Source organism: Phaeobacter italicus (genome assembly GCF_001258055.1).
Classification (GTDB): Bacteria; Pseudomonadota; Alphaproteobacteria; order Rhodobacterales; family Rhodobacteraceae; genus Phaeobacter; species Phaeobacter italicus.
This window is the reverse complement of record NZ_CVRM01000022.1, coordinates 1-115343: the sequence shown is the minus strand read 5'-3', so window position 1 is coordinate 115343 and position 115343 is coordinate 1. Positions and strand designations below refer to the sequence as shown.

Annotated in this window: 94 protein-coding genes; 58 read left to right on the top strand and 36 right to left on the bottom strand. The window is 60.3% G+C overall.

Annotated elements, in window-relative coordinates; all coding sequences use genetic code 11:
* The first annotated feature begins 258 nt into the window (after positions 1–258).
* A complete protein-coding gene (locus NIT7645_RS09175; protein ID WP_242656124.1) occupies positions 259–3681 on the top strand; it encodes a trifunctional glycoside hydrolase family 18/polysaccharide deacetylase/glycosyltransferase family 2 protein in 3423 nt (1140 codons plus the stop codon).
* 110 nt (positions 3682–3791) lie between these two features.
* On the opposite strand, the gene NIT7645_RS09170 is transcribed toward NIT7645_RS09175, so the two are convergent.
* The 7 genes from NIT7645_RS09170 to NIT7645_RS09140 form a co-directional block, all read right to left on the bottom strand.
* The gene (locus tag NIT7645_RS09170; RefSeq protein WP_050686776.1) at positions 3792–5105 is read right to left on the bottom strand and encodes an ABC transporter permease; all 1314 of its coding nucleotides are present in this window, start codon (positions 5103–5105) and stop codon (positions 3792–3794) included.
* Entirely contained in the window at positions 5102–6022 is a 921-nt protein-coding gene (locus tag NIT7645_RS09165) for an ABC transporter permease (protein WP_008561069.1), read from the bottom strand. The genes NIT7645_RS09170 and NIT7645_RS09165 overlap by 4 nt, the downstream gene beginning before the upstream one ends.
* Before the next feature lie 13 nt (positions 6023–6035).
* On the bottom strand, positions 6036–7148 hold the full coding sequence (locus NIT7645_RS09160) for an ABC transporter ATP-binding protein (protein WP_008561939.1): 1113 nt from the start codon (positions 7146–7148) through the stop codon (positions 6036–6038).
* A gap of 147 nt (positions 7149–7295) precedes the next feature.
* Positions 7296–8420 (bottom strand): extracellular solute-binding protein, encoded by a 1125-nt coding sequence (locus NIT7645_RS09155; protein ID WP_008561105.1) that lies wholly within the window; start codon positions 8418–8420, stop codon positions 7296–7298.
* A 303-nt stretch (positions 8421–8723) separates the two neighbouring features.
* Positions 8724–9563 carry a DMT family transporter gene (locus NIT7645_RS09150; RefSeq protein ID WP_050686774.1) on the bottom strand — a complete coding sequence of 280 codons (840 nt, stop codon included), beginning with the start codon at positions 9561–9563 and terminating at the stop codon, positions 8724–8726.
* Positions 9564–9596: 33 nt separating this feature from the next.
* Positions 9597–11273 carry a Na/Pi cotransporter family protein gene (locus NIT7645_RS09145; protein WP_008562837.1) on the bottom strand — a complete coding sequence of 559 codons (1677 nt, stop codon included), beginning with the start codon at positions 11271–11273 and terminating at the stop codon, positions 9597–9599.
* Positions 11274–11344: 71 nt separating this feature from the next.
* The gene (locus tag NIT7645_RS09140) at positions 11345–12124 is read right to left on the bottom strand and encodes a DeoR/GlpR family DNA-binding transcription regulator (RefSeq protein WP_008562051.1); all 780 of its coding nucleotides are present in this window, start codon (positions 12122–12124) and stop codon (positions 11345–11347) included.
* A gap of 174 nt (positions 12125–12298) precedes the next feature.
* Between NIT7645_RS09140 and NIT7645_RS09135 the strand changes: the two genes are divergently transcribed.
* A complete protein-coding gene (locus tag NIT7645_RS09135; protein WP_050686772.1) occupies positions 12299–13858 on the top strand; it encodes an alkaline phosphatase family protein in 1560 nt (519 codons plus the stop codon).
* Positions 13859–13894: 36 nt separating this feature from the next.
* The gene (locus NIT7645_RS09130; RefSeq protein WP_050686771.1) at positions 13895–15160 is read left to right on the top strand and encodes a glycerate kinase type-2 family protein; all 1266 of its coding nucleotides are present in this window, start codon (positions 13895–13897) and stop codon (positions 15158–15160) included.
* Between the two features lie 36 nt (positions 15161–15196).
* Here the strand turns inward: NIT7645_RS09130 and hpaR are convergent, their stop codons facing one another.
* On the bottom strand, positions 15197–15631 hold the full coding sequence (gene hpaR, locus NIT7645_RS09125; RefSeq protein ID WP_037302637.1) for a homoprotocatechuate degradation operon regulator HpaR: 435 nt from the start codon (positions 15629–15631) through the stop codon (positions 15197–15199).
* Between the two features lie 175 nt (positions 15632–15806).
* On the opposite strand from hpaR, the gene NIT7645_RS09120 reads away from it, so the two are divergent.
* From NIT7645_RS09120 to NIT7645_RS09065, 12 genes are all read left to right on the top strand, one after another.
* The gene (locus NIT7645_RS09120) at positions 15807–16199 is read left to right on the top strand and encodes a 5-carboxymethyl-2-hydroxymuconate Delta-isomerase (RefSeq protein ID WP_050686769.1); all 393 of its coding nucleotides are present in this window, start codon (positions 15807–15809) and stop codon (positions 16197–16199) included.
* On the top strand, positions 16199–17710 hold the full coding sequence (hpaE, locus tag NIT7645_RS09115) for a 5-carboxymethyl-2-hydroxymuconate semialdehyde dehydrogenase (RefSeq protein WP_050686767.1): 1512 nt from the start codon (positions 16199–16201) through the stop codon (positions 17708–17710). The genes NIT7645_RS09120 and hpaE overlap by 1 nt, the downstream gene beginning before the upstream one ends.
* A gap of 90 nt (positions 17711–17800) precedes the next feature.
* The gene (gene hpaD, locus NIT7645_RS09110) at positions 17801–18781 is read left to right on the top strand and encodes a 3,4-dihydroxyphenylacetate 2,3-dioxygenase (RefSeq protein WP_050686765.1); all 981 of its coding nucleotides are present in this window, start codon (positions 17801–17803) and stop codon (positions 18779–18781) included.
* 39 nt (positions 18782–18820) lie between these two features.
* Positions 18821–20233, top strand: a complete 1413-nt coding sequence (locus tag NIT7645_RS09105) for a pyridoxal phosphate-dependent decarboxylase family protein (RefSeq protein WP_050686763.1) — start codon at positions 18821–18823, stop codon at positions 20231–20233.
* Positions 20233–21084 carry a fumarylacetoacetate hydrolase family protein gene (locus NIT7645_RS09100; RefSeq protein WP_050686762.1) on the top strand — a complete coding sequence of 284 codons (852 nt, stop codon included), beginning with the start codon at positions 20233–20235 and terminating at the stop codon, positions 21082–21084. Before NIT7645_RS09105 ends, NIT7645_RS09100 begins: the two co-directional genes overlap by 1 nt.
* The gene (hpaH, locus tag NIT7645_RS09095; RefSeq protein ID WP_050686759.1) at positions 21081–21881 is read left to right on the top strand and encodes a 2-oxo-hept-4-ene-1,7-dioate hydratase; all 801 of its coding nucleotides are present in this window, start codon (positions 21081–21083) and stop codon (positions 21879–21881) included. The genes NIT7645_RS09100 and hpaH overlap by 4 nt, the downstream gene beginning before the upstream one ends.
* 15 nt (positions 21882–21896) lie before the next feature.
* Complete coding sequence (locus NIT7645_RS09090; protein WP_050686757.1) at positions 21897–22667, top strand: HpcH/HpaI aldolase family protein; 771 nt, start codon at positions 21897–21899, stop codon at positions 22665–22667.
* Between the two features lie 154 nt (positions 22668–22821).
* Positions 22822–24009: a substrate-binding domain-containing protein gene (locus NIT7645_RS09085; protein ID WP_050686755.1), complete on the top strand. Its 1188-nt coding sequence runs from the start codon at positions 22822–22824 to the stop codon at positions 24007–24009.
* Positions 24010–24100: 91 nt separating this feature from the next.
* Complete coding sequence (locus NIT7645_RS09080) at positions 24101–24877, top strand: ABC transporter ATP-binding protein (RefSeq protein WP_050686753.1); 777 nt, start codon at positions 24101–24103, stop codon at positions 24875–24877.
* Positions 24870–25598, top strand: coding sequence for an ABC transporter ATP-binding protein (locus NIT7645_RS09075; RefSeq protein WP_008561932.1), 729 nt, complete (start codon positions 24870–24872; stop codon positions 25596–25598). Before NIT7645_RS09080 ends, NIT7645_RS09075 begins: the two co-directional genes overlap by 8 nt.
* A gap of 37 nt (positions 25599–25635) precedes the next feature.
* Complete coding sequence (locus NIT7645_RS09070; protein ID WP_008560486.1) at positions 25636–26667, top strand: branched-chain amino acid ABC transporter permease; 1032 nt, start codon at positions 25636–25638, stop codon at positions 26665–26667.
* On the top strand, positions 26664–27734 hold the full coding sequence (locus NIT7645_RS09065; protein WP_050674018.1) for a branched-chain amino acid ABC transporter permease: 1071 nt from the start codon (positions 26664–26666) through the stop codon (positions 27732–27734). Before NIT7645_RS09070 ends, NIT7645_RS09065 begins: the two co-directional genes overlap by 4 nt.
* A 15-nt stretch (positions 27735–27749) precedes the next feature.
* On the opposite strand, the gene NIT7645_RS09060 is transcribed toward NIT7645_RS09065, so the two are convergent.
* The 3 genes from NIT7645_RS09060 to NIT7645_RS09050 all read right to left on the bottom strand — a co-directional run bounded on the left by NIT7645_RS09060 (position 27750) and on the right by NIT7645_RS09050 (position 30484).
* Positions 27750–28070, bottom strand: coding sequence for a hypothetical protein (locus NIT7645_RS09060; RefSeq protein WP_037302636.1), 321 nt, complete (start codon positions 28068–28070; stop codon positions 27750–27752).
* 131 nt (positions 28071–28201) lie between these two features.
* Positions 28202–29224 carry an aspartate-semialdehyde dehydrogenase gene (locus tag NIT7645_RS09055; RefSeq protein WP_008559088.1) on the bottom strand — a complete coding sequence of 341 codons (1023 nt, stop codon included), beginning with the start codon at positions 29222–29224 and terminating at the stop codon, positions 28202–28204.
* A gap of 78 nt (positions 29225–29302) precedes the next feature.
* A complete protein-coding gene (locus tag NIT7645_RS09050) occupies positions 29303–30484 on the bottom strand; it encodes an MFS transporter (RefSeq protein ID WP_050686751.1) in 1182 nt (393 codons plus the stop codon).
* A 139-nt stretch (positions 30485–30623) separates the two neighbouring features.
* Here NIT7645_RS09050 and NIT7645_RS09045 point away from each other — a divergent pair, with 139 nt between their 5' ends.
* Positions 30624–31781 (top strand): DUF3095 domain-containing protein, encoded by a 1158-nt coding sequence (locus tag NIT7645_RS09045; protein WP_050686749.1) that lies wholly within the window; start codon positions 30624–30626, stop codon positions 31779–31781.
* 80 nt (positions 31782–31861) lie between these two features.
* Here the strand turns inward: NIT7645_RS09045 and NIT7645_RS09040 are convergent, their stop codons facing one another.
* Positions 31862–32512 (bottom strand): carbonic anhydrase, encoded by a 651-nt coding sequence (locus tag NIT7645_RS09040; protein WP_046211633.1) that lies wholly within the window; start codon positions 32510–32512, stop codon positions 31862–31864.
* A gap of 138 nt (positions 32513–32650) precedes the next feature.
* Between NIT7645_RS09040 and NIT7645_RS09035 the strand changes: the two genes are divergently transcribed.
* From NIT7645_RS09035 to NIT7645_RS09025, 3 genes are all read left to right on the top strand, one after another.
* Positions 32651–33046 carry a hypothetical protein gene (locus NIT7645_RS09035; protein WP_173644451.1) on the top strand — a complete coding sequence of 132 codons (396 nt, stop codon included), beginning with the start codon at positions 32651–32653 and terminating at the stop codon, positions 33044–33046.
* A 284-nt stretch (positions 33047–33330) separates the two neighbouring features.
* On the top strand, positions 33331–34740 hold the full coding sequence (locus tag NIT7645_RS09030) for a leucyl aminopeptidase family protein (protein ID WP_050686746.1): 1410 nt from the start codon (positions 33331–33333) through the stop codon (positions 34738–34740).
* Entirely contained in the window at positions 34737–35594 is an 858-nt protein-coding gene (locus tag NIT7645_RS09025) for a C40 family peptidase (protein ID WP_050686744.1), read from the top strand. The genes NIT7645_RS09030 and NIT7645_RS09025 overlap by 4 nt, the downstream gene beginning before the upstream one ends.
* A 9-nt stretch (positions 35595–35603) precedes the next feature.
* On the opposite strand, the gene NIT7645_RS09020 is transcribed toward NIT7645_RS09025, so the two are convergent.
* From NIT7645_RS09020 to NIT7645_RS09010, 3 genes are all read right to left on the bottom strand, one after another.
* On the bottom strand, positions 35604–35948 hold the full coding sequence (locus NIT7645_RS09020) for a DUF2794 domain-containing protein (RefSeq protein ID WP_046211682.1): 345 nt from the start codon (positions 35946–35948) through the stop codon (positions 35604–35606).
* 67 nt (positions 35949–36015) lie between these two features.
* Positions 36016–36717, bottom strand: coding sequence for an ArsR/SmtB family transcription factor (locus NIT7645_RS09015; protein WP_050686742.1), 702 nt, complete (start codon positions 36715–36717; stop codon positions 36016–36018).
* 94 nt (positions 36718–36811) lie between these two features.
* A complete protein-coding gene (locus tag NIT7645_RS09010; RefSeq protein WP_008560372.1) occupies positions 36812–37429 on the bottom strand; it encodes a TetR/AcrR family transcriptional regulator in 618 nt (205 codons plus the stop codon).
* 203 nt (positions 37430–37632) lie between these two features.
* On the opposite strand from NIT7645_RS09010, the gene mbfA reads away from it, so the two are divergent.
* The 8 genes from mbfA (at position 37633) to NIT7645_RS08970 (ending at position 45163) form a co-directional block, all read left to right on the top strand.
* The gene (gene mbfA, locus NIT7645_RS09005) at positions 37633–38607 is read left to right on the top strand and encodes an iron exporter MbfA (RefSeq protein ID WP_050686740.1); all 975 of its coding nucleotides are present in this window, start codon (positions 37633–37635) and stop codon (positions 38605–38607) included.
* 55 nt (positions 38608–38662) lie between these two features.
* Entirely contained in the window at positions 38663–39601 is a 939-nt protein-coding gene (locus NIT7645_RS09000) for an AEC family transporter (RefSeq protein ID WP_050686738.1), read from the top strand.
* A 136-nt stretch (positions 39602–39737) separates the two neighbouring features.
* Positions 39738–40571 (top strand): S-formylglutathione hydrolase, encoded by an 834-nt coding sequence (gene fghA / locus NIT7645_RS08995; protein ID WP_008563114.1) that lies wholly within the window; start codon positions 39738–39740, stop codon positions 40569–40571.
* A 3-nt stretch (positions 40572–40574) separates the two neighbouring features.
* Positions 40575–42068, top strand: a complete 1494-nt coding sequence (gene sthA / locus NIT7645_RS08990; RefSeq protein WP_050686736.1) for a Si-specific NAD(P)(+) transhydrogenase — start codon at positions 40575–40577, stop codon at positions 42066–42068.
* Positions 42065–42523 carry a YaiI/YqxD family protein gene (locus NIT7645_RS08985; RefSeq protein ID WP_008561650.1) on the top strand — a complete coding sequence of 153 codons (459 nt, stop codon included), beginning with the start codon at positions 42065–42067 and terminating at the stop codon, positions 42521–42523. The genes sthA and NIT7645_RS08985 overlap by 4 nt, the downstream gene beginning before the upstream one ends.
* 130 nt (positions 42524–42653) lie before the next feature.
* Positions 42654–43616, top strand: a complete 963-nt coding sequence (locus NIT7645_RS08980) for a DMT family transporter (protein ID WP_050686733.1) — start codon at positions 42654–42656, stop codon at positions 43614–43616.
* Between the two features lie 9 nt (positions 43617–43625).
* A complete protein-coding gene (locus NIT7645_RS08975; protein WP_050686731.1) occupies positions 43626–44246 on the top strand; it encodes an HAD family hydrolase in 621 nt (206 codons plus the stop codon).
* Positions 44243–45163 (top strand): ornithine cyclodeaminase family protein, encoded by a 921-nt coding sequence (locus NIT7645_RS08970; RefSeq protein WP_050686729.1) that lies wholly within the window; start codon positions 44243–44245, stop codon positions 45161–45163. The genes NIT7645_RS08975 and NIT7645_RS08970 overlap by 4 nt, the downstream gene beginning before the upstream one ends.
* 32 nt (positions 45164–45195) lie before the next feature.
* Here the strand turns inward: NIT7645_RS08970 and NIT7645_RS08965 are convergent, their stop codons facing one another.
* Positions 45196–46434: an MFS transporter gene (locus NIT7645_RS08965; RefSeq protein ID WP_050674006.1), complete on the bottom strand. Its 1239-nt coding sequence runs from the start codon at positions 46432–46434 to the stop codon at positions 45196–45198.
* 222 nt (positions 46435–46656) lie between these two features.
* Between NIT7645_RS08965 and zapE the strand changes: the two genes are divergently transcribed.
* On the top strand, positions 46657–47727 hold the full coding sequence (zapE, locus tag NIT7645_RS08960) for a cell division protein ZapE (RefSeq protein ID WP_050687087.1): 1071 nt from the start codon (positions 46657–46659) through the stop codon (positions 47725–47727).
* Positions 47728–47921: 194 nt separating this feature from the next.
* On the opposite strand, the gene NIT7645_RS08955 is transcribed toward zapE, so the two are convergent.
* The 4 genes from NIT7645_RS08955 to NIT7645_RS08940 all read right to left on the bottom strand — a co-directional run bounded on the left by NIT7645_RS08955 (position 47922) and on the right by NIT7645_RS08940 (position 54323).
* Positions 47922–49190, bottom strand: a complete 1269-nt coding sequence (locus tag NIT7645_RS08955) for a bifunctional folylpolyglutamate synthase/dihydrofolate synthase (protein WP_050686727.1) — start codon at positions 49188–49190, stop codon at positions 47922–47924.
* A 105-nt stretch (positions 49191–49295) separates the two neighbouring features.
* Positions 49296–50240: an acetyl-CoA carboxylase, carboxyltransferase subunit beta gene (gene accD / locus NIT7645_RS08950; protein WP_008560718.1), complete on the bottom strand. Its 945-nt coding sequence runs from the start codon at positions 50238–50240 to the stop codon at positions 49296–49298.
* Between the two features lie 62 nt (positions 50241–50302).
* Entirely contained in the window at positions 50303–51214 is a 912-nt protein-coding gene (locus NIT7645_RS08945) for a CPBP family intramembrane glutamic endopeptidase (RefSeq protein WP_050686725.1), read from the bottom strand.
* Positions 51204–54323: an ABC transporter transmembrane domain-containing protein gene (locus NIT7645_RS08940; RefSeq protein ID WP_050687085.1), complete on the bottom strand. Its 3120-nt coding sequence runs from the start codon at positions 54321–54323 to the stop codon at positions 51204–51206. Before NIT7645_RS08940 ends, NIT7645_RS08945 begins: the two co-directional genes overlap by 11 nt.
* 427 nt (positions 54324–54750) lie before the next feature.
* Here NIT7645_RS08940 and NIT7645_RS08935 point away from each other — a divergent pair, with 427 nt between their 5' ends.
* The 3 genes from NIT7645_RS08935 (at position 54751) to NIT7645_RS08925 (ending at position 56559) form a co-directional block, all read left to right on the top strand.
* A complete protein-coding gene (locus tag NIT7645_RS08935; RefSeq protein WP_224834462.1) occupies positions 54751–55248 on the top strand; it encodes a hypothetical protein in 498 nt (165 codons plus the stop codon).
* A 131-nt stretch (positions 55249–55379) separates the two neighbouring features.
* Entirely contained in the window at positions 55380–56153 is a 774-nt protein-coding gene (locus tag NIT7645_RS08930; protein WP_046211646.1) for a DUF6478 family protein, read from the top strand.
* Positions 56154–56181: 28 nt separating this feature from the next.
* On the top strand, positions 56182–56559 hold the full coding sequence (locus tag NIT7645_RS08925) for a hypothetical protein (RefSeq protein WP_050686723.1): 378 nt from the start codon (positions 56182–56184) through the stop codon (positions 56557–56559).
* Between the two features lie 38 nt (positions 56560–56597).
* Here the strand turns inward: NIT7645_RS08925 and NIT7645_RS08920 are convergent, their stop codons facing one another.
* On the bottom strand, positions 56598–57530 hold the full coding sequence (locus NIT7645_RS08920; RefSeq protein WP_008562459.1) for an ABC transporter ATP-binding protein: 933 nt from the start codon (positions 57528–57530) through the stop codon (positions 56598–56600).
* Positions 57531–57601: 71 nt separating this feature from the next.
* On the opposite strand from NIT7645_RS08920, the gene NIT7645_RS08915 reads away from it, so the two are divergent.
* From NIT7645_RS08915 to polA, 3 genes are all read left to right on the top strand, one after another.
* Positions 57602–57784, top strand: coding sequence for a zinc-finger domain-containing protein (locus NIT7645_RS08915; protein WP_008560719.1), 183 nt, complete (start codon positions 57602–57604; stop codon positions 57782–57784).
* A 216-nt stretch (positions 57785–58000) separates the two neighbouring features.
* Complete coding sequence (locus NIT7645_RS08910) at positions 58001–60052, top strand: bifunctional diguanylate cyclase/phosphodiesterase (RefSeq protein WP_050686721.1); 2052 nt, start codon at positions 58001–58003, stop codon at positions 60050–60052.
* A gap of 91 nt (positions 60053–60143) precedes the next feature.
* Complete coding sequence (polA, locus tag NIT7645_RS08905) at positions 60144–62993, top strand: DNA polymerase I (protein WP_050686719.1); 2850 nt, start codon at positions 60144–60146, stop codon at positions 62991–62993.
* A gap of 78 nt (positions 62994–63071) precedes the next feature.
* Here polA and NIT7645_RS08900 read toward each other — a convergent pair whose 3' ends face one another.
* From NIT7645_RS08900 to NIT7645_RS08890, 3 genes are all read right to left on the bottom strand, one after another.
* Positions 63072–63305, bottom strand: a complete 234-nt coding sequence (locus NIT7645_RS08900) for a DUF2798 domain-containing protein (protein ID WP_008561402.1) — start codon at positions 63303–63305, stop codon at positions 63072–63074.
* Positions 63306–63397: 92 nt separating this feature from the next.
* Positions 63398–64150 (bottom strand): hydroxypyruvate isomerase family protein, encoded by a 753-nt coding sequence (locus NIT7645_RS08895; protein ID WP_008560089.1) that lies wholly within the window; start codon positions 64148–64150, stop codon positions 63398–63400.
* A 297-nt stretch (positions 64151–64447) separates the two neighbouring features.
* Positions 64448–65086, bottom strand: a complete 639-nt coding sequence (locus NIT7645_RS08890; RefSeq protein WP_242656123.1) for a DUF1285 domain-containing protein — start codon at positions 65084–65086, stop codon at positions 64448–64450.
* A 64-nt stretch (positions 65087–65150) separates the two neighbouring features.
* Between NIT7645_RS08890 and NIT7645_RS08885 the strand changes: the two genes are divergently transcribed.
* From NIT7645_RS08885 to NIT7645_RS08870, 4 genes are read left to right on the top strand one after another with little or no spacing between them, the layout of a single operon-like run.
* Positions 65151–66158: an AAA family ATPase gene (locus tag NIT7645_RS08885; protein WP_050686716.1), complete on the top strand. Its 1008-nt coding sequence runs from the start codon at positions 65151–65153 to the stop codon at positions 66156–66158.
* Positions 66155–67078: a DUF58 domain-containing protein gene (locus tag NIT7645_RS08880; protein ID WP_050686713.1), complete on the top strand. Its 924-nt coding sequence runs from the start codon at positions 66155–66157 to the stop codon at positions 67076–67078. The genes NIT7645_RS08885 and NIT7645_RS08880 overlap by 4 nt, the downstream gene beginning before the upstream one ends.
* Positions 67075–69906, top strand: coding sequence for a DUF4159 domain-containing protein (locus NIT7645_RS08875; RefSeq protein WP_050686709.1), 2832 nt, complete (start codon positions 67075–67077; stop codon positions 69904–69906). The genes NIT7645_RS08880 and NIT7645_RS08875 overlap by 4 nt, the downstream gene beginning before the upstream one ends.
* Positions 69907–69915: 9 nt before the next feature.
* Positions 69916–71976 carry a hypothetical protein gene (locus tag NIT7645_RS08870; protein WP_050686705.1) on the top strand — a complete coding sequence of 687 codons (2061 nt, stop codon included), beginning with the start codon at positions 69916–69918 and terminating at the stop codon, positions 71974–71976.
* A 22-nt stretch (positions 71977–71998) separates the two neighbouring features.
* Here the strand turns inward: NIT7645_RS08870 and pbpC are convergent, their stop codons facing one another.
* Both pbpC and NIT7645_RS08860 read right to left on the bottom strand, forming a co-directional pair.
* Positions 71999–74038 carry a penicillin-binding protein 1C gene (pbpC, locus tag NIT7645_RS08865; protein WP_050686700.1) on the bottom strand — a complete coding sequence of 680 codons (2040 nt, stop codon included), beginning with the start codon at positions 74036–74038 and terminating at the stop codon, positions 71999–72001.
* A gap of 35 nt (positions 74039–74073) precedes the next feature.
* Complete coding sequence (locus NIT7645_RS08860) at positions 74074–79533, bottom strand: alpha-2-macroglobulin family protein (RefSeq protein ID WP_173644450.1); 5460 nt, start codon at positions 79531–79533, stop codon at positions 74074–74076.
* A 157-nt stretch (positions 79534–79690) separates the two neighbouring features.
* Here NIT7645_RS08860 and NIT7645_RS08855 point away from each other — a divergent pair, with 157 nt between their 5' ends.
* Positions 79691–82027, top strand: coding sequence for a response regulator (locus NIT7645_RS08855; RefSeq protein ID WP_050687081.1), 2337 nt, complete (start codon positions 79691–79693; stop codon positions 82025–82027).
* Between the two features lie 101 nt (positions 82028–82128).
* Here NIT7645_RS08855 and yaaA read toward each other — a convergent pair whose 3' ends face one another.
* From yaaA to NIT7645_RS08840, 3 genes are all read right to left on the bottom strand, one after another.
* A complete protein-coding gene (gene yaaA, locus NIT7645_RS08850) occupies positions 82129–82893 on the bottom strand; it encodes a peroxide stress protein YaaA (protein WP_050686697.1) in 765 nt (254 codons plus the stop codon).
* 30 nt (positions 82894–82923) lie between these two features.
* Complete coding sequence (gene recQ, locus NIT7645_RS08845; protein ID WP_050687079.1) at positions 82924–85008, bottom strand: DNA helicase RecQ; 2085 nt, start codon at positions 85006–85008, stop codon at positions 82924–82926.
* Positions 85009–85178: 170 nt separating this feature from the next.
* A complete protein-coding gene (locus NIT7645_RS08840) occupies positions 85179–85466 on the bottom strand; it encodes a YggT family protein (protein WP_037303032.1) in 288 nt (95 codons plus the stop codon).
* 137 nt (positions 85467–85603) lie between these two features.
* Between NIT7645_RS08840 and NIT7645_RS08835 the strand changes: the two genes are divergently transcribed.
* The 11 genes from NIT7645_RS08835 to NIT7645_RS08780 all read left to right on the top strand — a co-directional run bounded on the left by NIT7645_RS08835 (position 85604) and on the right by NIT7645_RS08780 (position 95861).
* A complete protein-coding gene (locus NIT7645_RS08835) occupies positions 85604–86158 on the top strand; it encodes an acyl-CoA thioesterase (protein WP_050686695.1) in 555 nt (184 codons plus the stop codon).
* 160 nt (positions 86159–86318) lie between these two features.
* The gene (locus NIT7645_RS08830) at positions 86319–87683 is read left to right on the top strand and encodes an MFS transporter (protein WP_050686693.1); all 1365 of its coding nucleotides are present in this window, start codon (positions 86319–86321) and stop codon (positions 87681–87683) included.
* Positions 87680–88603 (top strand): penicillin-insensitive murein endopeptidase, encoded by a 924-nt coding sequence (gene mepA / locus NIT7645_RS08825; RefSeq protein ID WP_046211656.1) that lies wholly within the window; start codon positions 87680–87682, stop codon positions 88601–88603. Before NIT7645_RS08830 ends, mepA begins: the two co-directional genes overlap by 4 nt.
* Complete coding sequence (locus NIT7645_RS08820; protein ID WP_008559974.1) at positions 88576–89505, top strand: esterase-like activity of phytase family protein; 930 nt, start codon at positions 88576–88578, stop codon at positions 89503–89505. The genes mepA and NIT7645_RS08820 overlap by 28 nt, the downstream gene beginning before the upstream one ends.
* A gap of 150 nt (positions 89506–89655) precedes the next feature.
* Positions 89656–90288 carry a queuosine precursor transporter gene (locus NIT7645_RS08815; protein WP_008559467.1) on the top strand — a complete coding sequence of 211 codons (633 nt, stop codon included), beginning with the start codon at positions 89656–89658 and terminating at the stop codon, positions 90286–90288.
* Between the two features lie 341 nt (positions 90289–90629).
* Complete coding sequence (gene arfB, locus NIT7645_RS08810) at positions 90630–91049, top strand: alternative ribosome rescue aminoacyl-tRNA hydrolase ArfB (protein ID WP_008562128.1); 420 nt, start codon at positions 90630–90632, stop codon at positions 91047–91049.
* A 68-nt stretch (positions 91050–91117) separates the two neighbouring features.
* Positions 91118–91879, top strand: coding sequence for an SDR family oxidoreductase (locus NIT7645_RS08805; protein WP_050686692.1), 762 nt, complete (start codon positions 91118–91120; stop codon positions 91877–91879).
* A 93-nt stretch (positions 91880–91972) separates the two neighbouring features.
* Positions 91973–93013, top strand: coding sequence for a P1 family peptidase (locus NIT7645_RS08800; RefSeq protein ID WP_050686689.1), 1041 nt, complete (start codon positions 91973–91975; stop codon positions 93011–93013).
* Between the two features lie 189 nt (positions 93014–93202).
* Positions 93203–93652, top strand: coding sequence for a c-type cytochrome (locus NIT7645_RS08795; RefSeq protein ID WP_037302634.1), 450 nt, complete (start codon positions 93203–93205; stop codon positions 93650–93652).
* 257 nt (positions 93653–93909) lie between these two features.
* Positions 93910–94458, top strand: coding sequence for an isopentenyl-diphosphate Delta-isomerase (gene idi / locus NIT7645_RS08785; protein ID WP_008560181.1), 549 nt, complete (start codon positions 93910–93912; stop codon positions 94456–94458).
* Positions 94459–94604: 146 nt separating this feature from the next.
* The gene (locus tag NIT7645_RS08780; protein ID WP_050687077.1) at positions 94605–95861 is read left to right on the top strand and encodes a flavin-dependent oxidoreductase; all 1257 of its coding nucleotides are present in this window, start codon (positions 94605–94607) and stop codon (positions 95859–95861) included.
* A 116-nt stretch (positions 95862–95977) separates the two neighbouring features.
* Here the strand turns inward: NIT7645_RS08780 and glpK are convergent, their stop codons facing one another.
* The 3 genes from glpK to panB all read right to left on the bottom strand — a co-directional run bounded on the left by glpK (position 95978) and on the right by panB (position 99280).
* Positions 95978–97462: a glycerol kinase GlpK gene (glpK, locus tag NIT7645_RS08775; protein WP_050673986.1), complete on the bottom strand. Its 1485-nt coding sequence runs from the start codon at positions 97460–97462 to the stop codon at positions 95978–95980.
* 95 nt (positions 97463–97557) lie between these two features.
* A complete protein-coding gene (gene panC / locus NIT7645_RS08770; RefSeq protein ID WP_050686684.1) occupies positions 97558–98409 on the bottom strand; it encodes a pantoate--beta-alanine ligase in 852 nt (283 codons plus the stop codon).
* A gap of 7 nt (positions 98410–98416) precedes the next feature.
* Complete coding sequence (panB, locus tag NIT7645_RS08765; protein ID WP_050687074.1) at positions 98417–99280, bottom strand: 3-methyl-2-oxobutanoate hydroxymethyltransferase; 864 nt, start codon at positions 99278–99280, stop codon at positions 98417–98419.
* Between the two features lie 160 nt (positions 99281–99440).
* On the opposite strand from panB, the gene NIT7645_RS08760 reads away from it, so the two are divergent.
* Positions 99441–100919 (top strand): ABC transporter substrate-binding protein, encoded by a 1479-nt coding sequence (locus NIT7645_RS08760; protein WP_050686681.1) that lies wholly within the window; start codon positions 99441–99443, stop codon positions 100917–100919.
* A 70-nt stretch (positions 100920–100989) separates the two neighbouring features.
* Here NIT7645_RS08760 and NIT7645_RS08755 read toward each other — a convergent pair whose 3' ends face one another.
* Positions 100990–102159 (bottom strand): acetoin utilization protein AcuC, encoded by a 1170-nt coding sequence (locus NIT7645_RS08755; RefSeq protein WP_050687069.1) that lies wholly within the window; start codon positions 102157–102159, stop codon positions 100990–100992.
* A gap of 263 nt (positions 102160–102422) precedes the next feature.
* Here NIT7645_RS08755 and NIT7645_RS08750 point away from each other — a divergent pair, with 263 nt between their 5' ends.
* The 5 genes from NIT7645_RS08750 (at position 102423) to NIT7645_RS08730 (ending at position 107837) form a co-directional block, all read left to right on the top strand.
* Positions 102423–103370 (top strand): ABC transporter permease, encoded by a 948-nt coding sequence (locus NIT7645_RS08750; RefSeq protein WP_008559376.1) that lies wholly within the window; start codon positions 102423–102425, stop codon positions 103368–103370.
* A gap of 127 nt (positions 103371–103497) precedes the next feature.
* Positions 103498–104313 (top strand): ABC transporter permease, encoded by an 816-nt coding sequence (locus NIT7645_RS08745; RefSeq protein ID WP_050686679.1) that lies wholly within the window; start codon positions 103498–103500, stop codon positions 104311–104313.
* Entirely contained in the window at positions 104310–105917 is a 1608-nt protein-coding gene (locus NIT7645_RS08740; RefSeq protein WP_050686677.1) for an ABC transporter ATP-binding protein, read from the top strand. The genes NIT7645_RS08745 and NIT7645_RS08740 overlap by 4 nt, the downstream gene beginning before the upstream one ends.
* Positions 105914–106387: a hypothetical protein gene (locus tag NIT7645_RS08735; protein ID WP_008559191.1), complete on the top strand. Its 474-nt coding sequence runs from the start codon at positions 105914–105916 to the stop codon at positions 106385–106387. Before NIT7645_RS08740 ends, NIT7645_RS08735 begins: the two co-directional genes overlap by 4 nt.
* Complete coding sequence (locus tag NIT7645_RS08730) at positions 106380–107837, top strand: aldehyde dehydrogenase family protein (RefSeq protein ID WP_050686665.1); 1458 nt, start codon at positions 106380–106382, stop codon at positions 107835–107837. The genes NIT7645_RS08735 and NIT7645_RS08730 overlap by 8 nt, the downstream gene beginning before the upstream one ends.
* A 125-nt stretch (positions 107838–107962) precedes the next feature.
* On the opposite strand, the gene pncB is transcribed toward NIT7645_RS08730, so the two are convergent.
* The 3 genes from pncB to pncA form a co-directional block, all read right to left on the bottom strand.
* Positions 107963–109252: a nicotinate phosphoribosyltransferase gene (pncB, locus tag NIT7645_RS08725; protein ID WP_008562105.1), complete on the bottom strand. Its 1290-nt coding sequence runs from the start codon at positions 109250–109252 to the stop codon at positions 107963–107965.
* Between the two features lie 65 nt (positions 109253–109317).
* Entirely contained in the window at positions 109318–111579 is a 2262-nt protein-coding gene (locus NIT7645_RS08720; protein ID WP_050687067.1) for a PAS domain-containing hybrid sensor histidine kinase/response regulator, read from the bottom strand.
* Between the two features lie 73 nt (positions 111580–111652).
* Positions 111653–112246: a bifunctional nicotinamidase/pyrazinamidase gene (gene pncA, locus NIT7645_RS08715; RefSeq protein WP_050686663.1), complete on the bottom strand. Its 594-nt coding sequence runs from the start codon at positions 112244–112246 to the stop codon at positions 111653–111655.
* Positions 112247–112368: 122 nt separating this feature from the next.
* Between pncA and trhO the strand changes: the two genes are divergently transcribed.
* Together trhO and NIT7645_RS08705 are read left to right on the top strand one after the other, a co-directional pair.
* Positions 112369–113286 (top strand): oxygen-dependent tRNA uridine(34) hydroxylase TrhO, encoded by a 918-nt coding sequence (gene trhO, locus NIT7645_RS08710; RefSeq protein ID WP_046211671.1) that lies wholly within the window; start codon positions 112369–112371, stop codon positions 113284–113286.
* Positions 113287–113513: 227 nt separating this feature from the next.
* Entirely contained in the window at positions 113514–115166 is a 1653-nt protein-coding gene (locus NIT7645_RS08705) for an acyl-CoA dehydrogenase family protein (protein ID WP_050687064.1), read from the top strand.
* Positions 115167–115343 lie beyond the last annotated feature (177 nt).

The window sequence follows — 115343 nt, the reverse complement described above, 5'->3', positions numbered from 1 at the left end:
TGAAATACCCTTAAGGTTTTGTTAAAAACTTAACGAGTGATGGCGGAATCGAAAAGTTCTGACCTCACTTGATGGCGAAAATCGCCTGCCCCCCAACTGTGAACGACTGATTACCACGTTTTTTCAACGGGTTGGCAAGTGATGACTACGACGATCAAAAACCGGCCGGCGCCAGGGCCCACCAAACGCAGTGCAAAGCGCGCAGCGCCCAAACCGCGTCGTTTCAAGACATTCCCGACTGAGATTCTCCCAGCCGAGATGTCAAACTCCACGGATCCGCAGCGGCAAATCTTTAAAGCAGATGGTCCTGCCCGTCCTCTGCTGGCTGTGTTGATCTTTGTTCTGCTGGTTGCTCTCGCGCTCGCGATGATCTTCGCCGTCACCAAGAATGTGATTACCGAGTTCAACTTTGCACGCACGCTGTTTCAGGAAAGCCCTGCAAAAACAGTCGCCTCACAGGACTTGCGCCGTTTCCTGCCGCAAAACGACAGCCTGCATGGCGACAGTGGCCACGACCATCTGGGTCACAATCAGCTTCACCAACACGCCACCACACCGACCGAAATGGCGGCGGCATGCACTGGTGATGGAATGGCTGCACGCACCGCCAGCGGCAACCCCTCGCAGGTCTACGCCTTTGTCGCGGCCAACCTTGAGGATGTGTCCAACGCGATCAGCCGTACCTGCGACACCATCAATACCTATGTTCCCGAATGGCTGATGCTGAGCGAAAACGGCATCGATTGGCTGCAGTCGGGCCACACTGGTGAGAGCGTTCCGTACATTGTGCGCAACAACCCCTTTGGTGGCCATCCGATCCAGCCGTTGATCCACGTACAGGCGGACGTTCTGGAAGGGCAGAACCCGGATCTATGGGCCAAGACGGCAGATCTGGCTGTGACCGAAGGTTGGTCCGGCCTTTGCTTTGATGTGCGTCGGCTCGAAGTCGAGAACCTGCGCAAGGCGCTGGGAGAGATCGAAAGCGTGCAGACCAGTTTTACCCAAAAGGGATTGGAAAACTGCGTCGTCGTCGCCCCGGACCAGATCGAAGCCCTGGCATATAGCGCGGAACTGCCAGACCGCGTGATCCTTCCCATTGTTCAAAACAGCTTCCGTCTCAGCATTTATGAGGAATCCCCTGCGCCACTGGACTGGTTCGAAGAAACGCTGGTGCGTGCACAGGATATCATCCCCTCCGAAAAGCTGGTTGTTGGCCTTGCATCCGGTGGCGTTCACTGGAGCACGGCAGAACCGGTGCCGGAGTTCATCAGCTACGCAGACGCCATGTCTCAGGCCGATCAATACCGCGCCTTCGCCGGCTACTCGCCAGAAAAAGGGCACGGGCTGATCTCCTATATGGACAGCGCGGGTGAGCGGAACATGATCTGGTACCTTGATGCGGTCAGCCACTACAGCCAACTGTTGTCTGTGTCCGAAGCCAACATCGATGGTGTCGCGATCTGGGGCCTTGGGCAGGAAGACCCGTCCATCTGGCCGCTGCTCTCGAATGCAGACATCCTGTCTGAGGACGCCTTTGCATCGCTGAAGGAAATCGACCTCGGCAGCTTTGTCTCCTACCGCGGTGAAGGCGCGTTTATCCGGTTCGACCAGACAGAGGTTCCGGGGCGTCGCACTGTCAGCCGCGACCCTGAAACCCTGCGCGTGACAGAGGCGATTACCGATCCGTTGCCGACCCCGGTGATTGGCCAGCGCTACGGCGCCCTTCCGGACAAAAGCATTCTGCTGACCTTTGACGATGGCCCCACCAAAGAGCACACCCAGGACGTTCTGGATATCCTGGCGGATGCAGAGGTTCCTGCGACCTTCTTCATGATCGGCAACCAGATGTTTGAGCATAAGTCGGTCGTGAATGCGATGGCACAGAACGACTATGACTTTGGCCTGCACACCTTTTCCCACCCGCAGCTGGATCGGTCATCACCGAACCGGGTTCAGGTGGAGCTGGCCTTGCAGTCGCGGATGTTTTCCTGGCTCACCGGGAAGACTCCTGTTGTGTTCCGTGCGCCATACATGCGTGGTCCCGGCCCGCTTGAGGGAGAGATGGCCCGCCGCCTGAAGACCGTTATCGATCAGCGTTACCATCTGCTGGGCGCCGACATCGTGCCGCCGGATTGGCGTGACCTCAGCCCTCGGGAGCTGGTCGATTACACAATCGAACAGCTGGACGGTTCCGGTCAGGTCTTGCTTTTGCATGATGGCGGCGGTGAACGCAGCAACACTGTCGCTGCTCTGGCACTGCTCATTCCGGAGTTGAAGGCGCGCGGCTACGAGTTCATTTCTCTGAAAGAGGCAATGGTAAGCTTTGGCACACCCTACGAAACCCGCCAGGTCAGCCAACTGGAATCTTTTGAATCCCTTGCCTTCAGCGGGGTTGGCAGTGGCGCAACCTGGGTTTCCTACATCGTCCCGCTTGCCGTGCTTCTAGGGGTATTGCGGGCACTGACGCTGTTCGTGCTGGCGATCCGCTCAAAACGCCTGTCCCGCTCGGATCTCCGCCATCGCACCGGTGATTTCACCGCACCGGTGACAGTGGTCATTCCCGCCTATAACGAAGAGAAAAGCATCCTCAAGACCATCTACAGCGTCCTTGATTCCGATTATCCGAACCTGTCGGTTCTGGTTGTCGATGACGGTTCGACCGATGCAACCTATGACCTGGTTTCAAAGACTTATCTGAACAATCCAAAGGTTCAGATCCTGCGCCAGCCAAACGGCGGCAAGTGGAAGGCCGCAAACCTGGCCTTTGCCCATGTCACCACCGACTATGTTGTGGCCATTGATGCGGATACAATCGTCGCGCCTGACGCAATCCGCCGCCTGATGCAACCGCTTCGCAACCCAAAGGTCGGGGCCGTGGCCGGAAAAATCATGGTTGGCAACTCCAACAACCTGCTGACCAAACTGGAAAAGCTGGAATACACCGTCGCCCAGAATATCGATCGTCGCGCCTATGAGACGATCAACGCGATCATGGTGGTCCCCGGTGCTTTTGGGGCATGGCGGACCGCTGCCGTTCGTGAATGCGGCTATTATTCCAGCCAGACCTTGGCGGAGGACACGGATCTTACCATCTCGCTGCTGGAGGCCGGCTATGTCGTCCGGGCCGCTGAAAAAGCCTATGCCTACACAGAGGCACCCGCATCTGTTGGCACGCTGATGAAACAGCGCATGCGCTGGTCCATTGGCATCCTGCAATCAGCCTGGAAACACCGTGCGACGATCCGCAAGGGCCATGCCATCGGGCTTGTCGGGCTGACGGACCTGGTGCTGTTTGGTGTGATCATGCCGCTGCTTGGCCCGATCATCGATCTGTTGCTTGTTCTGATGCTGGCGCGCTTCATCACCAGCTTTGACGGCACCAGCTTTGATGCCTTTACCGCACGGGACTATATCGTTCTGTCAATTTTCCTCGCTTTGCCACTGCTGGAAATGATCATGGCCGATTATGCGGTTCGCTCCGAACCCTCCACGCCTCGCCGAATGGTGTTCCTGCTGCTGCTCAACCGGCTGATCTATCGGCAGTTGCTGATCATCAATGTCTACCGTTCGCTGTGGCGGATTTTGACAGGTCGGTTGACCGGCTGGCATAAACTGCGGCGGTTTGGGACAGTGCAGGCCCCCGTTCGCCAGACCGTGGCAGCAAGGGTCAGCATGGGCTGACAGCCAGCCCCCCCGCTCAGGAAACGAAAAACCCCCTGCCCGGATTTCTCTGGGCAGGGGGTTCGTGATTTGAAAGGCAGGACAGTTTTGACTGCCCTACCTTTGTCGCTTTAGTTGCCGTCCGAGCCGCCCCCGGACAGGGCATTGGGGTCAAATGCACCACCAAAAGCAGAGCTGCCGCCACCGGAACTGGGTGCGCTGCTCTGGTCATCGGTCTCTTCTGCATCTGATGACCCACCACCAAGGGCATTGGGATCAAACACATTGCCGAAGCCAGAGTTGTTGCCACCAGTGGCAGGCGCGGTTGATGTCCCGCCCGTGGCATCATCGCCTTTTTCCGCCTCTTCAGCAGCCCGACGCGCTGCTTCTTCTGCGCGGCGTTGGCGCAGTTCCTGGATGCGCGCCTCAGTCTCAAGCCGCTTTTGCTCGCGAATATCCGCAATACACTGTTGCGGGCTGTAGACTGTTGCGGTTCCGACCGTTGCAATGGTCAGACAGGCGACAACAACCAGGGCAACCGCAGCCCAGTTCGAGCTGAAGAAATTCGGCAACCGCAGACGGCCACTTTCCAATTCTTCGACAGTGGCATCCTTGCGCGCAGCTGCGACCAGCTCCTTGCGACGAATGTTCGCCTCGTTTGCGAGCGCGACAAACACCGTCAACACCACGATGATAAAGGCCAGAGCCGAAATCGCAGGCGTGATGCCATAGCGAACCTTCTGGGCCAGTTCGATTGTCAGCGTCGGGTATTCCCCGAAGGTAAAGGTGGTGGTGTTGTAGTTCTCAAAGCTCGCCAGGAAGGCCAGCACCGCCGCAGAGGCAATTGCCGGTTTCATGAACGGCAGCAGAACCTTGCGGAATGCCTGCGCATGGGTTGCGCCCAGATCCAGTGCCGCCTCTGTCAGCGCGATGTCATAGCGCTGCAAACGCGCGACCAGAACAAGCATGCAGTAGCTGGCAATAAAGGTGGACTGACCAATGATGGTCAGGAACAAGCCATTGGACAGGAAGCTATCCGCCCCCAGCCCCAACATCCGGTTGATCCGGTCCCAGAACACAAGGGTCGAGATACCAAGCACGACGCCAGGAATGAGAATCGGCGCAATGATGATCGTGTAATAGGTTGCGCGCAGTTTCGGCCAGATCTGAGTGAGCATCAGCGCTCCGGCCAGCCCCATCGCAACAGACAGAACCACCGTGCCTGCACCGACCAGAATGGAGTTCCAGATCCCGTTCAGAATGCGTTCATCCTGAAACAGGGCAGAGAACCATTCAAAGGTCAGACATTCCCAAGGCGACGCCCGCGGAAACTCTGGCGAGTTGAAAGCGGTGACCGACATGATCACCAGCGGCCCCAACAGATAGGCGAAGAAAATCGCCAGGTAGAACCATACGCTCAAGCGAAGGAAGGAGAAGCTCTTCATTTGCCGATGTCTCCCATATTCACCTTAAACAGGCGCATGATTGCCAGAACGAGCAGGATACAGGTGACCAGCAGAACCACTGCATAGGCGGCACCCTGCGGCCAATCGGAGTTGTCATTGAACTGCTGATAAATCAGCTGTGTGAACCACAGGGACGACGGCCCGCCCAGGATCTGTGGCGCGGCCAATGCGCCGGCCGACAGCATGAACACCATGGTGCACCCCGACGAAATACCCGGCTTGGCATAGGGGATCACCACGCGGCGGTGGATCATCGGCCAGCTGGCCCCCATATCGCGCGCCGCTTCGATCTGGTTGCGGTCGAGGCTCTCGATCACATTGTAGATCGGGAAGATCATAAGAAGGATGTAGGCGTACCCCAGACCCGCATAAAGCGCGATGTCATTGCGGATAAAGTCAAACGGCGTGTCAAACAGCCCCATCCCGACCAGCAGATTGTTCAAAACCCCCGTTTCGCCAAAGATGATGCGCAAAGCAAAGGCGCGCAGGATCTCGTTGATCCAATAGGGAATGATCAGCATCAGCGCAAAGATACGGATGTGATTGCCCTTGGTCTGGGCCAGATAATAGGCGATCGGGTAGCACAGGATCAGGTTGAAAACTGTCACACAGACCGCAGCCACCAGCGTTCGAAAGAAAACCCGAAGATCGACAGCGTTATAATCCTGACTGCCGCCTTCCGGACCGTAGATCAGGTATTTGTAGTTCTCCAGCGTGTAGACATCCTTAGGCCCGCCAATTTCCGGCGGCGGCAGGTTGGGCCGGAACGAAAAGTCCAGCATCGACAGCTGTGGCAGAATGATCAGGCCAATCGTCCAGAACAGGACAAGACCCAGCATCACACTGCCCATGCCGACGCCGTTCCGTTTGAAGAATTCCTTCAGGAAACTAGGCATGGTTCGGCCCCTCTCATTCCGCAGCCAGTTCACCAGCAGGCACGACAACGGCATTTTGCGTCTCGTATTCCAGCGTGATGTTCTGGCCTGTGTGATCCTCGAACGACTGACCGAGGTTGGGGATGGAGACCTTGAGCTCCTTACCGCCTTCACCTTCCATGAAGATGTTGAAGACATTGCCCTCGAATTCTTCGTGGTTGACCTTGGCGGTGACGAAATGATCACCCGTGGCGCCTTGCGGCGCGAGAGAGAAGGCCTCGGGGCGGATGAACATCATCGCATCATCGCCCACTTTCAGCTTTCCGCGGTTGGCCGAGGAGATCCGCGCCACCAGATCACCGGATCGATTGGTCCTGATCATGGCCTCGTCGCCCATGACCTGCTGCACCTTGCCCCGGAAAACATTGTTTTCCCCGACAAAAGACGCTGCAAAGGCGGTTGCAGGGTCGTTGTAGATGGTTTTGCCATCTGCAATCTGGTCAATCACACCTGCCTTCATCACCGCGATGTTGTCGGACATGGTCAGCGCCTCGCCCTGATCGTGGGTGATGTAGATGAAGGTAATGCCGACCCGCTGCTGGATCTCGCGCAGTTCGGTCCGCATGTGCTGACGCAACTTGAGATCCAGCGCCGACAGCGGCTCATCCAGCAACAAGACGTCCGGCTCCGCACAGAGCGCGCGGGCGATGGCCACCCGCTGACGCTGGCCGCCTGACAGTTCGGAGGGCAGCTTGTCGCCCTGCCCCGGCAGCGCGATCATGTCCAGAAGTTCGTCTGCACGCTTGCGACGTTCCTTGGCAGAGGCCCCCTTGATCTCCATGGAGAAGGTGATGTTCTCCCAGATTTTCATCAGCGGGAACAAGGCGAGGTTCTGAAAGATCAGCGCTGTCGGGCGCTTGTTCGGCCCAATCCCGCGCATGTTGTTTCCGCCGATCAGGACATTGCCCTCGCTCGGCTCCAGAAACCCCGAAACGGCCCGCAGAATTGTCGTCTTGCCGCAGCCGGACGGGCCCAGAAACGAAAAGAAATCGCCCCCGTTGATTTTGACATTCGCGTCGCGCACCGCGACGAAATCTCCAAAGCGGATCCAGAGGTTCTCAAGATCTACGCCAACCCCAGCACTCATTTGGCTTCTCCTTCGGTGCACAGACACATCCGGTGGAAACCCACCGGTCGACGCCACCTGCATCCGATTGATAATATGTTGAAATTACGCCTGCGGCGTGTGGCTGGCCCCCACCACAGCAGGGGCCAGTTCTGCACGCTGATCAGATCAGGCGCTCTTGAACTTGTTGACGAACTCGGTCCGCACGTCCGCATACCACGGGGCTTCCGCCGGCCAGGGGTTCAGGTTGGCAAGGCTGTCACCAGGATAGGCTTCGGCAAAGTTCTTTTTGTAGACATCACCAGAGAAGCTGTCTGCCTCCAGAACCGGAGAGTTGTAGCCGTGGCTGTCGATGGCTTTGCCTGCCGGCTCTTTTTCGTAGGCATAGTCGATGAAGGCGTAGACCTGCTCTTCGTTCTGGGCACCAACCGGCATCGACATACCGTCAACCCACGCCATCGCGCCCTCAACCGGGGCCTGATAGTGCACAGGCTCGCCTGCGGATTTCAGCGCCAGCGGCGGACCATCCCAGGTCTGACCCACAACAACACCCTCGTTCAGCAGTCCGTTTTTCTGGGTGTCTGCATCGTTCCAGATCAGCTTGATGCGATTCTTACGCTCAATGCACCAGTCGGCGATCTGACCCCAGACCTTCCGCATGGTGTCTTCGTCGTTGTAGGCCGCCCAAACCGAACCCGGCTCCATTTCGCCAGAGGCTTCCATGTAGAGGCCTGCACCCAACATCATCGAATGGGCCCGGCCCATGGTCTTGCCTGCGTTTTCCTCGGACCAGACATCGCCATAAGACGGCGCGTCACCCGCGGGCAGCCATTTATCGGTCCGATAGGCAATGCCTTCGGTGCCCCAGATGTGCGGCAGCCAGTGCACACCCGCACCGTCAAAGTTCCACGCGTCGGTGCCGATCTTTGCCATTGCGGGGTTCACCGCATCGACATTGACCTTATTCATGTCAAACGGCTTCAAAAGCTCTAGCGGCCCCCACTGCAGCGAGCGGTTGTTGGTCGGGGACACGATGTCAAACCCCTGACCTTTCGTGGCCTTCATTTTGTTGATGATTTCTTCGTTCGAACCGATACCGGTGTAATTCACCTTGATGCCGGTCTTGGCCTCGAACCCGGAAATGAATTCCGGCGGCAGATAGTCCGACCACATCAGGATGTTGATCTCGCCAGAGGAGGCCAGTGCGCTCTTGGAGTAGAGCGGCGCCGCCAGAGCTGCCGCGCCTGCCCCTTTCAGGATGGAGCGGCGAGTTACTGTGGACTTTGCAGTCATCTTGTCTTTCTCCCTATGGATCTGTTGGTCTTGGTTTTGTTTTTGTTTTTGGTGGGGAAACTGTGCGAAACACACACCCATCCCTACAGAGACAGATTCAGATTTTGATAAGGCCAGAACGCACTACGGATGCGACTCGATGTGGCCAGTTTGGGACGTTTTGCGCGCAAAACGCGCAAATTCCCTTGTTTTGAGGGCGGTGGTTCGCCTGTGAGATCGTCTCTCACTCACAGTCTGCGCCCGCAAAGGCCTCGGCGTCAACGCCACACAAACAAGTGAGTGCCCAGGTTTTGATCAGGCTGCTTAAACAGCAGTCCCGATTAGGGCGACACCTCCTGCCATCAGGACAGCCGCCCCAAGCCTGCGCTTCCAGTTCCCTTCCTTCAGGAAAACGAATCCGATCAGGGCTGCAAAGATGACAGAGGTCTCGCGCAACGCAGAAACCGCCCCAAGCGGGGCAAAGTTCTTGGCAAACAACACCAGCCCGTATGCACACATGGAAACCAGACCACCTGCGACGCCCAAAACCCAAACCCGCATCGGAACCGTGGGCAGCGCGTCGCGCTTGCGCCAGAACACAAAAATGGTCACGAACAGATGCAGAAACGCACCCCACGCCCAATAACTCAGCGTGTTGCCCGACAGCCGGACGCCAACCCCGTCAACCAGCGAATAGATCGAGATGCAGACACCGGTGCCAAGCGCGTACCACAGCGCTGTCCGCCCAACACCTGAACGCAGCGCCTTCCAGCTGCTGAGCTGGATGCCAAGGCCGATAAGGCCAATGCCCAGCCAGGCCTGCAGCGGCAGCACCTCTCCCACAAAAATCATCGCCCAAAGGCCGACCAATGCTGGAACAATGCCGCGGGCAATCGGATAAACAACGCTCAGATCACCATGCTGATAGGCCCGTCCAAGCATGTAGAAATAGCCAAAATGCACCACGGTAGAGAGTGCGACATACCAAAGGCTTTGCAGCTCTGGCAGCGGCAAGACTGCCACCATCACGGCCCCTGGGATCACATGGCCCAGCGCCACCAGGCCCAGAGTCGTCGTTCGATCAACAGCTGTTTTGACAATCGCATTCCAGACCGCATGCAGCATGGCTGCGGACAGGATGATGGCGATCACGAATGGCGTCATAGTGAACCTATCTCGCAGCAGGCCGAAACCTGATCAGTTGATCTCTTTTTCATGCATACCCTGGATCAACCGCGTCTCAAGCAGTTGGCCGTTGCGATACAGGATCGGATAAGCAATCGCCGCAATGTGGCTGTTGAATTCCCGCAATGCCCGGAGCGTCTCAAGGTGGATATCCGAGGTCTCGAAACTCTCGCTCGCCCCATGCTGAAGCCGCCGCAGGTGCCGCTTGCGGCTGTCGCGCTCCATGCGCTTTACCTCGGTTTTTTCCAGTGACAGCAAGCGGGCGCTTTCCAAATCATCGGAAATCAGGACATTGGATGCCAGCTGCATGTTTGCGACGATCACCTCATGCATGCGGGTGATCTCTGTCCAACCCTCTTTAGAAAACTGAACGCCTTTTTTGTGCATCGACGCGGCCAGCGCTGCGAGCCGCTCATCAACCACATCCCCCGCGGTTTCCAGGCGGATGGCATATTCAACAAGATCGCGGGCTGTCTTTGCATTTTCCTCGCTCATCCCCTCAGTCGGCATTCCGGCGACATAAGAACGGATCCCGGACAGGCAGGCGTTCACCTCCGTATCAAGGGCCTTGACCGCCTTGATCTTGGCGCTGTCGCCACTTTGGTACAGCTCAGGCACAGGGCGGAACATGGAGCCTACCAGATCGGACATGCGCAACAGCTCTCGCTTGAGGCTGGTGATCGCCTGCTGTGGCTGTCTGTAGTCATCAGTGTTCAGAACACTGACCGGAAGGCCGGGCTGTTTGCCGCCAGAAACAACAGGATCCGGCAGCATGCGCATCATCACCCCGCGCAAAGCCCCGCAAAACGGCAGAGCCAGGATCAACAAGGATGCGTTGAACAATAGATGCGCACTGACCAATGCCTGACCGGTCTCCGGCATCTCAATGATGCCGGTACGTTGCGCCATGTTGATACCAATCAGGCAGATCACAGACCATGTGCCCCGCAACGCCAGATTGGCCAGTGGTATTCGGCGACCCGAGGGCGCCATCGTCCGACTAAGCCAGACCGGGATAAATGCAGAGCCGCAGTTCGCCCCCAGCATCAGCGACAGACCCGCCGCAAATGGGATCGCTTCAATCTGAACCAGGGTCACGCACATCAAGATGGCCGCAACAGACGAATGCATGACAAAGGCCAGTGCCGTACCAACCAAAAAGGCGGTGATGTAATCCCGGGCAAGGTATTCGGCAATCGCGGGGAGAAAGGCACTTTCCCGGATCGGATCCATCGCCTCGCGCAGAAAACGCAGGGAAATCAGAATGAACGCGATCCCCATAAGGATCCGCCCCATTTGTCGGGCCTTCTTGGCCTCGGTCTTGACGAACAGATAGCCACCGACGGCGAGCAGAACAGGCACCAACCAATCCAGACGGAACGACAGGAGCTGAATAATCAGCGCTGACCCCAAATCCCCGCCCAGGACGATGGCCAGTCCTGAGGTAAACGACAACAGACCACTGGCGGCAAATCCAGAGGTGAGCAAGGCAACCGCAGCTGAACTCTGCAGGATGATCGCCATCCCGATCCCGACCGTACTGGCCTGCACCAGGCTCCGCTGTCCCGTCAGAAGACGTTGAAATGTCGCGCCATAGCTCCGCTCGATTCCCGTGCGCACCATACGCACAGCAAACAAAAGCAGCATGACTGCGCCCGCGAGACTGGTCAGAAAGCTAAGAATTGCCATGTTCTGTTATCGTTTCCTCATCTATTGTAGTTGCTCCGGGTAAGCCACCCCAGGGGTAGTGAGCATCGCGATCACCCCGGCGCAACCACCAGTTTGATCGACCAATCTTCCAGCGCCTTTCGGTGTTTGCGCGGTGGCACATCATCGGTGACGACAAGATCCAGCTGTTCAGGGAGTGGCCCGCGATGGGCGGCGGTTTCGTCAAACTTCTGATGCGCCAAAGCAATCATCACCTGATCCGCAACACCCGATACCACAGCGGCCAGCTGCGCCTCTGTGGCACTATTATAAAGTGCACCGTGCTTTGCCGAGAAACCATCAACAGACAGAACCGCCATATCCAACGCAAAGGCGCGCACCTGCTGTTCTGCGACATGACCAAATGTGCCGCGTTCATTGCTTTGGATTTCACCACCAAGGAAATGGACGTGGTTGCCGTTGTGGTTGGCCAACGTCTGGGCCACGCCGATCGAATTGGTGACAACCGTAAGCCCGGCACGATCCCGCAACTCCTTTGCGACATAGGCTGTGGTGGACCCCACATCCAGGAACACGGTCATTCCGTCCCCAATATGCGCCAGCGCCGCGGTGGCGATCTGCTTTTTCTCTTCCGGGTGCTCGGAGATACGGCGGAAAAAACTGTCAGCGGTGTCCGGTCCTGCAAGATAGGCCCCGCCATGGACCCGCTGCACGAGGGTCTGCTTGGACAGCGATTTGATGGTCCGGCGAACTGTTTCCTCGGAAACCTCCAGAACTTTCGCAAGCTCCGCGCTACGCGCAGACCCTCCCAGGCGGCGCAAGGCCTCCAGCAGTTCCAGCTCTCGATGCGATAGTTTTTCGGCTTTGCTCACACGGGTTCCTCGGGTTTCAGGCTGCCATAAATGCACGAATCTCTCGGAAAATTCAAACAGCAAATCCCCAAAAATCCACAAACACACTCAAAATTCGGTCAAACGCTTGTGCTTTTCCTTTGCCAAGTTTCGTTCTTCCCGCTTATCTGAGCCAAAGATCAGAAAGGCGAATAGATGAGCACGACAACTGAAAAACAACGAAATGTTCTCTTCATTCTGATTGACCAGATGCGGGCCGACTGCCTGTTTGGTGCCCTGGCCGACCATGTCCAACTGCCAAACCTGCAGGCACTCATGGCGGATGCCGTGACGTTTACGCGCAACTACACCGTTGTGAACCCCTGTGGCCCATCCCGCGCCTCTATTCTGACCGGGCAATATGCGATGAACCATCGGTCTGTTCGCAATGGAACCCCCCTGCGCCACGATACGCCGACCCTTCCGGCCGAGATGCGCAAGGCGGGGTATCTCCCGATGTTGTTTGGTTATACGGACACTTCCCATGATCCGCGCGTTCATCACCCAAACGACCCGACCGTGCGCACCTACGAATACCCTATGGCCGGTTTTCAAGAGATGCTGGAAATGCGGCTGGAGATGTCGCACCCTTGGCGCGCCCATCTGCTGGGCAAGGGGTATACCTTTGACAGCTACTGGGACCTCTACAAACCCACCGCTCCGGATGGTGGCGCAGCCAAGCTGAACGATCCGGCAGTCTATTCAGCCGATGACAGCGATACTGCATTTCTGACTGATCGGTTCCTCGCAACCATGCCGGGCTACAGCGATCAAAGCTGGTTTGCCCACCTCACATACATACGTCCGCACCCCCCGCTTGTCGCCCCTGCACCCTACAATGCAATGTATGATCCATCGGACCTGCCCGCCGCCGATCGGCTTCGCACGGTCGGGGAGGAAAATGCCATCCACCCGTTCTTTGTGCCCGCAACACAGGCCCAGACGCCTGCGTCTTTCGTGGAGGGTTTCCCGGACCTTCAAGATTCCGAAGAAGTCGTGCAGACGCTGAGGTCCGTATACCTCGGCCTGGCGAGCGAGGTGGACGCCCATATCGGCCGGGTCATGAAGTACCTGCGCGATAGCGGTCAACTGGACAACACTCTCGTGGTTCTGAGCGCCGACCACGGTGAAATGTTGGGGGATCGCCACAGCTGGGGCAAATTCTCTGTCTACAATGCTGCCTACCATACGCCTCTGATCATTCGCCAGCCCGGCAACACGACCCGCGCCGGGGCGGTTGTAGACGCCTTTACCGAATCCGTGGATCTGACTCCCACGATCCTCGACTGGGTTGGACAGGAAATCCCGAACTCGATGGACGGACGCTCGCTGTTACCGCTGTTGGCTGGCGAGGTTCCGGAAAACTGGCGGGATTTCAGTATCTCCGAGCTGGATTTTGCCGATCCAGAGGTGCCCAACATTTGGCAACAGCACCTTGGCACAACCGCCAGCGACTCCTGCCTGACAATCCTGCGGGACGCCCGCTTTACGCTTGTAGAGTTCGCAGCTAACCTCCCGCCACTTCTGTTCGACAAAGACAATGGCGGTGAGCACGTGAATGTTGCCGATGATCCGGCCTACCAAGCGGATCTGATGCGGCTGACCCGGCAAATGCTGCGGCACAGGATGCGCAATATGGACCACACCCTGTCTCTGGACAGCATCACCTCAGATGGACCACGCCGACAGCAACGCCAGCCTCTGTCGCCAAGATAGCGCTACAACACGGTTTTGCCCGCGCAAGGAAATGCAATGAAGGACCTTCACGAAACCGCGAAAGCTCTCTTCAAGGCGGCCGTTGACCGGGCCGACCCGGCTACCGCTTTGGCAACTGCGTTTCAAAAGACCCCACCCGAGCCACCTTTGGGGTCTGGCCGCTTGATTATCTTGGCTTTGGGAAAGGCTGCGGTACCGATGGTCCGCAAGGCCATGGAACTGTTGCCCGCTGCCGATCGGGTCGTTGCAGTGACAAACCCGGAAAACCTGATCCCGATTGCGGGTGCAACGGTGATGGCCGGGGCACATCCCGTGCCGGACGCGGACAGCGTCGCAGCGGGCGAATGTCTGCGCGACGCGGTTGCAGATTTGACAGCCAAAGACAGGGTCGTTGCGCTCATTTCCGGAGGTGGATCTGCCCTTGCAGTCCTGCCCGCAGGTGCGCTGACCTTGGCTGACAAATCTGCGGTGGCCAAACAGCTGCTCGCCTCTGGAATGGACATCAACAAGATGAACCTTATACGCCAGCAGCTCTCTGATCTGAAAGGCGGTGGTCTGTTGCAGTTGGCGGCTCCTGCACAGGTCACAAGCTACATCCTGTCCGACGTGATCGGGGATGACCTGCGCGCCATCGCGTCCGGTCCGACTGTCGCGCCGCTTGGTACGCAGGAAGACGCCATCGCGCTTTTGCAGGAGGCAGGCCTTTGGGACGATCTGCCCGCTTCCGTTGTGGCCCATCTGCAAGCCAGCCCCAAGAGATCCGACGTGCCGCCCAGCGCCGCGCACCTGATCGGCTCCAACCGGCACAGCCTTGGGGCCATGCTGGACACAGCGCAGGCTCAGGGATGGAACGCACGCATTGTCAATGATGCATTGGAAGGCGATGTCGCAGACGCCGCGGCAGAGATCATCGCAGCGGCCAAATCGATTGAAAACACAACCATCCCCGCAGCGTTGATTTTCGGTGGCGAGACAACCGTTCAGCTGCGTGGCGATGGCCTTGGCGGGCGCAATCAGGAACTCGCGCTGCGCGTAGCCCGCGATGGCGCATCCGAGCTGACAGGAAAATGGCTATTCCTGTCAGGTGGTACCGATGGCCGCGATGGCCCGACCGAAGCGGCTGGCGGTATCGTGGATGGCACCAGTTGGGACAAGATTCGCACAGCCGGGGCAGACCCGCAGGCGCTGCTCGCCAACAATGACAGCAACAAGGCGCTGGCGTTGTGTGATGCTCTACTGATGACCGGTGGCACCGGCACCAATGTTGCCGACGTCCAGGTTCTGCTGCGCCTCCCCGCCTAGGCGGCCAAACCCATCCCCCCTTAGGAAAAGCTGGACTCAGTCGCCCTTTCGGTTGAGCTCATTCAGCAAATCCAAAAGGGCCTCATACCGCTCAGGCCCCATCTTGGTCCGTGTGTTTTCTATCACGGCCAGGCTGGCTTCGAGGTTGTCATCAATGATCTGCTCCCCGGCAGGGGTGATCCTGACGATCTGGCGCCGACGATCCATCTGGTCCTTTTCCCGTTGGATCAGGCCCTTGTCCTCCAGCTTTTGCAGAATACGGGTCAGGCTGGGCAGCAAAAGACAGGCCTGCTCGGAAATCTGCGTGGGATCGATGTCGCCACTTTCCTGCACCACCCGCAGTACCCGCCACTGTTGCTCTGTCAGGTCGGCATCGCTCAACAACGCGCGGATTGGCCCCATTACACGCTCACGCGCGCGCAGCAGGGCGATAGGCAGGGAACGGTCCGTACTGGGAAGCTGTTTTGTCATACCCAATTATCGCCTTGCCACGACACAAAGGCAAACCAAGACCGTGCTTTTTGCGATTTGCCGCCACGATTGAGCAGCCCATCAGCGGATCTATGCCCGCCCGATCTGGTCCTCGTTGACTCGCTCTCTTATTTTTGTAAACATGTTAAGCATAGTGCAAGAGGGGAGGCTTGCCATGCCACATCTCACAATTGACTATTCGCCCAATCTCGAAGCCGACATCGACATGGCTGCCTTCTGCAACCATCTTCGCATCGCGGCCATCGGTACAGGCGTATTCCCTGTGGCGGGCCTCCGTGTTCGCGCCTTTGCTGCGTCCCATGTTTCGATCGCAGACGGTGATCCGCAGCACGGATATATCGATATTTCCATTCGGTTGCGCGCAGGTCGCCCACAAGAGCGGAAAGACAGCGCAACACGGGCGATATTCGCCGCTGCCAAAACCTTTCTCGAACCCATCATGCAACGTCGCTCTCTCGCACTGTCGATGGAAATGCGAGACATCGACCCGGCGCTTTCCCCAAAATGCGGCACCATCCGCGACCACATGCAAAAGGCGGACCAGTGATGAGCGATCTGACCACCAACATCGAAACGCTGAACGGCCATTTGGCGCGCTTTCGCACGGGCGGCATCCTGAACCTGATCAACGGAGAAAGCCGCCCTGCCGCCTCAGGTGCGACGTTTGAAACATCCTCACCCGTGGATGAAAGCGTGATCTGCTCCGTCGCAAAGGGCAGTGCCGACGACATCGGCGCTGCCGCTCAGGCCGCCAAAGCCGCCTTTCCTGCCTGGCGCGACACCCCTGCGCTGGAGCGCAAGAAGATCCTGCATCGTATCGCCGACCTGATCGTCGAACGCGCCGAAGAAATCGCGCTCTGCGAATGCTGGGACACCGGGCAGGCCCTGCGCTTCATGTCCAAGGCAGCGTTGCGCGGCGCCGAAAACTTCCGCTTCTTCGCGGACAAGGCCACCTCCGCCCGCGACGGCCAGCAGCTGCAATCGCCAACGCTGATGAACGTGACCACCCGCGTGCCGATCGGCCCCGTTGGCGTCATCACCCCGTGGAACACGCCTTTCATGCTGTCCACATGGAAAATCGCACCCGCACTGGCGGCCGGCTGCACCGTGGTCCACAAACCGGCCGAGTTCTCCCCCCTCACCGCCCGCATCCTGGCCGAGATCGCCCATGAGGCAGGCCTGCCGCCGGGCGTCTGGAACCTGGTCAACGGCTTTGGCGAAGAGGCTGGCAAGGCGCTGACCGAACACCCCGACATCAAAGCCATCGCCTTTGTCGGCGAGAGCAAAACCGGTTCGATGATCATGAAGCAGGGCGCCGATACTCTGAAACGGGTGCACTTCGAACTGGGCGGAAAGAACCCGGTGGTGGTCTTCGACGACGCTGATCTAGACCGTGCGCTCGATGCCGCAATCTTCATGATCTATTCGCTGAACGGCGAGCGCTGCACCTCCTCTTCCCGCCTTTTGGTGCAAGAGAGCATCGCCAAGGAATTCGAGGCCAAGCTGATCGAGCGCGTCAACAACATCAAGGTCGGCCACCCGCTGGACCCGACAACAGAGGTCGGCCCGCTGATCCACAAGGTGCATTTCGACAAGGTCACATCCTATTTCGAGACCGCCAAAAAGGACGGTGCCAGCATTGCTGCCGGCGGCAACCGCGTTGGAGACCAAGGCTGGTTCGTGCGCCCGACGCTGTTCACCAATGCCACCAACGATATGACCATCGCGCAGGAGGAAATCTTCGGCCCGGTCCTCACCGCCATCCGCTTCAAGGACGAAGATGATGCTCTGTCATTGGCAAATGACACCCAGTACGGCCTCACTGGATACGTCTGGACGAATGACCTCACCCGCGCCCTGCGCTTCACCCACCAGCTTGAAGCCGGAATGATCTGGGTGAATTCCGAAAACGTCCGCCACCTGCCCACTCCCTTTGGCGGGGTAAAATCCAGCGGCATCGGCCGCGACGGCGGCGACTGGAGCTTCGAGTTCTACATGGAACAGAAACACATCGGCTTTGCCCTAGGCCACCACAAGATTCCGCGCCTCGGCGCCTGATCCGTTTTTCTTCTGGCTCAAAATATCCTGGGGTGCGCGAGGGGCCAGCCCCTCGCTCCCGTCCCCGGCCCCAAGTGAAAGGTTCAAACCATGCCCGTCCCCGCCCCGAACCTCTATCCGCCTTTCAACATCGTGCGGCTGTCCCATGTGGAATACGCCGTGACCGACCTCGCCGCCTCCCGTGCGTTTTACGTCGACATCCTCGGCCTACAGGTGACGCATGAGGACAACAGCCGCATTTACCTGCGCGCCATGGAGGAACGCGGCCATCACTGTATCGTGCTGGTTCAGGCGGATGAGGCCTCGGTCGGGGTCTTGGGTTTCAAGCTTTATGACGAGCCCGACCTGGACAAAGCCGCAGAATTCTTCGCCTCCAAGGACCTGCCCGTCGAATGGGTCGAACGCCCCCATATGGGCCGCACCTTGCGCACCCGCGACCCCTGGGGCATCCCGCTGGAGTTCTACGTCAAGATGGAGCGTCTGGAGCCGATCCACCAGAAATACAGGCTCTATAACGGGGTAAAACCCCTGCGCATCGACCATTTCAACATGTTCAGCGCGGATGTGGATGCCTCCGTCGCCTTCTACGGCGAGATGGGCTTTCGCGTGACGGAATTCACCGAGGATGACGAAAGCGGCAAGGTCTGGGCCGCCTGGATGCACCGCAAGGGCGGCGTGCATGACGTGGCCTTCACCAATGGTCTCGGCCCGCGCCTGCACCACACCGCCTTCTGGGTGCCGAACCCCTTGAACATCATCGACCTCCTCGATCTGATGTCAACCACTGGCTATGTCGATAACATCGAGCGCGGCCCCGGTCGCCACGGCATCTCCAACGCCTTCTTCCTTTATGTGCGCGACCCCGACGGCCACCGGATCGAGATCTATTGCTCCGACTACCAGACCGTCGATCCGGATCTGGAGCCGATCAAATGGTCGCTCACCGATCCGCAGCGCCAGACCCTCTGGGGCGCGCCTGCACCGCGCAGCTGGTTCGAGGAGGGCTCCGTTTTCGAAGGCACCACTCCGAAACCCAGCGCCTTGAACGCGCAGCCGATTATTGCACCCTGACACTGTTCGTGCCGATGGCACGGACAAAAGGAATACGAGATGAAATGGAATGAATTCTCCGAATGGGGCCGCAAGGTCGCGGATTGGACGCAGGACTACCACCTGACCGTCGGCGACCGCCCGGTGCGCGCCATGACCGAACCGGGCCAAGTGCTGAACGCCCTGCCGCAAACCCCGCCTGAGGACGGTGAAGGGATGGAGGCGATCTTCCGCGATTTCGAGGACATCGTGATGCCCGGCATCACCCATTGGCAGCACCCGCGCTTCTTTGCCTATTTCACCTCCAACGCCGCCGCGCCTTCGGTGCTGGCGGAGTTCCTGGCCTCGGCCATCGCGCCGCAATGCATGCTGTGGCAGACCTCGCCCGCCGCAACCGAGATGGAAACAAGGATGATGGACTGGCTGCGCCAGGCCCTGGACCTGCCGGAGCAGTTCCAGGGCGTCATCCAGGACTCCGCCTCCTCCGCCACCCTCGCCGCAGTGCTGACCATGCGTGAAAAGGCGCTGAACTGGCAGGGCAACAGCCAAGGCCTGTTCGGGCAAAAGGCGCTGCGCATCTACTGTTCTTCCGAGGTCCACACCTCCATCGACCGCGCTATTTGGGTTGCAGGCATCGGCCAGCAGAACCTGATCCGTGTGCCGATCAAAGGCGATTGGCGCGGCATGGACCCCGACGCGCTAGAGGCCGCCATCCAATCTGACCTCGCCGCAGGCCACCAGCCCGCGGGCGTCATCCTCTGCGTTGGCGGCACCGGTGTCGGTGCCACCGACCCGGTGGATCAGGTGCTGGACGTCGCCGAAAAATATGGCCTCTACACCCACGTGGACGCCGCCTGGGCCGGCTCCGCAATGATCTGCCCGGAATACCGCCACTACTGGCCCGGCGTCGAACGCGCCGACAGCATCGTCTTCAACCCGCACAAATGGCTGGGCGTGCAGTTCGACTGCTCCGCACATTTCCTGAAGAACCCGGACGACCTGGTGCAGACCCTCGCCATCAGCCCGGAATACCTCAAAACCCACGGCCATGATGGCATCATCAACTATTCCGAATGGTCGGTGCCGCTGGGCCGCCGCTTTCGCGCGCTGAAAATCTGGTTCCTGATCCGCACCTACGGGCTGGAGGGCCTGCGCCAGCGGCTGCGCAACCACATCAACTGGTCCAACCAACTGCACGAAAAGCTCAAGTTAGAGCCTGATTTTGAGATCACCAGCGCGCCCATGTGGTCGCTCTGGTCCTTCCGCTACACTCCTGATGGCGCTGCGGACCTCGACGACCTCAACCTGCGGCTGGTCAACGCCATCAACGACGACGGTCGCATCTACCTGACCCAAACCCGCCTCGACGGCGATCTGGTAATCCGCTTCCAGGCCGGCCAGTTTGAGACGACTGAGGCAGACGTGATGATGGCCTTCGACGTCATCACCGAAATCGCAAGGAGCCTGAGCTGATGCGCTTTGCCACCTACACTGCCGACGGCGAGATCTTCTATGGTGCGGTGACAGATGCTGGCATGATCGCCCTGTCGCCGCAGTTCCCGGACTGGCCCACACTGCGCGACGTGATCGCGGCGGACGGCCTGCCTGCATTGGCCGTGGCCGCCGAGGGCAAACCAGTCACCCACACGGAGTTCACCTATGAAATCCCGGTCCCCAACCCGGAGAAGATCATCTGCGTCGGCGTCAACTTCCCCGACCGCAACGCGGAGTACAAAGACGGCTCCGCCCAGCCAAAACACATGTCCCTGTTCCCCCGCTTCCCGCGCTCCTTCACCGGAGCCGAACGCCCGCTGATCCGCCCGCCGGAAAACCACACGCTGGATTACGAAGGTGAGGTTGCCGTGGTGATCGGCAAAACAGGCCGCCGCATCAAGCCGGAAGACGCCTACGATCACATCGCGGCGCTGACGCTGGCGAATGAGGGCACCATCCGCGACTGGGTGCGCCACGCCAAATTCAACGTCACGCAAGGCAAGAACTGGGACAACTCCGGCGCCATCGGCCCCTGGCTGGTGCCCTTCACCGATGCCGCGCAGCTGGATGAGGCGCGCATCGTCACCCGCGTGAACGGAGAGATCCGTCAGGATGACACCCTCGCCCGGATGATGTTCCCAATCCGAGAGGAGATTGCCTATATCTCCACCTTCACAACCCTGCAGCCTGGCGACGTGATCATCACCGGCACCCCGACCGGCGCAGGCGCGCGGTTTGATCCGCCGAAATACCTAGTTCCCGGCGATGTGATTGAGGTGGAGGTCGAAGGCATCGGCATCCTGCGCAACACGGTTGAGGATGAGGCATGACCCCGGAGCAGCACCAGGAAGCCGCCGACAGATTGTTCAAGGCCGAGCAAACCGGCCAGCTGTGCGGCCTGCTCTCGCTGGCCTATCCCGGCATGACGCTGGACGATGCCTATGCGGTGCAACAGGCTCTAATCAGGCAAAAACTGGCCTCCGGGCGCAGGAAGATCGGCTGGAAAATCGGCCTCACCAGCCGCGCCATGCAGCAGGCGCTGAACATCACCACCCCGGACAGCGGCGTGCTGCTGGACGACATGCTGTTTGAAAACGGCAGCACCGTCCCCGCAGGCCGCTTCATTCAGCCGCGGGTGGAGGCGGAGATCGCTTTTGTCATGAAATCCCCCCTCGCAGGCGCCGAGTGCACCCGCGCAGATGTGCTGGGCGCAACAGATTATGTGGCGCCGTCGCTGGAGATCCTCGACACTCGTATCCTGCGCACCGACCCGGCAACCGGCCAGGCCCGCATTATCACCGACACCATCAGCGACAACGCCGCCAACGCGGGTGTTGTGCTGGGCGCGGAGCGCCACGCGGTGGACGCGCATGACCTGCGCTGGGTGGGTGCAATCGTGGCCCGGAACGGGACGGTGGAGGAAACCGGCCTCGGGGCGGGTGTTCTGAATGACCCCGTCACCTCTGTCCTGTGGCTGGCGCGCCGGATGGCGGAATATGGACAACAGATCGAGGCCGGGGATATCGTGCTCTCGGGCTCGTTCATCCGCCCTATCGAATGCCCGCCGGGCACGGAGATTGCCGCTGATTTCGGCTCCTTCGGTTCCGTATCCATAAATTTCGCCTGACAGGAGGCCCCGCCCATGCCCGCGCCCAAGAACCCCTTCAAAGAGGCCCTTGCCAAGGGTGAGCGCCAGATCGGCTGCTGGATGAGCTTTGCCGACGGCCAGATCGCCGAGATCATGGGCACCTGCGGTTTCGACTGGCTGGTAATCGACGGCGAGCACGCGCCCAATGACATCCGCTCTATCCGCGACCAGCTGATCGCGCTGACGGCTTCGCCCAGCCACCCGGTGGTGCGGGTGCCAGTGGGGGAAACCTGGATGATCAAACAGGTGCTGGATGCTGGCGCGCAGACGGTGCTGGTGCCGATTGTCGAAAGCGCCGATCAGGCCCGCGACCTGGTTCGCGCCTGCCACTATCCGCCCAAGGGCGTGCGCGGCGTCGGCGCTACGGCGGCCCGCGCCACCATGTTCGGTTCGGTCTCTGAATACATCCAGACCGCCGATCAGGAAGTCTGCCTGCTGGTGCAGGTGGAAAACCGCGCCGGGATAGACGCACTTGATGAGATCCTGCAGGTCGAGGGCATCGACGGTGTTTTCATCGGACCAGCGGATCTATCCACCGACATGGGCCACCAGGGCAACTCCGCCCATCCGGAGGTGCGCGCGGCAATCGCCGATGCCATCACCCGCATCAAGGCAGCGGGCATTGCCCCTGGCATTCTAGGTGTGAGCGAAGAAGCAACACAGGCCTATCTGGATATGGGAGCACAGTTTCTGGCGGTTGGCATTGATGTGCTGGTCCTTGCCCAGAATGCACGCGCACTGTCGCAAAGCTGGAAATCAAAGTAAGCCGTTCACCTGCTGAACGCTTCCTCGACGCCCGCCATGCGGGAAATTAAGTATTTCCACGCAATTGACCGGTTTGACACCCTACCGATAGCCTGACACCACAGGAGAGAGCGCGCACCGGATCCTCTGGTGCGCCAGGAGGGAGAGAAACAGGATGAAGCGCACATTGATTGCGGGGGTGGTCTCTGCACTGGCTCTCAGCGCAGGGCTGGCAACGTCGGCCCTCGCCGATATCAAGATTGCCCACATCTATGGCAAGACGGGGCCATTTGAGGCCTACGCCAAACAGTCTCATGATGGGCTGATGCTTGGGCTGGAATACGCGACCGGTGGGACCATGGAAATCAACGGCGAGAAGATCGTCGTGATTGAAAAGGACACCCAGCTCAAACCGGAAAACGGCAAGGCCCTGCTGGAAGAGGCCTATGGCGACGACGAAGTTGATCTGGCCATCGGCCCGGTCAGCTCGGGTGTGGCACTGGCCATGCTGCCGGTTGCTGAGGAATACGAAAAACTGCTGATTGTCGAACCTGCGGTTGCAGACTCGATCACCGGCGCGAATTGGAACCGCTACATCTTCCGCACCTCGCGCAACTCGTCGCAGGATGCGGTCGCCAGTGCAATCGCACTCGCCGGTGAGAATGTGCATATCGCAACCCTCGCCCAGGACTATGCGTTTGGCCGGGACGGTATCGCGGCCTTCCGTGAGGCGCTCGCCGCACAGGGCCATGAGATCGTGCACGAAGAATTCGCCCCCACCGACACAACCGATTTCACGGCCGCCGGAGAGCGCATCTTCAACGCGATGAAGGATCTGGAAGGCGAGAAGAAACTGTTCATCATCTGGGCAGGCGGAGGCAACCCTTGGGCAAAGATCAACGCCATGGATCCGGGCCGCTTCGGGATTGAGTTTGCCGGTGTCGGCAACATTCTCGCCGCGCTCAAAGGCTTCAAGGACTTTGAAGGGATGGAAGGCGGCACCTATTACTATTACGAGTTGCCCAACAATCCGGTGAATGACTGGCTGGTCAAAACCCATTTTGAACGGTTCGACAGCCCGCCGGACTTTTTCACGGCAGGTGGGATGGCAGCTGGCATCGCGGCCGTTGAGGCGATCAAGAAGGCTGGCTCTACCGATACAGAAGCCCTGATCGAAGCGATGGAAGGCATGGAATGGGAAACCCCCAAGGGCACCATGCGTTTCCGCGCAGAGGACCATCAGGCCCTGCAATCCATGTACCATTTCAAGCTGCGGGTTGAGGACGGTGTGGAATGGGCTATCCCTGAACTGGTCCGCGAGCTCGGCATCGATGATCTGCCAGTTCCGATCCGCAATCAGTAAGCCAAAACGCTAAACTGTTTCAGCCAGCCGGGGCACAGGTGCGACCCACCGTGTGCCCCGGCAACCGACCCAAGGATCTGACAGGTCAGCGATGCCCGAACCCATTCTGAGCACAACCAATCTGACCGTCCGCTTTGGTGGCCATGTCGCGGTCGATCATGTCACCTGCGCTTTCAATGCCGGAGAGTTGACAGCAATTGTCGGCCCGAACGGAGCAGGCAAGACGACATATTTCAATTTGATCTCAGGCCAGATCCCCGCATCTGGGGGCACTGTTCAGCTGCACGGCAAGGATATTTCGGGCCATCCCGTCTCTGCGCGGACCAAAGCCGGGATCGGACGGGCCTTTCAGCTAACCAACCTGTTTCCTGACCTGAGCGTGCTGGAGAATGTGCGACTGGTCGTACAGGCCAAGGCTGAGCGCGGATTTAATCTGTGGTCAATGGTGTCCCACCACACAGATCTGACCGAGCAGGCTGAGAACATCCTGCAACAGGTTCGCCTGCTGGAGGAACGCAATCAGACCGTCTCTGAACTTTCGCATGGCAACCAGCGCAAGCTGGAGGTGGCACTGCTGATTGCCCTGGACCCGGCTGTCTACATGTTTGACGAACCCACCGCTGGCATGAGCGTGGACGAAGCGCCGATTGTTCTTGATCTCATAGCGCAGCTCAAGGCGCAGGGGGACCGGGCGATCCTATTGGTCGAACACAAGATGGACGTCATCCGCACGCTCGCAGATCGGATCATCGTCTTGCACAACGGCGCCCTTGCTGCAGATGGGGCACCAGCCGAGGTCATGGCCTCTGACGTCGTGCAGGAGGCCTATATGGGACGCGGACTGGAAGGAATTTTGGCTGATGTCTGATCCCATTCTCAAAATCGAAGGCATCTGCACCAATATTGCCCAATATCACATCCTGCAGGGGGTCGATCTGGTGGTGCCGCGGGGCGGTGTAACCATGCTGCTTGGCCGCAACGGGGTGGGCAAGACAACGACCCTGCGCAGCGTCATCGGCCACTGGCGCGCGCATGAGGGTCGCATCCTGTTTGATGGACAGGATATCACCCAACTGCCGACCGCTGCCATCGCCCGTGCGGGCCTTGGTTTCGTGCCCGAAGATATGGGCATCTTTGCGGACCTCACCGTTGAAGAAAACATGATCCTTGCAGCTATTTCCGGCCCGATCGACCCCGCGCGCCTGGACTGGATCTTTGCCGCCTTTCCCCCTCTCAAAACCTTTTGGAAGTCTGAGGCAGGAACGCTGTCGGGTGGGCAGAAACAGATGTTGTCGATTGCCCGCGCGATGGCCGAAGAACGCAAGCTTTATCTGATTGACGAACCCACCAAGGGCCTGGCGCCGGCGATCATTTCCACGATGGCGCGTGCGCTCAAGGATTTGAAGGATCAGGGCGCATCGATCCTGATGGTGGAGCAGAATTTTGCCGTGGCCAAAGCGTTGGGTGACACGGCCAACGTGATGGATGACGGGCGGGTAATCTGGTCGGGTGCGATGGAGGCGCTCGCCAACGACGCTCGTCTACAGGAGCAACTGATGGGATTGAGCATGGAGGCGCATTCGACGTGACCCAATCAGCCTATTCCAACCCGGCAGGATACCACCCATGACCGCGGCCCCCGAACATGCGCCGACGATGGCGCGCACAACGCTACGCGACCGGCTCGCGCCCTATGCGCCGTTCCTGCTGGTTCCCGCGCTGGCCGTTGCCGGTTTCCTCGCCGTACAGAACCCGGCAAGCTGGCTGACGCTGACCGTCTCCGGGCTGGCGATGGGAATGATGATCTTCATCATGGCCTCTGGCCTGACGTTGGTTTTCGGATTGATGGACGTCATCAATTTCGGGCACGGCGCCTTTGTCTCGGTGGGGGCCTTTGTCGGAATCTCTGTTCTGTTGGCGCTGGGGCAGATGACCGGGGCTCCGTCTCTTGGGCTAAACCTACTGGCGGTTCTCGCTGCCGTTCTCGCCGCGATGGCCGCCACGGCAACAATGGGCTGGGCCTTTGAGAGGGTGATCGTGAAACCCGTCTACGGAAATCACCTCAGCCAGATCCTCGTTACGATGGGCGGGCTCATTATCGCAGAACAGCTGATTATCGTCCTCTGGGGGCCAGAAGAGATCTATTTCACCCGCCCTGAGACACTGAAAGGCGCGCTGACATTTGGGGATGCGGCAATTGAAAAATACCGTCTGGTGGCCGTCGGCGTCGGGCTTGTGGTCTTTGCCGCGATGCGGTTCGTGCTGCGCCGTACCAAAATTGGTCTGATCGTACGGGCAGGTGTCCAAAACGGTGAAATGGTGGCGGCCCTTGGGTACCGGTTGAGACTGGTTTTTGTCGGCGTCTTCATTGCCGGTTCTGCACTGGCCGGTTTGGGCGGAGTGATGTGGGGTCTCTACCAGGAGGTCATCACCGCCCATATGGGCAATCAGGCAATGATCTTGATCTTCATCGTCGTGATTATTGGCGGGCTTGGTTCTGTCGAGGGATGTTTTGTTGGCGCTCTTCTTGTCGGCCTTCTGCAAAACTACATCGCCTTTGTTGAGCCGAAACTCGCACTGATTTCCAACATCGCGCTAATGGTCGCGATCCTCATGTGGCGCCCGATGGGCATGATCCCGGTGGTAAAGGCAAAATGATCCGCTCTCTCCTGTCTGGCGATATGCCACGATCCAAGTTTCTGGGCGCAATTCTGCTTGTCATCCTGATCTGTCTGGCCTTTGCACCGTTTCTTTTTCCGGGGGTCCGCACAGTCGACACGGCCGCCCGGATCTGTATCTTTGTTGTCCTGGTCGCCAGTTATGACCTGCTGCTGGGCTATGGCGGTATTGTCAGCTTTGCCCATACGATGTTTTTTGGCATCGGCGCATATGGTGTTGCGCTCAGCTCTACCCATCTGGGCCGCGGATTTGACTCCCTGATCATCGGAGCAGGCCTCGGTGCAATCCTGGCAGCGGCCCTTGCGCTGGTGATTGGTCTGTTTTCCCTGCGGGTTCGGGCGATCTTTTTTGCAATGATCACCCTCGCCGTCGCATCCGCTGTGGCCGTTCTGGTCAGCCAGATTTCGTCTGTAACCGGAGGCGAGGACGGTCTTACATTCAAGATCCCGCGCGAGCTGGGACCAGCATTCAAATTCGGTAAAGACCTCTTTGGCGGAGAGCTTCTTGGCGTCAAGCTGAACGGCAAACTTCTCACCTATTACCTGATCTTCGGCGGCAGCCTCATCTTGTTCCTGACACTGTTGCGGATTGTGAATTCACCGTTTGGCCGCGTCCTCCAGGCCATCCGCGAAAACGATTTTCGCGCAGAAGCCATTGGCTACCGGGTGGTGATATACCGCGTCACGGCAACCTGTCTCTCTGCTGCGGTGGCCGCCTTGGCCGGATCTCTCTATGCGATCTGGCTGCGATACGTCGGGCCGGACACCACCCTGTCGATGGAAATAATGATCGACATTCTACTGATGGTCGTGATCGGCGGCATGGGAACGATCTACGGAGCCGTGATCGGGGCCACGTTGTTTGTCCTTGCCCAGAACTATCTGCAGAACCTGATGAGTGGCCTGTCGAGCATGACAGAAGGACTGCCCATTCTGCCGGAGCTGTTCAGCCCGGATCGCTGGCTCTTGTGGCTGGGAGTTTTGTTTATCCTCAGCGTCTATTTCTTTCCAACCGGTGTGGTTGGTCGCTTGCGCGGGCAACGATAGGCGATATGCCTTCCATCATGCCGGGCGGACAGGCATTTTTGCCCCGAACCGGTTTTCCAGCTCGCTTGTCGGATAGCCGAGGAACCGGCAGGTGCAGATTTCCACATGGCTGTGGCAATCCTTGAGCCGAGTGCGGCCGCTACGATGCTGAAGGTAAAACCCTTTGTCGCGGAGGGCCTGAAACAGGTCCACCCAGGATTTCGCGGTTCTGAAGCTCTCATTCAGAACCATGCGAAGCTGAACAGCCATTTCAGTATCCAATCGCGCGGACATGCGCGCCGAAGCCCATGCACTTTCGCCCGATTGGCCTGGCAGGTGTGTGGTGTATGTCGTCATCGTCTGATCCCCTTTGGTCCGGAATTGACCTCCCCTTCAGACTAGTGACACCAAGGCTGCTAGAAATAGCTGTACAAACAGTAAAAGGGGCGCCTCTTTCGAGACGCCCCTCTATCTGGAAGGATAGCAGATTAGCCTTTTTTCAGGACTTCGCGACCCAGAAGTTCTGCGATCTGCACGGCATTCAGGGCCGCGCCTTTGCGCAGGTTGTCAGAGACGCACCACAGGTTCAGACCGTTGTCGATGGTCGAATCCTGACGGATGCGGCTGATGAAGGTTGCAAAGTCGCCAACGCATTCGATCGGGGTGACGTAGCCACCGTCTTCGCGCTTGTCGATGACCATGATGCCCGGCGCCTCACGCAGGATGTCGCGGGCTTCGTCTTCGTCAAGGAAGTCTTCGAATTCGATGTTGATCGATTCGGAGTGACCGACAAACACCGGCACACGCACGCAGGTCGCCGTGACCTTGATCGACGGATCGACGATCTTCTTTGTCTCCGCCACCATCTTCCATTCTTCCTTGGTCGAACCGTCGTCCAGGAAAACGTCGATGTGCGGAATCACGTTGAACGCGATCTGCTTTGTGTAGACGCTCGGCGGCACGTCCTGCGTCGGATTGTAAACCGCCTTGGTCTGATCCCACAGCTCGTCAATCGCTTCCTTGCCGGAGCCGGAAACGGATTGGTAGGTCGATACCACCACGCGCTTGATCTTGGCACGATCATGCAGCGGCTTCAGCGCCACAACCATCTGCGCGGTAGAGCAGTTCGGGTTGGCGATGATGTTTTTCTTGGCATAGCCGTGCACGGCCTGCGGGTTCACTTCCGGTACGATCAGCGGGATGTCCGGATCGTAGCGATAGAGCGAAGAGTTATCGATGACGGTACAGCCCGCCGCCGCAGCCTTGGGCGCGTATTTCTTCGTCGCATCGGAACCGATGGCAAAAAGCGCCATGTCCCAGCCTGCAAAGTCGAACGTGTCCAGGTCCTGGGTTGTCAGTGTCTTGTCGCCGAATGTGACTTCGGTGCCGAGGGATTTGCGGCTCGCCAGAACTGCAATCTCATCCACAGGAAACTGGCGCTCAGCCAGAATGTTCAGCATTTCGCGACCCACGTTGCCCGTGGCGCCAGCGATAACGACGCGATAACCCATTTTGTTTCTCCAATTGTATCCGGCCCTGTGGCCGGCTGCGGTGTCATATCGATATTGGCCTCAGTATGAAAGGCCGGATCAGTCCAACCGGTCCTGACTGAGCAGATATATTGCGCATCCGACCGCCAAAAAGATCGTGAAGAAGGCAAAAATCGCAAAATAGGGAACAGAAAGGTCCGCACCGGCCATTTTCGCATGGAGCCGTCCGCTGGCGAACTGCATGATTCCCACGCCGCCAATTCCAAAGAAGTTGAGCATCGTGACACCCCGCCCGACCAGATGCGGCGGAACAAAAGCCCGCCCATGTGCAAGGATCACAGGAAAAGACGCGCCAAAAAAGCCAACCGCAGCCAAGAGCGCGATAACCAGAACCACCGGCCCGTCGATCCACATCATCACCCCACAAAGAGCCAGACCACCCAGCAGGTTGCCTCCCAGGATTACCCCCTTGCGAGTACCCAGCAGCCGGTCCATTGGCCCATAGGCAAAGGTTCCCAGGATCATCGCGATCCCCATCGCGAGGCTGGCAAGCCCAACATCCGCGCGGCTCATGTTGAAAACGTCGCTCAGGTAGGGGCCGATCCACAGCCCTCGCAGTGCCGCAGAGGGGGCATAGGCGACCAACATCAGCAGAAATATGGGCCACAGGACCGGCATTCTGAGAATATCAAGAACCGACCCTTTGGGCGCATCATCAGGCGCGCTGACCTTTTCCGGATCCCGGACCGTAACGCCTATACCAACAGCCACCAGCGCAGAAACCACCGCCAGTCCGATCATGGTGCCACGCCAGCCGACCCATTCCACAGCCAATGCCGTCGGATAAGAGGCCACCAAATTCCCAAGCGACCCCACCCCCAGCATCACGGCCGCAAGTGTTGCAAACTGGCGCGGCGGATACTGGCGCGCAAAGATGTAGTAGGACGCCATCAGAACCGGAGAGCAGCCAACACCGATCAGCACCATCGCAAGGCTGACATGGATCGGCGCAGTTGCAACCGCAAACAAGAGCGCACCACCCCCACCGCCCACAAGCAACAGGGCCGCCGCCGTTCGGCTCGGCCCGATGCGGTCCAGGGCCCAGCCCACCGGTAGCTGCATAGCGGCAAATGTCAGAAACCAAAGACCAGAGGCGAACGCCAGATCTTCGGGTGTGGTGCCGATGTCGGTTTCCAGCGCAGACGTCAGCACAGCGAGAAACGCCCGATAAAACTGACTGAGCACATAGCCCAGACACAAGATGATCAAGCCGATGTGCATTGCTCTGCCTCCTCCTGATATGGTTGAACTCACAGTGGCGATTTCGCACCGTTGCACAAGGGTGCGAAACCACCAGTCCGTGAATGGTCGTGATCTGAAACCGCGCTACCCTATCCTTCGACAGGAGGCATTTACCCCAATGGCCCAGGACGATTTTTACAAAAACCTTTCGCCAAGCAAGGATTTCGCTGCTTTGACGCGGAGCGGCGCGTTTACCCCACTGCCGCGCGACTGGATGGTCGGCTGCTGCGATATCGTAAATTCCTCAGAGCTTATCGCCAAGGGACGGTACAAAACGGTCAACACCATCGGCGCTTCTGCGATTGCCGCTATGATCAATGCGATGAGAGGCACGTCGTTCCCGTATATCTTTGGCGGTGATGGTGCATCTTTTGCCGTGCCACCCGAATTCGCAGATACCGCCCGCGATGTTCTTAGCCGGTTGCGCAGTTGGGCCAGTGCAGAATTCGATATCGACCTGCGCGCCGCGCTTTTGCCGGTGTCATGGATCCGGGCCGAAGGGCTTGATGTCACGGTTGCGCGCTATGCGGTGTCAGATGCAGCAGACTACGCAATGTTTTCCGGTGGCGGCCTGACTTGGGCGGAACAACAGATGAAGGCAGGCGGTTTTCAGGTCGCCCCCGCCGAGCTGCCGGACCCGCCTGACCTGACCGGCCTTTCCTGCCGCTGGAATACAATCCCTGCGCGCAACGGGATGATCCTGTCCGTGGTGGTGCAACCTGTTCCCGGCGCGCCTTCTGGCAGCTTCGAGAGAATCACGAGCGAGGTCCTCGCTGTTGCGGAACAGCTACAGCGCAGCGGCCATCCTGTTCCCGCTGAGGGGCCAGATTTCAGTTTTCCACCGCCCGGCATTGACCTGGAGGCCCGGATTTTCCGCGGTCAGGGGTCGGTGATTTGGAAAAAACTGCAAGTATTTCTAATCAGTGCCTTTGCCGCCTTTGCCCTGTCGCGCAAAAAGCCTCTGGCTGGATTTGACGCATCGCACTACCGCCATATGCTCGCCGCCAATGCCGACTACCGCAAATTCGATGACGGTTTGAAACTTACGCTCGATTGCCCCGAAGAGGTGCGCGCGGCCCTTGCCGATATCCTGGAACGCGCGGCCGCTGCGCGGCTGGTCCGCTATGGCCTTCATCAACAAGACGAAGCACTGGTCACCTGCATCGTGCCCTCGGTGATGCGGGACGATCACGTCCATTTTGTTGATGGGGCGGCTGGTGGCTACACTCAGGCCGCGCTTCAGATGAGCGCAGGTATGACCTCTGCCGTGGCCTGATCGCTCCCACCTGCAAGCAAATCAAAGCCCTCCCGCATCGCTGCGAGAGGGCTTTGTCTTATCGGGACAGAATGTGCTGATCACACAGGCTGGAATCGCCCGGCACGCGGATCGTAACATTCCAAACCGCCCTCACCGATATCCGTCCAAAGACCGTGCAGGCTCAGGGTTCCGTCGCGTACAGCACTGTCAATAAAGGGAAATGTCATCAGGTTTTCCAGAGACGCAACAACCGCCTGACGTTCAAACTGGCGGGCCTGCGCATCGGCATCTTCGATATCTTCCACCAAAGAGAATTTCGGTTTCAGGATGTCCATCCACCGCCCGACAAAGCTCTCCTTGGCGTCAAGAGCCGGCGCATGGCCTTTGCACATGTCGATGCAGCCCTGAACACCACCACATTGCGAGTGACCCAGCACGATCAGATGCGCAACCTTGAGAACGGTCACGGCATATTCGACCGTTGCGCTGGTCCCGTGATGATCCCCATCCGGTTGATAGGGCGGAACGAGGTTGGCGATATTTCGGTGGATAAAGAACTCACCCTGATCAGCCCCAAAGATGGAGGTCACATGCACGCGGCTGTCACAGCAGGAAATCACCATGGCACGGGGACGCTGACCTTCGCTGGCAAGCCGCCGATACCAGCCTTGGTTCTCGCTGTAGGTGGTCGCTTTCCAGCCGTGATAGCGCGTCACCAGATAGCTGGGGAGAGGTTTGGCGAATTCCATAAGTTATTCCTCAAATGACCTTATGCGAGGTCTGTTACCAAGGATTGTTACCAAATTCGAGAGATTTGGCTACCTGCGTGGAAACCTTTTGAAAACTTCTGAGGCGCAATTTTGGATCGTGCCGTGGGGGCATGAATAATGGGGTTTAATGTGGTGGCTCAGATACTCACAGTAATACACAAGGAAAACGTGCGCCTGGATTCCGAGAAACTCTCGGAGCTCTATGCGCAACTTGGCGAAGCCGGGGCAGAAGATGTCATCTGTCGCGCAATTGAAGAGCTGGCAGTGCGCCTGTCTCATTGCGAACGGCTCTGGCGTCAAAATGATATGGCCAACCTGCGCAAAAGCGCGCGATCGCTGATTGCGATTTCGGATCAGATCGGGATGACGGCGATGGCGCGCATTGCGCGGGACGTCACCGCTGCGATCGACAGCGAGGATCCGTCAGCCATTTCTGCAACATTGTTCCGCCTGATGCGGATCGGAGAGCGCTCGCTCACGGCCGTTTGGGAGCAACAAGACCTTTCCGTTTGATCGGTGATCCTGGGGGGACACCGCCAAAACAAGGCAACCATAGCTGAGTTCGGACTGCCACCGACAGGGTTTCCCCGCATCAGCAGATGCCTGCCAAACCAACGTCGCACTGTCTCAGTGACCGGGCTCTGCAAAGGGGCCCTTATCGGCGTTGGGCATACGACAGTCAGGCCCGGAGACATCCGTACTCGGGCGGACGAGCCAAGACAGTGCAGGGCTTGCAGATGGCGCTGTGACAGATACTGTGACGATGAAATCGCCCCCCCGGACCGGAGTATCCCGTCATGACCTCTGCCAAGCCCGCTGTCTTTGCCAATGCGGATGCCGCTGCAATCGATCTGCATGTTCTGGATCAGGACACCTGCGAGGACTGGCTGGCAGCGGCCCCCGCCATGACCGCGAATTGGGCTCGCACCAATGGCTTTCGGGGCGCGATTGGGCAGGTCGTTGTCGTGCCCGCGCCTGATGGGCAACCCGCACAGGTGCTGGTGGGATATGGCCGGGCTGCAGACCGCGCCCGCAAACGGTTCAATCTGGCGGCAGCCGTGCCATCCCTTCCCAAAGGCATATATCGCCTGGCGGAGGGTGTCGCAGAGGCTGATCGCGCAGCCGAATCGCTTGGCTGGCTATTGGCGCAATACCGCTATGACCGCTACAAATCCGGCGGTGATGCCGACACGCATCTGGTCGCCCCCGAAGGCGTAGACGCCACACGCATCGAAGCACTCGCAGCGGGTGAGTTCCTGACCCGCGACCTGATCAACACACCTGCAGGTGACATGGGGCCGGATGAACTGGAGGCCGCCGCACGCGATCTGGCTGACAAGCACAAGGCCAGTTTCACCGTCATCCAGGATGAAGATCTCCTGCAGCAGAACCTGCCGATGATACATGCGGTTGGCCGCGCCTCTGACAGGCGGCCGCGTCTGATCGATATCAAATGGGGCAACAGCGGCCCGACGCTGACACTGGTTGGCAAGGGCGTCTGTTTTGACACTGGCGGGCTGAATCTCAAACCCGGAAGCAGCATGGCGCTGATGAAAAAGGATATGGGCGGCGCGGCAAATGTTCTGGGCCTTGCCCATATGATCATGGCGTTGAACCTGCCTGTCCGCTTGCGGGTTCTCATTCCCGCGGTTGAAAACAGCGTCTCAGCAAATGCCTTCCGCCCCGGCGACGTCCTGACAGCGCGCAACGGGTTGACCGTCGAGATAAACAACACCGACGCCGAGGGGCGGCTCGTGCTGGCCGATGCTCTGGCTCTTGCAGCGGAAGACACCCCCGATTTGCTGATTTCCATGGCGACCCTCACAGGCGCGGCACGGGTGGCGGTTGGCCCTGACCTTGCCCCGTTTTATACCGATAACGAAGGCGACGCGGTTGCACTGGCACAGGCGGCACAGAGATTGGCAGATCCAGTCTGGCGCATGCCGTTCCACACTCCGTATGAGACCATGATCGAACCGCAGATCGCTGACCTCGACAATGCCCCGGGTGGTGGTTTTGCAGGCTCGATTACTGCGGCGTTGTTCCTGCGCCGCTTTACAGCCGATACCCGCTACATGCATTTTGACATCTACGGCTGGACCCCCGCTGCCGCACCCGCCCGCCCCAAAGGGGGCGCGCTGCAGGGGGCGCGCGCCCTGCTCGAGGCTCTTCCAAACATGCTGGACCTGCCGAAAGGCTCCAAATGACGGACGCACGACGCACCCCTGCCAATGATCGGGTTGTCGCCGCACGGCTGAAACAGAGCTACCCGGATCTGGCATCCGTTGACGGAACCACCATGACGGTCATCGCCCCCGTGGTGGACCTGTTGCGCCGACCTGATGGGCCGCGGGACAGACAACTGCTGCTTGGCGCGGATGTCACGGTTTATGAGGACAGGAACGGCTGGGCCTATGTGCAGTCCGCGGCTGATGACTATGTTGGCTACGTATCGCGCGCCGCACTGGCAGAGCGGGATGCGCCTGCGACCCATATGGTGTGCACGGCCGCAACCCATGCCTACCGCGATGGCAACATGAAGTCCCCAGATCTCTGCGGCTTGAGCTTTGGCGCTCGTGTTCGGGTCTTGGGACAAACAGACCGGTTCGCCGAAACCGACCAGGGCTTTATCCCGGCCCACCACCTGCGCCCCTTGGATGCCTACTCAGCTGATCCGGTAACCGTCGCTGAGCTGTTCCTCGGGACCCCATATCTATGGGGCGGCAACAGCCGCTCCGGCATCGACTGCTCGGGCCTTGTGCAGGCTGCCATGTTGGCCTCCGGCATCGACTGTCCCGGCGACAGCGATCAGCAGGAACAGGAACTGGGCGAACCTTTGCCCCTAGGCAATACATCCGTCCCGGCAGATCTGCGACGCGGCGATATTCTGTTCTGGAAAGGCCATGTGGCAATGATGCGGGACAGTGAAACCATGATCCATGCAAATGCCTACCATATGGCCGTGGCACTAGAACCTGTCACAGGGGCCGTCAGCCGGATCATGGAACAGGGGGACGGGCCGATCACCGGGCATCGCAGGCTACCGCTCACGACAGGGTGACACAGTGCTTCACGTTACAGAGCGGATCAGTTTGCGTTCCAACACGCGCAACACCGTCTTCAGGTCATGCCCCCGCTTCAGGATCTGGCCATCCATACCGACAACGGCATACTGCCCTTGACGACCGCGCAGCTTGGGCCGTTTTTCAATCCGGTATAGTGGGTTTTCTGCGGTTCGACGAAACACGGAGAACACTGCCAAGTCCCGCAGCGAGGATATTCCGTAATCCCGCCACTCCCCCGCTGCAACCATCCGCCCATAGAGCGACAGGATAACCGCCAGCTCTGTGCGATGAAAGGCGACCTGCTCGGGGCCGGAGTGAGACGGGAAAGGCTGTACCTGGTCAAAGCTCATGGAGTTAAGGATGCCATGATTTGCCCCCAAATCAAGCCCCTGACCGAATTGAACCGCGCAAGTGGCCTCAGCTGGCGGCGCTCTCAGCGCCAACAGCATGGGTGTCCAGGCCCAGGATTTGTTGAAAAGCCACCCGTCCCGGCATCGTCAGAACCAGCCCACGTCGCACCGTCTGACGCTTGACCCAACCAATGTCCAACGCGTGGGACAGCAACTGGCGCCCCAGCGGACCTGAGATGTGCAGACGCCGTTCCGTCCAATCCATGCACGGGCGGGCGAAGGGCTGTTTGCCTACGGTGTGCGGCAGTTCAACACCCAGCTTTTGCCAGACGTCATCCGGTTGAATATCAAATCCGCCGTTGCGTTCGATCAGCATGCCCCGCGACAGAAACCGATCCGTCATTGCCACAGCCAACGGTCCGGCAAAATGATCATAGCAGCTCCGCAGCGGGGCAAGCGCTCCCGCCTTGCGCCTTTGTGCCTGATGCAATGCGTCTGATGGCGCAATCGAGGCCAATTGCTCCAACGCGTGCGCAACCTCGGCGCTGGTTAGGCGGTGAAACACACAGCGCCCCCGCCGCTCAGCCACAACCAGCCCAGCCGACTGCAAGAGCTGCAGATGCGCCGTTGCCGTTGGGGGTGTGACGCCCGCAGCAGAGGCCAACTCCTTGTTGGTGTAGGATCGCCCATCCAGCAGTTCACATAACATGCGGGTCCGGCTCGCATCTGCGAGGGCTTGGCCAAGGATATCAAATCGAGGAGTGCTCATGGCATCAAAGCCTAGCGCAGCTGGCCCCAACGCCCCAGAACAATCGCTTCGATGATGAGCGAACGATCACCGTAACGGTTGGCCGCAGATCTGATCAAACCCCGTAGCGGGTCAGGAAAATATCAATTGCACCATTGATTACCTTTTCCCGCTCCGCCTGCGAGATTTCGGCATCTATGTTGAACAGAAGCCGCAGAAACATATCTGCGCGGCACAGTTCGGCAAACTGATCCGCAGCCAGGCTGAGATCGTCGATCTGCAGCTGATTTTGCGCGACCGCCATTGCAAGGTAGTCCCGCAGCTGCGCCCGAATGGTGAGCGGGCCACTCTCATAAAACCAGCGTCCAAGATCGGGAAAGCGGTCGGCCTCTGCGACGCAGATCCGAAACATCTTCACGCCAAATTCAGACAACACCACGGACAGGATATGATGCCCCGCCGCGCGCAACACCGTTTGCGGATCACAGGACGCAGAACAGAAATCCTGTGCCGTATCTGCCTGATGGGCACAGCCGTGGCGCGCGACTTCCATGAACAACAGCCGCTTGTCGGGAAAGTAGCTGTAAAGCGTCGCCTTGGACACACCCGCAGCCCTGGCAATGTCATCCACGCTGGCCCCTTCAAAGCCATGCGCCATGAAGACGTCCCGTGCGCCCTGCAGAACCTGATCGTATTTGCGCCCTTTTCGCGGGCTGGTGGCTGTTTGGCTCATGGCTATTCCGGTTGCTGCGGTCACGCCGCTAATCTGTGCGGCGTTGCGATGCGATGGCACTCCCCTGCGCAAATGGCAAGACAAGCGGCGCGAAGTCCGGTTAACTTAGCAAGCATCCTGCGACCGTTGGACCTGCATCACAGCCTGTTGTCATAACGTGATCCAGAGTAGGTGTGCAGCTATTGCGGTAAAAGGAAAATACGATGTTCTATTTCACGCAACGCCGACGGTTCAACGAGTTGAGCGAGCAGGAGATTCTCGCGCTGGCAATTTCCTCCGAGGAAGATGATGCACGCATTTACAGGGGCTACGCTGAACGCCTGCGTGAGGATTACCCGGCGACTGCTGCCGTTTTTGACGGGATGGCCGCCGAAGAAGACACACATCGCGCTGCGTTGATTGATCTGCACGAGGCCAGATTTGGCCCGACAATCCCGCTGATCCGGCGCGAACACGTTGCCGGGTTCTACGCGCGCCGCCCCATTTGGCTGGTGGAAAACCTTGGCCTCGACCGTATCCGGGAAGAAGCCGCCGTGATGGAACGTGATGCCGAGCGATTTTACACCGCCGCAGCGGCGCGCACATCCGACGCGGCAACGCGTAAACTGCTGGGCGATCTGGCTGCGGCAGAGGCAGGCCATCAAGTCACCGCAACCGAGTTGGGGGATCGCCATCTGGGCGCGGAGGAAACCGATGCCGAAGACGCCACCGCACATCGACAGTTCCTGTTGACCTGGGTTCAGCCGGGGCTTGCGGGGCTTATGGATGGCTCTGTTTCCACCCTGGCACCGATCTTTGCCACCGCTTTTGCAACGCAGGACACCTGGACCACCTTTTTGGTCGGCGTCGCCGCCTCGGTTGGGGCAGGCATATCCATGGGGTTCACCGAAGCGGCTTCGGACGACGGCGCCTTGTCAGGCCGGGGCTCTCCGCTCAAACGTGGATTTGCGTCAGGGATCATGACAACTGTTGGCGGCCTTGGTCACGCCCTGCCCTATCTGATCCCCGATTTCTGGACCGCCACCATCATTGCGGTGCTGATCGTCTTTGTAGAACTTTGGGCGATTGCCTGGATCCAGAACCGTTTCATGGAAACACCGTTCTGGCGCGCCGCGCTACAGGTGGTTGTCGGGGGCGCGTTGGTGCTGGCCGCCGGCGTCCTTATCGGTAGCGGCTAGGACGGTCGCAATTGCGGCTTTCCGCCGTGGTCAAATCAGGTTACCAATTCCGTCAATGTTAGACATCTTTCTGAGAACCCTTCCCTTCTTTGCGATCATCGGTCTGGGATACTGGGCCGGACGAAGCCGTTTTTTCAGTGAAGAAGCGACAGCCAATCTCACCAAATTTGTCTTTTACTTCCCACTGTCCGCGATGATCTTTCGCTTTGCGGCAAATCTGTCGGTTGCAGAGATCTTTGATCCCAGGCTGATCCTCGGCTATCTGCTTGGGACTTTGGCGGTGTACCTCATCGCCACCGTCATCGCCGCCTTGCGTGGGTTGGACATGCAAACCGCTGCCGTAGAGGCCCAATGCGCAGCAATTGGCAATGTTGGTTTTCTTGGTCTGCCGATGATGGTGCTGCTTTTCGGAGCCGCCTCAATCGGGCCGATGATGCTGGTCCTGAGCGTTGATCTGGTGGTGTTTTCGTCACTGATCGTTATCCTCATCAATGCGGGGCGCGGCTCTGGTCTGGGGTTCAGCACCCTGAAACTGGTGGGCCGTGGTCTGCTGCAGAACCCGATGATCCTGTCGATTTGTGCTGGTCTCATTTGGTCAGCACTGGCCCTGCCCATCCCTGCACCTGCGAATGCATTCCTCGAACTGCTGGGAGACGCAGCAACACCCGGAGCGTTGTTTGCAATTGGTGCATCCCTCGCATCGAAATCGGCGGAGCGTGTTCAGATTGCCAGCTGGCTCAGTTTCGCCAAACTGGTCTTGCACCCCGCTTTGGTTGCGCTGTGTGTTTTGGTCCTGATCCCCGTTGATCCCTATGCTGCCGGTGTGGCGATCGCGGCCGCTGCGCTACCGGTTGCCGGCAACGTCTACATGCTGGCCCAACACTATGGCGTCGCCCCGCACCGCGCCTCTGCGGCGATCTTGTTGTCCACGACACTGTCGATCGTCACTTTGCCGCTCGTTATCGCCTGGGTCACGACTTTTACGCTACGCTGAATGTCGCTCAGGCTGCCGACGTTCAGCTTTTTGCAAGCTTATGTCGCAAAAACAGGGGCCACAGACGCGCAGTCACTGGACCCTGTGCCTGACCACAGGTAGCGATAGGGCAGCACACGAACAAAGGAGTCGCCCAATGGAAACCGTCTCGGAAAACGCAGCTTTTGGCGGCGTGCAGGGCGTTTATCGCCATTCCAGCACAACCACCAACTGCGACATGACCTTTGGCCTGTTCCTCCCCGAAGAGGTGGCAGACGGCCCCGTTCCTCTCTTGTGGTATCTCTCCGGCCTGACCTGCACCCATGAAAATGCCATGACCAAGGCAGGGGCTCAGGCATGGTGCGCGGAACAGGGGATCGCGATCATTTTCCCCGACACCTCACCGCGCGGCGAAGGTGTCGCTGACGACGACGCGTATGATCTTGGTCAGGGGGCAGGGTTTTATGTGAATGCCACCCAAGACCCATGGGCGCCGCACTTCCAGATGTGGGACTACATCACCGAAGAGCTGCCCGCTCTCTTGGGCGAGAACTTTGCAATTGATCTCGACCGCCAGTCGATCACCGGTCACTCGATGGGTGGGCATGGTGCTCTGACCATGGCAATGAACCTGCCTGGCCGGTTCCGCTCGGTCTCGGCCTTTGCGCCGATTTGCAACCCTAGCGCCAGCGATTGGGGCCGCAAGCAGTTGACAGCGTATCTGGGCGAAGACGAGGCAAACTGGGCTGCCCATGATGCCACGCTGCTGATGCAGGAAAAGGGATTTGACGGCCCCGTTCTTGTGGACACTGGCACTGCGGATCAGTTCCTTGATCTACTGAAACCCGAAAGTCTGGCCCAAGCCGCCGCTGCGCGCCGCCAGCAGGCGACACTGCGCATGCAGCCAGGTTACGACCACAGCTATTTCTTTGTCTCCACCTTCATGGAAGATCACGTCGCCTTCCATGCCGAAGCGTTGTACCGGGGCTGATCCATGACCGAATTCGACTACGATCTCATCATCATCGGTTCCGGCCCGTCGGGTCGGACAGCGGCCATTCAGGCGGCAAAACTGAAACGCCGTGTTCTGGTCATCGACCGCAAGGATCGGCTTGGCGGGGTGTCGGTTCACACTGGCACGATCCCATCGAAAACCCTGCGGGAAACCGTGCTCAATCTGACCGGCTGGCGTGAGCGCAGTTTTTACGGGCGCAGCTACCGGGTCAAGGACACCATCGAGGCCGAGGACCTGAAGGCCCGCCTGCACATGACGCTCGATCACGAGGTCGACGTGCTGGAACACCAATTCAACCGCAACCACGTCGACACTTTGGCGGGGCTTGCGCATTTCGTCGGCCCGAACGAGGTCGAGGTGGAAACCGAAGCAGGCGACACCACCCGCGTTACCAGCGAAAAGTTCCTGATCGCGACCGGCACCCGGACGTATCGCCCGGACTATGTACCGTTCAACGGGACAACCGTTGTGGATGGTGACGAATTCCTCGAAATGGCAGAGATCCCCCGCTCGCTGATCGTTGTGGGGGCCGGCGTTATCGGCGTTGAATATGCCACCATGTTCTCTGCCCTTGATGTGCGCGTGACCTTGATCGAACCGCGCGACAGTTTCCTGGACTTCATTGACCGGACCCTGATCCAGGAGTTCACCCATCAGATTCGTGAAAACGGTGTCGATCTGCGTCTTGGCTCTGCCATCGAAAAGATCGAGGACGAAGGCGAACATATCGAAGTGACCCTGGCCAACGGGCGCCACGTGCGCGGCGAAATGTTGCTGTTTGCAGCTGGTCGCATGGGCAATACCGAAAAGCTGAACCTGAAGGCGGTTGGCCTCGAAACCGATCATCGCGGCCGCCTCGCGGTTGAACGCAAGACCTATCAGACAGCAGTGCCGCACATCTATGCAACCGGTGATGTGATCGGCCACCCCTCGCTGGCGTCCACATCGCTGCAACAGGGCCGTGTTGCGGCCTGTCATGCAATGGACGTCCCAACTGTCCCGGAAAGCCCCTGGTACCCCTATGGCATCTATTCGGTGCCGGAAATGTCCACCTGCGGCATGTCCGAGGAAGAGCTGAAAGAACGCGGCGTTCCTTATGAAGTTGGCATCGCCCGCTTCCGCGAGACATCGCGCGGCCACATCATGGGGCTGGAGCACGGTATGCTGAAGATGCTGTTCTCGCTCAAGACGCGCCGGGTTCTTGGGGTCCAAATCGTGGGCGAGGGTGCAACAGAGCTGATCCACATTGCCCAGGCTGTTTTGAACCTGCAGGGCACGGTTGATTACTTTGTTCAGAATACCTTCAACTACCCCACCCTTGCCGAGGCCTACAAAATCGCTGGTCTGGATGCGTTCAACCGGATGCCAATTCCAGATGAATACAAGGTGATGGCCCCCTCGAAGGCGAAAAAACCTGCGCCGAAAAAGAACGCAGAGAAGACAGAAAAAGCTGCACGCAAAGCCGCCGAATGAGCGCGCTTTACATCGACGCAGATGCCTGTCCGGTGAAAGCCGAAGCAGAACGTGTCGCCACCCGCCATGGGTGGCGCATGTTCATCGTCTCCAATGGCGGACTGAGACCATCGCCAAATCCCTTGGTGGAAACCGTTATCGTGTCCGAAGGGGCAGATGTTGCCGATATGTGGATCGCGGAGCGCTGCGGCCCAGGTGATGTCGTTGTAACCGGCGACATACCCCTTGCATCGAAATGCATCGAAGCGGGGGCACGTGTGCTGCGCCACAATGGGGAACGCTTTACCGAGGCCAACATCGGTCAGCAGCTGGCGATGCGCGACCTGATGGCCGATTTGCGGGCTGCAAATCCGCTATCTGCGGGTGGTGGGGGCAAACCCTTTGGCAAGGCGGACCGGTCCCGCTTTCTTGATGCGCTAGAGCGCGAAATCCGCGCAGCAAAATCGGCGGGTTAGGATCAGAAAGCCACCGTCGCTCACCCGATTGGCACCGATTATCGGTTTCAGCTCTTTTTGCAATCTCCACCCATTGCCCCAGCACAGCTTTTGCGCGAAGGATCGTCCCTAGAACGGTGGAGGCGCAACAATGAGTGACACTGCAAAGGTCAGCCTGTTCGGCATTTTCGCCGCCATCGGTGCCGCTGTTGCATTTTCCGTCATCGACGTGATCTTCAAATTTCTGTCGGGGGACTACCCGCTGTATCAGGTCGTCATGCTGCGATCGATTGTGGCGATGATCGTGCTGATGGCTGTCATCATCCCGCTGGAAGGTGGGTTTGGCATCCTGCGCACCCGCCAACCGCGGCTGCATCTGCTGCGCAGTCTTGCTGTTTTGTTTGCGAACCTCTGCTTTTTCACAGGCCTTGCAATCATGCCCATTGCCGAGGCCGTGGCGATCGCTTTTGCAACGCCCCTGGTCGTCACCACACTTTCGGTCATCTTTCTCAAAGAGCGTGTTGGCCCCTGGCGATGGCTTGCTGTTGCGGTCGGTTTTCTCGGCATTCTCATTATCATGCGCCCCGGACCCGGCACCTTTCAGGCCGCAGCGTTTCTGCCGTTTCTGGGCGCCTGTGGCTATGCCACGCTGCATGTGCTGACCCGGCGGGCCGGTGGAAGCGACAAGGCGGCAACGCTGTCATTTTATCCAACGCTGGGTTTTCTCGTGGTCAGTGCTCTTGTCGGGCTTGCAACGGGCGACGGTCGCTTTGCGACCAGTGACAGCGCCGCCTTGCAGTTTGTCCTGCGCGCGTGGGTTTGGCCCGCTCCAGAGGACTGGCTTCTGTTTCTGACTGTTGGCTTGGCGGGATCGGTCGGAGGCTATCTCGTCAGCCAGGCCTATCGCCTGTGCGAAGCTGGTCTGGTGGCGCCATTTGAATATAACGCCATGCCTATGGCTGTGTTTTGGGGCGTTCTGGTGTTCGATGAATGGCCCGAGCCTGCCGTCTGGATCGGTTCTGCGCTTATTATTGGCGCGGGCCTTGTTTCTGTCTGGCGCGAAACCCGCAGGAACCGCCCTGCCCCACGCCCCAGACCTCGCTCAACCGGCTAGGAGACACGAATGCCTATTGATGCCGTCGTTTTTGATATTGGTCGCGTCCTGATCGAATGGGATCCCGAGCGTTTTTATGACAGCAGACTGGGAGAGGCAGAGCGCATGCGCCTGTTTCAGGAGGTCGATCTGCTGGGCATGAACGAAGGACTGGATCGGGGAGATGACTTTAAAAGCGCGGTCTATGACCTGGCCGAACGTCACCCTGCCTGGGCCGACGAGATCCGCCAATGGCATGACAGCTGGCTAAAGATGGCCTATGCAGAAATCCCCCACTCCGTAAGACTGCTACGCAATCTGAGGCGTGCAGGCGTTCCTGTCTTTGCCCTGTCCAATTTCGGCATCGGCCCGTTCGAACTGGCAAGCACAGTCTATCCCTTCTTCAAGGAATTTGATCAGGCCTATGTCTCTGGCTATCTCGGCACGCTAAAGCCTGAACCCGAAATTTATGAACACCTGGAACGCGGCAGCAAGGTTGCCCCGAACCGGCTTTTGTTTACCGACGACCGCCCTGAAAATATCGCAGCTGCGGCAGAGCGGGGATGGAACACACATTTGTTCACCACCCCGGATACTCTCGCCCGCCGCCTCGTGGATGAAGGGCTCCTGAGCGAAGAGGACGCGACATGACCAACATCCTGCACATCCCGTTTGCCGAAGGCGAAGCCAATCTTGATTGGCTGGCGTTCTGTGATGCGCTGGCCGCCGGGCACAAGCTGCCCAAGGCAGAGGTCGCCGACAGTTTCCTGTATCGCGGCAAGGACACCCTGCTGAACCGCGCCGCATGGATCGACGGCATGGGGCTTGCGGTAAAGAACGCGACGGTGTTCCCCGGCAATCCGGAACATGGCAAGCCGATGATCAATGGCGGTGTCTATCTCTACGGCGATGGAGACGGGGTGCTGGAAGCTCTGGTCGACTTTCACCTCGTGACAAAGTGGAAAACCGCTGGCGATACGCTCCTTGGCGCGCTGCGCCTTGCCAACCCTGACAGTCGCGAGATCCTGATCGTGGGGGCCGGCACGGTTGGCGCATCTCTGATCGAAGCCTTTGGCACGGCTTATCCAGAGGCGCAGATCCGTATCTGGAACCGAACAATCACCAAAGCAGACGCGCTCACAGCTGCCTATCCGGGCACCCAGACTGCCCCCGATCTCGAAGCCGCAGTCCGGGCCACTGATATCATCATCACCTGCACCATGTCCTCAACCCCGGTGATCCGGGGGGAATGGTTGCGCCCCGGTCAGCACCTGAACATGATCGGCGCCTATCGCCCGGACATGCGCGAGGCGGACGATACCGCTCTTCAGCGCTCACAGATCTATTGCGACAGCTTTGACACAACCATTGACCACATTGGTGAGTTCAAGATCCCGCTCGCCAATGGGGCCATCCAACGGGAGGACATCCTCGCGGACTTCTATGCATTGGACAGCTTTCCTGCCTTCGATCCAGGTCAGATCACCCTGTTCAAGAACGGCGGTGGGGCCCATCTTGATCTGATGACCAGCCGCCACATTCTGGAACGCTGGCGCGCAACAACCTGATTGCACGCAGACCCAGACAGGCTGCCGCCCATTCAGGCGGCGGCCGCCGCGAGGGGCCGCTCGCGGATCGGCAGGTGCACGATGGCACTGAAGGCACCAACGCCAACGCCGATCCACCACACCAGCGTGTAATCGCCGTAGATGTCATACATCCGGCCACCCAACCAGACCCCCAGGAACCCGCCAATCTGGTGGCTGAGGAACACGATGCCATAAAGCGTGCCCATGTAGCGCAGACCATAGATATGCGCGACCAAACCAGAGGTCAGTGGCACCGTGGCAAGCCAGAGTGACCCCATCACGACCGAAAAAATGATGACCGATAGGGGGGTAATCGGCAGCAGGATAAATACCGCAGCGACAACCGTACGCGCAGTGTAGATCCCCGCCAGAAGATATTTCTTGGTGTACCGCTTACCCAGATAGCCAGCGAACAGCGTACCCGCGACATTCGCCGCGCCGATCAACGAAATTGCAACCGCGCCAAGCGCGGATGTCGTCGTGACACCAACCGAATGCAGCACACCGCCGGGCATGATAGGGCCGCACATCTCGGTGACGAAGGCAGGGAAATGAGCCGTGATGAACGCCAACTGGTAACCACAGCTGAAAAAGCCCAGGAAGATCATCGTGTAGCTGGGATCCTTGAACGCCTTGACCAGGATCTGCCCCAGGCTCTCTTCCAGTTCGGCTTTGCTCGCGACCTCTGGCGCCCGCATCAATGGCAGCGTCAGGATGAGGGCCAGAACACTGACCGCAAACACCAGAAACACCATCTGCCAGCTCATCATGGTCAGCAGGAACTCTGCTGTCGGCGCGCCGACGATCTGGCCTGCCGATCCGGCTGCGGTAACAATCGCAAGCGACATGGATCGGTTCTCATCAGAGCTGGCCCGCCCCACGACCGCCAAAACCACACCAAAACCGGTGCCTGCGATCCCAAAGCCCACAAGCCACTCGTAGGCCTGCATCTGAAATGGCGTCGTGGCACCTGCGCTCAGGACCAGACCGGCGGCGTAGACGACAGCGCCAAGGACAATGGCCTTGCGATCCCCGATCTTCTCAGCCACCGCGCCAAAAATGGGCTGACCGATCCCCCAGGCGAGGTTTTGAATGGCGATGGCGAGCGAGAATTCAGAGCGCAGCCAGCCAAACTCTTCCGCGATCGGGATCTGGAACACCCCGAATGAAGCGCGCACGGCAAAGCTCATCATGATAATGACGCAGCCCACGATCAAAACCGGGGTAAACAAGGGCGTGGCGCGGGGCATGGGGTCTCTCCTGCTCATCAAATGGCAGGACCATGATCTGCCAGACATTCGGATGGCCACGGTAGCCAAATCCCCTCACCGGTCAAATCAGCATTTCTTCGGGGTATGTTAAGCAAAACTGATGTGAACAGCCGCAAGGGGCGGATGGCTGATAACAAACCTTTGCCCGCATGTGGTTTTCCATCGCTTCCCATCCGCCGTCCGGCGCGCTATCCCTTTGCCATGACGCATCTGAGCACGCTGTATCAGCAGAAAATCGACGCGGGTGAATTGAAGCCCGATGCTGCCCAAGAGGCGGTGTTGCCGCATTTCGATCGTATCGCCGAAGGGCTGATGGCGCCTCCGGTGAAACGCGGGTTCTTTCGCAAGGCCAGCTATCAGTCCGTGCGCGGCCTTTATCTCTGGGGCGGTGTCGGGCGTGGTAAATCCATGCTGATGGATCTCTTTGTCGACAGCCTGCAAGGCGTGCCCGCCCGTCGCGTCCATTTTCACGCCTTTATGCAAGAGATACACAGCAAGATGCATGAGGCCCGGCAAAGCGGCACCGAGGACGCACTGGCCCCTGTCGCAAAGGAGGTCGCCGATAGCGTGCGCCTGCTGGCCTTTGACGAGATGCAGATCACCGATATCACCGATGCGATGATCGTTGGTCGCCTGTTTGAAGCGCTGTTTGAAGCCGGAGTGACGGTGATCACCACCTCCAACCGTGTGCCGGATGATCTTTATAAGAACGGATTGAACCGGCAGCTGTTCTTGCCCTTCATCGCCCTCATCAAAGAGCAGATGGAGGTCCACGAAATGGTGAGCCCGGTGGATTATCGGCAGGATCGGCTGACCGGTGAACAGGTCTATTTCGCGCCCGTTGACGCAGACTCTCGGGCCAAGATCCGGGCTGTCTGGGAAGATCTGTCAGGCGGACCGGCGCAACCGCTCACCCTGGAAGTCAAAGGCCGCGAAGTCACCTTGCCAGCCTTTCGCAATGGTGTCGCCCGCGCCACCTTTTACGACCTATGCGGCAAGATGCTGGGGCCCGGTGACTATCTTGCCATCGCTGAAGAGGTGAAGGTTCTCATCCTTGAAGATATCCCCCGCCTGTCGCGTAACAACTTCAACGAGGCAAAACGCTTCGTGACGCTGATTGATGCGCTTTATGAGGCAAAGGTCAGATTGATTTGCTCCGCCGCGGCCCAGCCCGAAATGCTCTATGTTGAGGGCGAAGGCACGTTTGAATTTGAACGTACCGCTTCGCGGTTGCGGGAAATGCAGGATCAGGACTGGGGCAAGGCGGGTTGAAGCCCTGCAAGATTGGGGGCGCTGCCCCCTCGACAGCTGCGCTGTCTCACCCCCGGAGTATTTGGGGAAAGATGACAAACGCCGAACTGGCCTGAACCGCCCAACATGCCACCGCCTTGCGCCGTCGCGGCAAAAACAAAAAGGGGGCGCTCCCGCCCCCTATTCTGGTCCTGTTGCCGTCAGATCAACGTCCGTCAGCCGTTTTCGCGCAGAATGTGACCTGCGAGATAAAGCGAGCCGCAGATCAGCACACGGGCGGTTGGATCCTTGGCCAGGATTGCCTGGAGTGCAGCCAGTGTATTGGCTGCGGTTGTTGCCTCAAGTCCCACGGATTTCGCCGCAGCTTCGGTTTCCTCTGCGCTGAGGGTGTTGATCTCATCGGGGATCGAAATCGCGGTGAGGCTTGCAGCCTGTGCGGCCAGAGGGGCCATGTAGCCCTTGACGTCCTTGGTGTTCAGCATCCCGCAGATCAGATGCGTCGGACGTTTCGGCAGGTCGGCCAGCACGTCAGCCAAGGCAATTCCGGCAGCCGCATTATGCCCACCATCCAGCCACAGTTCCGCATCACCTGCAGCCTCGACCAGGGGGCCGGTCTTCAGCCGCTGCATCCGCGCGGGCCATTCGGCGTTGGTCATCGCGGCCTCGCAGGCGGCTTCATCCGCACCGAGGTGGCGCAAAGCAGCCAATGCAGCCCCCGCGTTCTGGATCTGATGGGCACCCAGAAGCGCAGGTAGAGGCAGATCCAGAAGGCCGTTTTCATCCTGAAACACCAGGCGACCACGCTCTTCCTGCACATGCCAGTGCTGGCCATAGGCCAGGACCGGCGCACCCAGACGGGCGGTGGTCGCTTCGATCACCTCCAGCGCGTCCTCGTGCTGAGGGCCGACCACAACGGGAACGCCACGCTTGATGATGCCCGCCTTCTCCGCTGCGATCTTGGCAATCGTATTGCCAAGGAACTGTTCATGATCGATCGATACAGGTGTGATGATCGACAGTTCTGGCGTGATGACGTTGGTTGCATCCAGACGGCCACCCAAACCGACCTCGAGCAGGGTGTAGTCTGCCGGGGTGCGCGAAAAGGCCAGCAGGCCCGCAACCGTGGTGATTTCAAAATAGGTGATATCTTCACCGCCATTGGCGCGGTAGCATTCGTCGAGAATGTCGGTCAGGTGATCCTCTGAAATCAGCGAGCCAGCCAGGCGGATACGCTCGTGAAAGCGGGCCAGATGTGGCGAGGTATAGGCGTGAACAGCCTTGCCCATGCCTTCGAGCCCTGCACGGATCATGGATTGGGTCGACCCTTTTCCATTTGTGCCGGCAACATGGATCACCGGAGGCAGTTTCTCCTGCGGGTTGTCCAGCGCCCCGAGCAGCCGCCAGACGCGATCCAGGGTCAGATCGATGATCTTGGGGTGCAGCGCCATCATGCGGGCAAGGATCGCGTCAGATGTCTGTGTCATGGATAGGGGGTCTCTGGCAGCAACAGGGAAGAGGACGGATCGTCCGGATCAAATGAAAACGGCCCGCCCGGAACGGACGGGCCACTCAGGTTCTGTGTAGCAGGATCAGCCTTTTGCCGAGGGCGCCGGGGCGGCATCATTGCCGCCGTTCGCGGCGTCCGCCTCACCATCGGGAGCGGGCAGATCGCCAACGATCTGCGGTGGCAGGCCCATCAGCATACGGGTGATGGTGATCAACTCGTTGCGCATCTCGGTGCGCGGCGTCACCCGGTCCAGCATGCCGTGATCCAGCAGGTACTCGGCCCGCTGGAAACCCTCGGGCAGTTTTTCACGGATGGTCTGTTCAATAACGCGAGGACCGGCAAAGCAGATCAGCGCGTTGGGTTCAGAGATATGAACATCGCCCAGCATTGCATAGGATGCGGTCACACCACCCGTGGTCGGGTGTGTCAGAACGACGATATAGGGCAGACCTGCCTCTTTCAGCATCTGAACTGCCACCGTGGTCCGCGGCATCTGCATCAGTGACAGGATGCCTTCCTGCATGCGCGCACCACCGGCAGCGGAAAACAGGATTAGGGGGCGGCCAAGCTTCACGGCCTCCTCGGCTGCGGCGATGATGGCGTTGCCGACATACATGCCCATCGACCCTCCCATGAAGGAAAAGTCCTGTGCAGCAGCCACGATCGGGGTACGACCGATTTCACCTGCGGCCACCAGCATGGCCTCTTTCTCACCAGCTTTTTTCTGCGCCGCTTTCATCCGGTCCGGATATTTCTTCTGGTCCTTGAATTTCAGCGGGTCGGCCAGTGGCTCGGGCACGGCAACCTCTGTGAACACGCCACCGTCAAACAGCGCGGTGAAACGGTCACGCGGCGAGATATGCATGTGGTGCCCGCAGTTGTTGCAGACGTTCAGATTGTCACTCAGCTCGCGGTGAAACAGCATCGTGCCGCATTCATCGCACTTGCGCCAAAGGTTCTCAGGAACTTCGCGGCGCGAGAAGATCGAGTTGATCCGCGGCCGGACGTAGTTGGTAATCCAGTTCATTAGCCATGCCTTTGTAGGGGCGGTTTGACATCCCAAATAAGACCCTACGTCAGTAATTGCAATCAGCGGCGAATAGCCAGCCGTGCCGCAAGCCAACCAAGCAAGATGATGGCCCCGTCCAGCCACAGCATCTGGCGGACAGCAACCGTGTCTGACAGCTCATACGGCAACAGATAAAGCGCGAGCCCGGAAAGGTTCGTGGGTGAGCCAAAAATCAGCATTGCCAGAATGTTGTTGAAAAAATGCACGGCGCAGGCAGGGCCAAGACTGCCCGCCCTTGCCGTCAGATCCGCCATCAGCACACCGAACAGCCCCGCCCACAGCGCGATCAGCGCAGCGTTGTCACCGGCGTCTGCAGGCACGTAATGTCCAATAGCAAACAACGCGCTTGGCAGGATTAGCCAGACCAGAGGGCTGCGAAATCGCGCGGCCAGGGTTTGCTGGACATACCCCCGGAACAGGATTTCTTCAGCGCTGATCTGAATCAGAACCGCCGCCAGAGCCGGCAGCAAGAGCACCAGCCACAGGCGGATTGGCATGTTCTGAACCAGCGGCTCCGCTCGCCCGCCACTGAGATCGACAGGTAACAACACAAACACTGCAAGCAGAGCCAGCCCCAGCAGAAGGAGCGCGCCGGACACCCGCAGAAACTGCCAGAATGCCAGGGGAAGCGGCCCAAGGATCTCCACCAGCTGCCTTTGGTGCAACAACCGCAAGGCCAGCGCCACACCCAGGGTGATGAATAGAAAACTGCCCAACAGGACGAACATCGCAGTCGGCGTTGCGCCTGTTGGCAGATCCCACAGCCATTGCCCTGGAAAAAGGCCGCCCAAGATCGGCAGTGCTGTGGCCGTAAGCAAATAGCTGGTCATTGCAACAACCAACAGCCCAAGGCACAGACGCCAGAGCTGGGCTTTCTCGCGGGCCCGCTCGATCAGCAGGCGTTGGGCTGCATAGTCACGCTCAGTGAACATTTTCCGTCTGCTCCTCGACCGGTCGGCTGGCGGCGGCCATGCTTGGCGCGGCGGTGTTCTGGTCTGCGGCCCGAACCACGCCAGCCACGCGCACCAGATGGCCAGCCACGGTTTCCAAAAGCTGCGTCGCGACACCTGCGTCGGTTTCGATGACAGCGCGGTATTCCTCTGCGCCAATGCGCAGGAAACGGCAGTCTTCAGCGGCAATGAGGTCCAATTGCCGCTCTTCCCGCAGGATCACGGCAAGATCACCGATCAGACGCCCAGGTTCAATGACAGAGACCGGCTCTGCGTCGGGTTCGGCATCATGCCAATGCAGCTCTGCCCGCCCCTTGAGGCACAGGAACACTGCGTCACCGCTGTCCCCCTTGCGAAAGACATAATCCCCCTTGCCCACTGAATGCCAACGGGCCGAAAACGCAAGAAGCCGCTGGTTGCGTGCATCCAGCTTGCGGAACAGGTCCGTGCTCTTGATGACATCAAGCCGCTTGTTGAGATCGCTGCTGCCGATCTTTTCCTCTGGCTCGGGTTGGCCGCCTGCAACCCCATCGATCCTGCCATTCTGGATCTTCACATAGAGATCATAGCGTTCCGGATAGTTGAAGTGCTGCTCCAGGAAGAGCATCGTCGCGTTCGGCAATAGACCCGCCAGACGTTCACGTGCCTGAAGACGGCTTTCGCTGTCGTGGCTTGCGAGCGCGTGATCCAGAATCAGGACATCCGGTCGTTTGATTGCCGCGCGGGTAAAGGCCGCGCGCTCCTGAAAAACCGGCTCAAGCGAGGCGCCACCAATACCCGCGGGTAGATCATAAAGGATCAGTGCGAGCCGTTTGCGCAGCCCGTGTTCTTCCAGAACGTCAGCCACAAGATCCTCAACCTGTTTTGCCTTGGCTCCTGCCATCAGGGACAAACGCCCGAACAGGACGTTTTCCATAACCGTCAACCGTGGAAAGTAGGCGTCTTCGGTGATCGGAATGAACAAATCACCCAATTGCGCCTGAAGCGCCGGGCCGGTTTCGCGCCGCATGGCCAGAATGCGACGTTTGAACCGCTCTGGGAAAGGGGTGCCAATCTGATCCTCTGACATCAGGAATGGTACGGAAGCGAGCAAGACACGCTCCTCTTCACGCAGGCCGGAAACGCCAAGGGTCATCTGCCGATCCGCCACTTCTGCGATGCGCTGATACAGTGCTTCATCAAGGCCGAGACGTTTGAACAGGGGGTGATCTGTGTTGGCCCGCCCAAAAGTCTGTTGCAGGGTTTCCATCACCCCGATGCCGAAGGCGATGACCTCGTCACGGAGCCCGTTGTCACGAAGCGCTGTAACGATAGGGCCATCCGGGGCGATCAGCTCTTCGGGTGCAATCGCTCGCGTTGGCGCTGCAAACAACATGTTGCCCCCCAATGGCACCGAGGGGTTGAACGTGTTGGGGTCGAACCGGTGCACAACATCTGACAGGCCGGCCTGATACAACCGCTCTGCAACCAGTGGGCGCAGGGCGATCACCTGCTGAACCAACCCAAGGTGCGGCCCGATCTGAAACCGCGTGTGCAGCGTGCGTCGAAACAGCTGTTCATCAATGCCCATGGCTTCGACCAGCTGGAACCACCAGTCCCGCAGCTCCCCTTCAGAGCCGAGCCCCGCCAAGGCAGGATTGATCCAGTCCGCCGCCAACGTGTCTGGGCTGTTGCCCGCTTTGCAGGCCTCGACCATTGCTTTTCCGGGTCCGCGGGTCTCGGCCCCCGGCGGCAGGTGAGGGTGATCGCGCAGCGGCATCAAAACGTTGTCGCCAAGTGAGCCGTTGAACAGGTAAGGACGCGAATAGGCATATCCGATCCGGGCAGAAATCACCCCTTGATGGATTTGATCCAATCGGCGCCCTGCAATTTTGACCGATCCGCGATACGGCATGACCTCTCGGGTCAACAGGGCGGCAAAGGCCGCACGCTCTGCTTCGTTTGCGCTTTCGATTGCGACGCGACTGCCTGCCGGAATGGTCAGAGAGACATCTTCCAGCACCATATTGCCATCTGCATCCTTGACCGACACGTCGCGCAATTCGATGTCGCCGCGTAGGTGCGGGATTTCAACTGGCGTGCCGTCGATCAGTTCTTCGGCAATCATCCCCTTTGGCGCAAAGCGTTCGGTCATGATTGACCAGCGCAGGCTCATGTCCTGCACCTGATTGTAATAGGTCAACAGTTCCTTCCAGGGGGCCGACAGATCCTTGTAGGCCGCAAGGGCGGCAACAAGGGCGCCCACTGTGATGTCGCCCCGGATCGCCAGAACTCCACCCGCAGAATAAAACACAAACGGCGTCAGATGGCCGATCATGTTATTGAGGAACTTCATGAAGTATTTCTTGTTGTAGATCCGGCGGCGAATGTCGAACAGCTGTCCCAGCCGTGCAGAAATCTGTGCCAGACGATACCGACGCCCGCCATTCATGCGCAGATCGCTGATGCCGGCCGCCGTTTCACCGATCTCGGCTGACAGGGCCCGTACCTCGTGGATGCGCCTTTTGTTCAACTGGTTGATCTGGCGTTGCAACATCGGGATCAGCCAGGCCTGCAAGGGGATCAGCGCAATAGAGGCCAGCCCGAACCAAACGCTCTGCATGAACAGAAAAAACACGATGGTGAGCATCTGGCCTGCCTGAAACACAGGCTGCGCCACCGCATCGCCCATCAGTCCGCCCATCGGCTCTGACTCTGACGTGATCATCGAAACCAGCTCTCCCTGGCTGGTCGTCCGGAAATAGGGCGTGGGAAACCGCATCATCCGGTTGATGAGAGTATACCGCAAACGTCGGAGCAGCCGCTCGGCCACCACCCCTTTCATCGTGTTGAGCCGCATCTTCAGCAGCCCGCTGACCAAAACCGCTCCCAGAAACCCGAAACACAGAATCAGGAGATATTCGATCTGCCCGACCTCGTGGCCGAATACCGTCACGATTTCCGTTGGCGAGCCGATCGCATCGTTGATGATGCGCTTGGGCAATTCCAGCGCTGCGTAAAGAAACGGAAATGTCACGAGGGTCAGCGCCAATAGGCCTATCTGCTGGCGCCGTGAATAGGTCCAGATGAATGAAAACAGGGTGGATTGCATCCCCTGCTCCTTCTTGTCTGTCGGAAAATGATCAAAGATCTGCACGCGAACGGTGCAGGAACCAGAGGCTAAGCATTGGCCCCTGACATTACAAGGCAACACACGCTTTACTTTTCCGCGAGGTGCTTGCCCCCCGCTGCGCATCGAACTATCCCGTTCGCAAGAGCGTAAGGAAACGACGGGGCAAACCGTGACGACCGTAACAGGCAGAAATAAATACACAATTTCTGATCCCCTTCCCGCAGAAGTGCACCCGAATAACGGGCATCGGGCAGGGATCCGTGCGCAGATTGCGCATGGTCTCTCACGGCTTTTTGCACAGCGGCCATGCAAGACCGCACAGCAGGGCGCGCTGCTGGGTTGTCTCGCCTTGGTAAGCGCCTGCAACACACAGGCCTATCAGCCGCAGCCAGGTGACGTGACCCGCATGAGCTTTGCGTCCGAAACGATCCATTTGGTTGCCCCTGACGGTTTCTGCATTGATCCAAAAATGACAGGCCACCGGGCCGAGGGGGGCTTTGCCCTGCTGGTCCCTTGTGCCAGCTTGCGCCCCAGCCTGAACTTCACCAGTCGCAATCGCGCGATGATCACCGTCGCGGTCGGACCGGCAGGGCCAGCGGACAGCACGCTTAGCGGCGCGGAAATCCTGGAAAACGCACCCGGCGCCAAACTGGTGGCAGGGCGCAATGACCTGATGCTGCCCCTGGTCAAACTGGACATGCCGGACCATCGCGCCCGCGGGGCAAGCCCGGTCCACTGGCGCGGCGCTTTTGTGCTGAACGAACAGTTGGTTGCCGTTGCTCTATACGCCCCCGAAGGCAGCGCAAACCTTGGTAACAGGGGCGCGCGCCTGCTGGATGAACTGACGGCCAAAACGCTCGAAGCTTCTGTAACTGCGGATCTCGATACCGACGAGAGCCAGTAAAACCCCGCCAAATCCGCCCATCGTGGGTTTGTCACAAGGCGCTGCTTTGGCTAGGCTTTCTGCAAAGGCACGCAAGACAAGAACAACCGCACGCCCGCGTCAGAAGACCGGGTCAACAAGATAGGCCATTGATGGGCAGGATCGTTCAGAATTTGCTGTTCAACCGTGTACTGCGCCGGTGGCGACGGGCAGCGCATCAGGCCCCTCGAGCCAAGCTCAGCACATTGCGCGAGCAACGCAGCAAGGCGCGGCAACTGCGGGTTCATATCGACCGCCTGTTGCATGTTGCTGACACTCGGCTCTCGTTGCCCCAGATTGGATCAAACACCTTCCCGCGGCCACATGGCACCGACTGGGGCTGGCGACCGGATCTGTGGCGTGGCCCGCTCCCGGTTCATGGAATTGCAGGCGTGGAGAGCAAGACAAAACTTGGCGATGAAATTCAGCTTTTTCATGATTGCCCGCTAAGCGAACTCACCCTGCGCCAAATTCGCAATACACGCGACAGCGATCTCTCACCTTTTGGGATCCGAATGGATGTCTTTCGATTCGAGGGGTCATTTCTATCATTGGTGGTTGAACTGCCCCAACACGCGACCGAGGGGTTGAGCCGGGACCACCTGATGCGGGTGGACTGTAGCTTTGAAACGGAAACTCCGATTGAGATATACGCCCGGCTCAATATCAAACACGGTCCGAACACAGAACAGATGGTGCGGGAAATACCGCCTCAGCCCGCCGGGCAGGTTGTTTCCACCCATGTGGAATACGATCTGGCCTATGCGGAGTTGAACGAAAAAAGGGTGGAACGCATGTGGTTTGAACTGATTTTTGAATCGCCAGACATGAACCAGGTCACCGTACGTGATCTGACCCTTTCCCGCAGTCGCCGCGCAGGCATCTGAGCCCCGAGCCCACAGGAAAACCACCCCGATGAGCAAACTGACCCTGAGCAAGATCCGCTTTCACAACGCCCTGTGGGAGGGCCGTATCAGTGGTGAAACCGGCTCGGGTCGGCCCCCGGCGATCGATGTTCGCTATCTGGATCGACCGGTTGAAGGTGTCACCCTCACCGAAAGCGAAACGCCAGGCGAATGGGCGCTGTCGATCCCGGTGCCCAACGAAGCCGTCGCTGACGGGGTGCAGAACTTTGTGATCTTTGACAGCGCGACAGGTGAGAAGCTAGGCGATTTCACCCTCATCTGCGGTGAGATCTCGGGCGATGACCTAAGGGTTGAAGTCGAGCTTCTGCGGGCAGAACTCGACATGCTGAAACGTGCATTCCGCCGCCACTGCGTGGAAACACAGTAGCGGGAAAACAGGCTCTAACCTGACCAGATGGGGCTGCTTCAAGACCGCGACTTGGTCAGGGAAAGGAACACGTCCTCAAGGTCCGCTTCCTCTGTCTTGACGTCACGGATCGAAATTCCGGCCTCATGAACCGCCGAAAGAACCTGTTCGGCGCTGGTCGCGTTGCCGTGATAGCGCAGCACCACGGCCCCGTCACCGCGCAGCTCCGAACTGATCCCCGCGCCTTGGGGCAGGACGGTTACAGGTGCCGCCGGATGCACCACCATAGCCTTGGCATCCAGACGTCCAAGAAGATTGGAGGTGGTATCACGGGCAACCAGCTCGCCCTGATTGATGATTGCGATCTCATCACACATTTCCTCGGCCTCTTCGAGGTAATGCGTGGTCAGAATGATGGTCATCCCCTGAGCATTCAGTTTGCGGATGTTCTCCCACAGCATCTGGCGCAGTTCGATATCGACCCCGGCAGTCGGCTCATCCAGCACCAGAATATTTGGATGATGCACCAGTGCCTTTCCCAGCAACAGGCGGCGCTGCATCCCACCAGACAGGGTGCGAGCATAGGCATGGGCCTTGTCCTCCAACCCGATCATCTTCAGGATCTCGTCACTGCGCCGTTCCGATTTGGGCACACCATACAGGCCCGCCTGAACCTCCAATGCGCCCCTCGGGCTGAAGAACGGATCAAGGTTCAGCTCCTGCGGCATCACACCGATCGATGCGCGTGACTGGCGAGGGTTTTCATCCTGATCGAATCCCCAGATCGTCACCTTTCCGGCGGTTTTCAGCACCAGGCCGGCCAGAATGTTGATCATGGTGGATTTGCCGGCACCATTCGGGCCCAGTAGGCCAAACACCGATCCACGCGGAATCGTCAGATCCACGCCCTTAAGTGCCTCTTTTGGTGGTTGGCCCTTCCGGGCCTTGTAGGTTTTCTGCAAACCCTCGATACGGATTGCGTCCTCAGTCATCGCGGCTCTTGCCCCCGGTTTTACCTTGGCTCATAAAAGCCCCTAACTGATAACCAAGAGGACCGCCAGAGATGACCATCGAAGCGCCGGAAACCAAGATCGTGGACAGCTACCGCGTCGCCTGCGACGGCAGCGAAGGTGCGTTGGGGCATCCACGGGTCTACCTGCAAATCCCCGAAGCTGAGGGTTTTGTCGAATGCCCCTACTGCGATTGCAAGTACATCCACAAAGATGCGGCTGAAGCGCAGAGCTGATTCCAAGCAGACACCAAATTCATAAAAACGCTGTCCCACGGGCAGCGTTTTGTGTTTTCGGGCAAAGCGCTGAAAAGGTGCATCTGGAAGACCCCTTATTTCTCTGGGGTGATCTGATCAATTTGATCAAACAAAACCCATGCCATCTGCTCTGACCTAGCGGCTTGTTAACGCTGACACCGTTACAATGGAGGTGATTTTACCTCCGGAGCTTTCATGTACACCGTTATCCAATGCCTGACCCAGGACCATAGTCTTGGGCTGGTTGCCCTTGCTGCCCTCGTCTGCGTCGTCGGCTCATCTTTGTCCGCCCTCATGGCGGGTCGACTGCGGCAAACCAGCAGGTCGCGGATGGCGGTGCAGATTGCCCTGACCAGCCTGATTGTTGGGGGCACGGTCTGGACCACGCATTTCATTGCCATGCTTGCCTATGACCCCGGTTATCAGCATGGCTATGATCCGGTTATCACTGGCCTGTCACTCTGCCTTGCGGTTCTTGGGATGGGCGGTGCCAACACCATCTTCGCACTGTCCAAAAACAACATGATCGGCATAGCCGCGGCGGGTGGCCTGTTCGGGCTGAGTGTCTCTTCGATGCACTACCTTGGCATGGTCGGCTTTCTGCTGCCCGGCGTAGTCGACTGGAAGCTCGGCCATCTGGCCGCATCGATTATTCTTGGCGCAACGATAGGGGCCGGAGCCTATCTGCATATCGCGTCGCGGACAAATCGGCACGCATGGATCGCATCGGCCGGTTTGATGACACTTGCCATCTGCACCATGCATTTCACCGGAATGGCCGCCATTTCGGTCAAGCTCAGCCCGCTTTATCCGGTCCCTGCCGAGGTGATTTCGGACACCACGCTGGGTCTTTTGATCTTGGGGGTCATGGCGATCATCCTGATGATCGGCTTTGCAGCACTCAGCATCGAAACCAAGCTGGAGAGCGAGGCCCAGGACCGCCTGGAACACGCCGCACTGCACGATCCGCTGACTGGCATGCCCAACAGGATGTCACTGACACGCAAGGCCGAGGCCCTGACGCGCCTGCTGAAACACAACCGCACCGAAAAGGTTGCAGTGCTGACCCTCGACCTCAACCTGTTCAAGGAAATCAACGATCTGTACGGCCACGCTGCGGGTGACGCGGTCTTGCGCACGGTGGCGCAGCGGTTGTCAGATGCAATGGAAGAAGGTGAGTATATCGCGCGCACGGGCGGCGATGAATTTATCGCCTTCAAGCAAGGCTTTCGCCGGGTCGAACAGGCCATTGCCTTTGCTGAACGTCTGCAGGCTCTGGTGGTGGAGCCGGTCGATTTTGAAAACACCTCAGCCATCGTTGGCGTGGCGATCGGGGTTGCCACCAGCATAAATGAGGGGCGCGACATTGAGAGCCTCATCCATAAATCCGACGTCGCCATGTATCGCGCCAAGGCGGACGCAGAGCGCCACGTCTGTCTGTTCAACGCCACGATGGAGGAACACAGTCGCGAGCGGCTGCAACTGGTCAATGATCTGCGCCAGGCCTGTATCGCCGGGGATCAGTTCGAGTTGGTTTATCAGTTACAGAACGATCTCAGCTCACTTGCCCCTGTAGGCTTTGAAGTGCTGCTGCGTTGGGACCACCCGACCAAAGGTCGCATCCGCCCCGATATCTTTATCCCGATTGCTGAGGAAACAGGGCTGATCCGTGAAATCGGCCTATGGGTGCTGCGCACCGCCTGCGCAGAGGCCGCTGACTGGCCGACCAACCACAGTGTCGCTGTCAACGTCGCGCCGCAGCAGCTCATGCAGCCGTCCTTTGTCGAACATGTATCGGATATCCTGTTTGAAACCGGTCTGGCGGCAGAACGGCTGGAATTGGAAATCACCGAGGCCAGTATCATCGACGATCAGGTACACACGCTGAAAGTCATGCAGCAGCTCAAGAACATGGGATTGAGGATCGCCATGGACGACTTTGGCACCGGCTATTCCTCGCTCGCGATGCTGCAGACCTTTCCCTTCGACAAGATCAAAATCGACCGCAGTTTCGTGCAGGACGTGCACAAAAACGATCAACGGGCGGCCATTGTGCGTTCTACCCTGCTTCTTGGGGCTGCACTCAACATCCCGGTCCTGGCCGAGGGCGTCGAGGTCGAGGACGAGCTGCAATTCTTGCGCAGCGAAAAATGTGCATCGGTGCAGGGGTTTTATTTTGGCAAGCCAATGACCCGCGATGAAATGCGCCGGATTGTAGAGGCCAGCGAACAGGCAAAAATCGCCTAGGGCCCCGACGCAACCGGGCGAAAGGGCAATTGCCCTCTCCCCGCTGATCACCGATAACGGGGGCCAACGCGCAACACCCGGAGCATCGGCAATGACCACGACACCTTTTGGCAAGGGCTGCCATCTGCACCTGATCGACGGATCGGCCTTCATCTTCCGCGCCTACCATGCGCTGCCGCCCCTCACCCGCAAATCCGACGGGCTGCCTATCGGGGCGGTTGCAGGGTTCTGCAACATGCTGCACCGCTACGTCGAAGGAAACACAGGACCGGATGCACCGACCCATGTGGCCGTGATCTTTGATAAGGGCTCGCACACCTTCCGCAATGATCTCTACGATCAGTACAAGGCCAACCGTGAGGCCATGCCTGAGGATCTGCGCCCGCAAATCCCGTTGACCCGCACTGCGACCGAAGCCTTCAACATTGCCTGCAAGGAGCAGGAAGGCTTTGAGGCGGACGATATTATCGCCACCCTTGCCTGCCGGGCCCGCGACGCAGGTGGGCGGGTCACTATCATTTCCTCTGACAAGGATCTGATGCAGCTCGTCGGTGGTGGCATCGAAATGCTGGATGCGATGAAGAACAAACGCATCGACAGTGACGGCGTGTTCGAGAAATTTGGCGTTGGCCCTGACCGGGTGGTCGACGTGCAGGCGCTGGCTGGCGATTCTGTTGACAACGTCCCCGGCGCCCCCGGTATCGGCATCAAGACCGCAGCGCTGCTCATCAATGAATACGGTTCGCTGGAAGAGCTGTTAGACCGCGCCGAGGAGATCAAGCAACCCAAGCGCCGTCAGACATTGATCGAAAAGCGCGAGCAGATTGAGCTCTCGAAAAAGCTGGTACAGCTCGACAGCAACATGGAACTTGGCTTTAGCCTTGATGATCTGGGTGTGCGCGATCCAGACGCAGACACGCTGCTGTCCTTCCTCGCGGAAATGGAGTTCCGCACCCTGTCAAAGCGTGTCGCAGAACAGCTGGGCAAGGAGGCACCGGTCATCGCAGACGCCCCCGCTGCCGCCCCTTCCGGAGGTGCAGCCCCAGCTGATGCACCGTCGGTTGCGGACCTGCCGTTTGATGCCAGCGCCTATGAATGTGTCCGCGATGCAGAGGCACTGCAGATGTGGATCAACCAGATCCGCGAACGCGGTTGGGTTGCGGTGGACACCGAAACCACCGGACTGGACGAAATGAAGGCCGATCTGGTCGGCATCTCTCTCGCAGTTGAGCCCGGCGCGGCCTGCTATATCCCCCTCGCCCACAAGGCAGAAGCAGGCAGCGATGACCTTTTTGGGTCCGACACACTGGCCGAAGGACAGATGGATTTTGCGACCGCTCTGTCCATGCTGAAACCGGTGCTTGAGGATCCTGCAATCCTCAAGATCGGGCAGAACATGAAGTATGACGCCAAGATCTTCCGCCGGCAGCATGGCGCCGGGTTCGAGGATGGCATCACCGTCGCGCCTTATGATGACACCATGCTGCTGTCTTATGCTCTGTTTGCAGGGCAGCATGGACACGGCATGGACACGCTTTCTGAACGCTACCTGAGCCACAGCCCGATCCCAATCAAGAGCCTGCTGGGCACCGGCAAATCCGCCATCACCTTTGACCGTGTCCCGATCGCGGATGCCGTGGCCTATGCCGCTGAGGATGCCGACATCACATTGCGTCTGTGGAAGCTCTTTAAACCGCAGCTGCACCAGCAACGCGTCACCACCGTGTACGAAACCCTTGAACGCCCTCTCTCGCCGGTTCTGGCCAAGATGGAAATGGAGGGGGTCAAGGTCGACCGGGACACGCTGTCGCGCATGTCGAACGCCTTTGCCCAGAAGATGGCCGCCCTCGAAGCAGAGATTCACGAACTGGCAGGAGAGACGTTCAATGTCGGCTCTCCCAAACAGCTGGGTGAAATCCTCTTTGACAAGATGGGGCTGGAAGGTGGCAAAAAGGGCAAGACCGGCGCCTATGCGACCGGGGCCGATATCCTTGAAGATCTGGCGACCGAACACGATTTGCCAGCCCGCGTTCTGGATTGGCGGCAGCTAAGCAAGCTGAAATCGACCTACACCGACGCCCTGCAGGACCACATTCACCCGGAGACCGGCCGGGTCCACACCTCCTATGTGCAGACCGGTGCAAATACCGGGCGCCTAGCCTCAACCGACCCGAACCTGCAGAACATCCCGATCCGTTCAGAAGAAGGCCGCCGCATTCGTGAGGCCTTCGTAGCCGAAGAAGGCAATGTTCTGCTCGCGCTGGACTACAGCCAGATCGAACTGCGCATTCTGGCCCATGTCGCTGGGATCGACACACTGAAGCAGGCCTTTGCCGAAGGTCAGGACATCCACGCACTCACTGCCTCTGAAATGTTCAACGTGCCGCTGTCTGAAATGACGCCGGACATCCGCCGACAGGCCAAGGCAATCAACTTTGGTGTGATCTACGGCATTTCAGGGTTTGGTCTGGCGCGCAATCTGCGGATCCCTCGCGCTGAGGCACAAGGCTTCATCGACCGCTATTTCGAGCGCTTCCCCGGTATTCGGCGCTACATGGATGACACTGTCGCCTTTGCCAAAGAGCATGGTTATGTGCAGACCCTGTTTGGCCGCAAGATCCACACCCCGGAAATCGCAGCCAAGGGCCCCCGGGCGGGCTTTGCCAAGCGCGCGGCCATTAACGCCCCGATTCAGGGGACCGCCGCTGATGTCATTCGTCGCGCGATGATCCGGATGCCTGAGGCGATTGCCCATCTGCCTGCACGCATGCTCTTGCAGGTACACGATGAACTCTTGTTCGAGGTTCCGGAATCCGCTGCCGAAGACACCATTGAAGCAGCCCGCAAGGTAATGGAAAGCGCAGCTGATCCTGCCGTGCATCTGGACGTCAAACTGGTCGCCGACGCAGGCCAGGGCAAAAACTGGGCAGAGGCGCATTGATCGGCCTCCCCTGATAGAACGAAAGAAACGCCCCAGCCGAACGGATGGGGCGTTTTTCTTTGGCTGGAAATGTCTGGATCAGTTGGCGGGGGCTTTCACCAGCATCGCCACAAACCGCCGCACCGCAGGTGCCACCACCAGCACGACGACAAAGGCCACCGGCCAACTAAAACTCCATGCACCCATCCACAGCCCCGGCGCTTCCGGGCTGAACCCCACGGCTTTGAGCGTTGCAACACAGGTAACGACGCAGGACATGATCCCCGACAGGATCAGGCCAAACAATACAGGGGCGAGGCGGGCAGGCAGCATCGGGCACACTCCGGAACATCTGAGGTCGCCCCTGTTATGCGCCTACCGGCGTCACATATCAATTCACGAATATGTTTTCACCCTGTGACCACTCAGCGCATCCAGCCCAGACTGTCCTCGGTGCGTTTGGTCGACGGCGTGTACTCCGCGCTCACCCAGCCGGTGTAGCCGCTTTCGTCAATGGCCGCAAAAAGTTGCTCGAAATCCACCGGCCCGGTTCCGGGTTCGCAGCGTCCAGGCGCCGCACCGATTTGCACATGCACCGCCCGCTCACCAAAGGCATCCCAGACCTTGGCCGCATCACCGTGGATCATCTGCGCGTGATAGGCGTCATACTGCAGGCCAACATTCTGACGGTCGACCGCCTCCAACACTTCAACGGCCAGATTGTAGTCATCCAAAAAATACCCCGGCTGGTCGCCGCTGTTCAGCGGCTCAATGGTAAACTGCTGCCCCGGCGCATAGTCTGCAGCCCATTTCAGATTGTCGATCAGGGTCTGTTTGGCGACCTCGCCCTTGGCGTAGCCGGACATGATGTGGATCATCCGCGGCCGCAGCACATCTGCATAGCGCAGCACGCGCCGGATATCGCGCTGGAACCGATCCGTGCCCATTGGCAACGCCGCATAACCGGGCATGCCACCCGTATAATTGGGAGGGGGCGCGTTGATCAGCAACAATTGCTGGCCATTCGCCAGAAGCGCGCGCTGGGTCTCTTTCGCGGCAAGTTCATAGGGAAACAGGATCTCAACCGCATCAAACCCCGCTGCAGCAGCGGCGGCAAAGCGTTCGAGATAGGGCAATTCAGCAAACAGCAGCGAAATATTGGCTGCAAACTTGGGCATGTCAGACCTCCTTTGGTGCCGTCCACAAGAACGGCAGAAACGTCACATGAGGAGATTCGGATGCAGTTGCTCCATCATCCGGTTTCACCGGACCAGTCGTCCTGCGCCCCCCAGCGCGTAGGCCCAATCTGCCCCAGATCCCGCGGGTTTTTGAGCAAGTTTTCGGAAGAATTTTTGATAAATTGATGAAACATTGCGGCAAGGCGGCAACAACCCGCCCAACCCAGTCATCTCAGGCAAGCCTACGCCGATTCTGTGAACAAACACAATCAGATCACACGGCTGGCGCAGATCAATTCAGCCCTCCTCGGACAGCAGCTCTTCGGAGGGGATCACAGCAAAGAAGCTGCCGCCCGACCACAGACCAAACCAGCCGTCATGGTGTTCGCCCAGATCGACAAGCCGATAAAAGCTCTTGCGGTCGATAAGCGCCTCCAGCCCGTCCCGCACCATGATGTAGGGGGATGGCTCTCCTGATTGGGGATCCCGCACAACGCGGATCGGATGATCTGGTCCGGCATCAACCTCGTCCTCGACATGGGTGACAAACCGCAGAACCTGCTCGCGACCCTGGCCGCTTGCCTCAAAATCCACAGCAACAAAGGGCGCGTCATCGACAGTGATGCCAACCTTTTCCACCGGTGTAACCAGAAAGTATTTTCCGTCCTCAAGCTTCAGGATGGATGAAAACAGCTTGACCAGTTCAAAGCGCCCAATCGGTGTACCGAGGTAGAACCACGTCCCGTCCCGCGCGATACGCATATCCAAATCGCCACAAAATGGCGGGTTCCACAGATGCACCGGCGGTTTGCCGCCCTTGCCGGCCTTTTTGGCAGCAGCGGCAAGCCCTTCGGCATTTGGTGTTGCAGATGCACCATTTGTCTGGGCCGATGCTTCGGCTGTCTTCTCGGATGTCACGGGATTTTGTCCGCTCATTGCTTTTGCCATTTTCCGTCAACGCGATACACTACCATCATATATTCGCCGTAAAGGGAAAGTCATGTCCGAACCCGACGATCTACTGGCCGAAATTGAAGCCCTCGAAGACAAACTGACCCAGGCCCGCGCCTCGATTACCCGGCGTTTTATCGGGCAGGAACGGGTGGTTGATCTGACGCTCAGCACCTTGCTCTGTGGTGGGCATGGCCTGCTGATCGGTCTTCCGGGACTGGGCAAAACCCGTCTCGTTGAAACGCTCTCCACAGTCATGGGGCTGTCCGGCAACCGGGTTCAGTTCACACCGGATCTGATGCCTGCTGATATCCTTGGCTCTGAGGTACTGGAAACAGCATCGGATGGCAGTCGCGGCTTCCGCTTTATGCCCGGACCGGTGTTTTGCCAGCTGCTGATGGCAGATGAAATCAACCGCGCCAGCCCGCGCACGCAGTCGGCGCTGCTGCAGGCCATGCAGGAACGCATCGTCACGGTTGCCGGGGCAGATCGCCCCTTGGGCACCCCGTTCCATGTGCTGGCAACGCAAAACCCGATCGAACAGGAAGGCACCTATCCGCTGCCAGAGGCGCAGCTGGATCGTTTCCTGTTCCAGATTGATGTGCCCTATCCCACACGCCAGACTGAACGTGATATCCTGCTGGCAACAACCGGCGTGGAAGAAGGCGCTGCCCATCAGGTCTTTACGGCTGAGGACCTGATCGCAGCACAAACCCTCTTGCGGCGGATGCCGGTTGGCGACGCGGTTGTAGAGATGATCCTCGATCTTGTGCGCGCCTTCCGTCCACAAGAGCCAGACGCCTCCGAGCAGGTCCGCCAGACAGTGGCCTGGGGCCCAGGTCCACGGGCCGCACAGGCGCTGATGCTTGCGGTTCGGGCCCGGGCGCTGCTGCAGGGGCGCCTTGCACCGAACGCAGATGATGTTCTGGATATGGCCCAGCCTGTGTTAAGCCATCGAATGGCGCTCAACTTTGCCGCCCGCGCCCGTGGCGAGAGCCTGGCAGATCTGATTGCAACGACTGCGCAGTCCCTGTCCCGTAGCGGAGCCGCCGCGTGAGCAGCCCCCCCGCCTCTGGGGTCACGGATCCACAAGACGCCAGCCCGCTGACGGCAGGTGAACTGCGCCACCAATCCGAGGTCGCAGCAAGCCACCTGCCGCCCCTTCTGGTAGAGGCGCAGCATCTGGCGGGATCTGTTCTGTTGGGCGAACACGGGCGCAGGCGCGCGGGAATGGGAGATGATTTCTGGCAATATCGCCCCGTTCAATTGGGCGATAGCCGCCGCATGATCGATCATCGCAGGTCCGCCAAGGGCGATCAGCAATTTGTCCGAGAACGGGAATGGCAAATCGCCCAGACGGTCCACCTCTGGGTCGACCAGGGGGCTTCCATGCGTTACGCGTCGGACAAGGCGCTGCCACGCAAGATTGACAGGGCCCGCCTGCTTGGGCTTGCAACCTCCATCCTCATGCTGCGCGGTGGCGAACGGGTCGGGCTGACCGGCGGGATGCTGCCACCCAGGCGGGGCAACGCGCAGGTGATGCGCCTGGCCGAACACCTGAGCCAGGATCAAGCCACCGATTACACCCCACCCGAAGATCGCGCCATGATGCCCCATGCGCGCGTCCTGTTCATCTCTGATTTTCTCGGTCCATTTGACCCCATACAACAGGCGCTCGCCAAAGCCGCCGATCGCGGTGTGCAGGGGGTGCTCTTGCAGGTGCTGGACCCGGCAGAAGAGGAGTTCCCGTTTCACGGGCGCACGATCTTTCACAGCGTCGCTGGCGGGCTCAGCCATGAAACACTGAAAGCAGGCGCGTTGCGGCAACGCTATCTCGACCGGCTGGCGGAACGGCGTGACGCACTTGATCATCTCTGCCGCACGGCAGGTTGGCGGCTTGGCCAGCACCACACCGGAGACAGCGCGCAGACGGCTCTGATGTGGCTCTATCACGCGATGGAGAGGAACAACGCATGACCACGATTGCGGGCATCGGTTTTGCATCGCCCTGGCTGTTGCTGGCGCTGCTGGCGCTGCCGTTGCTGTGGCTGTTGCTGCGGGCCGTGCCGCCTGCCCCCCGCAAGCGGCTGTTTCCTGCAGTGACCCTGCTCCTTGGGTTGCGCGATGACGACAGCCTGTCGGATCGCACCCCCTGGTGGCTGTTGTTGTTGCGGATGCTTGCTGTTGCGGCTGCCATTGTCGGGCTGGCCGGCCCGGTTCTGAACCCGACAACAGAACCATCTGGGCGTGGCCCCCTGCTGGTCGTGCTTGATGGTAGCTGGGCGGGCGCACCCAACTGGGAGCGAACCCGCGATGAAATGGATCGCCTCTTGGCAGAGGCTGGACGTGCTGATCGCGCTGTTGCTCTCATGCGGCTGACAGCGCCCGAGGCCCCCGTCTTCCAAAGTGCCGCAAGCTGGCGACGAAAACTCGCGGGCGAGGCACCTTTGCCTTGGCAGCCGACAACAGAACAACTTGCCACTGCGCGGGCACAGATCGATGCGATCGACACCGATTTTGATACCGTCTGGTTCAGCGACGGGCTCGACTATGCCGAACGCGAAGCGTTGATTTCGCAACTTGCCCAACGCGGCACTTTGATCGCCTATGAACACCCGCAGGCCACAACCGCCCTGCGCCCTGTTGGCCATGTCGATGGTATGATGGAAATCTCTGTGACCAGCAGCCAAGCTGTCCCCAGTCAGGTTGTGACTGTTCTGGCCCGGGGCCCGGATCCGGGTGGAACAATGCGCACATTGGGCTCTGTCACTGTCGATTTCGGCGACACCGCGACGATTCAAGATAACGGTGCGACTGCCACCGCCCGTCTGGCCCTGCCATCTGAGCTACGCGCCCGCATCCGGCACTTCGAAATTCAAGGCCAGAGAGGCGCGGGCGCGGTTGCTCTGTCAGATGACAGTCTGCGTCGGCGTGAAGTGGCGCTCATCTCCTCACAAAGCGGCAATGAAGGGCTCGCGCTTTTGTCGCCGCTGCACTATCTGCGCAAAGCGCTTGAGCCGACGGCAGACCTTTTGGACGGCGCATTGAGCGATCTGATCCCCGCCAATCCGGATGTCATCGTTCTGGCCGACACAGCCCGTCTGCCCCCGGATCAGGAAAGCGCCGTGATCGGCTGGGTGGAAGAGGGCGGCCTGCTTCTGCGCTTTGCCGGTCCACGCCTTGCCGCAAGCGATACAGCCCGCACAGAGGAAGAACCCCTATTGCCTGTCCGCCTGCGGATTGGGGGGCGCAGCATCGGTGGCGCAATGAGTTGGGGAGAGCCAAAGACCCTGGCTCCCTTTGCGGAAACCTCGCCATTTTTTGGTCTGACCATCCCCGCGGATGTCACAGTCAGCTCTCAGGTTGTTGCCCAACCGGATCCGCAACTGGCCAGCCGCGTCATTGCTGAGCTGTCGGATGGCACGCCGCTGGTCACCCGGAAATCCCTCGGAGATGGGCAGATCATTCTCTTCCATGTCACTGCCAACGCCGAATGGAGCAGCCTGCCGCTGTCCGGCCTGTTCGTCCAGATGATGGAGCGGCTGGCAATCTCGTCAGGGGCCAAACCGCCCGCTGCGGGCGATCTGGAAGGCACCACATGGGCCCCACTGCAAGTGCTCGACGGGTTTGGCACGCTGGCGGATGCTGCTGCTCTGCCTGGGGTGTCAGGGCCAGACCTGGTGGAAAAACCTGTTGGCCCCGACCTGCGCCCCGGCCTTTATCAAAGTGGCGAGCGCAGCATTGCCCGCAACGTCTTGCGTGCCGACGAGCTGCTGACACCTGCGGAATGGCCGGCCTCCGTCGCGATCAGCCGCTACGCCACTGCGCCTGAGCGCCCTCTTGGCGGTCTTCTGATCAGCCTCGCGCTGCTGTTGATGTGTGTTGACGTGGTGGCTGCACTCGCGCTCTCTGGCTTGCTGCTCAAATCAGGCGTGTCGCGCAGGCTGTCCTCGTTCTTTCTGGTGGCTACGACAGGCGCGGCCCTTGCTGTTGTGCAGGTATCCGGCGCATGGGCACAGGGGAACGCCGTCCCGATTGATACCCAGCCTGATGACATCGCGCCCCTGCACGCGTCAGAGCTGACTTTGGCGCATGTTCTGACTGGCGACCGGCAGGTCGACGCCGTTGCGCTGGATGGATTGAGGGGCCTGTCGGACACCCTGCGCTTTCGCACCTCGGTCGAACCCGCGCCCCCTGCCTCGGTTGATCTGGAGCAGGACGAGCTGTCGTTGTTTCCCCTGCTTTACTGGCCGGTCACCGCTGACCAGCCCATGCCCTCGGGCAACGCCTATGACAAGTTGAACGCCTATCTGCGCACCGGCGGCATGATCCTGTTTGACACCCGCGACGCCGACATCACGCGATCCGGTGCAAGCAGCCCTGCGGGCCGCAGGCTCCAACAGCTGGCTTTGCGGTTGGACGTTCCTCCACTGGAGCCAGTGCCAAACGATCATGTCCTGACCCGTGCCTTCTACCTGCTCCAGGACTTTCCCGGTCGCCACACCCGTGGAGCCGTCTGGGTCGAAGCCGCACCAGCGGACGCAGAGCAGATCGAAGGTATCCCCTTTCGCAACCTCAACGACGGGGTAACCCCGGTTGTGATTGGTGGCAACGATTGGGCTGCGGCGTGGGCCGTAGATGCAAACGGTCGCCCTCTGCTGCCCGTCGGGCGCGGTTTTGCAGGCGAACGACAGCGCGAACTGGCGCACCGTTTCGGGGTCAATCTTGTGATGCATGTTCTTACCGGCAACTACAAATCCGATCAGGTCCATGTGCCTGCACTGCTTGATCGGTTGGGGCAATAGGGGGCCGCAATGACACAGACGATCCTCTTTGATCCCTTGCTGCCCTGGACTGTGATCTGGGTGCTATCTGCCCTGTCACTTGCTGCTGTGGCGCTGGCACTTTGGAAACGGCTCTCGGGCTGGGCTCTGCGTGGCGCTGCCGCGCTTGTTTTGCTGGCCGCGCTATGCGGACCGGTTTACCAGACCGAAGACCGTGCGCCCCTCAAGGATATTGTTGTCGTGCTGGAAGATCAGACAGCGAGCCAGCAGCTGTCCAATCGCCCAGAACAGACCACCGCGACCCGCGCCACGCTGGAAGCGGCCCTTGCAGCACGTCCCAATACGGACATCCATTGGGTCACCGTCGACGGGGTCGAACCACGCGAAGGCGCAACCGACAACAGCGGAACCACATTGATGGGCCACCTGGCCGAAGCCCTTGCCAATTTGCCGCGCGGGCGCATAGCCGGAATGATCGCAATCAGCGACGGTCAGGTCCATGACATCGACCAAAGCCCCGCTATGCCAGCGCCGTTTCATGTTCTTCTCAGTGGACAGCCCGATGACTGGGACCGCCGCCTTATCGTGCGCAACGCCCCAAGCTTTGCCATCATCGGGGAGCCCGTCACGCTGACATTGCGGATCGAAGATCAGGGGGCGGCACCGTCGCCTGGGGGCCTTGCGGAGCTGGCGATTTCCATAGGCGGGGCAGAACCGCAACGCTTTAACTTGCCGGTTGGGGTAGATTTCGATCTGCCTCTCACTCTTCCGCATGGCGGTCGAAATGTGATCCAGTTTTCGGTCCCGATGGCCGAGGGTGAGCTTACTGACCGCAACAATGCAGCGCTGGTGCAAATCAACGGTGTTCGGGATCGGTTGCGCGTGCTCTTGGTATCGGGCGAACCCCATCCAGGTGGACGCACCTGGCGCAACCTTCTGAAATCGGACAGCGCGGTGGATCTGGTACATTTCACCATTCTGCGGCCACCGGAAAAGCAGGACGGGGTGCCTGTCGACGAACTTTCGTTGATTGCCTTTCCCACCCGCGAGTTGTTTCTGGAAAAGATCAATGACTTCGACCTGATCATCTTCGATCGCTACAAACGGCGCGGCATCCTGCCTGCAATCTATCTCGACAATGTTGCAGATTACGTCCAGCGCGGCGGCGCTGTTCTGGTCGCAGCTGGACCGGATTTCGCCAGCGCCGACAGCATTTACCGCTCCCCCCTGTCCAGCATTCTGCCCGCCAGCCCATCGGCACGGGTCATCGAACGCCCCTATCGCCCGACCGTCACGGATTTGGGTCAACGCCATCCCGTCACCGCCGACATGACCGACGCCGAGAGCTGGGGGCGATGGTTGCGTCAAGTGGATGTGAACGTCCCCGAAGGGGATGTCCTGATGAGCGGACTGGACGACCGTCCCTTGCTGGTGCTGAACCGCGTAGGGGACGGGCGCGTGGCGCTGCTTGCATCCGATCACGCCTGGCTCTGGAGCCGCGGCTACGAAGGCGGAGGCCCGCAGCTTGAGCTGCTGCGCCGTCTGGCTCATTGGATGATGAAAGAACCTGAGCTGGAAGAAAACGTCCTGACCGCAGACGCAACGGGCCAGCGCATGCGCATCGAACGCCGCAGCCTGCAGGATGATGTCGGAGACGTCACCGTGACTGCGCCAGATGGCTCTACCGCCATCGTCAAGCTGCGCGAGATCGGGCCGGGCCGTTGGGAAGGTCGCTATGAAGGAAAAGAGCCAGGCCTCTACCGGTTGGAAGAAGGTACGCAAAGCACAGTGATCGGCCTTGGCCCAGCCGCACCACGCGAGTTCGAGCAGACCATAGCAACAGCCGACGTGCTGGCCGAGGTCGTCAGCCAGACCCGCGGCGGCATTCGCAACATTTCGGATGGTATACCGATCCTACGCAATGTCAGGGAAGGCAGAACCGCAGCGGGCCGGGGGTGGATCGGCCTCACGCCACGCGATGCCTACCGCACCGTATCGGTCAACCAAACGCCCCTTTTGCCGGGTTGGCTTGTGCTGCTGCTTGCCTCGGCCATGATCCTCGCTGGATGGCTGCGAGAAGGACGCCGCTAGGGACACCGGTCTGGCGCGTGATCTAGCCTCGCGTGCCCAGAGGTTGAACCGGCATGATCCTGACCCGCACCCGGTCTGACTGCCCATTGCGGTCCACCACGACAAATGTCGAATACCCTTCCCCCGGTGAAGGAACCTCCAGAACGCGGCGGCGCACACCCGTTCGGATAGGCCTGTCATTGGCCATGATGACAAACGGCGCCTCACCGCCCCGCAGCTTTAGGGTCAAGGCGTCAGCGGACGAAACCAACTCTGCGCCATCCGGGGGGAACACCACCTGAAGCGGTTCAATCCACCCGGTGGCTCCCTTGCTCTCTCCCGCTGCGCTGAACCGGCGAAGCGGAAGCGGAAGGTCAGCCGTTGCCGCCACCAATGTCTGCGGCGGCGCGGCTGGCAACGGTGTAAAGCTGACGCCCATTCGGCCAAAGGCTTCAAACAACAACGGCGCCGCCAGCTCTGCTCCAAAGGCACCCGGTACGGGCGTGCCGTCAGCGCGCCCCAGCCAGACGCCGATGACGTATCGCCCATCCCAGCCAATCGCCCAAGTATCGCGATGCCCGTATGATGTCCCGGTCTTATAGGCCAGCATTCTGGCCGGCGCGCCTGGGGGTGGCGGCAGATCCCGAAGGATATCACCCAGCTGCCAGGCTGCCACCTCTGACAAAATCCGGGCACTCCGCTCAGGCGGCTGGTCCTGCTGGTGATGCAACACAATACCCTGCCCCCCAGCGGCGATCAGCGCATAGATCTGCACGAGGTCACGCAAGCTGACACCGACACCGCCAAGCGCGACCGCCAGCCCCGGCTGGCCACCGGGCAGCACGGGTCTTGCGCCGCTCCTGCGCATTGCTGTCATCAACCGCGCGGGGCCCAGGTCCTGCAGCAGGCTGACAACCGGGGTATTCAGCGACAGCTGAAGCGCCTGACGCACCCGCAGATCCCCGCGGAAGCGGCCGTCAAAATTCTGCGGTGCATAGCCATCGATATCAATCGGGCCGTCGTGGATCATGGTCTCGGGATGTGCCATGCCCTGATCAAAGGCCAACCCGTAGACCAAAGGCTTCAGGGTCGAGCCGGGCGAGCGCGCCGCACGGGTCATGTCGACATAGCCACGCCTTCCCCCGTTGTGGTAGCCGGGCGAGCCGACAGAGGCGAGGATCTCACCGCTTTGATGATCGGCCAGAACAAGCGCCGCAGACAGGTTCGCCCCGTGACGCTCCACCGTTTCCCGCAACAAACCTGCCAGCCGCCGTTGCATGCCCTCATCAATGGTCAGATCAAGTTGGCGCTGATCTGGTCGCTCTGCCAGCGCCAAATCAGCGAGATGCGGCGCCTCCAGCGGGAAGGGGTAAATTTCATTTGGAATCGGCTCTAACAAGGCAGTTTTTGCCTGCTCTGCCGTAATCACCTCTGCTGCGGCCATGCGGTTGATCACCCGGTTGCGCGCGGCCAGCGCAACACCCGGCGCCCGATCAGGCCGCCGCGTTTCAGGAGACTGCGGCAAGGCGACAAGCAGCGCTGCCTGCGACGGAGTCAGCCTCCGGGGGGCCTTGCCAAACCACGCATAGCTCGCTGCGCGCACGCCCTCGATGTTGCCGCCAAAGGGGGCGTGAAGCAGATAGAGCTGCAAGATCTGCGCCTTGCTCAACCGCTGTTCCAAAGCCAGCGCAACACGGATCTGGCGCAGTTTTCCGGCCCATCGCCCCGTCCCGCCATTCTCAAGCAGACGCGCCACCTGCATGGTCAAAGTAGAGCCGCCAGATACAACCTCGTCGCGCCAGACCGCCTGCGTTCCAGCGCGGAGCATGGCCCACAGATCCACTCCGCTATGGCTGTAGAACCGCTTGTCTTCATAGCGCAGCAGCATGGCAAGATAGGTCGGATCGACCTGATCAGACGCCACATCCAGACGCCAAATGCCATCCGCTACCGGATAGGCCCGCAACAGCGCACCGTTGCGGTCCCGTACCTCTCGCGCGGTTTCCGCCAACACCGGCGGCAGAACAGTCCGGCTGACCCAGCCCTGCAGCCCGAGGGCCGCGATCCAGACCGCAAGGCCCATGCAGAACAGAGCCCAGCAAATGGCGCCGCGTCGGTTCACCGGATCAGCAACCGTCCGGTCCCAGTGCGGGCCCGGAACTCTGGCCTGTACATATCCTCGACCGAAGCCGCAGGATGGTGGAACATCCCCGGTGTGACGGCACGGGCGACATAGGCAAGCGTAATAATGCCAGCCTTATCGCCTCGATCTCCGCGGCGCAGATCCACCGCTGCAAGGAACCGATCTGATCGAAACTCTGTATGTTGCGCAGTCGACAGATCCAGCCAATCCAATCCGCTCAGATCTCCTGATCGCAGCAGACTTGGGTTGTCGATCTCGACACCGGCCGCAAGCGGATCATTGATCATCAATCGCGCACCCACCGGCTCGAATGGCACAATGCGCAACACGGTCACAAACCGATCTCCGACAGCGTGCTCTGCGTACTCAATTGGCACGCCATCCAGCGTGTAATAGCTGCGCTCGATGCTGTAGCCTGTTCCGCCAACCGGGGCGGGGACTTCTGGCACGCCAATCGTGGTGAGTGTGATGTCGATCTGCCTGCCACTGGCTGCACTCAACGACACGGGCAACGCCGCATTTCCCCCGTCGCGGACCTCGACAAAGGGGCCATCAACAGGCTGACCATTGACCAGAAGCCCGCTGTCTTCTGCGCGGTTCACCAGCGCCTGCGCCGCCATCAGTGTCCACGCGCTTTCCTGGGTTGAGAGCGACCGCCCATCCGGTGCAAGGCTCTGGGCCAGGCGATCCGTCGACAGAACGTCCGATCGTGCCTCAGTCACCAGTGCCAGAACACCGGCCCGATCACGCAAGGCACTGCCATAGTCGGCACGCCACAGGGTGACATCCGGCGTCTGTGTCCGCAGCATATCACCGGCCTGCCGGAACAACCTGTCCGCACGGCGCTGATCACCGTAAGCGGCAAGCGCAGCACCCAGCTGGGCAACGGCCAACGGGGTGGCAAAAGCCTCGGCCTTGACGTCAGCGTAATAGCGCAGATCGCCCATCGCCGCCTCGCCTTCGCGTGCCAAGACCAGCAACCCATAGGCCAGGGCCTCGCCTCCGTTGTCGAAATCAGCGGCATAATTCACCCGGTTGCGCAGGTTGTCCAATGCCTGCTGCATCCGTTTTTCAGGCACGGCGTGGCCCGTGCTTCGCGCCCGACTAAGAAAGTCGGTCACATAGGCATCAAGCCAGAAATCTCCGCTTTCGGCGCGCCACAACCCAAAACCACCATTGCTGGCCTGTCGGGTCAGCACCTCTTCGATGGCCTGATCGATCTGGGTCGCAACGCTGTCACCCTGCGCCACTCCGGCGGCCTGAGCCACAGAAGACAGATACAACAACGGCAGCGCGCGGGATGTAACCTGCTCAGTGCAGCCGTATGGGTAACGGTCCAAAGAGTTCAGCACCCCCGGCACGTCAAAGCGCGCCAGCGGACCACTCGACAACATGGCCCGTGCAGTGCCCGGACGCAGACCGGAAAACACATCGGAGGAGAAGTCGAAACTATCCCCGCCCGCCAGCACAAACCGTCTGGTCATCGCGACCTCGGGATCATTTGCCCGCACCGGCATGCGCAGGCGCTGAACCACCGTGGCCCCATCGGGGCCGGTCAGCGCCAGCTCGATCTCTGGATCACCAACCGCGCTTGCCGAAACGGGCAGGATCAGGCTTTGGCTGCCCTGTTCTGCAAGCACCACGCGGCTGGGCAAGTTGCCCAAGGCCAGCCCGTCACCCAGAACCCGTGCCGCAACAGACACCTCACCAGAGGGGCCGTCGGCATGAGTGAGGTCAATTAGGATACGGCTCTGATCACCGGGTGCCAAAAAGCGCGGCGCAGAGGCGCTCACAACGATTGGGTCGCGAACCAGCATATCCTGTTCTGCCTGCCCGACCGCGGACTGTGTCCACGCCACAGCCATCAGCCGGACCGTGCCATTGAAAGGCGGCAGGTCAATCGGCACATCAACCGTTCCGTCAGCTGCGACCTTGAGTGGCCCGGAGAACACAGCCATCAGATCCTGGGTCGGGGGCGGAGACTGCATCTGCATGCCTGATCCGGCATCCCCGCCGGATCGCACCACTCCCAGAGCCCCGTTTCCAGTTTCAATCAGCCGCCCATATAGATCGCGCAGCTCCACCCCCAGACGCCTTTGGCCATAGAAATACCCCACAGGGTCAGGGCTACGGAAACCGGTCAGGTTCAGGATCCCTAGGTCGACAGCCGCAACAGTCAGCCAGACGTCTTCACCTGCCTGGGCACCCTCAACAGTGACACCGGTCAATTGCGTTGTCCGCGGGCGCGCAACGTCGGGGACGTTGATCGACACGGCCAGCTTTTGTCCCGGTCGCTCAACAACGGCATGAACCACGCCCAGCGCCCGCACCGGGGTCTGGTCTGCCTTGCCCTGCAAAGGTTGCACCAAGGCAGCCGTGACATAGGCACCGCTGCCCCACTCCTCTGTCACGGTGAGCGGTATCAGTGTCTCACCCGCAGATACCTCAATCAGCTGACGGCTGATCAGCCGATCTGACACCACGGATATCATCGCCATTCCGCCGTTGCGGGCATTCAGGCGCAGGCGGGCGGCATCACCTGGCTGATAGCTTTCCCGATCCAGAGACACGTCCAGCCGATCAGGCGTATCCGCGCCATCAGCGGGCACATACCAACCCGCGTGGAACAAGGAAGAGGACGCCACATAGCTTTGACCTTCGTGCTCGACCACCAGCTCGTATTCGCCCCACTCGACCGGTTGCGCCAGCTCGAGAGGATCACGGCCCAGCGTAATCTCGCCCGTCGCAACCCGCGTCCGCCGGGTGGTTGGTTCCCAGTTCCAGTTCCCGTAAAGCTGATACCACTGATACCGGGTTTCAATCCGATTGAGTGTCCATGTCGCCTTCAGGGTCGCAGCCTCTTCCGGCCCGGGGATCGCAATCAACTGAAAGCGCGCGTCCTGCCCCTCTGGCACCACGTCTTCAAACAGCGACTTAATCCCGATCAAGGGCTCTGATGCAGGCACCGGCAACTCCAGGCGCCGTTCAACCGGACGGGCGCTGCCATCCGACAGGCGTGTGACAACCTCAGCCAACAGGGGCTGGCCCAGTGTCTCAAGCTGCGGCAGGCTCAGATCGATCTCTGCCAGCCCGGCCCCGTCTGTCGTCTGTCCACTGAAAAACCGGCTTTGTGGAGGCAGGCGGTCATCGTGACGGCCAAACCGGTAACCCGGCCACCCAGCCAGACCCTCCGCAGCGCGCAGCCGGACCTCTCCCTCAATCGAAAGATCGCTTCCAGGTGCGCCAAACAGATACCGGGCGTTGATCGAAAGCTGCAGAACACCTCCGGGCCGCAGCTGCCCTGCGTCCGCAACCTCCTGGGTGAAATCGATCCGCTCTGGCAAAAAGTCCTCAACCAGCACCTGCTGACTGGCAAGGGGTTTGCCGTCCGGATCAGCCAAAATTGACAACCGCCAGGTGCCACGCGGCGCAGTTGCCGCGACTGGCAGGGAAAAGACATGCCCCCCGATTTGCCCCCGCTCAGAGATCTGCCGCGAATATTCCACGCCGTCCGGACGACGCAGCACAGCAATCAACGGCACCTCTGGCAGGGCCTGTGCACGTGGGTCGCGTGCCAACGCCGTGGCATGAATGACCTCTCCCGCCCGATAGGCGCCCCGGTCTGTGAACAGGAACACATCGACTGGGCCGGGTGCGGCCCGCCCTTCGACACCTCGGTCAGACAGATCAAAGGCGGCATCCCGTAGCGAAAGGAACGCAAAATCCGCAACGCCTCCTGCTGTATCAACCTCTGGTCCGACCTCGGCCATCACCACAGCTGGAGCCGCCGCGCCGGTCCCACGGACCAAACCGGGAGCAAACCGCGCATAGCCCTGCTCATCGGTCACTGTTCTGCCCAGGATCGCATTCGCGTTCGAGACAAGCTGCACAGACACGCCAGCCCGTGGTGTGGCGTCAGACAGGCTTTGCACCTGCACATGCAACCCATCACGTCCCATCATGCTGCTGAGCCCCAGATCCGTCAGCACAAACCACTGGGTCGCTGCGGGCGTGTCATAGGGGTCGGCCCCCGGCAATTGTGCACTCAGGGCGTAGATGCCAACCGGCTGCCCGTCCAGCGCCTCTCCCAGTGGCAACCGCGTTGTGACTGCCTGATTAAGATCTTGGCCAACATCGGCCGTGCCGGTCCAGATTTCCTCTGCAATATCCGCCGTGAATTGCTCTTCCTGCCACTGCGACAGGGGGCGGGCGAAATAGTCCTCTTGCAGGGTCCGCAATAGATTGCGGTCACTCACCCTGCGCAGGCGCAGGTCAAGCTGGGTGGCATTGACCGTTTCAACCGGCAACGCCACCTGATCGCCCTTCGGCAAGACATAGGACCGCCCGGAGAAACGCACCGCTGGACTGCGGTCGCGCACGTAGTGGGTCAGCGTGACGTCCTTGTTAAGCACCTCCCCCGTTGCCGCGGGCAGACCACGACGCAAAGTCAGTTGATAGCGCGTGCCATGTACCACGCCGTCAATGCAAAGCTGGCGACCATCGGCATCCGCGACCAGTCGGGGATCCGGCAGTTTCACATAGTCATCATAGTTCACGCCCAGTTTTCGCAGCTCTTCCGAGAAGGTCACGCAGATCCTTGGCGCTGCGCTGTCACTTTCAACCGAACTGTCCGTGACCCGAAAGCCATAAGCCGCAATCGCCTTGTCCAGACGCTCTGCCAGCCGCGGGCTGGGGGCCAGGTCGTTGGCAACGCGCAACACCGACACTGCCGCGCGCCCCCTCTCCAGCTGCTCCAAGGCGCGGGCAGCCACCATCAGGGCCTGCGCCTGCGCGCCATTGCCCTGAGCGCGGAAATAACTGTTCAAAGCCGCCGAAAGCGCGGCCTCTCGGGTGCGGCGCAAAGCTGTCCCTTTGCCCTCTTGGCGCATAAGACTGCGGGCATAGGCCTCCCACAGATCACCCCGGTCACTGATGGCGACCGCCTCTGCAATCCAGCGCAGGGCAACCGCAGGCGAGGCCTCTGCCGCTGCTGCCGCCAGATCCTCTACTGTTGCGCCCCCGGCCGGGAACCGCAGTCCCAGCCCAGCCGCCTGCTGACGCGCCGCCGTGAAATCAGCAGGATCCAGACCAGTCAGCTGCGCTGCGCGCTGTTCGGCCTGCCGCTGTTCGACCTTGCCCGCCCGGATCAGCTGCGCCGAAAACGCCCCTTCGAACGGCGCAGATTCGGTCATCGAGGATTTGGGAAAACAAGCATCCGAGCGACTGTTGAAAACAAACCCGACACAGGCCTGCTGCCCACTGCAGGCGCGGGCGCAACTGGCCATATCCGTATCAAACAAAGGCCCCAGATCAGCGCCGAAATGATCGGTGTCGCGCTGCAGAACAAACCGCCCCTCGGGCAAGGGTGAGTCGGCCAAAACCGCGGACGACGCAGAAACAAAGCTGAAGAAAAGAAGAAGATAAGTCAAAAACATGCGCACTGGAAAACCCTCCGAAACTGTTCAGAGGCTGGCACGCGGTTAACGCCATAGCAAGACATCCCGCCGTAACACCAACGCTAATCTCAATTTAATATCTCAGCCTCATTTTGAATCGGGCTGATGCGCTGGTTGCAATGTGGAGTTTGCAGGGATGAGCCTTGCCGACAGATTGAAAGAAGAAAGACGTGCCCGCCTCGCGGCGGAGCGCCTGCTTGAGCTGAAGCAGGCCGAACTTTCTGCAGCCAACCGCAAGCTAGGCCGCCATGCCCTTGCTTTGACTAGAGAAATTGGCGCAACGAAAGCCGAAGTCGAAAAAACCAAGGACGAAAATGCCAAGGTCAAACTTGACCTGTCCACCGCCAATGAAAAGGTGGAGCGCGCCGAACAGCGACTGTGGGATTCGATTCAGGCGATTCAGGATGGATTCGCCTTTTTTGATTCTGACGGCAAACTGATCAGCGCAAACGCCGCCTATCTTGAGCTGTTTGACGGCCTTGAAGAGGTGGAACCGGGTGTTTCCTATGTCCGGCTGCTGCAAATTCTTACCGACGAAGGTCTCATCAACACTGGCGAGCGCGACCCGGATGACTGGCGCGCGGAGATGACTGAGCGTTGGCTGCATCCCACACCCGAACCGGTTGTGGTACGCATGTGGGATGATCGCTATCTGCGCCTCGTCGATCAACGTGGCAACTCCGGCGATATGGTCAGTATGGCCCTCGATATCACTGCCTCTGTCCAATATGAGGAAGAGCTGGAAGCCGCACGCGAACGCGCAGAGGCGGCCAACCGCGCCAAATCGGCCTTCCTTGCCAACATGAGCCATGAAATCCGCACTCCCATGAACGGGGTGGTGGGGATGGCAGAATTGCTGAGCGACACAAACCTCAGCGAGGAACAGCGCCTTTACGCCAATACGATCAAAAACTCTGGCGAGGCACTGTTGGTCATCATCAACGACGTGCTCGATTATTCCAAAATCGAGGCCCAGAAACTCATCCTGCATCCGGAACCATTTGATCTGGAACGCAGCGTGCATGAGGTTTTGATGCTGTTGCAGCCAACTGCGCGCGAAAAAGGGCTGAACCTCATTCTCGACTATGACCTGTTCCTCCCAACCAGCTTTGTCGGGGATCCGGGTCGCATCCGCCAGGTTCTGACAAACCTTGTCGGAAACGCCGTCAAATTCACAACCGAAGGCCATGTCAATCTGCAGATCACCGGGATCTCAAGTCCGGAGGATGAATTCTGCTCCATCCATGTCGCCATCGAAGACACCGGTATCGGCATCCCCGCGGAAAAGGTTCAGCACATTTTCGGGGAATTCAATCAGGTCGATGACGAACAAAACCGCAAGTTCGAGGGTACTGGCCTTGGTCTTGCAATCACCAAGCGCCTGATCGAACTGATGGGAGGCGAGATCTGGGTCGAAAGCGAAGTCGGCAAGGGATCTTGCTTTGGCTTCCGTATCAAACTGCCGCTCGCCGCCGAGAGCACGGCCGCCATCCCGACAATGCCGCCTTCGCTGCGCAAGGTGATGGTTGTCGATGCGCCCTCCGTGATGCGCGACATCCTGAACAAGCAACTGGCGCTTCTGGGGCTTGAGGTTGTGTTGATGGACAATGGCGCCTCTGCGCTCGCCTATCTTGACCCCAGTATCGACCTGATCGTCTGCGACGAACTTCTGGCAGATGAAGAAGCGGTGGACTTCTGCCGCAAGGTCCGCGCTGGCCCCTATGCCTCTGTCCCGATCCTCATGATCAGTGGTGATCCAACAGCGCCCAGCAACCCAGAGGTTCTGGCCGCTGCAGACAGCATTCTGCTCAAACCTCTGCAGCGGGAAGAACTGTACATCCGCCTGTCCGCCCTGCACGGCGACGCGGCGGCGATTGCCAGCCTGCCACCGGCACCCGCTCCGGAGCCAACAGCCAACGTGCGCCCGCGACAGCAGGAGCAGTCAAAGCTGCAGGCGATTTCAGATCAGGCCGCTTCCCCGCAACAGCCTGCGACACAGCCAGCCAACACCGATCCGGTGCCGCTCACTCCCGTTGGGGCGACCGGCGCCCGGCGCATGCGGATCCTCGCCGCCGAAGACAATCGCACCAACCAGCTTGTCTTCCGCAAGATGGTCAAGGAGCTGAACATAGAGCTGCAGTTTGCCAACAATGGCGTTGAGGCCGTTGAAGGCTATCAATCCTTCCAGCCTGACCTGATTTTCATGGATATCTCGATGCCCGTCATGGACGGCAAGGAGGCCACCCAGAAAATCCGCGAATTGGAATACGGATCAGGCAGTTATACGCCAGTGGTCGCCTTGACGGCCCACGCCATGACCGGGGACGCCGACGGCATATTGGCCGCGGGGCTGGATCACTATCTGACCAAACCCCTGCGCAAGGCTCTGATCCACGAGCGTATCCATGCCTACCTTCCGGCGGAAGCGGCGCCGCTTGCAGACGCTGCAGATACCCAGTCAGGCGCAGCCTGAAAGCCAACGCAGCCCCCTCGCCCCTGATCACACCAAAAAGGCCAGGCAATAGCCCGGCCTGTTTACGTTTCATCTGCCCAGCCAAACGGCTGATCCGGCCCTCACCCTGCCCGCAGAAACACGGGCTGATCCGGCTTTGACAGGTCGGGCATGTGCCGATAGCCGCCAGCATCAAATTCCAAAAGGGACGCCGCCTCTGTCAGACGGTTCTGAATGATATAGCGGGCCATCGCACCGCGGGCGCGTTTGGCATAGAAACTGACCACCTTTGGTGTGCCGTTCTTGTCTTCCATAAAGACCGGAGAAATCACCCGAGGTTTCAACGCCTTCAGATCAACAGCGCCGAAATATTCTTGGCTGGCGCAATTCACCAGCAGGTCACTGCCCATCGCTTCGGCCTGCGCATTCAGCGCCTCCGAAATCCGGCTGCCCCAGAACTCATACAGGTTCTTGCCCTTCTCGGTCTTCAGGCGCGAGCCCATCTCCAGGCGATAGGCCTGCATTGCATCCAGCGGGCGCAGCAGACCGTAAAGACCGGACAGGATACGAAAATGATCCTGCGCCCAGGTCATTTCATCCGCATCAAGCGAGCCAGCTTCCAGCCCCTGATAGGTATCCCCGGCAAAGGCCAGCGCCGCCGGGCGGATATCATCCGGGCCCGGATCCGCGGCAAAGCTCTGAAACCGCTCGTGGTTCAGCTTCGCCAGATCCTCGCTGATGTGCATCAGCTTCATCAAATCGCCAACCGACAGATCCCGCGCATAGCCCACCAGCTCTTGCGCAGCATCGTGCATTGCGGGCCAGGTCATATCGACCTCCCGCGCGCTCCAATCCAGCTTTTTCGCCGGAGAAGTCACTACCAGCATGTTCTGCCCCCGTTTGGTTCTGGGTGATACTTAGGTCGCGCCGCGCAAGACGTCCAGAAACGCCCCGGCAAAACGTTCCGCGCGGCGCTCTCCTAACAGCCTTGTGATGGCCGCTTCATCCTGCGGACGCATCTGCGCGAGCTTGGCCAGCTGTGCCGCAGAGCAGCTGAGCGGCTTTTGCGTGCCGCAGTCGCCCCGCCCCAGCTGGGCCTGAACCTCCAGCAATTGGTCATAGACCGATCCGGCATCCCGCCCGGCCAGCTTGCGCCGCATGGGATGCAGCTGCGCTGCCTCACCGGTGATGACGGACAGGAACGCATCGCCATACCGTTCCAGTTTCTTCGCGCCGACACCGCCAATGCGCGCCAGCTGGTCGAGCGTGTCAGGACGTGTTTCGGCCATCTCGATCAGGGTCCGGTCGTTGAAGATCACATAGGCCGGTACCTTCTGCGCCTCTGCCAGGGCACGACGCTTGGCTTTCAGCGCCGACAGCAGCGGCGCATCCTCGTCCGAAACCAGCGCCTTTACCGCCGGGCTGCGTTTGGCCGACGTGATCGTATCGCGCCGCAGCGCAACCTCCTGCTCGCCTTTCAGAACCGGCAGCGCCGCTTCGGTCATACGCAGCGCACCATGGCGTTCGGGATCCGGGCGCACCAGATCATGTCCCATCATCTGACGAAAAACCGCCTGCCACTGGCGTTTGCCGTATTCCTTGCCACAGGCAAAAACCGACAGCTCGTCGTGGCGTTTTTCCTTTACCCGGTCGGTTTCATTGCCGACGAGGATGTCGATCAGATGGCCCGACCCATAGGTTTCATTTGTGCGCAATATTGCCGACAAAGCCTTGCGCACTGCAGTGGTGCCATCGAACACGTCAACGGGCTGATCGCACAGATCGCAGTTGCCGCAAGGCTCGGCCTCTTCACCGAAATAGGCAAGCAGGCTCTGGCGGCGACATTTCAACGCCTCAGCCAGTCCCAATAGCGCATTGAGCCGGGCATGATCCGCGCCCCGACGTTCCGGTGGCGCAAGCCCTTCGTCAATCTGGCTGCGGCGCAGGCGGATGTCTTCGGGGCCAAACAACGTCAGCGTCTCGGCAGGTGCACCATCCCGCCCCGCCCGGCCGATTTCCTGATAGTAGGCTTCAATCGACTTCGGCAGATCTGCATGGGCAACCCAACGAATATCCGGCTTGTCGATCCCCATGCCAAAGGCCACCGTGGCCACGACGATCAAACCATCTTCGCGCGCAAAACGGGTCTCTACCACGCGACGATCCTCGGCCTCCATGCCACCATGATAGTGGCAGGCCACATGACCTGCGTCCCGCAACCCCGCCGCAAGCGCCTCTGTCTTGGCGCGGGTCCCGCAATAGACGATGCCAGACTGTCCCTTTCGGGCCGCCGCAAATTCCAGGATCTGGCGGCGCGGGCTATCCTTGATGCCAAACGCCAGATGAATATTGGGGCGGTCAAACCCCCGAAGAAAGCTGCGCGGCGCATCCCCATCGAACAGCTTTTCAACGATTTCCTCGCGGGTTTCCTGGTCCGCTGTTGCTGTAAACGCGGCCAGAGGAACATCCAGCGCGCGACGCAGCTCTCCGATCCGCAGGTAATCGGGACGGAAATCATGGCCCCACTGGCTGACGCAATGGGCCTCGTCCACAGCAATCAGGCTAACGCCGATCCGGCGCAGCATGCCCATCGCAGCCCCAGAGGCCAACCGCTCCGGTGCCATGTAAAGCAGCTTTAGCCGCCCGTCTTCAATTGCCTGCCAGACCGCCTCTGTTTCTTCGTCGGTATTGCCAGAGGTGAGCGCGCCCGCCGCCACCCCAACCTCCTGCAGGGCACGGACCTGATCGCGCATCAGGGCAATCAGCGGCGAAATCACCACCGTAATCCCATCACGCATCAGCGCGGGCAGCTGATAGCACAGCGACTTGCCCCCACCGGTCGGCATGATCGCCAGCACGTTTTCCCCGGCGGTGACGGCATCGACGATCTCTCCCTGTCCGGGCCGGAATGCATCAAACCCGAAAATTTCGCGCAACAACGGCGTTGCGCCATGAGCTGTCGCACCGACGGGTGCGGTCATTTCCGGCTGGAGTGCGGACATGGGGGCTTGGGGCCTCGTTTTGCTGGTCTGCTCGTCTTGGCAGGCACAATCCCACAGGAGGAATCGGGCGGCAAGAGCCACGCGGCAACACTTCGCACCCTGAAAACGCAAAACCGCCGAGGATCTCTCCCCGGCGGCTGGCAATCACGTCACTGGCAACACGCTGGCCGTCAGTAGAACATCGCAATGTTGTTGGTCAGGATGATCCGCAGCGCATAAACCGCGATCAGCACCACCAGCGGCGCCAGATCAAGCCCCTGCATATTTGGCAGAATGCGACGGACCGGGCCGTATAGCGGCTCTAACAGGCGGTTCAGGCCATACCAGATCTGCGCCACAAACTGCTGATTGAGGTTCAGAACCTGGAAGTTGATCAGCCAGCTCATGATCACATGAGCGATGATGAAGAACCAGACGATGTCCAGGATCAGCATCAGAATTTGAAACAGCGACAGCATCTCATCTTTCCCTTTTTGGAGCTTGTCCACAGGTAAGCCCGCCCGCGCAAAATCGCAAGGCTGCCGCGAGGTTGCGGTTGACGCGCTGTAAACACAGGGCAACACCCTGCGTCCATTGCCGCAGGAGTTTCGGATTCATGTTTCCCATTTTTCGCCTGATCAAAGACGTTCTGGTTGCCCGTCGGATGCCGCCTCTGGACCTCACAGAGACGCATGTCTCGCGCCATATCTGTTGGCCCTGGGATCTTGATATCTGGCTGGAGCTGAACAATGGCCGCGCCATGACGCTCTATGATCTGGGGCGCACCATGCTGGCGCAGCGGGTCGGGCTGATTACAACCCTGCGCAAACGCCGCTGGGGGCTGACTGTTGCAGGCACCACCGTGCGGTTCCGCCGCCGTATCCGCGGTTTTGAACGGTTCGAGATGCGCACCCGTACTGTCGCCTGGGATGATCGTTTCATCTATCTGGAACAATCCATGTGGAAATCGAATGGCGACTGCGCCAGCCACGTCATGCTGCGCACCGCCGTGACCGACTCGCGCGGGATCGTTGCCCCAACAGAGGTGCTCGCCGCCCTTGGTCGCACCGACCAATCCAGCCCGGAAATGCCCGACTGGATCAGGGACTGGTGCGCAGCCGACGCAGGGCGTCCCTGGCCCCCGATGCAGGACCAGACCGCCACGCCCTGACGCTCGGCAGGGCGCTGCCGTTCCTGCAGCTCGCGCTTGCCTAACCCTGCTCTGCCCTGTCATACCGATAGGTAAAGGTCACAAATGACCACATCACCCGCCCGGCTACGGTCTTGGGGTGGTGAGTATCGGTAGCAGGCAGGGTAAGGGCAGGCAGAGCATGACGCAGATTTCCATGCGCAAACGCATCTGGGGATGGTGGGCTTTTGACTGGGCAAGCCAGCCCTATCACACGCTGCTGATCACGTTCATATTCGGCCCCTTCTTTGCCGCTGTCGCAACAGACGCATTCATGGCGCAAGGGCTGGCAGAAGAGGCCGCAAAGGCTCAGGCGCAATCCACCTGGTCCCTTTGCCTGACCATCGCTGGGCTGACCATCGGGATCTGTGCACCGTTTCTGGGCGCCTTTGCCGATATCTCCGGACGGCGGCGACCTTGGGTTGTGTTGTTTTCCTTGATGTATGTCATCGGAGCTGCCGGGCTCTGGTTTACGGATCCTGCAGGCTCCAACCTCTATCTGATGCTGTTTGTCTTTGGGATTGGGTTCCTGGGGGCGGAGTTTGCGCTGATTTTCGTGAACGCGCAGCTGCCCTCCCTTGGCCTGCGCGAAGATGTCGGCACCCTGTCAGGGTTCGGCTTTGCCATCGGCTACCTCGGTGGTGTTGTTGCCTTGGCGATCATGCTCACCCTTTTTGTCGAAAGCGCCAACGGCCGAACACTCATCGGGCTGACCCCCGCCTTCTGGCTTGACCCTGCCCTGCGCGAAGACACCCGTATCGTTGGCCCAATCACGGCTCTGTGGTTCGTCGTCTTCATCATCCCCTATTTCCTCTGGGTCCGCGACGGTTCTGCGACCGGCAATCGCGCCACGATGCAAGAGGCTGTGGGCTCTGTTCTGCGGTCCGTGAAAAGCCTGCGCAACCGCCTCAGCCTGGCGAGCTATCTGGGTTCCTCCATGCTTTATCGGGATGCGTTGAACGGGCTTTACACCTTCGGGGGGATCTACGCACGGCTGGTGCTGGACTGGCAGATCACCTTGATCGGGATTTTTGGCATTGTCTCAGCCATTTCCGCCGCGTTTTTCTGCTGGGTCGGCGGGTTCGCAGATCGCAGGTACGGCCCCAAGCCCGTTATCCGCACCTCAATCCTCGTGCTGACCGTCGTCTGCCTGATCGTGGTCAGCATGTCACGGGAACAGATCCTCGGCATTCCCCTTGCCGAAGGATCCAAGCTACCGGATATCGTCTTCTTTGCATGTGGCGTCCTGATCGGCGGGTTTGGCGGTATCCTTCAGGCTGCAAGCCGCAGTCTCATGGTGCGTCACACGACGCCCGAAACCGCGACCGAGGCCTTCGGCCTTTATGGTCTTTCGGGTCGCGCCACGGCCTTTCTGGCACCGGCCCTGATCGGCATCGCCACCACCATGACCGGCAGCCCCCGCCTGGGCATCACGCCGATCATCTTGCTCTTCCTTGCGGGGCTGTTCGTGCTGCGCTGGGTCAACGCGGAAGGAGACCAGAGTTGAAGTTCAGTCGATACATCACCCTCACCGCCCTCCTGTTGGCCGCCTGCGGGCCCGCCGCAGACAGCCGCTCACCCACTGTAAACCCGGTGGTCAGTCGCTCTGCCGACTCGGGCGTGCCCGCCAAACAGCTTTTCGGGGCCAAGCGCAGCGGCTCCGCCCAGAATCCCGCACCACACGGCTCTTACGCCAAAGGCTGCGTTGCCGGGGCTGAACAACTGCCCCAAACCGGCCCCACCTGGCAGGCCATGCGCCTGTCGCGCAATCGCAACTGGGGACATCCCGAAACCATCGACTTCATCAAGGATCTGAGCCGCGTCGCCGCAAGCCAGAACGGCTGGAACGGGCTGTATGTCGGCGACATCAGCCAGCCGCGTGGGGGGCCCATGCTGTCGGGCCATCGCAGCCATCAGATGGGCTTGGACGCGGATATCTGGATGCTGCCTGCCGATCGTCTCGATCTCTCTGTTGCCGAACGCGAGAAGATCTCCTCCATCTCCCTGCGCCGCGCCAAGGGCGCCTATACCAACTCCAACTGGACATCTCAGCATCACGCCATCCTGCGCGCCGCCGCAAAGGATGACCGTGTCGCGCGGATCTTTGTGTTTCCGGGCGCCAAGGTGCAGATGTGCAACGATGAAAAGGGCAACCGGGACTGGCTGCGAAAAATCCGCCCCTGGTTTGGCCACCACTACCACTTTCATGTGCGCCTGAAATGCCCGCCCGGTGCGCAGGGCTGCGTCAATCAGGATCCACCGCCCCGCGGTGATGGCTGCGATGATGCCCGCGAATGGGTCAGCAACATCCTGAACCCACCACCGCCCAAACCCCGCGACCCCAACGCCCCCAAGCCTACGCCACGGCGCGAACACACTCTATCGGATCTGCCACAACAATGCGCCGCCGTACTGCAATCAAACTAGGTCTTGGCCTGGCTGCCGCGACGGGCCTGTCGCTCTTTGGGGCGCAGGTCTATCGCCCGGTGGCCTCGGCCGCGCAGCCAGGTGCTGCGCAGCTGGTCGCAAGCTACCGCTGGACACACCCGGCCAAGTGGTTTGGCGGTTTTTCCGCTCTGGCGCTGTCAAAGGATGGCCGTCAGATGACGGTGATCAGCGACCGCGCAACCATCGTCACCGCAAATATTGCGCGGTCGGATGACGCGCTGGAACCCATCACCGGCATCACCCCTGTAGAAACCCACAAGCTGCGCGCCTCAAACGGAAAACTGCTGCGGGGACGCATTGTCGATTCCGAAGGGCTCGCCATTGGCAAGGACGGCACGCTGTTCATCTCGTTTGAGGGGGTTTCCCGCGTCGTTCGCCACACCCGCGGCGACAGCCGTGCCGAAGTGCTGCCCCGCCCCAAGGCATTTCGCCGCCTGCCACTGAACAAGGCACTCGAGGCCCTCGCAATCGACGACAAGGGCCGCCTCTATACCCTTCCTGAACGGGCCCTGACCAAGGCCGGCACGATCCCCGTCTGGCGTTGGAATGGCCGCCGCTGGGACCGCCCCTTTGATCTGCCAAGCCGCGGGGCATTCCTGCCGGTCGGGGCTGACTTTGGCCCCGATGGCAGGCTCTACCTGCTGGAGCGGGACTTTGGTTTCATTGGCTTTCGCAGTCGCCTACGCCGCTTTGATGTGGATGACACCGGTATCAGCGGCGAGGTGACGCTTCTGCAAACCGGTCTGGGCCTTCATGACAACCTTGAAGGCATCTCTGTCTGGCGCGACAGCAGCGGCGCATTGCGGGCCACTATGGTGTCCGACGACAATTTCCAGTCGCTCCAGCGAACGGAGCTGGTCGAATACCGCCTGCCAGAGTGAGCAGCCGCTTCTGTGCCACTGCACGCACCTGACCTGGCGCACGCGTCAGGACAAACCCCTTGCCACAATGCCCCCATCTCCGCTAAACGGCCTGATCTTTCGCAGCGCGAAACAAGTCTCCGCGACCTTGTCTAAAAAACGGACTACAAAATGACACGTTCCTATCTTCCTGGCGTCTTCGCCATGGCCGCCGTCGTCGTGGCCTCCAACATTCTGGTGCAGTTCCTGTTCGGTCAATGGCTGACCTGGGGCGCCTTTACCTACCCGATCGCTTTTCTCGTCACCGATATCACCAACCGCGTCTACGGCACCGGCCCCGCGCGCAAAGTGGTCTTTGCAGGCTTTATCGTCGGCGTCATCTGTTCGCTGATCGGCACCCAGATCATGGGTGAATTCGGCCCGTTGGTCACCCTGCGTATCGCAATCGGCTCCGGCCTTGCCTTCCTGACCGCTCAGCTCCTCGATGTGTCGATCTTTGCCGCGCTGCGCAACGGCGCCTGGTGGCGTGCGCCACTGGCCTCGACCCTGATCGGTGCATCTGTGGACACTGCGCTGTTCTTCTCCATCGCCTTCTCCGCCACGCTGACCTGGATCGAGCCGGGCAATGATGTGTCCTGGGCCGGTGAAATGCTGCCAATTCTGGGCTCTGGTCCGGTCGCCCCGCTGTGGGTATCGCTGGCCGTTGCTGACTGGGGCGTCAAGATCGGCCTCGCTCTTCTGGCGCTGGTCCCGTTCCGCCTGATCGTTGGCCGCCTGCTGCGCAAGGAAGCAACAGCCGGCTGACCTGGAATGGCGCTCTGGCGATTTTTGTTTTGACAAAACGCCAGAGCGTGCCACCCTCTGTCTCAACCGAAACAGTGAGAAAAGGAGGTGATCCAGTGTCTAAGAAGGTATTGGAGCAATGCGCAGCAACAACCGGAGCGGCCCGCCTCTGAGGCAGCCCTCTCTGGCAGCAGCCATCCGGCTGGGCAAGATGCCCTAACCTGCCTTTGCTCTTACAACTTCATGAAAGGGCCGCCCGATCTTCGGCGCGGCCCTTTTTCATGGACGCCTGCCATGTCCCAGAACACTGTCCTGCGCCGCAGCCACTTGGAGCCCGGCCAGCGACAAGGTAAGATCGCCCCATGTTGCGGATCACCGATGAAATCTCCCTACAGGACTGGGAAATGACCGAAAGCTTCGTACGGGCCTCGGGGCCCGGCGGGCAGAATGTGAACAAGGTCGCCACCGCGGTCGAACTCCGCTTCGAGGCCGCCCGCTCCCCCGCGCTCACCGCTGCGGTCAAGTCCCGGCTCAAACGGCTGGCAGGCCGACGCTGGACCAAGGAGGGCGCGATCATCCTGCAATGCGACGAAACCCGCTCGCAGCAGCGCAATCGCGATCTCGTGCGCGAACGGCTGGCCGAACTGGTGCGCAAGGCCCTCGTCGCCCCCAAACGCCGGATCGCCACCAAACCCACCCGCGGATCTGTGCGCCGCCGTCTGGATGCAAAACGCCAACGCAGCGACATCAAGGCGACGCGGGGTAAAATCGACCTCGACTAACCCGGCGATTGCACTGCCCCGCGTTCCCGGCCAAGCTGCCGCAAAGTCAACTCGGGGAGGACAACACCATGCGGCTGAACGGGAAACGTGCCATCGTGACAGGCGGCGCATCTGGATTCGGTGCGGGAATCGTCGACAAATTCCTGCAAGAAGGCGCGCAGGTGATGATTGCCGATATCAACGCCGATGCCGCCCAATCAGCGGCTGAAACAGCCTGCGCCACATACGGCGCCGATCGCGCCATTGCCCAGGCAGTTGATGTCTCCGCCAGAGCGTCGGTTGACGCGATGGCCGAAACCGCGCTCCGGGTCTTCGGACAGGTGGATATCCTCGTCAACAACGCAGGTGTCAGCCACCTGCCTACCCCGCTGGAAGAGGTCAGCGAAGACGACTTTGACCGCGTCTTTGCCGTCAACATGAAGTCGGTCTACCTCACGGCCCGGGCCCTGGTGCCGCATATGAAATCCTGTCAATCCGGGGCAATCCTCAATGTGGCCTCGACTGCGGGGGTGTCACCGCGTCCCAATCTCAACTGGTACAACGCGTCCAAGGGCTGGATGATCACCGCGACCCGCACCATGGCGGTAGAGCTTGCCCCCTCTGGCGTCCGCGTCAATGCGATCAACCCGGTTGCGGGCGAAACCCCCTTGCTGAAAACCTTCATGGGAGAGGACACGCCCGAAATCCGCGCCAAATTCCTCTCCACCATTCCCATCGGCCGGTTTTCTACCCCCGAAGACATGGGCAATGCCGCCTGCTACCTGTGCTCGGACGAGGCCAGCATGGTCACAGGCGTCGCGTTGGAAGTCGACGGCGGCCGCTGCATCTGACCACGCAGCCAGACGCAGCCCCGTCTGTCATCTTTCCCCAAATACTCCCGCCGGAGGCATCCCCCCCTTCGGCACATCACAAAGGATGAAGGCATGAAACCCGGTCCCCTGAACCTGATCACCGATGTCCCCGGCCTGAAGGTTGGCAATGCCCAGGACCGGAAGCTGAAATCCGGCACCACGGTACTAACCGCCAATCAGCCCTTCACCGCCGGGGTGCACGTCATGGGTGGCGCGCCAGGGACACGGGAAACCGATCTGCTGGCGCCCGACAAATCCGTCGCGCAGATCGATGCGCTGGTGCTCTCTGGCGGGTCCGCCTTTGGCCTCGATGCCTGCTCCGGCGTGGTCGCGGGTCTGCGCGATGACGGGCGCGGCTTTGCCGTTGGTCCTGCGCGCGTGCCCATTGTGCCGGGGGCCATCCTTTTTGATCTGCTGAACGGCGGTGACAAATCTTGGCAGCACAACCCCTATGCCGCCCTTGGGCGCGCCGCCTATGACGCGGCTGCGGTCGAATTTGATCTGGGCAGCGTGGGCGCGGGCACCGGCGCGCTGGCTTCGCGCGTCAAGGGCGGGCTTGGGTCTGCATCTTTTGTACTGCCGGGCGGGGTGACTGTCGGCGCACTGGTGGCCGCCAATCCCCTTGGCTCCGTTACAACTCCGGGCGATCGCCATTTCTGGGCCGCCCCCTTCGAGATTGGCAATGAATTCGGCGGGGTTGGTGCCGATCCACGCGGCGGGTTTGCAAGCCCGGACCCCAGCCTCAAGGTCGCGTCCATGCTGGAACTGGCCGCCGCGGCAGAGCTCCCGAGCGAAGGCAGCAACACCACAATTGCCATCGTCGCCACGGACGCCCCGCTCAGCAAATCACAATGCCAACGCCTCGCCATCGCCGCCCATGACGGGATCGCGTGGGCCATCGTGCCTGCTCATTCGCCGGGGGACGGGGATCTGGTGTTTGCGCTCAGCACCGGTGATGCCAGCACAGCCACCCCGGGCGGAGAGCTTGAGGCAGATCTGGGCGACATCTGCCACGCCGCCGCGCTGTGCCTCAGTCGGGCCATTGCACGGGCCGCCGCCGAGGCGCGCGCCGAACCGGGGGATCTGCTCCCTGCCTGGAACGATCTCCGCTAAACCCGCGTTTCATGGTCACAATCCCGCCAACGCGCCCCTGCCTGGGCTTCCGTGGCTTGACCTATGTCCTTTGCGGGCCAATTGGTGGGACCAACCGGCACCACGCGGGAATGCGTCAACACGTCCGTTTGACTCTTCCCGCCGCCGGGCGCGTATTGACCAAGCCAACTCAATTTTGGAGCAAGCGAAATGAAACTTATGACTGCTGTTGCGGCCCTCGGCCTGCTGGCCGCCCCTGCCTTCGCCGAAGGTGACCCGGACAAGGGCGAAAAAGGCTTCAACAAATGCAAATCCTGCCACATGGTCGTCTCTGATGCAGGCGATGTGATCATCAAGGGTGGCAAGACTGGCCCGAACCTGTGGGGTGTCGTTGGTCGCACCGCTGGCTCGGTTGAGGGCTTCAACTACGGTGATGACATCGTTGCCGCGGGCGAACAGGGCCTGGCGTGGGACGCCGAAAGCTTTGCCGCCTACACCGCAGACCCCAAGGGGTTCCTGCGTGAATACCTGGACGATTCCAAAGCGAAATCCAAAATGTCCTTCCGCCTGAAAAAAGGTGCCGAAGACATCTATGCCTTCCTCGCGCAGCACGGCCCGGCTGAGGCAGAGACCGCCAGCGAAGACGCAGCCACCAACTGATCCCGGCTGTCATCCATCTGCAAAAGCCGCGCGCCCCTGGCCGCGGCTTTTCGCACAATTGCCATATCGCAAATGCTGGTTTATCAGCCGGTCAGGATCGGCGCAGAGCCACTGCGCACCTGCCTTTCACGCTCAACCTGCTCACTTTCGTCACACCTGCTTCGGGACATGATGGGACACGATTTTCTGCTGATGACCTGCCTTTTTGCACGCTCCCTGCCGCACGGCCCAACGTCACACCTGCGAGAGGGCCACTGATGTCGCATATGATCCCGGCCTGGGTTGATGGCACGCTCACCCCGGTGGAAAAACTGGCCGCCCATCAAAAAGGGCTAAAGCACAAGGCGGTCTCTGTCTTTGTGGTCAAAGGCGGTGAAATCCTGATGCAGCGCCGCGCGCTTGGCAAATACCATACGCCAGGCCTGTGGGCGAACACCTGCTGCACCCATCCGCAATGGGATGAACCCTCCTCTGCGTGTGCCGTGCGTCGCATGAAAGAAGAGCTGGGCATCACCGGACTATATCCCGAATTCCGCCACCACCTCGAATACCGGGCGGATGTCGGCAACGGGCTCATCGAACACGAGGTTGTCGATGTCTTCCTCGCCCATGCCCACCGGCCCGTCAAACTGGCCCCAAACCCCGAAGAGGTCATGGAAACCCGCTGGGTGGATTATCACGACCTTCTCGCCGAAGTGCAGCGCCATCCGGATCGATTTACGCCCTGGCTCAAGATCTATCTCAACAGTTACTCAGACGTGATCTTTGGCCCCGACCTCAGCCTTGGCAGCGCCGAGGACAGCTGAACTCAGGCTCTAACAAGGGCGAAATGGCGCAACCTCTCCCGCCTTTGCCCTGTTGCCATCTGAACCCGGCTCCTGCCATGTTGCGCCACAAGAAACACAGGCAGGCTGCTGCCGCCAGCTGCGCGGCCAACCGGGGGATGGACAAGATGACCGTATTGATTTCAGGCGCAGGAATTGCCGGGCTGACCCTTGGCCTCACCCTGCACGACCTGGGTGTGCCTTTTCATATCTACGAAGCCACCCAAACGCTGAAACCCATGGGCGTGGGCATCAACCTTCAACCCAACGCAGTGCGCGAGCTGATCGATCTCGGGCTGGAGGATGCCCTCTCTGCCATCGGAGTTCGCACCGCCCAGCTCGGGTTTTATTCCAAACTTGGCAAGACCATCTGGGAAGAACCCCGCGGGCAGGCCGCCGGCTACAACTGGCCGCAGTACTCCGTCCACCGCGGGGAACTTCAGATGATGCTCTACCACGCGCTGGTAGAGCGGGCAGGCCACGATGTCATCACCACGGGCGCGCGTGCGACGGGGTATGACCACACCAGCGCGGGCGTTCGTCTTCACATCGAGGGCGGTCGCAGCGCAGAGGGCACCATGCTGATTGCAGCCGACGGCATCCACTCTGCCATCCGTGCCCAGATGTACCCCAACGAGGGCGCACCGATTTGGAATGGTCGCATCCTGTGGCGCGCGACAACCCGTGCCCCTTCCTTTCATGGCGGCGCCGCGATGGCGATGATCGGCCACGATCACCTGCGAATTGTTGCCTATCCGATCAGCCAGCCGGACGATGCAGGAATCGCCACGATCAACTGGATCGCAGAAAAACAATTCGACCCCGCTGCGGCCTGGAACCGTGAAAGCTGGAACCGCGCGGCAGATATCGCCGATTTCCTCCCGGATTTTGCCGAATGGCAATTCGACTGGATCGACATCCCGGCTCTGATCCGCGGGGCCGAGATCGTGTATGAATACCCGATGGTTGATCGCGATCCTCTGCCCGCCTGGCAGGACGGTCCGGTCACCCTGATGGGGGATGCCGCGCACCCCACCTACCCTGTTGGCTCCAATGGGGCGAGCCAGGCGATTGTCGATGCCCGGATCATTGGCGCACAGATGCTTGCGCTGGGTGTCACACAGCACGCGCTCGCCGCCTATGAAACAGCCGTGCGCCCGGTGACCACCGCAGTGGCCACCGCCAATCGCGCAGGCGGCGGGCCGGATGGCGTGCTGCAACAGGTCGAAGACCTCTGCGGAGGTGATTTCACCGACATCAACACCGTGATCCCGCACGAAGACCTGGCCGCCCATGCCGCCAAATACAAATCCATCGCGGGCTTCTCCATCGAAGAGCTGAATGCCCGCCCGGCAACGCTGCCACCCGGTGCAAGGATCGGCTGACACCGGCCGGGTACAACGAAAAACGCCGCGCAGTGCGCGGCGCCACGCCCAACTGTGGGGGCCTTTTCCTGAAAGGGCGCAAACAGGCGGGAGATCCTGCCGCCTGCAGCAAAGTGTTACACGCCGATAACCGCCTCAACCGCGCGTTTCCAGCGCGCATAGGCCGCATCCCGCACGTCAGCCTCCATCTGCGGTGTGAACTGACGGTCCAGCGCCCAGGTCTCGGCAAAGCCCGCCTGATCCGGATAGACCCCGGCACGCATCCCAGCCAGCCACGCCGCCCCAAGCGCCGTGGTTTCCTGCATCACCGGACGGTCCACAGCGGCCCCCAGAAGATCAGAGAGGCTCTGCATCGTCCAATCGCTTGCGCTCATCCCGCCATCGACGCGCAGCGTGACCTGGGTGTCACCATCCCAATCCGCCCGCATCGCTTCCCACAGATCGCAGGTCTGATAGGCCACCGATTGCAGCGCCGCGCGGGCAAATTCCGCAGGGCCCGAACCACGGGTAAGACCAAACATTCCGCCGCGACAGTCCGGCTTCCAATATGGCGCACCCAGCCCGGTGAAGGCAGGGACAAGGATGACGTCCTGACCGGGATCAGCCTGCATCGCCAAATCGCCAGTCTCTGATGCATTGGCAATGATCCCCAGACCGTCACGCAGCCACTGCACGGCGGCCCCCGCAATAAAGATGGAGCCCTCCAGCGCATAGGTTGGTGCACCATCCAGCTGATAGGCGATGGTGGTCAGCATCCGGTTCTGCGACACAACAGGCGTGTCGCCGGTGTTCAGCAACGCAAAACAGCCGGTGCCATAGGTTGATTTCATCATCCCCGGCTGGAAACAGGCCTGCCCGATGGTGGCTGCCTGCTGATCGCCAGCCACCCCCAGAATGGCGATCTCTCCGCCCAGAAACTCTTCCTTGGTGGTGCCGAAATCGGCGGCACAGTCCCTGACCTCCGGCAACATATCGCGCGGCACGCCGAGGAAGCCACAGATCTCGCTGCTCCAGCGTCCCTTGCGGATGTCATACATCAGCGTACGGGCCGCATTTGTCGCGTCGGTCACATGCGACGCACCGCCAGTAAGGCGCCAGATCAGAAAGCTGTCGACAGTGCCAAACAGCAGATCACCGGCCTCGGCCCGCGCCCGCGCATCCGGCACGGTGTCCAAAATCCACTTCAGTTTGGTGCCCGAGAAATAAGGATCCAGCAGCAGGCCCGTCTTCTGCCGCACACTGTCCTCATGGCCCGCGCTGCGCAGCTCTTCGCAGATTGCGCTGGTGCGGCGATCCTGCCAGACGATTGCGTTGTGGATGGGCGCGCCGGTGTGGCGATCCCAGACCACTGTGGTCTCGCGCTGGTTGGTGATGCCGATGCCTGCGATATCGCCAGCCTTGACGCCCTGCTCTGCCATCACCTTGCGGCAGACATCCAACGTCGTGCGCCACAGGTCTTCTGGATCGTGTTCCACCCACCCGGCCTGCGGGAAATGTTGGGTGAACTCCTGCTGGGCAGAGCCCACTGCCTGCATCTTTTCGTCAAACAGGATGGCGCGGGTCGAGGTCGTGCCCTGATCGATCGCCAGAATAAATGTCATCTCTGCCCCTCCCTGGGTCGTGTCGGAGCAGAGATTAGACGCAAAAGCGGTACCGCTACCAGCCCCTACTAATCGATTAGTTTGTCCAATCCGCCTCAGACCGGATCAACAGCGATATTGTCGATCAGCCGGATCCCATCAAGCCAGACCGCAACCAGCAGACGCGCGGGCCGGTCCGCGCGCTCCAGCGGTGCCAGAGTTTCGCCGCAGCGCAAGTCGAGATACTCCAGCTCCCCAAAGCCCTCCTCGCTCAGACGGGCCTTGGCGGCTGGCAAAATATCGTCAAACCGCCCCCCCGCCTGCAGCTGATCTGCCAGCTCCCGCAACACCGGATACAGCTGCCCGGCCTTGCCCAGCGCCTCTGGTGACAGGCGCATGTTGCGCGAAGACATCGCCAGCCCCGAGGCTTCGCGCACGGTGGCGCATCCATGCACGGTGATGGGAATATCCAGATCGCGGGCCATCCGGGTCACGACCATCAGCTGCTGATAGTCCTTTTCCCCGAAAAATGCCTCATCCGCACCGCTTTGCAGGAACAGTTTGGCCACCACAGTCGCCACACCGTCAAAATGGCCAGGCCGGAATTCGCCCTCCATCACATCGGTCAGCCCCGTAACAGAGACGGTTGTGGCATAGCCTTCGGGATAGATCTGATCGGGATCCGGCACATAGATCGCATCCACACCATAAGGGGCCAGCTTCTCTGCGTCCGCCAGTTCAGTGCGGGGATATTTCGCCAGATCCTCGGCATTGTTGAACTGCTTGGGGTTCACAAAAATCGTGACAATCACCCGGTCGCAGGCCGCCTTGGCCGCAGCAACCAGCGACAGATGCCCCTCGTGCAGCGCACCCATGGTGGGCACCAGACCAATGCGGGCACCCTCGCGGCGCCATTCGGAATGCAACGCGCGCAGATCGCTCAGGCGGCGCAGGATCGGGGCAGTCATGATGGGATCAGTCCTTTTGCGGGGCCTTGGACGCTGCCGTCTTGGCAGCCATCGGGGCCTGGTCTGCAAACACATGCTCGGGCGCGGGGAAACGGCGCGCGCGCACGTCGGCTGCATACTCGGAAATGGCGGCCTCTGCCAAGGGGCCGAGGTCGGCATAGCGTTTCACGAACTTGGGCTTGAAGGCCGTGAAAAAGCCCAGCATGTCATCAACCACCAGAATCTGACCATCACAGCCCGCGCTGGCACCAATGCCGATGGTGGGAATGGCAACCTCTGCGGTGATCCGATCCGCAAGCCCCTGCGGCACCTTTTCCAGCACCACGGAAAATGCCCCGGCATCGGCAACGGCACGGGCGTCGGCCAGCACGGCATCGACCTGCGCATCGCGGCCCTGCACCTTGTAGCCACCAAGCGTGTTGATTGACTGCGGCGTCAGGCCAATATGCGCCATCACCGGAATGCCACGTTTCACGAGAAAGCGGATGGTTTCCGCCATCTCCACGCCACCCTCCAGCTTTACCGCGCCCGCGCCGGTCTCCGCCATCAGGCGCGCGGCATTGCGAAACGCCTGCGCGGGGCCTTCTTCATAGCTGGCGAACGGCATGTCGATCACCATCATCGACTGGCTCAGCCCACGCGCGACGGCCTGCCCGTGCAGGATCATCATCTCCATGGTGACCCCCAGCGTGGACGTCAGCCCATGCAGCACCATGCCGACGCTGTCGCCGACCAGCACAAAATCGCAATGACCGTCCATGAACTGCGCCATCGGTGTGGTATAGGCGGTCAGGCTCACCAGCGGGGTGCCGCCTTTGCGGGCGCGAATATCCTCGGCGTTGGGTGCCATTTTGCGGGCCGTTGCACTCATGATGCTGTCCTCTCCGTTCGCATTGCGCACCGCTAGCAATTTACGCTGCGCGCTTCTAGGGGGCGAAATGTCCCGTCAACCTTGATTACCTGACGGAAAATGCGGAACAGTTTTCCTAAAGGTCACAAAATACGGCCACCACCAGAGGGAGACACCACCGATGACACGACTGCCATTCCTGTTTGCCGCCAGTTCCGCACTGGCCATTCTGGCGGGGGCCGCATCCGCGCGCGACACCGTCACCGTGGCCCTTCAGCTGGAACCGCCGCATCTTGACCCCACCAGCGCCGCTGCGGGCGCCATTGATCAGGTGCTTTATTCCAACGTCTTCGAGGGGCTCACCCGCTTTATGGGCGACGGCTCTGTTGTGCCGGGCCTTGCCGAGAGCTGGGAGATCTCAGAGGATGGGCTGACCTATACCTTCCGCCTGCAGGATGGCGTGACCTTCCATGATGGCACCACGATGGACGCAGAGGATGTGAAATTCAGCCTCGATCGCGCCCGCGCCGAGGATAGCACAAACGCGCAAAAAGCACTGTTTGCCGATATTGCCAGTGTGGATGTCGTTGACCCGCTGACTGTCCAGATCACCCTGTCACAGCCCAACGGCAATCTGCTGTTCAACCTCGCATGGGGCGATGCCGTCATCGTCGCACCAGAGAGCATCGACACGATCAAGACCACCCCCGTTGGCACTGGCGCCTTCACCTTCACCAACTGGGTGCAGGGTGATCGCATCGACCTTGCCCGCAACCCCAACTATTGGGGAGACACCCCGGCGCTAAGTGCGGCGACCTTTAAGTTCATCTCTGACCCGACCGCCGCCTTTGCCGCGATGATGGCTGAGGATGTGGATGCCTTCTCCGGCTTCCCCGCGCCAGAGAACCTGCCCCAGTTCGAGGCCGACCCAAGGTTCCAGGTTCTTGTTGGCTCCACCGAGGGTGAGACGATTCTGTCGATCAACAACAAACAGGCGCCCTTCGACAATCCCAAGGTCCGCGCCGCCGTGGCCCATGCGATCGACCGGCAGGCGATCATTGATGGCGCAATGTTTGGCTACGGCACCCCGATCGGCACCCATTTCGCGCCCCACAACCCAGCCTATGTCGACCTGACCGGCACCAGCGCCCATGACCCGGAGAAAGCCCGCGCACTGCTGGCAGAGGCGGGCCTGGCCGATGGCTTCACCACCACGCTGCACCTGCCGCCGCCGTCCTACGCCCGCCGGGGGGGAGAGATCATCGCCGCGCAACTGGCCGAGGTCGGCATCACCGCCGAGATCATCAACGTGGAATGGGCGCAGTGGCTGGAAACCGTGTTCCGGGGCAAGAATTTCGGTCTGTCGATCGTCAGCCATACCGAACCGATGGATATCGGCATCTATGCCCGGCCCGATTACTACTTCCAGTATGACAACGCGGCCTTTCAGGACCTGATGGCAGAGCTGACCGGCACCACCGATCCCGACGCCCGCACCAAGATGCTGCAACAGGCGCAGGAGATCATTGCCAATGACTATGTGAACGGCTTCCTGTTCCAGCTGGCATCATTGAGCGTCGCCAAGGCCGATCTGCAGGGGCTCTGGGCCAATGCCCCGACACAGGCCACCGATCTGACGGCGGTGAGCTGGGCAAAATAAGCCCCAAAACCCCAGGATCAGAGCCACAACAGCAGCGCCCCAAGCGGGCGCTGTTTTCTGTTTCAGCCGTTCAACCCAGCCCCCGACGCCGGCGCAGCATGGCAACCGACTCGCGAATCTGATCGCGCACGGGGCCGGGGCGCGGATCATCGCGCAACGTGGTGAACCAATGCTCTGGCGGATTGCGGCCCAGACGGTGGCCCTTGAACTCCAGCCCGCGCAGGACCTCCTCAGCCGTCGGTGGCAGACGGTCGGGGATCTCATGCCCGTTCAGGGTCGCCCAAACCCCGGTCCACAGCCGCCCGACGGACCAGGGGTTATACCCGCCACCGCCCAACACCAGATAGCGCGGCGCAAGCGACCGCAGCGCCGCGACCACCGACCAATGGGCATTGTTGGACAGGTCCAGATGCGCCAGTGGATCCTCGGTGACCGCATCTGCCCCGCATTGCAGGACCACCGCATCCGGCGCAAAATCCGCCACCGCAGGCAGGATCAGCTCCTCGCGGATATAGGCCATCTCACTGTCATTGAACCCACGCGGCACTGGCAGATTCAGCGCGCTGCCCCCCGCATCATCGGCCAACTGACCGGTCTTGGGCCAGAGGTTTTCCTCGTGCGTCGAGATCATCAGCACGTCCGGATCGCCGGCAAAACCGTGCTCGACCCCATCTGCGTGATGGGCATCGATGTCCACATAGGCAATCCGCTGCGCCCCGTGATGGCGCAGGGACAGCATCGCCAGCACCGGATCATTGAGATAGCAAAACCCATTGGCCCGATCCGGCATGCCGTGATGTGTCCCGCCCGCCGGGTTGTAGACCACGCCACCGTCCCGCAGCAGCTCTCCCGCCAGGATAGAACCGCCAGCCGCCGTGGCTGGCCTGCGAAAGATCTCTGGAAAGACGGGGTTCGAAATCGTCCCGATGTTGAACCGCGCCTTGACCTCTTCGCTGACCTCTTGCGCGACCTCAGCCGCCTGCAACGCCGCAATGTAGTCGGGGCTGTGCCAGCTGTGCAGCGCCGCAGGCTTGGCACGCGGCGAGGCGCGGTACTGGCTCAGCGGCAACCAGCCCATCGACCGCGTCAGGTCCATCACCGTGGACACACGCGGTACCCGCAGCGGATGCATTCGCCCATAGCTGGAGCCGCGATAGATCTCGGAGCCGATGAACAGCGGGGCGTCCGCTTCGGGAACGGCAATCACATCCAGCGCCTCATCAGCGACGCTCTCGGACATTGGGTCAGGGGAGAGGTTCAGGTCATCCAGCGAAATCTCAGTCATGAGCCCAGAGATAGCCCGGAACGCCCCCGCGCCAAACCCAAAGACCCAGGCCGCCCAAGCCAAGATCGAAAACAGACAAGGCACCTGCGCGATAGACGCACGAATGCCACCACAACATGCCCCCTATACAGTTGGAAATTGGAAATTTTTCTGCTTTTGCAAGGGATCGGTGGCGCCCCCTCTGGACCCGCGCCCGACGCCCCCCTAACCTGCCGCTGATGGGACGCTACTTTGCCAAACGCCTGCTGTCGCTGATCGTCAGCCTTGTGGTTGCCTCTTGGGTGATCTTTTTCGTGATCGAAATTGCACCCGGTGATCCTGCGTCCTTTATGCTGGGGATCAACGCCCAACCCGACACGATCGCCGCCCTGCGCAGTGAACTGGGCTTGGACGAGGGGAAAGTCACCCGCTACATCAATTGGTTCACTGGCATGTTGCAGGGCGATTTCGGCACCTCTTACACCTATCGCACACCGGTTGCGCAGATGGTTGCAGATCGGCTCTGGGTGTCGCTGCCGCTGGCGATCTATGCGCTGACCCTCTCTACGCTGATTGCCCTGCCCGCAGGCATCTATGCCGCCGCGCGCCGGGGCAAATCAGGCGATATCGCGGTGATGGGGGCAACCCAGCTGGGGGTTGCGGTGCCAAACTTCTGGTTTGCGATGATGCTGGTGCTGGTCTTTGCCATCAATCTGCGCTGGTTCAGCGCCGGGGGCTTTGTCGGCTGGGAGGCAGGGCCGCTCGCTGCGCTGCATTCCCTCACCCTGCCCGCCATCGCGCTCGCCCTGCCACAGGCGGCCATCCTGGCCCGTGTCATGCGCTCGGCGCTTCTCGACATTCTGGGAGAGGATTTCATCCGAACCGCCCGCGCCAAAGGTCTGAGCCAGCGGCAGGCCCTATGGCGGCACGGGCTGCGCAACGCGCTGATCCCGGTGCTGACCATCATCGGGTTGCAGTTTTCCTTTCTGCTGGCAGGCGCGATCATCATTGAACAGGTGTTCTACCTCCCCGGTCTGGGGCGGCTGGTGTTTCAGGCCATTTCCGCCCGCGATCTGATCGTGGTGGAGAGCGTCGTGATGCTCTTGGTTTTTGCCGTGATCATGGTGAATTTCCTGGTCGATCTGACTTACGCGCTGGTTGACCCGAGACTGCGGGGGCGCGGATGACATACCAAACGACCCTCCCGACAGGACGGCGCCCGAGCCTGGGTGGGTGCAAAGCGCCCTCCCGTGGGGAGGGTCGGGCGCTGCCCGACCTGTCGGCCGGACGAGCCGTATCAACGCGAGGCCCCCGATGACCCGTAGTCTCTTTCTTGGTGGTATCCTCTCCGCGCTGGTGCTGCTGGCAGCATTGCTGTCCTTCATCTGGACACCCTACGACCACACCGCCCTGAACATCCCCGCCAAATTGCAGGCGCCAAACGCGGAACATTGGCTTGGCACAGATCACTTTGGCCGCGATATCCTGTCGATGATCATGGTCGGCGCGCGCACCTCGATTGCGGTGGCGCTGGTGGCGGTGGGGATCGGCATGGGGCTTGGCGTGCCTTTGGGACTGGCCGCTGCGGCCAAACGGGGTTCCTGGCTGGACGAAGGCATCATGCGGGCCAATGATCTGGTCTTTGCCTTCCCGTCGCTGGTCATCGCCATCCTGATCACCGCAATCCTTGGCGCCGGTGCGATCAATGCAATCATCGCCATCGGCATTTTCAACATCCCTGTCTTTGCCCGCGTGACCCGTGGCGCGGCGCTGTCGCTTTGGCAGCGGGAATTCATTCTCGCCGCCCGTGTCGCTGGCAAGGGGTCGGCGCGGATTTCGGCAGAACATATTCTGCCCAATGTTGCCAACCTGCTGATCGTACAGGGCACCATCCAGTTCTCGCTCGGCATTCTGGCCGAAGCAGGTCTCAGCTATGTGGGCCTTGGCGCCCAGCCGCCGGTGCCCAGCTGGGGCCGGATGCTGGCCGATGCGCAGACCATGGTCAGCCTCGCCCCGCATATGGCGCTGGTGCCGGGCTGTGCGATCATCCTCACCGTTCTCGGCCTGAACCTGATGGGGGACGGGCTGCGCGACTGGCTGGACCCGAAATTGCAGGGGGGACGGGCATGACGCTGCTTGATGTGACCAACCTGTCGCTTTCCATCGGGGCGTTTCCGATCTTGCGCGATGTCTCTTTGTCGGTTGATCCCGGCGAGATCCTTGCCATCACCGGCGAAAGCGGATCGGGCAAATCGCTGACGGCGCTCACCATCCTGCGTCTGCTGCCCAACTGCACCCGCCTGTCTGGGCATCTCAGCCTTGAGGGACAGGACCTGTTGGCGCTGAGCGAAGAGCAGATGTGCGACCTGCGCGGCCACAAGATCGGCATGGTGTTTCAGGAACCGATGACCGCGCTAAACCCGGTGCAGAGCATTGGCGATCAGGTGATGGAAACCATCCTCCTGCACAGCAGCGCAACCAGAACCGAAGCCGAAGCCGAGGCCCGCAGCCTGCTGGATCGGGTTGGCCTGCCTGCCGACCGCTTCCCGCTCAGCCGTTATCCCCACGAACTGTCCGGTGGGCAACGTCAGCGGGTGGTCATCGCGATGGCCATCGCCATGCGCCCCGCGCTGCTGATCGCGGATGAACCGACAACTGCACTGGATGTGACCACGCAGGCGCAGATCCTTGATCTGCTGCGCGATCTGGTGCGCGATTACGGCATGGGGATGATCATCATCACCCATGATCTGGCCGTTGTGGCCGACATGGCGGATCACATCGTGGTCATGCGCAAGGGAGAGGTGGTGGAAACAGGGAGCACCAAGCAGCTGCTTGCCACCCGGCGGCACCCCTATACGCAAAAGCTCTTTGCCGCATCGAACCACCAGGCCGATCTGCCGCCGCCGGTCACGACGGACCCGCAGAGCGCTCCGCTGCTCGAGGTACGCAACGCGGTGCGCGACTATCCCCTGCCCCGCAAACGCCTGTTTGCACCAGCAGAACACATGCGCGCGGTGGACCACGTCAGTTTCGCCCTGCATCGTGGCGAGCGGCTGGGGCTGGTCGGTGAATCCGGCTGCGGAAAATCCACCCTGACCCGCGCCATCCTGGGGCTCGAACCCCTCCAAGGGGGCGAGATCTTGCTGGATGGCTCCCCCCTGTCGGGCAAGGGGCTGACGGCAGAGCAGCGGCGCAAGATGCAGGTGGTGTTCCAAGATCCCTTTGGCAGCTTCAACCCCCGCCACAAGGTGGCGAGGCTGATCACCGAACCCTTCCACGGGGTGTCGGATGCCCCAACCGGACAGGACCGCGACAACCGCGTGGCCGAAGCACTGATCGCGGTGGGGCTCAATCCCGAGGATGCAGATCGCTACATCCATCAGTTCTCTGGTGGCCAGCGTCAGCGCATTGCCATTGCGCGCGCACTCATCACGCGGCCAGAGCTGATCCTGTTTGACGAAGCCGTGTCTGCGCTGGATGTTTCCGTGCGGGCGCAGATCCTCGACCTGCTGGCGGAACTGTGCAGCGCCTATGGGCTGAGTTACCTTTTCATCAGCCACGATCTACATGTGGTGCGCAGCATGACCGACCGCTGTCTGGTCATGCAAAAAGGTCAGATCGTAGAACACGGCCAGACCGAAGATCTCTTTTCCGCGCCACAACATCCATACACGAAATCCCTGATTGCGGCCGCCCCGGTGCTGCCCGATCTGGCAACGGGGGCGGCATGAGCTTTCGACTGACCTTGATCCTGCCACGCGAACGCGCGCGGCTTGCAGCGGCGCTGACCCGCTATTACTCCGAGATCGCCCCGGATCTGCGGATCGACCCAAGCGAACGCGCGGGCCAGATGCTGCACCGCAAGGATGTCACCGCCTTCTGGATCCGCCAGGATGAAGACCGCATCGGCTTTGCGATCGTGCTGAACCTGCCAGAGGACCGGCGTGAGCTGTCAGAATTCTACATCTGCGACACCAAGCGCAGGTTGGGCTATGGCCATGCAGCAGCCAGCCTGATTTTTGCTGAATTCCCCGGCTACTGGCGGATGGGCATCTCGGCCGGATCCCCCAATGCGGTGGCGTTCTGGGGCACCTGTCTCAGCGCGATCAAGGGCGTCGAGCAACTGCGCGACGGCGCGCCATTTACCGAACATCAGATCAAGAGTTACAGTTTTCACATCGCAGGAGCCCAGAATGACTGACGCAGCGCCGCTTTGGTTTGATCCCGCACTCTGCCTGATTGATGGCCGCTGGCAGGCGCCTGCCGGGGGTGAGACCCTGCCGCTGACCAACCCGTCGGATGGCAGCCCTCTGTGCCAGATCGCCCGCGGTGACGTGCGCGATATCGACGCCGCCGTTGCCGCAGCCCGCGCCGCCCTGGAAGGGGATTGGGGAGAGATGACCGCAACCGATCGCGGGCGTATCCTCAGCCGGATGGGTCAGATGGTGCTGGAGCGCTGTGAGACGCTCGCCCAGCTGGAGGCGATGGATGTCGGCAAGCCACTGACGCAGGCGCGCGCCGATGCCGTGGCGCTGGCACGGTATCTGGAATTCTACGGCGGCGCGGCAGACAAGCTGCATGGGGACACCATCCCCTATCAGGCTGGCTACACCGTCTACACGCTGCGTGAACCGCATGGTGTCACCGGGCATATCGTACCCTGGAACTATCCGATGCAGATCATCGGGCGTTCTGTCGGGGCCGCACTGGCGATGGGCAATGCCTGCGTTCTGAAACCCGCTGAGGAGGCCTGCCTGACCGCGCTTGCCTTTGCCCAGATCGCGGTAGAGGCAGGGTTGCCCGCTGGTGCGCTGAACGTGGTTCCGGGCATCGGCGCCGAGGCAGGCGCGGCGCTGGCGGGGCATCCGGGGGTTGACCATATCTCCTTTACCGGGTCGGTCAGAACCGGCGCGCTGGTGCAGCAGGCGGCAGGGGCCAATGTGGTGCCCGTCACGCTGGAACTGGGCGGCAAATCTCCGCAGTTGGTGTTTGACGATGCCGATCTGGACGCAGCCCTGCCGTTTCTGGTGAATGCAGGGATCCAGAACGCAGGCCAGACCTGTTCCGCCGCCTCGCGCATTCTGGTGCAGCGGGGTGTCTACGATCAGGTGCGTGCCGCGATGGCCGAGGCCTACAGCAAGCTGACCGTCGGGCCGGCCTTGTCCGATCTGCGTTTGGGCCCGCTGATTTCCACCCGCCAGAAAGAGATCGTAGAGGGCTATCTGGCAAAGGGTGCCGATCTGACGATCGCGGCCCAGGGTGTCCTGAGTGACACGGCCAGCGACAGGGGCGCCTATGTGCGGCCCACGTTGTTTGCCGATGTCGCGGCGGATCATCCCCTGGCACAGGAGGAGATCTTTGGCCCGGTGCAGGTGCTGATCCCCTTTGAGGATGAGGCCGAGGCGGTCAGGATTGCCAACAGCACCGATTACGGCCTGGTTGCAGGCATCTGGACCCGCGATGGTGCGCGGCAGATGCGGCTGGCCAAACGTCTGCGGGCCGGTCAGGTGTTTCTGAACAACTACGGTGCCGGTGGCGGGGTTGAGCTGCCTTTTGGCGGGGTCGGCAAATCGGGGCACGGCCGCGAAAAGGGCTTTGAGGCGCTTTATGGGTTTTCGCAGCTGAAGACCGTCGCAGCCTATCACGGCTAAACCGACATTGGTATTTAGGTCATAGGGTCTGCCCGATTGTTTCGCGTGCGAAACATTGGGGCAGATCTATTGCCGCAACTTGTTGGGAACTCCGCGATATTCACCCCCAAATGGGCGGAGTATTGCTAGACGATTACCGCCTGGCTGTCCTGTTCACCAACGCCAAACACCCGTTTGTAGCGCTGGATTTCATCCGCCGGGCCCATCGCCTTTTCAGGATTGTCTGAGAGTTTGACAGTCGGGCGCCCATTGGCTGAAACCGCCTTGCACACCAGCGAGAAGGGCGCCAGCGCATCATCCGGCACCAGCCCGCGAAAATCATTGGTGAGCAGGGTGCCCCAGCCAAAGGAAACTTTGGTCCGGTCAGAGAACTGCGCGTGCAGTTCCTTGATCTTGGCCACATCCAGACCATCAGAGAAGATCACCCGCTTGTCTTGCGGGTCCTCGCCGCGCTCCTGCCACCAGCGGATCGCCGTTTCCGCGCCACCAGCCGGGTCTCCGCTGTCAATGCGGATCCCAGTCCAGCCCGCCAACCAGTCAGGCGCGCGATCAAGGAAGCCCTTGGTGCCATAGGTGTCGGGCAGAATGATGCGCAGATTGCCCTCGTGTTCCTCGTGCCAGTCGGACAGCACGTCATAGGGCGCCTGCGCAAGGGCTGCATCATCCTCTGCCAGCGCCGAATAAACCATGGGGAGTTCATGGGCGTTGGTACCGATGGCTTCCACCTCGCGGCGCATGGCGATCAGGCAGTTGGAGGTGCCGGTGAACTTGTCGCCCAGCCCTTCCTGCATTGCCTGCACACACCAATCCTGCCAAAGGAATCCGTGCCGCCGACGGGTGCCGAAATCAGCAATGCTGAGGCCGTCAATCTCGCGCAGCTGTTCGATCTTTTCCCAGACGCGGGTCATCGCGCGGGCATAAAGCACCTGCAATTCAAACCGCCCCATGCTGTTGATCACCGCGCGACTGCGCAGTTCCATCAGCACCGCAAGTGCGGGAATTTCCCAGAGCATGACCTCAGGCCACTTGCCCTCGAATGTCAGCTCGTACTGGTCGCCTTTGCGCTCCAGCTCGTATGGCGGCAGGCGCAGCCCCTCGAACCATTCCATAAAGTCGGGGCGGAACATCTGGCGTTTGCCATAAAAGGTATTGCCGCGCAGCCAGGTGCTTTCACCGCGGGACAGCGACAGCGAACGGATATGGTCGAGCTGTTCGCGCAGCTCCCCTTCGTCAATCAGCTTGGCCAGCGGAATATGTTTGGACCGGTTGATGAGAGAGAAGCGGACATTGGTATCGCGTCTGTTGCGATAGACCGACTGACACATCAACAGCTTGTAGAAATCCGTGTCGATCAGCGACCGCACGATCGGGTCGATCTTCCACTTGTGGTTATAAACGCGGGTTGCAATGTCCACAGGCGGGCCTCATCCATCGTGTTACACTGGTTGATAAAACAGCGCTGCCGCAGGGGCAAAGGAAATCAACCCGCAGCGCGGCTGGCGACCTGCTGGCAATGCTTGCGCAGAACCGCAATCAGATCTGAACGGTTGATCGGCTTGCTGAGGAAATCATCCATTCCGGCGCGCAAACAGGCCTCTCTGTCGGAGTCAAAGGCATTGGCGGTCAGGGCGGTGATAATAGGCTGGGCGATTTCCATCTCGCGAATTGCTTCTGTCGCCTCAAGGCCGGTCATGACCGGCATCGACATATCCATGAGAATAACGTCTGGGCGGAAATCCACGGCCTGCTCCACCGCTTCGGAGCCGTCCATGGCAAATGCCAGCTCTACCGGTTCGTCCTGCAGATATTTTTCGATCAGGAGACGATTGATGCGATTGTCTTCCGCCACCAGAACCCGCAGCCCATCCAGCGCGTTGTCCTGATAATCGCTGATCTGCGCATTTTCGACGACCGCATCGCCGGTGGCCGGGTTCATCCGCAGATAGGCCGAGAACGTCGCGCCCTGACCCAGTTCAGAGCGCACGGTGATATCCCCGCCCATCGCCTCGCACAGAAGCCGCGAGATGGTCAGGCCCAGCCCCGTGCCGCCAAACCGGCGGGTGATGGCAGCATCTGCCTGGGAAAAACGTTCGAATATCCGGCTTTGTTGTTCCGGTGCGATCCCGATACCGCTGTCTTTTACCGAAAAGCGCAGGGTCATGTGATCACGGGTGCGGTCAGCGTTTACAGAGACTGCTACCGCGCCGTCGTCGGTGAATTTCACCGCATTGCCAACAAGGTTGAGGATCACCTGCCGGAGCCGACGGTCATCACCGTTGAGAAGCTGCGGCACATCCTCGGCAACATCGAGATGAAGCTGGATGCCCTTTTCCTGGGCCTGCGGTTCGAACAGCTTGAGCGTTTGCTGGAAACAAGCGCGCGGATCGAAATCAACCTCGCTCAGCGTGACCTCTCCGGCGTCCATCTTGGACAGATCAAGGACATCATTTATCAGCGACAGCAGCGTCCGGGCAGAACCCAGAATGGTATCCGCGTAAAGGCGCTGTTCCTCGTCCAGCTCTGTTCGTTCCAGCATCTGTGCCATGCCGATCACCCCGTTCATCGGGGTGCGAATTTCATGGCTCATCGTGGCGAGAAATTCGGATTTGACGCGCGCCCCTTCTTCGGCTGCGATACGGGCATCATTGAGCTGCTGTTCATATTGCTTGGCTGCGGTCATGTCCCGTTCAACCGCGATGACGGTTTCAACCGACCCATCTTCACGCAGCATCGGAACCTGATTGGTTTCGAGCCAGATCAGCTGACCGTCCTTGCGGCGGTTGCGGATTTCCAGACGGAAGGGTTTGCCAGTCGCGCGGCCGGCTTCGAGTGCGTCAATGACCGCCTGATCCGTATCTTCGCCATTCAGAAGCTCCCCCGGCAGTTTCCCTATGGCTTCGTCGTATTGGTAACCGGTGATGCGGCTAAAGGCTTCGTTCACCCAGGTGATACGCCCATCAGAATCCATCAGGAAAACGCTGTCATTGGCGTTTTCGGCCACGACCGCCAACCGTTCAGACTGCAGCTGCTGGGCCTGTAGCTTGGCGTTGATCTGCTCCAGCTGCTTGTTTTGCAGGGCCACCGCCAAAGTGTTCTTGCGACTGCGGTGAAACCTTTTGGTGATGAAGTTCACAAAGAAAATGACGCTCAGATAGAGGATCAGAAGACCAGCCAGCTGAAAGGCATGAAAGGCCTCGAACTCCGGCTCGCCAATCGCGCTCCAGACGACGCTGAGAAGGGCTGCTGCAGCAAAAACCAGAAGGCGCACAATGCCCGCCATCGGGTGATGCGGCAGGCTGACCGTGGCATTGATCGCGGCCCCGATCAGAATCCCAAGAGAGAACAGGGTTGCGGCATGGGTTTCATGCAGATCAGCAGGCCCCGGATCCATGAACAGCCCCGGCGCGCAGGCAACAAATGCAACGGATGCTGCCTGAATGAGGGCTGTGACAGTGGACAGACGCAGCAAAGGGCGCACCGGTGTCGGCCGTTCGACCGGTGAAATGCGGCGCAGGTACATCGTATCGATCGTGTCACCGACCACGGCCACCAGGAAACAGATCAGGCCGATGCTGGGTGACAACAAAATCCCGATGAGCGTCGCGAGAAGGACAAAGGTGCTTTGACGGAAGAGGTAATACCGCACACGCCCATTGGCGTAGCGGTTCATCAAACCGCGACGGCTGTAGCGACGGTGATAGGTTTCCAAAGGCCCATCAGTATTCTGGGCGGACCGCTGCACCAATTGTCAAATCCCTAGTGGCAATACCAATACCCAATATCAAGAAAGAGTTAACAACTTATCGCTGCATACCCTAGATTAACGCAACCCCCGCGTTTTTCATTTTATCAATGGCCGCTTGAAGCGAGCCATCCAGATCGATCGCCCGACATGCCGCCAGATCCACCGTCACGTCATAACCCAGACGGGCCGCATCCAGCGCAGAAAATGCAACGCAGAAATCGGTTGCGAGCCCTGCCAGTGTAAGCGCGCCTATGCCCCGCTCTTGCAGGTAGCCGTGCAAGCCGGTTGGCGTGCTTTGATCGTTTTCAAAAAACGCAGAATAGCTGTCGATCTGGCGGCGATATCCCTTGCGAATGATGAGATCCCCGGAAAGACCCAGATCAGGATGGAACGCAGCGCCGGGGCTGTCGATCACGCAATGATCGGGCCACAGGACCTGCGGACCATATGGCATGTCGATCATCTCATAGGGGGCTTTGCCCGGATGGCTGGAGGCAAAGGAGCTGTGAGCGGCCGGGTGCCAGTCCTGAGTGTAGATCACGGCATCATGCTCTGCCATCAAGGCGTTGATCGGGGCGACCACCGCGTCCCCGCCCGGAACAGCCAGCGCACCGCCCGGGCAGAAATCATTCTGCACATCAATCACGATCAGGGCCTTGGTCATATCGCTCTCCGCTTGGACGTCATGAAGCTCAGACCTCTAGGGGTACGCGGAGGGGTGGCGTGCGTCAATTCTCGCCTGCTCTGGCGCTTGCAGGAAACAGAGCCGTTGTGTAAGGCCAAGGCATGTATACGATCGCTGCACTCTATCATTTCACCCGTTTCGAAGACCCCGCTGCGCTGAAGCCCGCCCTTTTGGAGCTGTGCGAGGCAAATGCCGTCAAGGGCTCGCTGTTGCTGGCGCAGGAAGGGATCAATGGCACCATTGCAGGCCCCCGCGCAGGTATCGACGCGGTGCTCGCCCATATCCGGGCCTTGCCCGGCTGCGCTGGTCTGGAATGGAAGGAAGCCGAGAGCGACCATCCCCCCTTTGGTCGGATGAAGGTCCGTCTGAAAAAGGAAATCGTCACCATGGGCCAGCCGGACGTCGATCCGCGCGCCAGTGTTGGCAACTATGTCGAACCTGAAGAATGGAATGACCTGATCCGTCAGGACGATGTTGTGGTGATCGATACCCGCAACGACTATGAAGTGGCGATTGGCACCTTCGAAGGGGCAATCGACCCACAGACTGCCAGCTTTCGGGAATTTCCCGCCTGGTGGGAAGAAAACAAGGACCGCTTTCACAACAAACGGGTCGCCATGTTCTGCACCGGCGGGATCCGCTGTGAGAAATCCACCAATTTCCTGATGGGTCAGGGCGTCGAGGACGTCTATCACCTGAAGGGCGGCATCCTGCGCTATCTCGAAGAAATGCCCGAAGAAAACAGCACCTGGCAGGGTGAGTGTTTCGTCTTTGACAACCGGGTGTCTGTCGGCCACGGCCTGAAGGAAGGGCCGCATGAGCTGTGCAATGGCTGCCGCCGCCCGATCCTGCCCGAGGACAAAGCCCATCCCGCCTATGAGGCCGGTGTGTCCTGCCATCAGTGCATCGATGAGACCTCTGAAGCAGACAAGGCGCGTTTCCGCGAACGACAGAAGCAGATGCGCCTGGCCCGCGAGCGCGGCGAAGACCACCTTGGCCATCTCCCGCTGAGCGGATAAAGCCACCGCTGTCGCCCGGACGCTGCAGACCGGTTTTCCTGCACCTTGCGCCAGCGGCCCCATTCAGACCCACAGACATGACCCCCCGCAGCAATTGCCGGGGGTTTTTTCTGTCGTGACGTGGGGTTCTGTCTCCTGCTCCCTCGCGTCAGACTTGTCAGCAAGGGCCCCAGGCCCGCAGCCTGTCGACACCCTGCCCCAATCCGCCCCGAGACAGGAGCATGAACATGCCGCCAAGACGCTCCATAGCCCAGTTGCCCACCCACGAGGTCGCCAATACGCCGCCGCATCTGGGGGATCAGGATCTCTGGTCGCAGGACATCGTGTTGCAGGAAGGGGTTCTGCGCGAAGGGGCGGCCGGATCTGTCGCGAAACTCGCCCAATTTGGCAAGGATGCAGGCCGCGCCGAGGTGATGGAACAGGCGGATGAGGCCAATCGCCATGCCCCCGAACTGCGGGCCTTTGACCGATACGGTATGCGCATCAACGAGGTGCGGTTTCACCCCTCTTATCACGCGCTGCAGGACCTGGCCGTCAGCAACGGCCTGTCAAACCATGCCTGGCGCAACCCTGGCCCGGGCGCCCATGTGACCCACGCGGCGCTCAACTACATGCTGAACCAGATGGAGGGCGGCGTCATGTGTCCGCTCGCCATGAGCTACGCCGCTGTCCCGGCGCTGCGCACCACCCCTGATGTCGCCGAGGACTGGGTTCGCGGGCTTTTGTCCCAGCGCTATGACCGACGCGATATCCCTGCATCCGAAAAAACCGGGCTGCAAATGGGGATGTTCATGACCGAAAAACAGGGGGGATCGGACGTTCGCGCGAACAGCACACAGGCCGTCCCGGATGGCGCAGGATACCGGCTGACAGGGCACAAGTTCTTCTGCTCGGCCCCGATGTCCGATGCCTTCTTGACCCTGGCCTATGCGCCCGGCGGTCTGTCCTGTTTCCTCGTGCCCCGGTTTACCCCGGATGGCGCGCGCAACAGATTTTATCTGCAACGCCTCAAGGACAAGCTCGGCAACCGCTCCAACGCCTCAAGCGAGATGGAGCTGCAGGACACATGGGGGATCCTCGTGGGACCAGAGGGGCGCGGCGTGCGCACCATCATCGACATGGTTCAGGGCACAAGGTTTTACTGCGCCTTTGGCTCTGCCGCATTGATGGGACAAGGCCTGCTGCAGGCGGTGCATCACACACGCCACCGCGCCGCCTTTCAGCGCCGCCTGATCGACCAGCCGCTGATGCAGAATGTTCTGGCTGATCTTGCATTGGAAACCGAAGCCGCCCTCACCCTGTCCTTGCGCCTGGGCCGCGCCATTGACGAGGCCGAAGCAGGCGATGCACGTGCCGGCAAACTGGCCCGGATCGGCACTGCCATTGCCAAGTTCTGGATCTGCAAGCGGGCAATCCAACATGCGGCTGAAACAATGGAATGCCATGGCGGCCCCGGCTACATCGAAGAAAGCCCGATGCCCCGCCTCTATCGCGAGGCACCGGTCAATTCGATCTGGGAAGGCTCCGGCAACGTGATCTGCCTCGATGTTCTGCGCGCTCTGCACAAGGATCCAGAAACCGGCGAGGTCTTTCTGGAGGAGCTCGCCGCAGCCCGTGGCGGCAACCGCGATTTCGACCAGGCGCTTGCGCGGCTGCAACAGGATCTACCATCCATGGTGGCAAACCCGGCATCCGCCCGGCACCTCAGCGAACAGATGGCGGTTCTGTGGCAGGCCTCCCTGTTGATCCGTCATGCGCCGAGTTTGGTGTCAGATGCCTTTTGCAGCTCGCGACTTGGCAGCCGCTGGTCGGGCGTTTTCGGAACGCTCCGGGGAGATGCGGTGTCACGTGCCTTGGTCGATCGGGTCGCGGCTGTGTAGGTCGCGTCTGTCCAAGCTGTGCCCGAGTGCCGTGCTGCGCTGGCGTTTTTTGGTGCTTGCCCGAGGTGGAACGCAGAGGGCCCCGCCGGAGCGAGGTTAGGGGCTTTGATATTTTGGGTTATTTGGTTGCGGGAGTAGGATTTGAACCTACGACCTTCAGGTTATGAGCCTGACGAG

Coding starts and splice junctions, on each gene's coding strand:
- NIT7645_RS09175 (WP_242656124.1), top strand. CDS start 259: ATGTCAAACTCCACGGATCCGCAGCGGCAAATCTTTAAAGCAGATGGT.
- NIT7645_RS09170 (WP_050686776.1), bottom strand. CDS start 5,105: ATGAAGAGCTTCTCCTTCCTTCGCTTGAGCGTATGGTTCTACCTGGCG.
- NIT7645_RS09165 (WP_008561069.1), bottom strand. CDS start 6,022: ATGCCTAGTTTCCTGAAGGAATTCTTCAAACGGAACGGCGTCGGCATG.
- NIT7645_RS09160 (WP_008561939.1), bottom strand. CDS start 7,148: ATGAGTGCTGGGGTTGGCGTAGATCTTGAGAACCTCTGGATCCGCTTT.
- NIT7645_RS09155 (WP_008561105.1), bottom strand. CDS start 8,420: ATGACTGCAAAGTCCACAGTAACTCGCCGCTCCATCCTGAAAGGGGCA.
- NIT7645_RS09150 (WP_050686774.1), bottom strand. CDS start 9,563: ATGACGCCATTCGTGATCGCCATCATCCTGTCCGCAGCCATGCTGCAT.
- NIT7645_RS09145 (WP_008562837.1), bottom strand. CDS start 11,273: ATGGCAATTCTTAGCTTTCTGACCAGTCTCGCGGGCGCAGTCATGCTG.
- NIT7645_RS09135 (WP_050686772.1), top strand. CDS start 12,299: ATGAGCACGACAACTGAAAAACAACGAAATGTTCTCTTCATTCTGATT.
- NIT7645_RS09130 (WP_050686771.1), top strand. CDS start 13,895: ATGAAGGACCTTCACGAAACCGCGAAAGCTCTCTTCAAGGCGGCCGTT.
- hpaR (WP_037302637.1), bottom strand. CDS start 15,631: ATGACAAAACAGCTTCCCAGTACGGACCGTTCCCTGCCTATCGCCCTG.
- NIT7645_RS09120 (WP_050686769.1), top strand. CDS start 15,807: ATGCCACATCTCACAATTGACTATTCGCCCAATCTCGAAGCCGACATC.
- hpaE (WP_050686767.1), top strand. CDS start 16,199: ATGAGCGATCTGACCACCAACATCGAAACGCTGAACGGCCATTTGGCG.
- hpaD (WP_050686765.1), top strand. CDS start 17,801: ATGCCCGTCCCCGCCCCGAACCTCTATCCGCCTTTCAACATCGTGCGG.
- NIT7645_RS09105 (WP_050686763.1), top strand. CDS start 18,821: ATGAAATGGAATGAATTCTCCGAATGGGGCCGCAAGGTCGCGGATTGG.
- NIT7645_RS09100 (WP_050686762.1), top strand. CDS start 20,233: ATGCGCTTTGCCACCTACACTGCCGACGGCGAGATCTTCTATGGTGCG.
- hpaH (WP_050686759.1), top strand. CDS start 21,081: ATGACCCCGGAGCAGCACCAGGAAGCCGCCGACAGATTGTTCAAGGCC.
- NIT7645_RS09090 (WP_050686757.1), top strand. CDS start 21,897: ATGCCCGCGCCCAAGAACCCCTTCAAAGAGGCCCTTGCCAAGGGTGAG.
- NIT7645_RS09085 (WP_050686755.1), top strand. CDS start 22,822: ATGAAGCGCACATTGATTGCGGGGGTGGTCTCTGCACTGGCTCTCAGC.
- NIT7645_RS09080 (WP_050686753.1), top strand. CDS start 24,101: ATGCCCGAACCCATTCTGAGCACAACCAATCTGACCGTCCGCTTTGGT.
- NIT7645_RS09075 (WP_008561932.1), top strand. CDS start 24,870: ATGTCTGATCCCATTCTCAAAATCGAAGGCATCTGCACCAATATTGCC.
- NIT7645_RS09070 (WP_008560486.1), top strand. CDS start 25,636: ATGACCGCGGCCCCCGAACATGCGCCGACGATGGCGCGCACAACGCTA.
- NIT7645_RS09065 (WP_050674018.1), top strand. CDS start 26,664: ATGATCCGCTCTCTCCTGTCTGGCGATATGCCACGATCCAAGTTTCTG.
- NIT7645_RS09060 (WP_037302636.1), bottom strand. CDS start 28,070: ATGACGACATACACCACACACCTGCCAGGCCAATCGGGCGAAAGTGCA.
- NIT7645_RS09055 (WP_008559088.1), bottom strand. CDS start 29,224: ATGGGTTATCGCGTCGTTATCGCTGGCGCCACGGGCAACGTGGGTCGC.
- NIT7645_RS09050 (WP_050686751.1), bottom strand. CDS start 30,484: ATGCACATCGGCTTGATCATCTTGTGTCTGGGCTATGTGCTCAGTCAG.
- NIT7645_RS09045 (WP_050686749.1), top strand. CDS start 30,624: ATGGCCCAGGACGATTTTTACAAAAACCTTTCGCCAAGCAAGGATTTC.
- NIT7645_RS09040 (WP_046211633.1), bottom strand. CDS start 32,512: ATGGAATTCGCCAAACCTCTCCCCAGCTATCTGGTGACGCGCTATCAC.
- NIT7645_RS09035 (WP_173644451.1), top strand. CDS start 32,651: ATGGGGTTTAATGTGGTGGCTCAGATACTCACAGTAATACACAAGGAA.
- NIT7645_RS09030 (WP_050686746.1), top strand. CDS start 33,331: ATGACCTCTGCCAAGCCCGCTGTCTTTGCCAATGCGGATGCCGCTGCA.
- NIT7645_RS09025 (WP_050686744.1), top strand. CDS start 34,737: ATGACGGACGCACGACGCACCCCTGCCAATGATCGGGTTGTCGCCGCA.
- NIT7645_RS09020 (WP_046211682.1), bottom strand. CDS start 35,948: ATGAGCTTTGACCAGGTACAGCCTTTCCCGTCTCACTCCGGCCCCGAG.
- NIT7645_RS09015 (WP_050686742.1), bottom strand. CDS start 36,717: ATGAGCACTCCTCGATTTGATATCCTTGGCCAAGCCCTCGCAGATGCG.
- NIT7645_RS09010 (WP_008560372.1), bottom strand. CDS start 37,429: ATGAGCCAAACAGCCACCAGCCCGCGAAAAGGGCGCAAATACGATCAG.
- mbfA (WP_050686740.1), top strand. CDS start 37,633: ATGTTCTATTTCACGCAACGCCGACGGTTCAACGAGTTGAGCGAGCAG.
- NIT7645_RS09000 (WP_050686738.1), top strand. CDS start 38,663: ATGTTAGACATCTTTCTGAGAACCCTTCCCTTCTTTGCGATCATCGGT.
- fghA (WP_008563114.1), top strand. CDS start 39,738: ATGGAAACCGTCTCGGAAAACGCAGCTTTTGGCGGCGTGCAGGGCGTT.
- sthA (WP_050686736.1), top strand. CDS start 40,575: ATGACCGAATTCGACTACGATCTCATCATCATCGGTTCCGGCCCGTCG.
- NIT7645_RS08985 (WP_008561650.1), top strand. CDS start 42,065: ATGAGCGCGCTTTACATCGACGCAGATGCCTGTCCGGTGAAAGCCGAA.
- NIT7645_RS08980 (WP_050686733.1), top strand. CDS start 42,654: ATGAGTGACACTGCAAAGGTCAGCCTGTTCGGCATTTTCGCCGCCATC.
- NIT7645_RS08975 (WP_050686731.1), top strand. CDS start 43,626: ATGCCTATTGATGCCGTCGTTTTTGATATTGGTCGCGTCCTGATCGAA.
- NIT7645_RS08970 (WP_050686729.1), top strand. CDS start 44,243: ATGACCAACATCCTGCACATCCCGTTTGCCGAAGGCGAAGCCAATCTT.
- NIT7645_RS08965 (WP_050674006.1), bottom strand. CDS start 46,434: ATGCCCCGCGCCACGCCCTTGTTTACCCCGGTTTTGATCGTGGGCTGC.
- zapE (WP_050687087.1), top strand. CDS start 46,657: ATGACGCATCTGAGCACGCTGTATCAGCAGAAAATCGACGCGGGTGAA.
- NIT7645_RS08955 (WP_050686727.1), bottom strand. CDS start 49,190: ATGACACAGACATCTGACGCGATCCTTGCCCGCATGATGGCGCTGCAC.
- accD (WP_008560718.1), bottom strand. CDS start 50,240: ATGAACTGGATTACCAACTACGTCCGGCCGCGGATCAACTCGATCTTC.
- NIT7645_RS08945 (WP_050686725.1), bottom strand. CDS start 51,214: ATGTTCACTGAGCGTGACTATGCAGCCCAACGCCTGCTGATCGAGCGG.
- NIT7645_RS08940 (WP_050687085.1), bottom strand. CDS start 54,323: ATGCAATCCACCCTGTTTTCATTCATCTGGACCTATTCACGGCGCCAG.
- NIT7645_RS08935 (WP_224834462.1), top strand. CDS start 54,751: ATGAGCTTTGCGTCCGAAACGATCCATTTGGTTGCCCCTGACGGTTTC.
- NIT7645_RS08930 (WP_046211646.1), top strand. CDS start 55,380: ATGGGCAGGATCGTTCAGAATTTGCTGTTCAACCGTGTACTGCGCCGG.
- NIT7645_RS08925 (WP_050686723.1), top strand. CDS start 56,182: ATGAGCAAACTGACCCTGAGCAAGATCCGCTTTCACAACGCCCTGTGG.
- NIT7645_RS08920 (WP_008562459.1), bottom strand. CDS start 57,530: ATGACTGAGGACGCAATCCGTATCGAGGGTTTGCAGAAAACCTACAAG.
- NIT7645_RS08915 (WP_008560719.1), top strand. CDS start 57,602: ATGACCATCGAAGCGCCGGAAACCAAGATCGTGGACAGCTACCGCGTC.
- NIT7645_RS08910 (WP_050686721.1), top strand. CDS start 58,001: ATGTACACCGTTATCCAATGCCTGACCCAGGACCATAGTCTTGGGCTG.
- polA (WP_050686719.1), top strand. CDS start 60,144: ATGACCACGACACCTTTTGGCAAGGGCTGCCATCTGCACCTGATCGAC.
- NIT7645_RS08900 (WP_008561402.1), bottom strand. CDS start 63,305: ATGCTGCCTGCCCGCCTCGCCCCTGTATTGTTTGGCCTGATCCTGTCG.
- NIT7645_RS08895 (WP_008560089.1), bottom strand. CDS start 64,150: ATGCCCAAGTTTGCAGCCAATATTTCGCTGCTGTTTGCTGAATTGCCC.
- NIT7645_RS08890 (WP_242656123.1), bottom strand. CDS start 65,086: ATGAGCGGACAAAATCCCGTGACATCCGAGAAGACAGCCGAAGCATCG.
- NIT7645_RS08885 (WP_050686716.1), top strand. CDS start 65,151: ATGTCCGAACCCGACGATCTACTGGCCGAAATTGAAGCCCTCGAAGAC.
- NIT7645_RS08875 (WP_050686709.1), top strand. CDS start 67,075: ATGACCACGATTGCGGGCATCGGTTTTGCATCGCCCTGGCTGTTGCTG.
- NIT7645_RS08870 (WP_050686705.1), top strand. CDS start 69,916: ATGACACAGACGATCCTCTTTGATCCCTTGCTGCCCTGGACTGTGATC.
- pbpC (WP_050686700.1), bottom strand. CDS start 74,038: ATGGGCCTTGCGGTCTGGATCGCGGCCCTCGGGCTGCAGGGCTGGGTC.
- NIT7645_RS08860 (WP_173644450.1), bottom strand. CDS start 79,533: ATGTTTTTGACTTATCTTCTTCTTTTCTTCAGCTTTGTTTCTGCGTCG.
- NIT7645_RS08855 (WP_050687081.1), top strand. CDS start 79,691: ATGAGCCTTGCCGACAGATTGAAAGAAGAAAGACGTGCCCGCCTCGCG.
- yaaA (WP_050686697.1), bottom strand. CDS start 82,893: ATGCTGGTAGTGACTTCTCCGGCGAAAAAGCTGGATTGGAGCGCGCGG.
- recQ (WP_050687079.1), bottom strand. CDS start 85,008: ATGTCCGCACTCCAGCCGGAAATGACCGCACCCGTCGGTGCGACAGCT.
- NIT7645_RS08840 (WP_037303032.1), bottom strand. CDS start 85,466: ATGCTGTCGCTGTTTCAAATTCTGATGCTGATCCTGGACATCGTCTGG.
- NIT7645_RS08835 (WP_050686695.1), top strand. CDS start 85,604: ATGTTTCCCATTTTTCGCCTGATCAAAGACGTTCTGGTTGCCCGTCGG.
- NIT7645_RS08830 (WP_050686693.1), top strand. CDS start 86,319: ATGACGCAGATTTCCATGCGCAAACGCATCTGGGGATGGTGGGCTTTT.
- NIT7645_RS08820 (WP_008559974.1), top strand. CDS start 88,576: ATGCGCCGCCGTACTGCAATCAAACTAGGTCTTGGCCTGGCTGCCGCG.
- NIT7645_RS08815 (WP_008559467.1), top strand. CDS start 89,656: ATGACACGTTCCTATCTTCCTGGCGTCTTCGCCATGGCCGCCGTCGTC.
- arfB (WP_008562128.1), top strand. CDS start 90,630: ATGTTGCGGATCACCGATGAAATCTCCCTACAGGACTGGGAAATGACC.
- NIT7645_RS08805 (WP_050686692.1), top strand. CDS start 91,118: ATGCGGCTGAACGGGAAACGTGCCATCGTGACAGGCGGCGCATCTGGA.
- NIT7645_RS08800 (WP_050686689.1), top strand. CDS start 91,973: ATGAAACCCGGTCCCCTGAACCTGATCACCGATGTCCCCGGCCTGAAG.
- NIT7645_RS08795 (WP_037302634.1), top strand. CDS start 93,203: ATGAAACTTATGACTGCTGTTGCGGCCCTCGGCCTGCTGGCCGCCCCT.
- idi (WP_008560181.1), top strand. CDS start 93,910: ATGTCGCATATGATCCCGGCCTGGGTTGATGGCACGCTCACCCCGGTG.
- NIT7645_RS08780 (WP_050687077.1), top strand. CDS start 94,605: ATGACCGTATTGATTTCAGGCGCAGGAATTGCCGGGCTGACCCTTGGC.
- glpK (WP_050673986.1), bottom strand. CDS start 97,462: ATGACATTTATTCTGGCGATCGATCAGGGCACGACCTCGACCCGCGCC.
- panC (WP_050686684.1), bottom strand. CDS start 98,409: ATGACTGCCCCGATCCTGCGCCGCCTGAGCGATCTGCGCGCGTTGCAT.
- panB (WP_050687074.1), bottom strand. CDS start 99,280: ATGAGTGCAACGGCCCGCAAAATGGCACCCAACGCCGAGGATATTCGC.
- NIT7645_RS08760 (WP_050686681.1), top strand. CDS start 99,441: ATGACACGACTGCCATTCCTGTTTGCCGCCAGTTCCGCACTGGCCATT.
- NIT7645_RS08755 (WP_050687069.1), bottom strand. CDS start 102,159: ATGTCCGAGAGCGTCGCTGATGAGGCGCTGGATGTGATTGCCGTTCCC.
- NIT7645_RS08750 (WP_008559376.1), top strand. CDS start 102,423: ATGGGACGCTACTTTGCCAAACGCCTGCTGTCGCTGATCGTCAGCCTT.
- NIT7645_RS08745 (WP_050686679.1), top strand. CDS start 103,498: ATGACCCGTAGTCTCTTTCTTGGTGGTATCCTCTCCGCGCTGGTGCTG.
- NIT7645_RS08740 (WP_050686677.1), top strand. CDS start 104,310: ATGACGCTGCTTGATGTGACCAACCTGTCGCTTTCCATCGGGGCGTTT.
- NIT7645_RS08735 (WP_008559191.1), top strand. CDS start 105,914: ATGAGCTTTCGACTGACCTTGATCCTGCCACGCGAACGCGCGCGGCTT.
- NIT7645_RS08730 (WP_050686665.1), top strand. CDS start 106,380: ATGACTGACGCAGCGCCGCTTTGGTTTGATCCCGCACTCTGCCTGATT.
- pncA (WP_050686663.1), bottom strand. CDS start 112,246: ATGACCAAGGCCCTGATCGTGATTGATGTGCAGAATGATTTCTGCCCG.
- trhO (WP_046211671.1), top strand. CDS start 112,369: ATGTATACGATCGCTGCACTCTATCATTTCACCCGTTTCGAAGACCCC.
- NIT7645_RS08705 (WP_050687064.1), top strand. CDS start 113,514: ATGCCGCCAAGACGCTCCATAGCCCAGTTGCCCACCCACGAGGTCGCC.